Annotated in this window: 102 protein-coding genes, 2 tRNA genes and 1 pseudogene (2 of these 105 only partly in view); 69 read left to right on the forward strand and 36 right to left on the reverse strand. The window is 62.0% G+C overall.

Annotated features, from left to right (window positions below; all coding sequences use genetic code 11):
* From ACO07J_RS02795 to ACO07J_RS02830, 8 genes are all read left to right on the forward strand, one after another.
* A protein-coding gene (locus tag ACO07J_RS02795) for a hypothetical protein (protein WP_422026090.1) crosses the window boundary here: on the forward strand, nt 1–627 show its final stretch. Its footprint begins 2,139 nt before the window's first position; 627 of the gene's 2,766 nt are visible here — the last part of the coding sequence; its start codon lies beyond the left edge, outside the window; its stop codon occupies nt 625–627.
* Nucleotides 628–932: 305 nt separating this feature from the next.
* Entirely contained in the window at nt 933–2,024 is a 1,092-nt protein-coding gene (locus ACO07J_RS02800; protein ID WP_422026092.1) for a hypothetical protein, read from the forward strand.
* A gap of 243 nt (nt 2,025–2,267) precedes the next feature.
* Nucleotides 2,268–3,536: a TolC family protein gene (locus tag ACO07J_RS02805; protein WP_422026094.1), complete on the forward strand. Its 1,269-nt coding sequence runs from the start codon at nt 2,268–2,270 to the stop codon at nt 3,534–3,536.
* 80 nt (nt 3,537–3,616) lie between these two features.
* Nucleotides 3,617–5,749: a type I secretion system permease/ATPase gene (locus ACO07J_RS02810; protein WP_422026096.1), complete on the forward strand. Its 2,133-nt coding sequence runs from the start codon at nt 3,617–3,619 to the stop codon at nt 5,747–5,749.
* Nucleotides 5,746–6,921, forward strand: a complete 1,176-nt coding sequence (locus ACO07J_RS02815; RefSeq protein WP_422026098.1) for an HlyD family efflux transporter periplasmic adaptor subunit — start codon at nt 5,746–5,748, stop codon at nt 6,919–6,921. The genes ACO07J_RS02810 and ACO07J_RS02815 overlap by 4 nt, the downstream gene beginning before the upstream one ends.
* A 152-nt stretch (nt 6,922–7,073) precedes the next feature.
* Nucleotides 7,074–8,372 (forward strand): type II and III secretion system protein family protein, encoded by a 1,299-nt coding sequence (locus tag ACO07J_RS02820; protein ID WP_422026100.1) that lies wholly within the window; start codon nt 7,074–7,076, stop codon nt 8,370–8,372.
* On the forward strand, nt 8,369–8,911 hold the full coding sequence (locus ACO07J_RS02825) for a hypothetical protein (RefSeq protein ID WP_422026102.1): 543 nt from the start codon (nt 8,369–8,371) through the stop codon (nt 8,909–8,911). The genes ACO07J_RS02820 and ACO07J_RS02825 overlap by 4 nt, the downstream gene beginning before the upstream one ends.
* A 2-nt stretch (nt 8,912–8,913) precedes the next feature.
* Nucleotides 8,914–9,375, forward strand: a complete 462-nt coding sequence (locus tag ACO07J_RS02830; RefSeq protein ID WP_422026104.1) for a TadE/TadG family type IV pilus assembly protein — start codon at nt 8,914–8,916, stop codon at nt 9,373–9,375.
* A 10-nt stretch (nt 9,376–9,385) separates the two neighbouring features.
* Here ACO07J_RS02830 and ACO07J_RS02835 read toward each other — a convergent pair whose 3' ends face one another.
* The gene (locus tag ACO07J_RS02835; RefSeq protein ID WP_422026106.1) at nt 9,386–11,008 is read right to left on the reverse strand and encodes a pilus assembly protein TadG-related protein; all 1,623 of its coding nucleotides are present in this window, start codon (nt 11,006–11,008) and stop codon (nt 9,386–9,388) included.
* A 591-nt stretch (nt 11,009–11,599) separates the two neighbouring features.
* Here ACO07J_RS02835 and ACO07J_RS02840 point away from each other — a divergent pair.
* Complete coding sequence (locus ACO07J_RS02840; RefSeq protein ID WP_422026108.1) at nt 11,600–12,868, forward strand: BamA/TamA family outer membrane protein; 1,269 nt, start codon at nt 11,600–11,602, stop codon at nt 12,866–12,868.
* A 53-nt stretch (nt 12,869–12,921) separates the two neighbouring features.
* On the forward strand, nt 12,922–13,707 hold the full coding sequence (locus ACO07J_RS02845) for a tetratricopeptide repeat protein (protein ID WP_422026110.1): 786 nt from the start codon (nt 12,922–12,924) through the stop codon (nt 13,705–13,707).
* Nucleotides 13,708–13,726: 19 nt separating this feature from the next.
* On the opposite strand, the gene ACO07J_RS02850 is transcribed toward ACO07J_RS02845, so the two are convergent.
* Complete coding sequence (locus tag ACO07J_RS02850) at nt 13,727–14,221, reverse strand: hypothetical protein (RefSeq protein ID WP_422026112.1); 495 nt, start codon at nt 14,219–14,221, stop codon at nt 13,727–13,729.
* A gap of 477 nt (nt 14,222–14,698) precedes the next feature.
* On the opposite strand from ACO07J_RS02850, the gene ACO07J_RS02855 reads away from it, so the two are divergent.
* The 8 genes from ACO07J_RS02855 (at nt 14,699) to ACO07J_RS02890 (ending at nt 26,599) form a co-directional block, all read left to right on the forward strand.
* Nucleotides 14,699–17,086: a BapA prefix-like domain-containing protein gene (locus ACO07J_RS02855; protein WP_422026114.1), complete on the forward strand. Its 2,388-nt coding sequence runs from the start codon at nt 14,699–14,701 to the stop codon at nt 17,084–17,086.
* 238 nt (nt 17,087–17,324) lie between these two features.
* Nucleotides 17,325–17,930, forward strand: a complete 606-nt coding sequence (locus ACO07J_RS02860; RefSeq protein WP_422026116.1) for a hypothetical protein — start codon at nt 17,325–17,327, stop codon at nt 17,928–17,930.
* Nucleotides 17,931–18,332: 402 nt separating this feature from the next.
* Nucleotides 18,333–19,298, forward strand: a complete 966-nt coding sequence (locus tag ACO07J_RS02865) for a hypothetical protein (protein ID WP_422026118.1) — start codon at nt 18,333–18,335, stop codon at nt 19,296–19,298.
* Entirely contained in the window at nt 19,295–20,653 is a 1,359-nt protein-coding gene (locus ACO07J_RS02870; protein WP_422026120.1) for an AAA family ATPase, read from the forward strand. Before ACO07J_RS02865 ends, ACO07J_RS02870 begins: the two co-directional genes overlap by 4 nt.
* Entirely contained in the window at nt 20,646–22,073 is a 1,428-nt protein-coding gene (locus tag ACO07J_RS02875; RefSeq protein WP_422026122.1) for a CpaF family protein, read from the forward strand. Before ACO07J_RS02870 ends, ACO07J_RS02875 begins: the two co-directional genes overlap by 8 nt.
* On the forward strand, nt 22,070–23,047 hold the full coding sequence (locus ACO07J_RS02880; RefSeq protein ID WP_422026124.1) for a type II secretion system F family protein: 978 nt from the start codon (nt 22,070–22,072) through the stop codon (nt 23,045–23,047). Before ACO07J_RS02875 ends, ACO07J_RS02880 begins: the two co-directional genes overlap by 4 nt.
* A gap of 15 nt (nt 23,048–23,062) precedes the next feature.
* Nucleotides 23,063–23,971, forward strand: coding sequence for a type II secretion system F family protein (locus ACO07J_RS02885; RefSeq protein ID WP_422026126.1), 909 nt, complete (start codon nt 23,063–23,065; stop codon nt 23,969–23,971).
* 3 nt (nt 23,972–23,974) lie between these two features.
* Nucleotides 23,975–26,599 carry a hybrid sensor histidine kinase/response regulator gene (locus ACO07J_RS02890; RefSeq protein WP_422026128.1) on the forward strand — a complete coding sequence of 875 codons (2,625 nt, stop codon included), beginning with the start codon at nt 23,975–23,977 and terminating at the stop codon, nt 26,597–26,599.
* Nucleotides 26,600–26,644: 45 nt separating this feature from the next.
* Here ACO07J_RS02890 and ACO07J_RS02895 read toward each other — a convergent pair whose 3' ends face one another.
* Entirely contained in the window at nt 26,645–27,010 is a 366-nt protein-coding gene (locus ACO07J_RS02895) for a hypothetical protein (protein ID WP_422026130.1), read from the reverse strand.
* Nucleotides 27,011–27,751: 741 nt separating this feature from the next.
* On the opposite strand from ACO07J_RS02895, the gene ACO07J_RS02900 reads away from it, so the two are divergent.
* On the forward strand, nt 27,752–28,561 hold the full coding sequence (locus tag ACO07J_RS02900) for a class I SAM-dependent methyltransferase (RefSeq protein WP_422026132.1): 810 nt from the start codon (nt 27,752–27,754) through the stop codon (nt 28,559–28,561).
* A 27-nt stretch (nt 28,562–28,588) separates the two neighbouring features.
* Here the strand turns inward: ACO07J_RS02900 and nusG are convergent, their stop codons facing one another.
* Entirely contained in the window at nt 28,589–29,125 is a 537-nt protein-coding gene (gene nusG / locus ACO07J_RS02905) for a transcription termination/antitermination protein NusG (RefSeq protein WP_422026134.1), read from the reverse strand.
* A 447-nt stretch (nt 29,126–29,572) separates the two neighbouring features.
* Between nusG and ACO07J_RS02910 the strand changes: the two genes are divergently transcribed.
* The 20 genes from ACO07J_RS02910 to ACO07J_RS03005 all read left to right on the forward strand — a co-directional run bounded on the left by ACO07J_RS02910 (nt 29,573) and on the right by ACO07J_RS03005 (nt 48,476).
* Nucleotides 29,573–29,932 (forward strand): MarR family EPS-associated transcriptional regulator, encoded by a 360-nt coding sequence (locus ACO07J_RS02910; RefSeq protein ID WP_422026136.1) that lies wholly within the window; start codon nt 29,573–29,575, stop codon nt 29,930–29,932.
* A gap of 249 nt (nt 29,933–30,181) precedes the next feature.
* Nucleotides 30,182–30,589 (forward strand): sugar phosphate nucleotidyltransferase, encoded by a 408-nt coding sequence (locus ACO07J_RS02915; protein ID WP_422026138.1) that lies wholly within the window; start codon nt 30,182–30,184, stop codon nt 30,587–30,589.
* A complete protein-coding gene (locus ACO07J_RS02920) occupies nt 30,547–31,059 on the forward strand; it encodes a sugar phosphate nucleotidyltransferase (RefSeq protein WP_422026310.1) in 513 nt (170 codons plus the stop codon). Before ACO07J_RS02915 ends, ACO07J_RS02920 begins: the two co-directional genes overlap by 43 nt.
* 19 nt (nt 31,060–31,078) lie before the next feature.
* On the forward strand, nt 31,079–32,437 hold the full coding sequence (locus ACO07J_RS02925; protein WP_422026140.1) for a UDP-glucose dehydrogenase family protein: 1,359 nt from the start codon (nt 31,079–31,081) through the stop codon (nt 32,435–32,437).
* Between the two features lie 95 nt (nt 32,438–32,532).
* On the forward strand, nt 32,533–33,594 hold the full coding sequence (locus ACO07J_RS02930) for a Gfo/Idh/MocA family protein (RefSeq protein WP_422026142.1): 1,062 nt from the start codon (nt 32,533–32,535) through the stop codon (nt 33,592–33,594).
* Nucleotides 33,591–34,082, forward strand: a complete 492-nt coding sequence (locus tag ACO07J_RS02935; RefSeq protein WP_422026144.1) for an acyltransferase — start codon at nt 33,591–33,593, stop codon at nt 34,080–34,082. The genes ACO07J_RS02930 and ACO07J_RS02935 overlap by 4 nt, the downstream gene beginning before the upstream one ends.
* A gap of 13 nt (nt 34,083–34,095) precedes the next feature.
* The gene (locus ACO07J_RS02940) at nt 34,096–35,208 is read left to right on the forward strand and encodes a DegT/DnrJ/EryC1/StrS family aminotransferase (protein ID WP_422026146.1); all 1,113 of its coding nucleotides are present in this window, start codon (nt 34,096–34,098) and stop codon (nt 35,206–35,208) included.
* Between the two features lie 15 nt (nt 35,209–35,223).
* Complete coding sequence (locus ACO07J_RS02945; protein WP_422026148.1) at nt 35,224–36,210, forward strand: sulfotransferase family protein; 987 nt, start codon at nt 35,224–35,226, stop codon at nt 36,208–36,210.
* A 135-nt stretch (nt 36,211–36,345) separates the two neighbouring features.
* The gene (locus tag ACO07J_RS02950) at nt 36,346–37,518 is read left to right on the forward strand and encodes a lipopolysaccharide biosynthesis protein (protein WP_422026150.1); all 1,173 of its coding nucleotides are present in this window, start codon (nt 36,346–36,348) and stop codon (nt 37,516–37,518) included.
* Between the two features lie 76 nt (nt 37,519–37,594).
* Nucleotides 37,595–38,527: a glycosyltransferase family 2 protein gene (locus tag ACO07J_RS02955; protein WP_422026152.1), complete on the forward strand. Its 933-nt coding sequence runs from the start codon at nt 37,595–37,597 to the stop codon at nt 38,525–38,527.
* A 16-nt stretch (nt 38,528–38,543) separates the two neighbouring features.
* Nucleotides 38,544–39,797: an O-antigen polymerase gene (locus tag ACO07J_RS02960; RefSeq protein WP_422026154.1), complete on the forward strand. Its 1,254-nt coding sequence runs from the start codon at nt 38,544–38,546 to the stop codon at nt 39,795–39,797.
* A 107-nt stretch (nt 39,798–39,904) separates the two neighbouring features.
* Complete coding sequence (locus tag ACO07J_RS02965; RefSeq protein ID WP_422026156.1) at nt 39,905–40,936, forward strand: SDR family NAD(P)-dependent oxidoreductase; 1,032 nt, start codon at nt 39,905–39,907, stop codon at nt 40,934–40,936.
* A complete protein-coding gene (locus tag ACO07J_RS02970) occupies nt 40,936–42,057 on the forward strand; it encodes an NAD-dependent epimerase/dehydratase family protein (protein ID WP_422026158.1) in 1,122 nt (373 codons plus the stop codon). The genes ACO07J_RS02965 and ACO07J_RS02970 overlap by 1 nt, the downstream gene beginning before the upstream one ends.
* Entirely contained in the window at nt 42,054–43,193 is a 1,140-nt protein-coding gene (gene wecB / locus ACO07J_RS02975) for a non-hydrolyzing UDP-N-acetylglucosamine 2-epimerase (protein ID WP_422026159.1), read from the forward strand. The genes ACO07J_RS02970 and wecB overlap by 4 nt, the downstream gene beginning before the upstream one ends.
* Nucleotides 43,193–43,783, forward strand: coding sequence for a sugar transferase (locus ACO07J_RS02980; RefSeq protein WP_422026161.1), 591 nt, complete (start codon nt 43,193–43,195; stop codon nt 43,781–43,783). Before wecB ends, ACO07J_RS02980 begins: the two co-directional genes overlap by 1 nt.
* Nucleotides 43,780–44,661: a sulfotransferase family protein gene (locus ACO07J_RS02985; protein ID WP_422026163.1), complete on the forward strand. Its 882-nt coding sequence runs from the start codon at nt 43,780–43,782 to the stop codon at nt 44,659–44,661. Before ACO07J_RS02980 ends, ACO07J_RS02985 begins: the two co-directional genes overlap by 4 nt.
* Before the next feature lie 34 nt (nt 44,662–44,695).
* On the forward strand, nt 44,696–45,520 hold the full coding sequence (locus ACO07J_RS02990) for an IS5 family transposase (RefSeq protein ID WP_422026165.1): 825 nt from the start codon (nt 44,696–44,698) through the stop codon (nt 45,518–45,520).
* 94 nt (nt 45,521–45,614) lie between these two features.
* Nucleotides 45,615–46,745, forward strand: coding sequence for a DegT/DnrJ/EryC1/StrS family aminotransferase (locus ACO07J_RS02995; protein WP_422026166.1), 1,131 nt, complete (start codon nt 45,615–45,617; stop codon nt 46,743–46,745).
* A gap of 4 nt (nt 46,746–46,749) precedes the next feature.
* The gene (locus ACO07J_RS03000) at nt 46,750–47,967 is read left to right on the forward strand and encodes a glycosyltransferase family 4 protein (protein WP_422026168.1); all 1,218 of its coding nucleotides are present in this window, start codon (nt 46,750–46,752) and stop codon (nt 47,965–47,967) included.
* A 185-nt stretch (nt 47,968–48,152) separates the two neighbouring features.
* Complete coding sequence (locus tag ACO07J_RS03005) at nt 48,153–48,476, forward strand: hypothetical protein (RefSeq protein ID WP_422026170.1); 324 nt, start codon at nt 48,153–48,155, stop codon at nt 48,474–48,476.
* A 151-nt stretch (nt 48,477–48,627) separates the two neighbouring features.
* Here ACO07J_RS03005 and ACO07J_RS03010 read toward each other — a convergent pair whose 3' ends face one another.
* Entirely contained in the window at nt 48,628–48,912 is a 285-nt protein-coding gene (locus ACO07J_RS03010) for a hypothetical protein (RefSeq protein WP_422026172.1), read from the reverse strand.
* 238 nt (nt 48,913–49,150) lie between these two features.
* On the opposite strand from ACO07J_RS03010, the gene ACO07J_RS03015 reads away from it, so the two are divergent.
* Together ACO07J_RS03015 and ACO07J_RS03020 are read left to right on the forward strand one after the other, a co-directional pair.
* Complete coding sequence (locus tag ACO07J_RS03015) at nt 49,151–51,100, forward strand: polysaccharide biosynthesis protein (RefSeq protein ID WP_422026174.1); 1,950 nt, start codon at nt 49,151–49,153, stop codon at nt 51,098–51,100.
* A 41-nt stretch (nt 51,101–51,141) separates the two neighbouring features.
* Nucleotides 51,142–51,333, forward strand: a pseudogene (locus ACO07J_RS03020) (NUDIX domain-containing protein); the annotation flags it as partial.
* Nucleotides 51,334–51,373: 40 nt separating this feature from the next.
* On the opposite strand, the gene ACO07J_RS03025 reads toward ACO07J_RS03020, so the two are convergent.
* Nucleotides 51,374–52,558 (reverse strand): IS256 family transposase, encoded by a 1,185-nt coding sequence (locus tag ACO07J_RS03025; RefSeq protein WP_177208397.1) that lies wholly within the window; start codon nt 52,556–52,558, stop codon nt 51,374–51,376.
* A gap of 121 nt (nt 52,559–52,679) precedes the next feature.
* On the opposite strand from ACO07J_RS03025, the gene ACO07J_RS03030 reads away from it, so the two are divergent.
* The 5 genes from ACO07J_RS03030 to ACO07J_RS03050 all read left to right on the forward strand — a co-directional run bounded on the left by ACO07J_RS03030 (nt 52,680) and on the right by ACO07J_RS03050 (nt 57,197).
* Nucleotides 52,680–52,922: a hypothetical protein gene (locus ACO07J_RS03030; RefSeq protein ID WP_422026176.1), complete on the forward strand. Its 243-nt coding sequence runs from the start codon at nt 52,680–52,682 to the stop codon at nt 52,920–52,922.
* A 234-nt stretch (nt 52,923–53,156) separates the two neighbouring features.
* Complete coding sequence (locus ACO07J_RS03035; protein WP_422026178.1) at nt 53,157–53,567, forward strand: VanZ family protein; 411 nt, start codon at nt 53,157–53,159, stop codon at nt 53,565–53,567.
* 148 nt (nt 53,568–53,715) lie between these two features.
* Nucleotides 53,716–54,411, forward strand: coding sequence for a metallophosphoesterase (locus ACO07J_RS03040; RefSeq protein ID WP_422026180.1), 696 nt, complete (start codon nt 53,716–53,718; stop codon nt 54,409–54,411).
* A gap of 208 nt (nt 54,412–54,619) precedes the next feature.
* Nucleotides 54,620–56,779, forward strand: coding sequence for a GumC family protein (locus ACO07J_RS03045; RefSeq protein ID WP_422026182.1), 2,160 nt, complete (start codon nt 54,620–54,622; stop codon nt 56,777–56,779).
* A gap of 82 nt (nt 56,780–56,861) precedes the next feature.
* Nucleotides 56,862–57,197 (forward strand): hypothetical protein, encoded by a 336-nt coding sequence (locus tag ACO07J_RS03050; RefSeq protein ID WP_422026184.1) that lies wholly within the window; start codon nt 56,862–56,864, stop codon nt 57,195–57,197.
* A 117-nt stretch (nt 57,198–57,314) separates the two neighbouring features.
* On the opposite strand, the gene ACO07J_RS03055 is transcribed toward ACO07J_RS03050, so the two are convergent.
* The 4 genes from ACO07J_RS03055 to ACO07J_RS03070 all read right to left on the reverse strand — a co-directional run bounded on the left by ACO07J_RS03055 (nt 57,315) and on the right by ACO07J_RS03070 (nt 62,416).
* Nucleotides 57,315–58,706, reverse strand: a complete 1,392-nt coding sequence (locus ACO07J_RS03055) for a polysaccharide biosynthesis/export family protein (RefSeq protein ID WP_422026186.1) — start codon at nt 58,704–58,706, stop codon at nt 57,315–57,317.
* 31 nt (nt 58,707–58,737) lie between these two features.
* Nucleotides 58,738–59,370, reverse strand: coding sequence for a YjbF family lipoprotein (locus ACO07J_RS03060; protein WP_422026188.1), 633 nt, complete (start codon nt 59,368–59,370; stop codon nt 58,738–58,740).
* Nucleotides 59,367–61,529 carry a YjbH domain-containing protein gene (locus ACO07J_RS03065; protein ID WP_422026190.1) on the reverse strand — a complete coding sequence of 721 codons (2,163 nt, stop codon included), beginning with the start codon at nt 61,527–61,529 and terminating at the stop codon, nt 59,367–59,369. The genes ACO07J_RS03060 and ACO07J_RS03065 overlap by 4 nt, the downstream gene beginning before the upstream one ends.
* Nucleotides 61,530–61,762: 233 nt before the next feature.
* Nucleotides 61,763–62,416 carry a sugar transferase gene (locus tag ACO07J_RS03070; RefSeq protein WP_422026192.1) on the reverse strand — a complete coding sequence of 218 codons (654 nt, stop codon included), beginning with the start codon at nt 62,414–62,416 and terminating at the stop codon, nt 61,763–61,765.
* 834 nt (nt 62,417–63,250) lie between these two features.
* On the opposite strand from ACO07J_RS03070, the gene ACO07J_RS03075 reads away from it, so the two are divergent.
* The 4 genes from ACO07J_RS03075 to ACO07J_RS03090 all read left to right on the forward strand — a co-directional run bounded on the left by ACO07J_RS03075 (nt 63,251) and on the right by ACO07J_RS03090 (nt 66,952).
* The gene (locus ACO07J_RS03075) at nt 63,251–63,475 is read left to right on the forward strand and encodes a hypothetical protein (RefSeq protein ID WP_422026194.1); all 225 of its coding nucleotides are present in this window, start codon (nt 63,251–63,253) and stop codon (nt 63,473–63,475) included.
* A gap of 491 nt (nt 63,476–63,966) precedes the next feature.
* The gene (locus ACO07J_RS03080) at nt 63,967–65,436 is read left to right on the forward strand and encodes a hypothetical protein (RefSeq protein WP_422026196.1); all 1,470 of its coding nucleotides are present in this window, start codon (nt 63,967–63,969) and stop codon (nt 65,434–65,436) included.
* Between the two features lie 938 nt (nt 65,437–66,374).
* Entirely contained in the window at nt 66,375–66,563 is a 189-nt protein-coding gene (locus ACO07J_RS03085; protein ID WP_422026197.1) for a hypothetical protein, read from the forward strand.
* A 239-nt stretch (nt 66,564–66,802) separates the two neighbouring features.
* Entirely contained in the window at nt 66,803–66,952 is a 150-nt protein-coding gene (locus ACO07J_RS03090) for a hypothetical protein (RefSeq protein WP_350033487.1), read from the forward strand.
* 177 nt (nt 66,953–67,129) lie between these two features.
* Here the strand turns inward: ACO07J_RS03090 and ACO07J_RS03095 are convergent, their stop codons facing one another.
* Both ACO07J_RS03095 and ACO07J_RS03100 read right to left on the reverse strand, forming a co-directional pair.
* Nucleotides 67,130–67,618 (reverse strand): hypothetical protein, encoded by a 489-nt coding sequence (locus tag ACO07J_RS03095; RefSeq protein WP_422026199.1) that lies wholly within the window; start codon nt 67,616–67,618, stop codon nt 67,130–67,132.
* A gap of 103 nt (nt 67,619–67,721) precedes the next feature.
* Complete coding sequence (locus tag ACO07J_RS03100) at nt 67,722–68,426, reverse strand: hypothetical protein (protein WP_422026201.1); 705 nt, start codon at nt 68,424–68,426, stop codon at nt 67,722–67,724.
* 1,040 nt (nt 68,427–69,466) lie between these two features.
* Between ACO07J_RS03100 and ACO07J_RS03105 the strand changes: the two genes are divergently transcribed.
* The 4 genes from ACO07J_RS03105 to ACO07J_RS03120 all read left to right on the forward strand — a co-directional run bounded on the left by ACO07J_RS03105 (nt 69,467) and on the right by ACO07J_RS03120 (nt 74,207).
* Nucleotides 69,467–70,501, forward strand: coding sequence for a GSU2403 family nucleotidyltransferase fold protein (locus tag ACO07J_RS03105; protein ID WP_422026203.1), 1,035 nt, complete (start codon nt 69,467–69,469; stop codon nt 70,499–70,501).
* A 156-nt stretch (nt 70,502–70,657) separates the two neighbouring features.
* The gene (locus ACO07J_RS03110) at nt 70,658–71,008 is read left to right on the forward strand and encodes a hypothetical protein (RefSeq protein WP_422026205.1); all 351 of its coding nucleotides are present in this window, start codon (nt 70,658–70,660) and stop codon (nt 71,006–71,008) included.
* Nucleotides 71,009–71,831: 823 nt separating this feature from the next.
* Nucleotides 71,832–73,385, forward strand: a complete 1,554-nt coding sequence (locus ACO07J_RS03115) for a Fic family protein (RefSeq protein ID WP_422026207.1) — start codon at nt 71,832–71,834, stop codon at nt 73,383–73,385.
* A 462-nt stretch (nt 73,386–73,847) separates the two neighbouring features.
* A complete protein-coding gene (locus tag ACO07J_RS03120; protein WP_422026209.1) occupies nt 73,848–74,207 on the forward strand; it encodes a response regulator in 360 nt (119 codons plus the stop codon).
* Between the two features lie 334 nt (nt 74,208–74,541).
* On the opposite strand, the gene ACO07J_RS03125 is transcribed toward ACO07J_RS03120, so the two are convergent.
* A complete protein-coding gene (locus tag ACO07J_RS03125; RefSeq protein WP_422026211.1) occupies nt 74,542–74,916 on the reverse strand; it encodes an IS5 family transposase in 375 nt (124 codons plus the stop codon).
* A 644-nt stretch (nt 74,917–75,560) separates the two neighbouring features.
* Between ACO07J_RS03125 and ACO07J_RS03130 the strand changes: the two genes are divergently transcribed.
* Complete coding sequence (locus tag ACO07J_RS03130; protein ID WP_422026213.1) at nt 75,561–76,157, forward strand: hypothetical protein; 597 nt, start codon at nt 75,561–75,563, stop codon at nt 76,155–76,157.
* A 291-nt stretch (nt 76,158–76,448) separates the two neighbouring features.
* Complete coding sequence (locus ACO07J_RS03135; RefSeq protein WP_422026215.1) at nt 76,449–77,378, forward strand: tyrosine-type recombinase/integrase; 930 nt, start codon at nt 76,449–76,451, stop codon at nt 77,376–77,378.
* Between the two features lie 74 nt (nt 77,379–77,452).
* Here ACO07J_RS03135 and ACO07J_RS03140 read toward each other — a convergent pair.
* A tRNA-Cys gene (locus ACO07J_RS03140) sits at nt 77,453–77,526 on the reverse strand.
* Between the two features lie 147 nt (nt 77,527–77,673).
* Here ACO07J_RS03140 and ACO07J_RS03145 point away from each other — a divergent pair.
* The 3 genes from ACO07J_RS03145 (at nt 77,674) to ACO07J_RS03155 (ending at nt 80,899) form a co-directional block, all read left to right on the forward strand.
* Complete coding sequence (locus tag ACO07J_RS03145; RefSeq protein WP_422026217.1) at nt 77,674–78,327, forward strand: protein-L-isoaspartate O-methyltransferase family protein; 654 nt, start codon at nt 77,674–77,676, stop codon at nt 78,325–78,327.
* Between the two features lie 30 nt (nt 78,328–78,357).
* Nucleotides 78,358–79,767 carry a TolC family outer membrane protein gene (locus tag ACO07J_RS03150; RefSeq protein WP_422026219.1) on the forward strand — a complete coding sequence of 470 codons (1,410 nt, stop codon included), beginning with the start codon at nt 78,358–78,360 and terminating at the stop codon, nt 79,765–79,767.
* Between the two features lie 73 nt (nt 79,768–79,840).
* Entirely contained in the window at nt 79,841–80,899 is a 1,059-nt protein-coding gene (locus ACO07J_RS03155) for a hypothetical protein (RefSeq protein WP_422026221.1), read from the forward strand.
* On the opposite strand, the gene ACO07J_RS03160 is transcribed toward ACO07J_RS03155, so the two are convergent.
* Together ACO07J_RS03160 and ACO07J_RS03165 are read right to left on the reverse strand one after the other, a co-directional pair.
* The gene (locus ACO07J_RS03160) at nt 80,896–82,356 is read right to left on the reverse strand and encodes a cobyric acid synthase (RefSeq protein WP_422026223.1); all 1,461 of its coding nucleotides are present in this window, start codon (nt 82,354–82,356) and stop codon (nt 80,896–80,898) included. The genes ACO07J_RS03155 and ACO07J_RS03160 overlap by 4 nt on opposite strands.
* A 198-nt stretch (nt 82,357–82,554) precedes the next feature.
* Entirely contained in the window at nt 82,555–82,887 is a 333-nt protein-coding gene (locus tag ACO07J_RS03165; protein WP_300894422.1) for a DUF6280 family protein, read from the reverse strand.
* A 218-nt stretch (nt 82,888–83,105) separates the two neighbouring features.
* Between ACO07J_RS03165 and efp the strand changes: the two genes are divergently transcribed.
* The gene (efp, locus tag ACO07J_RS03170; RefSeq protein WP_422026227.1) at nt 83,106–83,669 is read left to right on the forward strand and encodes an elongation factor P; all 564 of its coding nucleotides are present in this window, start codon (nt 83,106–83,108) and stop codon (nt 83,667–83,669) included.
* Nucleotides 83,670–83,672: 3 nt separating this feature from the next.
* Here the strand turns inward: efp and ACO07J_RS03175 are convergent, their stop codons facing one another.
* Both ACO07J_RS03175 and ACO07J_RS03180 read right to left on the reverse strand, forming a co-directional pair.
* Complete coding sequence (locus ACO07J_RS03175; protein ID WP_422026229.1) at nt 83,673–84,473, reverse strand: fructosamine kinase family protein; 801 nt, start codon at nt 84,471–84,473, stop codon at nt 83,673–83,675.
* Nucleotides 84,470–85,201: a YgfZ/GcvT domain-containing protein gene (locus ACO07J_RS03180; RefSeq protein ID WP_422026231.1), complete on the reverse strand. Its 732-nt coding sequence runs from the start codon at nt 85,199–85,201 to the stop codon at nt 84,470–84,472. The genes ACO07J_RS03175 and ACO07J_RS03180 overlap by 4 nt, the downstream gene beginning before the upstream one ends.
* Nucleotides 85,202–85,266: 65 nt before the next feature.
* On the opposite strand from ACO07J_RS03180, the gene ACO07J_RS03185 reads away from it, so the two are divergent.
* A complete protein-coding gene (locus ACO07J_RS03185) occupies nt 85,267–85,938 on the forward strand; it encodes a TIGR04283 family arsenosugar biosynthesis glycosyltransferase (protein WP_422026233.1) in 672 nt (223 codons plus the stop codon).
* Nucleotides 85,939–85,940: 2 nt separating this feature from the next.
* Here ACO07J_RS03185 and ACO07J_RS03190 read toward each other — a convergent pair whose 3' ends face one another.
* Entirely contained in the window at nt 85,941–86,624 is a 684-nt protein-coding gene (locus tag ACO07J_RS03190) for a tyrosine-protein phosphatase (RefSeq protein WP_422026235.1), read from the reverse strand.
* 160 nt (nt 86,625–86,784) lie between these two features.
* Between ACO07J_RS03190 and ACO07J_RS03195 the strand changes: the two genes are divergently transcribed.
* A complete protein-coding gene (locus ACO07J_RS03195; protein ID WP_422026237.1) occupies nt 86,785–87,981 on the forward strand; it encodes a pyridoxal-phosphate-dependent aminotransferase family protein in 1,197 nt (398 codons plus the stop codon).
* A gap of 3 nt (nt 87,982–87,984) precedes the next feature.
* Here ACO07J_RS03195 and ACO07J_RS03200 read toward each other — a convergent pair whose 3' ends face one another.
* Nucleotides 87,985–88,161, reverse strand: coding sequence for a hypothetical protein (locus tag ACO07J_RS03200; RefSeq protein ID WP_422026239.1), 177 nt, complete (start codon nt 88,159–88,161; stop codon nt 87,985–87,987).
* A 56-nt stretch (nt 88,162–88,217) separates the two neighbouring features.
* Complete coding sequence (locus tag ACO07J_RS03205) at nt 88,218–89,324, reverse strand: pyridoxal phosphate-dependent aminotransferase (RefSeq protein ID WP_422026241.1); 1,107 nt, start codon at nt 89,322–89,324, stop codon at nt 88,218–88,220.
* A 112-nt stretch (nt 89,325–89,436) separates the two neighbouring features.
* Here ACO07J_RS03205 and ACO07J_RS03210 point away from each other — a divergent pair, with 112 nt between their 5' ends.
* Nucleotides 89,437–90,222, forward strand: coding sequence for a crotonase/enoyl-CoA hydratase family protein (locus tag ACO07J_RS03210; RefSeq protein WP_422026243.1), 786 nt, complete (start codon nt 89,437–89,439; stop codon nt 90,220–90,222).
* A gap of 57 nt (nt 90,223–90,279) precedes the next feature.
* Here ACO07J_RS03210 and ACO07J_RS03215 read toward each other — a convergent pair whose 3' ends face one another.
* From ACO07J_RS03215 to ACO07J_RS03225, 3 genes are all read right to left on the reverse strand, one after another.
* The gene (locus tag ACO07J_RS03215; RefSeq protein ID WP_422026245.1) at nt 90,280–93,363 is read right to left on the reverse strand and encodes a valine--tRNA ligase; all 3,084 of its coding nucleotides are present in this window, start codon (nt 93,361–93,363) and stop codon (nt 90,280–90,282) included.
* Nucleotides 93,364–93,445: 82 nt separating this feature from the next.
* Complete coding sequence (locus ACO07J_RS03220) at nt 93,446–94,069, reverse strand: HD domain-containing protein (RefSeq protein WP_422026312.1); 624 nt, start codon at nt 94,067–94,069, stop codon at nt 93,446–93,448.
* Entirely contained in the window at nt 94,069–94,950 is an 882-nt protein-coding gene (locus ACO07J_RS03225) for a phytanoyl-CoA dioxygenase family protein (protein ID WP_422026247.1), read from the reverse strand. Before ACO07J_RS03225 ends, ACO07J_RS03220 begins: the two co-directional genes overlap by 1 nt.
* Nucleotides 94,951–95,058: 108 nt before the next feature.
* On the opposite strand from ACO07J_RS03225, the gene ACO07J_RS03230 reads away from it, so the two are divergent.
* Together ACO07J_RS03230 and ACO07J_RS03235 are read left to right on the forward strand one after the other, a co-directional pair.
* Nucleotides 95,059–95,940 carry a LysR substrate-binding domain-containing protein gene (locus tag ACO07J_RS03230; RefSeq protein ID WP_422026249.1) on the forward strand — a complete coding sequence of 294 codons (882 nt, stop codon included), beginning with the start codon at nt 95,059–95,061 and terminating at the stop codon, nt 95,938–95,940.
* A 90-nt stretch (nt 95,941–96,030) separates the two neighbouring features.
* Complete coding sequence (locus ACO07J_RS03235; protein WP_422026251.1) at nt 96,031–96,819, forward strand: inositol monophosphatase family protein; 789 nt, start codon at nt 96,031–96,033, stop codon at nt 96,817–96,819.
* A 3-nt stretch (nt 96,820–96,822) separates the two neighbouring features.
* On the opposite strand, the gene ACO07J_RS03240 is transcribed toward ACO07J_RS03235, so the two are convergent.
* The 3 genes from ACO07J_RS03240 to putA are packed head-to-tail and all read right to left on the reverse strand — an operon-like array spanning nt 96,823 to nt 101,397.
* Nucleotides 96,823–97,185: a GFA family protein gene (locus ACO07J_RS03240; RefSeq protein WP_422026253.1), complete on the reverse strand. Its 363-nt coding sequence runs from the start codon at nt 97,183–97,185 to the stop codon at nt 96,823–96,825.
* The gene (locus ACO07J_RS03245) at nt 97,185–97,931 is read right to left on the reverse strand and encodes a rhomboid family intramembrane serine protease (RefSeq protein WP_422026255.1); all 747 of its coding nucleotides are present in this window, start codon (nt 97,929–97,931) and stop codon (nt 97,185–97,187) included. The genes ACO07J_RS03240 and ACO07J_RS03245 overlap by 1 nt, the downstream gene beginning before the upstream one ends.
* Nucleotides 97,932–97,962: 31 nt before the next feature.
* Nucleotides 97,963–101,397, reverse strand: coding sequence for a bifunctional proline dehydrogenase/L-glutamate gamma-semialdehyde dehydrogenase PutA (gene putA, locus ACO07J_RS03250; protein ID WP_422026257.1), 3,435 nt, complete (start codon nt 101,395–101,397; stop codon nt 97,963–97,965).
* Nucleotides 101,398–101,511: 114 nt separating this feature from the next.
* On the opposite strand from putA, the gene ACO07J_RS03255 reads away from it, so the two are divergent.
* The 3 genes from ACO07J_RS03255 to ACO07J_RS03265 all read left to right on the forward strand — a co-directional run bounded on the left by ACO07J_RS03255 (nt 101,512) and on the right by ACO07J_RS03265 (nt 102,714).
* Nucleotides 101,512–101,988, forward strand: a complete 477-nt coding sequence (locus ACO07J_RS03255; RefSeq protein WP_422026259.1) for an Lrp/AsnC family transcriptional regulator — start codon at nt 101,512–101,514, stop codon at nt 101,986–101,988.
* Nucleotides 101,989–102,010: 22 nt separating this feature from the next.
* Nucleotides 102,011–102,574, forward strand: a complete 564-nt coding sequence (locus tag ACO07J_RS03260) for a tetratricopeptide repeat protein (RefSeq protein ID WP_422026261.1) — start codon at nt 102,011–102,013, stop codon at nt 102,572–102,574.
* A gap of 55 nt (nt 102,575–102,629) precedes the next feature.
* Nucleotides 102,630–102,714 (forward strand) — tRNA-Leu (locus ACO07J_RS03265).
* Between the two features lie 61 nt (nt 102,715–102,775).
* Here the strand turns inward: ACO07J_RS03265 and ACO07J_RS03270 are convergent.
* The 7 genes from ACO07J_RS03270 to ACO07J_RS03300 all read right to left on the reverse strand — a co-directional run bounded on the left by ACO07J_RS03270 (nt 102,776) and on the right by ACO07J_RS03300 (nt 110,068).
* The gene (locus tag ACO07J_RS03270; protein WP_422026263.1) at nt 102,776–103,771 is read right to left on the reverse strand and encodes a DNA topoisomerase IB; all 996 of its coding nucleotides are present in this window, start codon (nt 103,769–103,771) and stop codon (nt 102,776–102,778) included.
* Between the two features lie 10 nt (nt 103,772–103,781).
* The gene (locus tag ACO07J_RS03275) at nt 103,782–103,967 is read right to left on the reverse strand and encodes a DUF3008 family protein (RefSeq protein ID WP_422026264.1); all 186 of its coding nucleotides are present in this window, start codon (nt 103,965–103,967) and stop codon (nt 103,782–103,784) included.
* A 294-nt stretch (nt 103,968–104,261) separates the two neighbouring features.
* Entirely contained in the window at nt 104,262–106,709 is a 2,448-nt protein-coding gene (ligD, locus tag ACO07J_RS03280; protein ID WP_422026266.1) for a DNA ligase D, read from the reverse strand.
* Nucleotides 106,706–107,554, reverse strand: coding sequence for a Ku protein (locus ACO07J_RS03285; RefSeq protein WP_422026268.1), 849 nt, complete (start codon nt 107,552–107,554; stop codon nt 106,706–106,708). The genes ligD and ACO07J_RS03285 overlap by 4 nt, the downstream gene beginning before the upstream one ends.
* 123 nt (nt 107,555–107,677) lie before the next feature.
* Nucleotides 107,678–108,703 (reverse strand): YihY/virulence factor BrkB family protein, encoded by a 1,026-nt coding sequence (locus tag ACO07J_RS03290; protein WP_422026270.1) that lies wholly within the window; start codon nt 108,701–108,703, stop codon nt 107,678–107,680.
* Nucleotides 108,704–109,036: 333 nt separating this feature from the next.
* Nucleotides 109,037–109,654, reverse strand: a complete 618-nt coding sequence (locus ACO07J_RS03295; RefSeq protein WP_422026272.1) for a hypothetical protein — start codon at nt 109,652–109,654, stop codon at nt 109,037–109,039.
* Between the two features lie 213 nt (nt 109,655–109,867).
* Complete coding sequence (locus tag ACO07J_RS03300) at nt 109,868–110,068, reverse strand: hypothetical protein (RefSeq protein WP_422026274.1); 201 nt, start codon at nt 110,066–110,068, stop codon at nt 109,868–109,870.
* 204 nt (nt 110,069–110,272) lie between these two features.
* Here ACO07J_RS03300 and ACO07J_RS03305 point away from each other — a divergent pair, with 204 nt between their 5' ends.
* Nucleotides 110,273–111,388, forward strand: coding sequence for a S1C family serine protease (locus ACO07J_RS03305; protein WP_422026276.1), 1,116 nt, complete (start codon nt 110,273–110,275; stop codon nt 111,386–111,388).
* A gap of 175 nt (nt 111,389–111,563) precedes the next feature.
* Here the strand turns inward: ACO07J_RS03305 and metG are convergent, their stop codons facing one another.
* The gene (gene metG, locus ACO07J_RS03310) at nt 111,564–113,282 is read right to left on the reverse strand and encodes a methionine--tRNA ligase (protein ID WP_422026278.1); all 1,719 of its coding nucleotides are present in this window, start codon (nt 113,280–113,282) and stop codon (nt 111,564–111,566) included.
* A gap of 77 nt (nt 113,283–113,359) precedes the next feature.
* Nucleotides 113,360–113,990, reverse strand: the 3' portion of a protein-coding gene (locus tag ACO07J_RS03315) for an MFS transporter (RefSeq protein ID WP_422026280.1). It continues 599 nt past the right edge of the window; only the last 631 of its 1,230 coding nucleotides appear in the window; its start codon lies beyond the right edge, outside the window — the gene reads right to left on this strand; the stop codon is at nt 113,360–113,362.

The raw sequence follows: 113,990 nt of genomic DNA on the forward strand, positions 1-113,990 counted from the left end.
ACCGGCGAGGACGGCCTGCTGGGCGGCCTCACCGGCGGTGAAGGCGGCCTGCTCGATCCGGTTCTCGGCGAGGACGGCATCATCGGCGGCCTGACCGGCGGTGAGGGCGACCTGCTCGATCCGGTCCTCGGTGAGGACGGCATCATCGGCGGCCTGACCGGCGGTGAGGGCGACCTGCTCGACCCGGTTCTCGGTGAGGATGGCATCGTCGGCGGCCTGCTGGGCGGCGATGGTGACCTGCTCGACCCGGTTCTGGGTGAGGACGGCATCATCGGCGGCCTGACCGGCGGCGAGGGCGACTTGCTCGACCCGGTCCTCGGTGAGGACGGTATCGTCGGCGGCCTGCTGGGCGGTGACGGTGACCTGCTCGATCCGGTTCTCGGTGAGGATGGCATCATCGGAGGCCTGACCGGCGGCGAGGGCGACCTGCTCGATCCGGTCCTCGGTGAGGACGGTATCGTCGGCGGCCTGCTCGGCGGTGAGGGCGACCTGCTCGACCCGGTTCTCGGTGAGGATGGCATCGTCGGCGGTCTGCTCGGCGGCGACGGCGGTCTGCTCGGCGGCCTGGCCGACGACGACGGTCTCCTGGGCGGCCTGACCGGCGGCGACGGTGGCCTGCTCGGCTGACAATAAAAATGGCCAGGCCGGGGTTACCCCCGGCCTGGCATCTTTATTGGTTAATTCCGCCCAGTTGGGCGGAATATGCATACCGAGGGCCGGCCAACCCAAACGTTTCGATGGCATTGTTACTTCGTGTTGTCAGTTGACATCGAAAGGCTGGCATAGGAATGAACTAAGACACCTATGCGGTAGTGATTCCGTTGATTGCTCCGGGTTTCTGCGCCCTCGAGCACCTGCCGAGCGTCACCTGGCAGGGAGAATTGGCAACCGGATCAAGGTGATTGGGGGCGTATACCATCGGGGGATGGAAAGTGATTGAAATATTCAAGTCTTCTCCGGGTCAAAGCGGCGCGCCTGAGCGGTTTGTCGGAACCGAACTGCCCCTCTCTCAACCGGCGGATGTGTATTTCGGCAGTGCAAGCCCCGGTATCGCGTTCTACGAGAAGATTGGTCCTGACCTGAACATCACGCTGCTCGACGGCACCGACGTGGTGATCAAGAACTTCTTCGTTATCGGCCCGGACGGCAGCTACAGCCGTCTGCTGGTCGGCGCCTCTCGTGCGGAAGAGATCACCGGTCTCGTCGCCCCGGAGCCGATCGCGTTTTCGACAGATACGCCATCCTCGTTCGAAGAGGAACAACCGCCCCAGCAGCCGACCGAAACGGTGATCGCCGAGGGCGACACCGATCTGGACGTGGCTCCCGTGGATGTCGTGGAAATCGGCTGGACCGAGGAAAACGGCTTTGAGGTTGCCGACACCGAGGGTGAAAGCGCGTCGGGCGCGTCGTCAACCGGGACGGACAACGGATTCATGGGGATCTCGACCGACCGGCTGGTGCTTGGCGCCGCCACGGTCGCAGGTGGTACGCTCGCCTTCGGCGAATGGAGCGATTCCGACGATTCCGCTGCTGCGGCCCGCGCGGCGGCGGCTGCGCGTGCGGCAGCGGCGGCAAAGAAGGCCGAGGAGGCCGAGGACGAGCCCGACACGACCGGCGAGCCCGAAGAAACGGCGGATACGGAATCCGGTGCATCGCCGTTTTCCGAGTTGCTTGGCGCCGGGGCCGGAACGGGCGAGGCCAATGAAGCGGCCAATGAAGGTGACGAAGCGCCGGTCGAAGAGCACACGGCACAGGAAACGGAAAGTGCAGCCGAGGTTTCGGGATCGTCGGATTACCTTGGCGAATTGCTGGGCGGCCTGTTTGCCGCGGATGCGGAAGAGGATGGAGAGCTCGACCTGACATTTGCCCAGGCCGAAGGACCGTCCGAGATCGGCTCCGGTTCGGAGGTGGATCTTGCCGGGCTTCTCGGTGGCAGCATGGGAACGGCGGTCTCGACGGAGATGGATGATCCGATGGCCATTCTCAGCGGATTGGACATCCTTGGTTCCTGGGGCTCGGAATGAGCCCGGGAGATGCCAGGCCCGACGACCTGACCGGATCTGGAACCCGTTGCCGGAGCTCGGCCGAAACCCTGACCGTTCTTCGCAAACCGATGCTCGGGGTGGGATGAAAGGTGTACGCGCAACAAGTCCAGTGGTGGGTGAAGGGGCCAGGTTTCGAAAGGGAACGGTCGTGGACCCGGCGCAAAGTGAGAAACAGACGCCCGCTGGTGGACAAGACGTCTCGGAATGGCAAAGCAAGTGTGAATGATACAAGGTACTGGCAACTGGTTCGATCGAACACGCATCACCGTGTGCCTGGGGACTGTGCTGTTCATCGCCTGCCTGGCAACGACGTCGGTGGCGCAAACCCTGTCGCAGGCCGTCATGATCGGTAGCAAGCGGGATCCCTCCATTGCCGCGCTTCGCCAGCAGGTCGCCCGCGAAACCTCGAATGTCGAAATCAGCAAGGATGCCCGCCGCCCGCAGCTCAGCGTGGCTGGCGATACCGGGCTTGACGGCGACAACCTCGGCGTGAACGTGACGATCAGCCAGCTTCTGGCGGACTGGGGATTGTCGAAAAGCCGGATCGCCGAGGCCGAGGCGGTACGTGTGAAGGTGGTGGCCGACCTGAAGTCGGAAGTCGAATCCTTCACGCTGAGAATGTCCGAGCTCTATTTCGAGATCGACGCGGCGCGCCGCCGGATTGCCCGCACGCGCGAGTATGTGGCGTTTGCCAAACGACTCGACGGGTATTCCCGCGCGCGGGTGCAGGCCGGGCTGGCCAATGCCTCCGAAGTCGCAAGGGCCCGGCTCGAGATCGCGCGCGCGGAAGAACAGCTGTACCAGCACGAGATCGACCGCGAGATCGCGCGGGCGGAACTGGAATTCCTGCTGGGTCAGTCGGCAGGGCAGGTCGCGCCGCCGCCGCGCTTGTCCTTCCTGTCGCAGCTGAGCTCGAGCCGGAACGTGATTGCTGCGGTCGTCGGTGCGCCCGACTATATTTCCGCCACCGCCGACGTTGCCATCGCCGAGGCCGGGGTCAAGGCCGCGAGGGCTGCGCGCAAGCCGACCATCCGGCTTCAGGCCGAGCTGCGCCAGGACCTGACAGGGGGGCGCGGTCGCTCGAGCTCCGTGGGTATCACGGCGGGGGTCGATCTGAACTCCAGCAGTTTCCGCGGACGAGAGGTGACCGCCGCCGAGCAATCCCTCCGTGCCGCCCAGCAATTGCGAACTGCGGTCGAGCGCGACTTGCAGAACGAGATGCGCAATTACCGCCAGCGCCTTCAGGCCCTGGCGCAGACGAGGCAGTCGCTCGGCGCCCAGGTCAGCGACGCGCGTGTCGTGCTGGAGGCCTACGAGGGCCAGTTCCGGGCAGGCCAGCGGGATCTGATCGACCTCCTGACCACCGGTCGGGACCTGTACGAGACGCAAATGGAACAGATCGACGTCGAAGACGAACTCAACCGCAAGGAATACGAGGCCGCCGAAGCACTTGGGCTCCTCGGCTCCCTGCTGTTCAGAAAGAGAGAGTAGGACGTATCCGGGAAGCCGGCGCGCTTCAGTCAAGATTTTTTGCAGATCAATCTGCTGCCGGGGGGCGAGGAGAGTGAACTATGGCTATCCAAGTCGAAGAAGACAGTCTTGTCACCGGCCTGATCGCGCTTTGCCGGGCATATGATGGTGACGCAACGGCATCCAAGCTGACCGATGGTATCCCGCTGGATGACGGGAAACTTCCGCTCCGCTCGGTCGCGCAGGCCTTGCGGCGGGTCAACCTGGCCGGCCGGGTCATCGAAACCGGTCTGGACGACCTGGCCGATTACGCCTTTCCCGTGCTCCTGTTGCTCGAGAAGGACAAGACCCTCGTTCTCGAAAGCGTGAGCAAGGACTACGTCACGGTCATCTTGCCGGAAACCGGCGGCGGCCGGAAAGAAGTGCAGCGGGCCGATATCGAGGCGCGCTACCTCGGTCGCGTCGTGGTGGCCAAGCCGATCGACGTGGTCAGCGCCCGAGTCGGCGACCTGCTCAAGCGGGACAGCCGGCACTGGATCCTCGGTTCGGTTCTCGACAACTGGCCGATCTACAAGGACGTGCTGCTGGCCTCCTTCACGGCCAACCTTCTGGCGGTGGTGACCGCCATCTTCGCCATGCAGGTCTATGACCGCGTGGTGCCCAACCAGGCTTTCGACACTCTCTGGATCCTTGCCAGCGGCGTCGTTCTGGCCGTCGCGCTCGAGTTCTGTCTCAGGGTGATGCGCGGGCGGCTGGTCGATATCTCCGGGCGAGACCTGGACCTGCGGCTTTCGAAGGAACTCTTCCACCGCGTGGCGAACCTGCGGCTGGAACACCAACCGCAATCCATCGGCGCGTTTGCCAGCCAGGTCCGCGAATTCTCCTCCGTGCGGGAATTCTTCACGTCGTCGACCGTCGGAATGTTGTGCGACCTGCCGTTCGCAATCGTCTTCCTCGGGGTGCTCACCTATATCGGCGGGCCGATCGGGCTGGTCGTGCTGGCCGGGGCCGTGGCGATCGTCGTGCCCGGCCTCGCCCTTCAGAAGTACCTTGCCAAGATGGCCCGGCAGAATACCCGCGAGGGCGCGGCGCTGAACGGCCTGCTGCTCGAAGCCGTCTCAAGCCTCGAAACCGTAAAGGCCGCCCGCGCCGAAACGCGCATGGAAAAGGCCCATACCCAGCTTACGGCCGCACTCGCGGCCTCGTCGGTGCGAACCCGCCAGGTGACGATGATGCTCAACCAGGGCGCCACCACGGCACAGCAACTGGCCTATATCTTCGTCATCGTGACCGGCGTCTACCTGATCAGCGCCGGCAATCTCACGGTTGGTGGCCTGATCGCCTGTTCCATTCTGACGGGCCGGACCCTTGCCCCCATCACCCAGATCAGTGGCCTTCTCGCCAAGTGGCAATACGTCCGCAGCTCCATGGAATCGCTTGACGAAATCATCAAGCTGCCGATCGAGCGCGACGAAAGCCAGACCTACGCCCGGGCCAACAACCTGAAAGGCGCGTATGTTCTGGAGGACGTGAAGTTCAGCCACGGAAGCGAGCAGGGCGACGCCCTGTCGGTGCGCTCGCTCAAGATCGAAGCGGGCGAGAAGGTCGCGCTGTTGGGCAGTAACGGCGCCGGCAAGTCGACACTTCTGCGGCTCATGGCAGGGCTCGTCGATCCCTACCTGGGATCGGTGCGGGTGGACGGGCTGTCGATGCCGCAGATCGACCCGATCGACCGGCGGCGCCAGATCGGCTACCTGCCGCAGAACGTCGCCCTGTTCCAGGGCACGCTGCGTGACAACCTCTGCCTCGACCACGGCCTGCACTCCGACGACGAAATGCTTTCCGCCCTCGATGCGGTCGGACTGGGGCCATACGTGCGCAAGCATGTCCGCGGCCTCGACCTGATGATCCTCGGCTCCGGCAACGTCTCGGGCGGCCAGAAACAGGCGATCGGGCTGGCCCGCATCATCCTGCAGGACCCCAGCGTCGTCATCCTGGACGAACCCACGTCTGCCTTCGACAGCGTCAACGAACAGCGCGTGATCCGCTTCATGTCAAAATGGCTGAAGGGGCGCACCGCGATCATCTCGACCCACAAGAGGGAGCTGCTGACCCTGACGCCACGGGCCGTCGTGCTGAACGAGGGTGAAATCCTCCACGACGACTCTCTCGACAACATCCTGATGCTGGCAAGACGCTCGGCAGAAGAGAACAAGATCAAGGCAGTCAAATGAACAGCGCCAGTGATCGTCTCCTCGCAGATCTCGACGGCAACTATCGCCGCCAGACACTGCGCACCGCCCGTTACACGGTCTGGACCATTTGCGCCGCCCTGGCCATTGCCGTCCTCTGGGCCGCCCTCGCCAAGATCAACGAGATCACGCGAGGCTCGGGCGAGGTCATTCCGATCCGCCGGATGCAGGTCATTCAAAGCCTGGAAGGCGGGATCCTTTCGGAACTCCTGGTCAACGAGGGCGACATCGTCTCCGAAGGCGATGTCCTTGCGAAGATCGACGGTACCAAGTTCCTGTCGGCCTACCGCGAAACCGAAGCCGAGATCGCGACGCTCCAGGCCGAGATCGCCCGGCTGGAAGCCGAGGTGCTCGAGAAGGACGCCATCGAGTTCGGCTCCGGGGCCGACGACGGCGCTCAGCGCGACGAAGCCCGGCTTTTCCAGGCCCGCCGCACCAAGCTCGAGGAGTCGATAGCCGCCCTGAACGAGGAGAAGTCGATCCTCGACAGCCAGATCGAAGTCACGGCCCCCCTGGTCGAATCCGGCTCGGTCAGCAAGGTCGAACTGTACAGGCTGCAACAGCAGGCCGCGGCATTGACCGGCCGCATCACCGAACTGCGGAACACGTATGTTCAGGACGCCTACGATGACCTGGTGGACAAGCGCGCGCGACTGGTCTCGTTGCAACAGGTGCTGGTGCAGCGCGAGGATCAGCTCGAGCGGACAAGCATCCGGGCACGCGTGTCGGGGCGGGTCAACGACGTCAATATCACCACGATCGGCGGGGTGGTCCAGCCGGGCGAAACCATCATGGAGGTGACGCCCATCGACGACCAGCTGCTGATCGAGACCAAGGTTCTTCCGCGCGACGTGGCCTTCGTCACGCCGGGCATGAGCGCCAGTGTCAAGATCACCGCCTACGACTTTGCCGTCTACGGCGACCTTCGCGGGATGGTCACGCAAATCAGCGAGGACACCGTCGAGGAGGATACCCCAAGCGGCAAGAAGGATTACTACCGGGTCATGGTGACGACAGAGAAAAACTATCTCGAGGCGGGCTCCGAACAATATCCGATCCGGCCGGGCATGGTCGCCGATGTCGACATCGAAACCGGACGACGGTCAGTACTGAGTTACCTGTTGCGACCACTGCTGCGGGCACAGCTGCGCTAGCAACCAAGACGTGAAATCACCGGGCATTGGAACGATGTTCGCGAACCGAAATGGATAACGAGATGAGACGACCAACCGCGACAGGGCATGTGACAGGGTCAATTGCCAAATTCGGTCTTTCGAACCCCCTGCCGGTCGCCGGTCTGTTCGTCATGCTCTGCGCGATCGTTGCCCTTTTCCCGCCGCGAAGCGCCGCGGCGCAGGAAATCCTGACGGTCGACAACAGACAGATTTCGATCAACATCAACGAGGCCAAGTTCCTGCGCTTGACGGAGCCGGCCAACGCCATCTTCCTGTCCAACCCCAGCGTTGCGGAAATCGACCTGCAATCGGCAAGCTACATATACCTCGTGGGCAAGGCGGTCGGTGAAAGCACGCTTTTCGTCCTGGGTCAGAATGACGAGCCGATCTTGCGCACGACCGTGTCGGTGGATGTCGATGCCGATCGGCTGACACGCGCGGTCACGCGGTCGGTAAGCGGGGGCAGGGTGGCCGTGTCCTCGATCGACGGCGCGATCTTCCTTCGCGGCGTGGTGCCCTCGCCCGATGATATCGCCACCGCCGAAGACGTTCTGGCAGCGCTCACTGGACCGAATGCCGTGATCGTCAACCGGCTGGAGCTCGAGCAATCGGCGCAGGTGAACCTTCAGGTGAAGATTGCCGAGGTTTCGCGGTCGGTCGGCGACAGCCTCGGGTTTGGCATCAACGCCTCCGGCCCAAGGGGCAGTTTTTCATCGCCCGTCAGCGACATCGACAACGGCTTCAGCGTGTCGGTGACTCCATCTGGAACGAACATGAACCTCATGCTGGACGCGCTGTCTCAGCGGGGGCTGGTCAGCATTCTGTCCGAGCCGAACCTGACAGCGCGTTCGGGGGAAACTGCGAACTTTCTGGCCGGCGGTCAGATTCCCTACCGTGTCGGCGACAGCGCGGAAGATACCCGGATTGAACTGCAACCCTTCGGTGTCGAACTGGATTTCACGCCGGTCGTGCGGCCCAAGGGCCGCATCGAGATCGAGCTGAACACCAGCGTCAGGGAAGTGGATACCTCGCAGGTGACGAACTCCGACATCGGCCCCGCCCTGACCGAACGAAGCGCGTCGACCACGGTCGAGATCGGCTCCGGTCAAAGCTTTGCGATTGCCGGGATGTTCCAGAGCGGCACGCGGCAGAAACTCGGCGGAATCCCCGGATTGGTCAACCTCCCGATCATCGGGGCGCTGTTCCGCTCGTCGGAATACTCTCGCGGCGAAACCGAACTCGTGATCATCGTGACGCCCTACCTGGTAGAACCCACGAGCCCGCGGGAACTCAACCTTCCGACGGACCAGGTCAATACCGTGAACGGGGTCGAGCAGTGGGGCGTGGGGCATTTCACACGGCCTCTCAAGCCCAGCCAGTCGGGCAAGTCGAGGGTCCGGACCAACAACGGGGGCTTTCGGTTGCAATGAAGACAAGCTGGATCAGACTGCTCTGCGTGCTCGCGCCCTTCGCGCTCGGAGCCTGCGAGGTACAGGAAGCGCCCACCAGCGTTGTAAGCCGTCTCAAACCGAACCTGGTCGAGGCGGTCGAGCCTTACAGGTTCAACGACTGTTCGGGAAATCTCGCGCCCGGCGAGGCAGAGCGCATCCGCCGCTTTCTGCACGACCTCTGGCTGACGCCACAGGACGTGCTTATCGTGACATTGCCCAAGGGCCGCAACACCACCCGCGATGTTCAGCGCCGCAGAACCATGACCTCACTGCTGTTCTCGGTGCCGGCGCAGAAACGCTTCATCGGGGCAAACGATTTCCGCGACAACTGCAAGTCGGATAGCGAGGGGATCATCCGCGTCGTCCGCACCGTCTCCGTCGAAGCTGATTGCGAGCGGGGCGTGGTGCCTGACGGTTGCACGAACGCAAGCAACCTTGCCGCCATGATCGCCAACCCCAGCGATACGTTCCTTCCGCCCCAGACGGCAACGGGCGGCTACACGAGGTCCTCGAATTGACGATGACGCCAGGATCAGCCCGACCGGGCCCGCTGTCCCGCCTTCTCGGCGAAGAGGACGGCGCCGTCTCGGTCGAGTTCATGATCCTGCTACCGGCCCTGTTGCTTTTCGTCGTCTTCATTTTCGTCGTCAGCCTCTACCTGGGCACCGCCAGCGACGTTCAGCAGGCGGCCCAGACACTGGCCCGCGCGACGCTTCCGCTTCTGAATTCGGGAGAGGAGAACGTCGATGTCTGTGCCAGCCTCCTCAGCTCCAACATGGTGCAGGCGGTGATCGACCAGACCGCGTTTCTCAGCATCGACAACCTGACCTTTCCGGCAAGCTGTACCGACCAGCCGGCGGCGGACGGGAGTGTCACGATCACGCTGGTCTACAACCTGGCCGGCAGCACGCTGAACAGCCTGAGCAGCCTCGTCGGCCTGGATTTCGTGCAGATCGAAAGAAGCGCCGTCGTCTACCTGTGAACCGTCGGCCTCAGTTAACCAGCGTGGACGCCGACCCGGCGCAATAATAGTCGTCCAGAATGATCTCGGCGCGGGCGGTGTCGATGCCGAGAAGGTCAAGCAGGGCCTCTGCAATACCGTCGAGCACGGGCGTGGCCAGCAGGCTGCCAACCTGCGTGATCACGCTGTTGAGCAGGCTGACGATCTGTCCCAGCAGGCTTCCCAGGATACAGCCCAGGATACCGCAGCTGTTCTGCGTCGACTGGCGCTGGCTCTCCAGGTCGGATTCGAGGTCGCTCAGCACGCTGGAAAGCGAGCTGGAGAGGCTCGCCAGCGAGATGACCCCGGGCACAGGTACCGGCTCTCCGATCTGGTCCAGGCGAATGTCGATGGTCTGGGTATGCCCGGCAATGTTGATCGGCGTCGGCGACTGGGCGGCGTCGTTGCCGTCGATCGGGGACAGCAGTGCAAGCTCGATGCCAAGCGCGGCCGGCGCCGTGACCACCGAGAACGACGCGACGATATCGCTCGGATCGGTGGCGTCGCAGTTCAGGTCCGTGAGCGTGGCCGCGGCTGTCGCCGCGCTCAGGCTCAGGGACAAATCCAGCAGCGATGCCACGTCGGCACGAAGATCGATATCCGCCTGGGATATCTCGGCGGTGAAAAGGTTGTCTTCCTCGAACTGCGTGACGAAGGTGGACGGCGCGCGGATCAGGCCGGTTTCCAGCTCGACATTCGAAAGCGGCGACAGGTCGAGCCCTGCATCGACTTCAAGCCGTTCCGTCGGGCTGAACCCGGCCAGCCCGGCCGTCACCATCAGCAGGTCCACCGCATTGACCGTGAGGTTCGGCAGGACGTTCCCGATCCGCAACTGCGTCAGATCCGGTTGAACCGAAAGGATGTCCTCCAGCGCGAGCGTCCCGCCGGCAAGGCCCGGCCCGTTCAGCACGCCGGGGTCCAGCGCCCCCTGGTCGATCAGCATCCCGACAAGATCGCCCGGCGCAAGCGTCAGATTGAGCAACTCCTCGAAGGTCACCACGTCGAGCGCGGTATCGAGCGACACGAGTTCGAGAAGATCCGCGATCGCGACATTTGTGTCCAAAAGATCCTCGTAGCTCAGAACAGACAGGTCGAGCCCCAGCGCATCCGACCCCAGAAGGGAATCCAGCAGCGGGTCGAGCAGGGCGGAGTCCCTCGTATCGAGACTGAGCAACCGGTTCCTGAGCGTGAACGTAACGATCGGCGGGCCGCCGACGGCAACGGCATTGCGCGAGACGACATAGTTTTCTTCCGAGATGATCGGGGCCCAGAGCAAGGTGCGCCACGGTGTCTTCACGGTCACTTCCACCGCGTTGACCCCGGTCGCATCGTCCTGGTCGGCGGATGCGACGAAACCGCTCTCGGCTTCGAAACGGCCGAAGACGATATCGCTGTCGGCCAGCGTGACTTCCCCGTACTGTTTGTTGCCTGCCATCACGGCGCGGGCGATACCGCGGGCCTCGTCGAGGTCGTGCAGGTGGGCGGCCGCACTTTGCGCCGCCAGATCGGCCTGGCCCTGGACATAGGATTTCTGGGCGTTCAACTGCGTCACGTCCACGGCCAATCCGCCGAGAAGGACAAAGGCCGGAAAGAGAATGAGGATCAGCACGGACATCGTGCCAGCGTCCCGTCGGGCAAAGCGGCACAGCGCCTCGAGGAGGGGGCCGGGAGGGTGGTGTCTGCCACGGCTGCGCGGGCAAGGGCGCAACGAACGGCGAAACTTACTGAAAGATGAGCGCATCGCCCGGCCCTTGATCAATTGACATGGCAACCCGGCCATTCCCGCTGGCCGGGTGCTGACATTCTATAACTTATCGAAGCAATTTGTTGGCATACTATGGGCTATTGTATGTCGGCCAGCGGGGTATGGCACAACTTTTGGTAATTTGAACTACTGCCAAAGTTTTTTCTCCGGGAATCGGTTGATCCAAAAGTGTGGTCCATGCATGAGATAGAGTGCCTTCATTCAATTGCGCTGTGGCGATTCGGAACGAAGTTGGAACGATGGGTGCCGTGTCGTGGGACCGATACGCGCAGCCGTCCATGGCGGGAATGAGCACCGGTGCTGCGCCGGGGTATGAGTGTATCGGGGTTTGCTGCCTCTGAGTGTGTGTCGAAAAGTGAAGCCGGTCTCGGCGTCCCGCTGTCGTGTCGGCGGGGCAGGCGGGGCGCGGAAGTGATGTCATCTTGGGGGGATAGGTCTGGAATGCCGCTAAAGAAGAAGTCCTGGGTTTGCGCTGGTGCGGTGGCCGCCTTCAGCATGGTGAACCCCATGGTCGGTTCGGCGCAGTATTATTCTCGTGTCGAGGTTCAGGGGAACCAGTTCCTGCGCGGCGACGACATCCTGTCCGTCTGCGGCATTACGACGGAACAGTCCTTTACCGGTCCGACAGTTGCCGCCATGCGGGATTGCCTGATGTCGACGGGACAGTTCAAGAATGTGGCCTTTACGCCCAAGGGCGACACGATGCACGTCGTGGTCGAGGAATTGAACACGCGCCCCGGGCGCGTCGAAGTCGGCTTGAAATACGACAGCGAGGCCGGGCCGATCGGTACGGTCTATTTCGAACGTTACAATCTGTTCCCCAGCACGTTCGGCGCGCTGGAACTGACATTCTCCGACGAGCATTACGGCATGGAAGCCAACCTGTACCGAAAGGACGCCTTTGCCGGAGGCTGGGACGCCGGCCTGGACCTGCATGTCAGCGAGTCGAATTTCGACGACCAGAGCTTTACGCATCGCCGGGCGACCATAGAACCCTTCATCGCGCGTCAGTTCGACGACCGAAGCCGCGTCGAGATCGGCCTCGGGTATCGCAGCGACGTCATAAGGGACGTCAGCGTTCTTTCCAGCCCCCACATCATTGCCGAGGCAGGCTCGCGGCGCGCGGCATACCTGCGCTTGAGCTATGACTACGACGCCGATGACTGGAGCTTTGCGGCAAAGCAGTACTTCTTCGGATTGGGAAGCGGCGACATCGTGAGCCAGACCCTCCTGCAGGCTGAAAAGACCTTTGCGCTTGTGCCGGACGATCTTGGCCTCACCTTCAGTGCCAAGGGCGGCCACGCGGCCTCTCTGAAGGGAGAGGCGCCGCGTATCACCGACCGGTTCCTGATCGGCGGAAGCGAATTCCGCGGTTTCGCCCCCCGTGGCGTGGGCGCGCGAAGCGGCGCCGACAACCTCGGCGGCGAATCCTTCGTGGTGCTGAGTGCCGAGCTGAAAAAGGACATCGGCGATCTGTTCGGGACCACGGCGCAGATCGGCGGCTTTGTCGATGTCGGTTCGGCGTGGGGTCTGTCAAACACGCTGGGCGGTACAATCGACGACAGTTTCAAATGGCGGTCCGCGGTTGGCCTCAGTCTCACCCTGGATATCGGCCGCGTACCGGTCTCCCTCTACATTGCCGAGCCGATTTCCAAAGAGCCGGGCGACAAGGAACAGAATTTCGGCATTTCGATTTCGACACGATTTTAGGGCACGGCATCTGGCGCATGATCGGGGACAACAAGACCATGACAAGACTGCGAATGATCGGCAAGATCACTGCGATGATCGTTCTCGCATCGGGATGCGCGGACAATCAGGGCGGGTTGAACCTTGGCGTCGGACCTTCGCAGTCCCGGATCTCCGAAACCGAAGCCGTGGCCGAAGCGGCCCTTGCCGGCGGCTCCTATGCCGAGGCCGCGCGGCTCTATGAGCGCGCCGTCGAGGAAACGCCGGGCTCCGCCTCGGCCTATCTCGGGCTGGGCCGCGCCTATATCGCGATGGGACAGTACTCGCGGGCCGATTTCGCCCTTCAACGGGCCCGGGTCCTGGATCGCCGGAACCCGGAAATCCTCAATGCACAGGCGGAACTCAAGCTCCAGAAACTTCGCCCGGCCGAGGCCATCGAGCTCTACGACCAGGCGCTCTCCCGCGACCGCAAGAACCTTTCGGCGCTGACCGGCAAGGCCGTTTCTCTGGATTTCCTCTCGCGGCACGCCGAAGCCCAGGTCGTCTATCAGCGTGCGCTGCAGCACTACCCGACGAACTTCATCCTCCTGAACAATTACGCGCTCAGCCTCGCGCTGTCGGGGCAGGTTGCCGCCGGGCTCAAGATCCTGCAGGAGCTGGTACGGGATCCGGAGAACGGCGAAGCGGCACGGGGCAACATGGCCATCGCCTATGCGCTCGACGGCCGCGAGCGAGAGGCGCGCGCGGTGCTGGAAGGGACCATGAGCAGCAGCGAGATCGAAAGCCTTCTCGCCGAGTATGCGGACATGCGGCGGCGCTTCAAAAGCGGCAAGCCGATCGGTTATCTGATCTTCAACTGACGGGGCGCCGCACCGGGCCTCAGGGGCTGAGAAGTGTCAGGCAGGTCAACCCCAGCCCGAACGTGGCCATCGCAATCCCGATCCCGGTGATGATGTCTGCCGTGACGCCGTGCTGCCACGAATCGAACCATTCTTCATGGGACCGGTACAGGATTCGCGTCCTCTTGATCGACGACTTGGCCGCCGCGGCAATCAGGAACCCCCCGACGCTGATCAACAGCAGGCACAGCGACAGGGGGCGATCCAGGAACTGGTGAATCGCAACCATCGTCACGAAGGAAACGCCGCAGGTCGCCAGCAGGTAGTCGGGCCAGGATTTCACCGAGGTCGAGGAACACTGGACGATACCGACGTAATTCGCTTCCGGCCTTTCCGCCGCGTCCTCCCCTATCGGAGCAGGCGTTTCGTACAGCTGGCGCGAAACACGCCGGAACGCGGCGTCGACGTCGGATTCGCGCACGTCACCCGATATGGGCGACCGGCGAAAATCCAGATGGCTGATATTGCGGCCCATGATGTGCTTTTCCAATAATATCTTAAGTATGTAACTTACGGTAATATGATTGTAATGAAAACACTTTAAGCGAATGATGCGCCACGTGACGGGGGCGGTGCGGCGTCGGGCTGCCGGGCATGCCGCGACTTCCCTGGGTGTGCAGGCCATTGGCGGCGATGGCCCCGGCTCCCGCGGGCGCCGCGCATTGGCCAATGATGACAGGGCCGGAAGAGAATTCGGGGCGCGGCCAACTCCAACCGGACGGCGCGGCCTGCGCTGCGCCAGGAAGGCCGCATCAATTTACCTATGCCAATGCGTTGAAAACAACACAAAAGTATATTGTGAAATACGAAAGTATGGATTAGGTTGAACCGGATAGAGCCGCCATGGGTGCCGGTCTGGCACGGTGGCGGGTGAACGCAGCGATGCACAAGGATGTGTCACCTTCGCCGTTTTGCGTGCGCGGGTGAAATTTTGGGACAGGGGGCGACTGGTATGGCGACCAAGGTGCTAACGGCAGACAAGCCGATGGATTTTCAGATCACGGCGCGTCGCGCGGACGTGGACAATTTCATCCGCCGCGGGGATGATCTCATCGTTCGCATGGTCAATGGCGACGAAGTGCTGATACGGAACTTCTTCGTGGTTGGCCCGGATGGCGCGGTCAGCAGGCTGCTGCTCGTGGACGGCCCCTACGTGCTGGGCAACACCGGCGCGGTGACCGAGTCGGCCGAGGAGGGCGATAGCGGCTCGACGGCCGGTGGGCTCCTGGGCGATAACGAGGAACTCCTGCTGGCAGGCGGCGCGGCGCTTCTCGCCGGCGGCGCGATTTGGTTGCTGGATGACGGCGGCAGTGATTCCGTCGGTGGCCCCTTGTTCCCCACCGATCCGACCGATCCCACGGACCCGACTGATCCGACTGATCCGACCGATCCCACGGACCCGACGGACCCGACCGATCCGACCGATCCTACGGACCCGACTGATCCGACCGATCCTACGGACCCGACTGATCCGACCGATCCTACGGACCCGACCGATCCCACGGACCAGACGGACCCGACCGATCCGACGGACCCGACCGATCCGACGGACCCGACCGATCCCACGGACAATGCCAGCGTGCTCGGCGAGGCCATTGACGGGCTCGGTGGCACCACCGGCACCCTGGGCGAGGGCATCGATCAGGCGATCGCCGACCTGGAAAACCAGGATGTCGCGGCGGCCATCGACACGGTCCTGACCACGGTGATCGAGGCCCTGACCGGGGACGAAAGCATCGTCACCGGCCTGGGCGAGGGCACCGAGATCCTCGTGAACAGCCTTGAAGACGGCATGCAGGGTCTGATGGACGGTCTCGAGAACGGCACCCCGCTGGCCGGGGCCGGCGACCTGCTCGGATCGCTCATCGAAGGGCTGCTCGTCGGCGACGGCGTGTCCGACGGCGGCGCCCTGGGCGAGACCGATGCCGGCACCACCCAGGCGGGGGCAGCCCTGGCCGAAGGTGTGGCGGCAAGCCTCGCGGCGCTCGACGATCTCGATGTCGAGACCGCGCTGGAGACGCTGCTTGCCTCGCTCGAGGAGGCGCTGCTGGCCGAGAACACGCTGGTCGACGGCGCGCTGGACGGGGTGATCGAGCTGCTCGACGCCGTGGCCCAGGGCCTCGACGGGGCCGTGACCGGTCTGAGTTCCGGTGACGTGCTGGGCGGCGTAAACGCGCTGGTGCAGGATGTGCTGGGCGGCCTCTATGGCGGCACCCAGGACGGCGGCGGCGGTGCCGATGGCGGTCTGCTGAGCGGCCTGCTGGACGGAATCCTGGGCGACGACGGCCTGCTGGGCGGTCTGCTGGGCGGCGAAGACGGCCTGCTCGGTGACCTGCTGGGCGAGGATGCCGGCCTGCTCGACGGGCTGCTGGGCGATGATGGCCTGCTGGCCAGCCTGCTGGGCGAGGACGGACTCCTCGGTGGCCTGCTGGGCGGCGACGGCGGCCTTCTCGACCCGCTCTTCGGCGAAGATGGCCTGCTCGGCGGTCTTCTCGGAGGCGAGGGCGGCCTGCTCGACGGCGTGACCGGCGAGGACGGCCTGCTGGGCGGCCTGACCGGCGGCGAGGGCGGCCTGCTCGATCCGGTTCTCGGTGAGGACGGTGTCGTCGGGGGTCTGCTCGGAGGTGACGGCGGCCTGCTCGACGGCGTGACCGGCGAGGACGGCCTGCTGGGCGGCCTGACCGGCGGCGAGGGCGGCCTGCTCGATCCGGTTCTCGGTGAGGACGGTGTCGTCGGGGGTCTGCTCGGAGGTGACGGCGGCCTGCTCGACGGCGTGACCGGCGAGGACGGCCTCCTTGGCGGCCTGACCGGCGGTGAAGGCGGCCTGCTCGATCCGGTGCTCGGTGAGGACGGTATCGTCGGCGGTCTTCTCGGAGGCGACGGTGGCCTGCTCGATGGCGTTACCGGCGAGGACGGCCTGCTGGGCGGTCTGACCGGCGGTGAAGGCGGTCTGCTCGATCCGGTTCTCGGTGAGGACGGCATCGTCGGGGGTCTTGTCGGAGGCGACGGTGGCCTGCTCGACGGCGTGACCGGCGAGGACGGCCTGCTGGGCGGTCTGACCGGCGGTGAAGGCGGTCTGCTCGATCCGGTTCTCGGTGAGGACGGCATCGTCGGGGGTCTTGTCGGAGGCGACGGTGGCCTGCTCGACGGCGTGACCGGCGAGGACGGCCTGCTGGGCGGTCTGACCGGCGGTGAAGGCGGCCTGCTCGATCCGGTTCTCGGTGAGGACGGCATCGTCGGCGGACTTCTCGGCGGCGACGGCGGCCTGCTCGGCGCCGTGACTGGCGAGGACGGCCTCCTGGGCGGCCTGACCGGCGGCGAGGATGGGCTGCTGGGCTGACAGGAGCTGTAACACCTGACGGGTTGCGCCGTCTGACCGACAGGTCATTGCGCTAAAGCAGCTGCCGCCTTCGGGCGGCAGTTTGCATTGAAAGCCCGGAAATGCTGGCGTTTCGACGTCCCGGAGCAACGCCACGAGCGCGTCTTGCAAGCGGCGAAACTAAAGCATTGCAAAAATAACTAAAGTATGTATCTACTGCGCGAAGGTGCGGGGGCACTTTGATGCAAGGAGTATCACGATGTCGATGCAGAAGGGCATGTTTCCCGACCAGAACCTGAAGGGCGTGGAGCCCATTTCGAATGAACAGCGTGGCAAGGGGGCCAGCGAATTGCTGGACGACCTGGGCGCGCTCAACCTCAGCACCGCGATGGAAAAGGTCGAAGGCAAGCCGGTTTGCCCCAAGGGCCTTTCGTTCTATTGCGGCTCCGTGGACAGTACGGCCGAAATCTACCGCATGTGGGTGGCGCAGTCCGGTGGCAACCTGGGGCTGCTCGAAACGCCCGAAGCCATGGTCGAGGCGCTGCTGCGTTTCCCGGGCGAGGTGGATTTCGTGATCGTCGACGTCGATTCGTTTGGTGACGTCGGCCAGGCGATCGACCTTTGCCTCTACGTGAGGAACTCCTCACCCGATGTGCCGCTGATCCTGGTCGCCAGCGAGGTGTCCGCCGACGATTTCACCGCAGAGCGGATGTCGGCCTGCGACGCCACGCTCCGGGCGCCGGTTTCGGCAGGGCGCATGCGCGATGCCATCCGGGCCGCACACCAGAACAACGCCCGCTATCAGTCGTGGCGCGAAGACCGGTGGGCGAGCGATCCCGCCGAGGACGTCGTCGCGACGGCCTGAGGCTTCGTACCCGGGGCTGCCGCTTTCCCTCCGTGGTGCCTCTCTTCCAGTCCCGGGTTCGGGGTCATGCAATTTCCGTTTTGGCGCCGGGCAATCCACGCGGGCGCGGACCACGCCATCGGGTGTGTCCGCACCGGAACGCGCGGGCCCGCGACCCCCTTGAAGCTTCGGTAAACCGGCGCCGGCAGGTGCGGCAGCATCGCGGTCATCGCGAGGGCGGATTGACATGACCGCGCCAACCGGGGCGATGCAAAATGCCCACAATTTGGCTATTAACGATAGTATTTTTGACACAATCTAAAGTTCAGATAACGAAACTGTTGACGATTCAAGGGCAAGTGCGGATGCCAGGTGCATACGCCAGCACGAGGTAAGATGATGCGGTTGCGCGGAAAAATTCCAATGTTCCTGGTCGCCGGGCTGGCGGTAACGGCCGTTGCCAGTGGTGGAACCTACTTCTACGTCAAGGCGCTGGAGCAGGATCTTCGCGATGCCAGGGCAGAGATTGCCCGGCTGTCGGAAATCGAGACGGTCTCTATTCCCGTCCTCGAACGGGACGTGCCCCAGGGCGCCGTCCTCGACGCGGACGCGTTCACCACGGTCAAGATCTCCGCGAACCACCTTCCCGATGATGTCGTCGTCGACCTCGCACAGGCAATGGACATCGCCGACGGCACACTGACGGCCGCCCAGGATCTGAAAGCCGACAGCTTCCTGCTCCTTTCTCAACTGGCCCGCCCCGAAATCATCGCTTCGGGTGGTGTCATCGTTCCGTTCGGCCAGGCCGCCATATCCGTTTCGGCCGCCAATGCCCCGGATTTCAAGAAACGCTTCGGGCCGGGTGACCGGGTGGACGTGCTCTGGCGCATGACCGACGAAAAGGCGGACGGCCAGGCCGGCACGCGCGTGATCGGCAGCAACCTGTCCGTCGCGCAGGTCTACGATCTGGATGACGGGGCGCGTAACGCATCGAGCAATGATGACGCCGTCATCGTCAACGTCGCGAACACCGTCCAGGAGCCCGCGGACGACATGATCGTGCTTGTCGGCCCGACCTCTGAAATCGCGCTGCTTGTGCAGTCGGAAGGGCGGGGCGAGCATTTCGTCGTGCCGGCGAATTCCAGTGTCGTCTCGGGCGGGCGTGACAAGGTTTACGACGACAAGACGCTGACATCGCGCACGGCCGTCGAAGACCCCGATGCCGACAAGAAGGAAACCAAGCCCGCCCGTACCTCGGACGCGCCGTCGGATTCGAAGCCGGCGCCGAGCTGGGAACGGGTCAGCCTTCCGATCGAGTTTGCGCCGAAGAAATGCCAGCTCAACGTGGTTCGCTCGGCCTCGAGATCAATCATCGAGGTGCCGTGTTGAACCGGCCGCTCCTGAACATACCTTCGGGAAGCGCCTTTGCCGACAAGTTGAAGGTGTGTACCGTCTGCGACGATGCCATCGGCGTCCTGCATGTTGCGGATGCGCTCTCCGACCTGCCGCCGCATGTGCGTACCGACCTGGGCTTCTACGAGGCGTCGGCCGTTCTGGCGGATGACCTGACAGGGCCCGGCTTCGATCTGCTGATCGTGGCCGTCGGGGCGTCGGGTGACGGTCTTCCCGTGATGGCGCAGCGCGTGATCGATTGCGCAAAGTCCTTGCTTTCGGTCATCGTCGTCATCTCGTCGGACAGCACGGCAAGCGAGCTTGACCTGCCGCCCTCCGCGATCGTGGTGGATCCTGACGCGGCCAGAGACCTGGCGAACCTGCTTCCCGACCATATCACCGGACCCCGGGGCGAGATGCAGTGGTCTCGGCACGGTGACGAGGATGCGCCCGCGGACCTGGACGGCACTCCGTCCCGGCCGGCGCCGTCGAAACGCAACTTCCTGAACAAGTTCAAGAACATGTTCCGGCACGACCGTGCGCTGCGCGAGCGGTACGTCCAGTCCAGCGTTCTCAACAAGGTATTGTTCCGGCGGTCCGGCGTCATCGTTTTCCAGGGCATGTCCGGCGGTGTCGGGACGACAACGCTTGCCGCGAACCTCGCGGTCGAGCTCGCGGCGGAAAGGAACGTGCCGGGGGTCTGCATGCTGGACCTCAACCTGCAGTTTGCCGCCCTCGCGGGGTACCTGTCGATCGAGGAAACGGATCAGATCGGCGACGCCTACCAGTCGATCGGTGCGGTGGATACGGACAGCTTCGAGGAATGCCTCAGGAACTACAGCCCCGGTCTGCGCGTCTTCGCCGGCCCGCGCGAGGTTCTGCCGGTCGATGCACTGGCCCGGGGCGAAGGCACGAGGCTTGTCTCCCTGGCAAAGCAGAGCGCGCCGCTGGTCATCATCGACATGCCCCACGTTCTCGCCGACTGGAGCGAAGAGGTCTTCAAGGCGGCCGACGCCGTCGTCTGCGTGGCGCAGCAGGACGTGCGGAGCGTTCGCAACGCCCGCAAGTTCAAGAACCAGCTTCTGGAAAGCAGCATCGACATCGGTCATTTCGTCTATGCCCTGAACCGGTGCCCGTCCAACCCCGACCAGGAATGGTGGGATAAACTGAAGCATTTCGAAGTCGGCCTCGGTCAAAGGGTCGATCACTTCTTCCCCGATGGGGGCAGCGACGTCAGTGCCGCCTGCGACATGGGCAGCCCCTTGCTGAAATTCGCCCCGCGCAACGCGCTGAGGAAGTCACTGCACGCGCATGTCGACATGACCCCTGCAAGGGAACGGGCCGATGTTTGACAAGTACCGCAGGAACCGCCTTGCCGCGACGGGGCACGATGCCTTCGACGTCGACCACGAGGAGGCACCGACACCCGCCGCCGAACAGTTCAACGAGGCGCCGGCGGATGTGGACATCGCCCCGCCCGAAGCCGAAGGGAGCCAGTCCCGCCGTCTCGTCCTTGCCAAGATCCGAAGCCTCGTGCACCGGCAGCTTCTCGAGACCCTGGACCTTTCGGCACTCGACCATGCGAGCGAAGACGATATCCGCAAGGAAATCAGCGATATGGTCAAGGAGATCGCGCCCAATCAGCCGATTGCGCTGTCTCGTACCGAACGTGATCGCATCATCGACCAGATCTACTACGAGGTGACCGGGTATGGCCCCCTCGAGGTTCTGATCAAGGATGACCGTATTTCCGACATCCTGATCAACGGGCCCGAGAAGGTGTATATCGAGAAAGACGGCATCATGCAGAAGACCGACGTGCAGTTCTCGGACGAGATGCACCTTCGTCGGATCCTGCAGAAGATCGTTTCGGCCGTGGGGCGCCGCATCGACGAGATGAACCCCTATGTCGATGCCAGGCTCCCCGACGGGTCTCGCCTGAATGCGATGATCTCGCCGATTTCGGTAGACGGGACGATGGTGTCGATCCGCAAGTTCCGCAAGGATTCCCTGAACATGGATCAACTGGTCGTGTACGGGGCGCTGTCTCCGAACATGGCGGAGTATCTGAAGGCGGCTGTGCGGTGCCGCCTCAATATCGTGATCTCGGGCGGCACCGGCGCTGGCAAGACGACGCTGCTGAACGCCCTGTCCAGCTACATCGGTTCCCGCGAACGGGTCATCACGGTCGAGGATACGGCCGAGCTGAACCTGCAACAGGATCACGTCGGCCGCATGGAAAGCAGGCCACCCAATATCGACGGCCGAGGAGAGGTCACGCAGCGGGACTGCCTGCGAAATGCCCTGCGGATGCGCCCCGACCGCATCATCGTCGGCGAGACGCGCGGCAACGAGGTCATCGACATGCTGCAGGCAATGAACACCGGCCACGACGGCTCGATGACCACGATCCACGCGAACTCTGCGCGCGATGCCACGAGCCGGCTGGAAAACATGGTGGCGCTGGCCGGTATCGAGATTCCCCTGACCGCGCTGAGACGCCAGATCGCCAGCGCCGTGAACCTCGTCATTCAGATCAGCAGGATGCAGGACGGCACGCGCCGGGTCACCTCGATCACCGAGATCACCGGCTGCGAGAACGACGTGCTGTCGATGCAGGAAATCTTCGCGTTCGAGCATACCGGCATATCCCCGGACGAGCGCGTGGAAGGGCATTTCGTCAACACCGGTGTCCGATCGCATTTCACGGACCGCTTCAAGCGCTGGGGACAGGAGTTGCCCGCGAACATCTACCAGAGCGACCTGTCATGAGCATCGCGGCAATCCTCTCGATCCTGATGTTTGCCGGAACCTTATTGTTGCTGGCGGCCTTCCTGCTCGGGGTGTGGGCGCAAGCCTCCCAGAGGCTGGAACGCCTGCGCAGCCGGTACAGCCTGACCTCCGATACCCCGCTTTCCGCCGCCGCGCCCGCTCCCGAGGGGCGCCCGCTGCGCCGCCAGGACGGGCGGATTTCCTGGGCGGCCTGGGGCAAGAACAGCACCGTCAGGGCTCATTTCCAGTTCTTCCTCAAGTGGCTGGGCTCGCTCAGCCACGTTGAGTGGCTCCTTTACGGAAGCGCTTGCGGCGTGCTGATTGCAATTCTCTACTTCGCACTCGGCATTCCCCTGATCCTTTCGGTGGCCGCAGCCCTGGCGCTTGCCATTGTTGCATGGTCCATCGTGACACGGATCCGCCGGCAGAAACGCCAGGCAGCCATCGCCGAAAAGGTGCCCGAGGCCATCGACGTGATGGTTCGCGCGCTTCGGGTGGGCTCGCCGTTTTCAAGTGCGATCACGCTGGTGGGCAAAAGCATGGAAGGGCCGATAGCCGAGGAATTCACCGCCACCATCCAGGAAGTGAACTTCGGACAGGACCTGGTCGTTGCGCTGCACGATCTCGCAGAGCGTTGCGACAACCAGGACCTGCGTTTCCTCGCCGCCGGCGCGGCCATTCAGCAAACCAGCGGCGGCAACCTCGCCGAACTGCTCGAGCGGATCTCCACGATCTGCCGCGGTCGACAGGCGCTGGCGCTGAAAGTCAAATCCCTGACCTCCGAAGCGCGGTGGTCCGGCAACGTGCTGTCGATCTTCCCGATCATCGCGGTGCTGGGCATCACGCTTCTGAGCCCGAACTATTTCGACGAAGTCTCGAAGGCCGATTTCTTTCCGGCGCTGCTGACCGTTGTTGGTGCTCTGCTGATTGCCAACGTAATTTTCATGCGCCGCATGCTTGTTCTGCGGGACTAGGGCAGGAGCTCAAACATGACCGGGCTGAATCTTTCTCTCTTCCTGGCGGTCCTTCTGGCGCTCGGAATCGGAACGATGCTCTGCGCGGTCGGCCTGATGGTCCTCCGCGGGGGCATCGGCGTGCAAGCCGATCAACCGGGCCGCTCGCTCAGCAAGGTCACGAACTCAAGCTCGCTGTTCCATTCCGGCGTGTTGCGGCTGCTGGGCGAAAGCGACGCAAAAAGACAGGAAGCGGTCCGCCGCCGCCTGTTCCAGGCCGGGTTCGACGGACCCCAGGCGCTCTACCTCTTCGCGCTCTGCAAACTCGGGATGGGCACAGCCGCCATTGTCGTGATGGGCGTGGTCATTTTGACCTTTCCCGAGTTCCGCGCAGCAGAGCGGTTCCAGTGGCTCACGTTCCTTCTGCTGGCCTTCGTGATCGGCTACTCGCTGCCGAGCGTACTGGTCTCCAGTTGGGCAAAGCGGTATGTCGACAGGATCGCCAAGGGCTTGCCGGACGCGCTTGACCTGATGCTGGTCTGTGTCGAGGCCGGCCAGTCCCTTGACCTGAGCCTTGTCCGGGTATCGCGGCTGATGCGGGAACTGCATCCTGAACTGGCCGAGCGGTTCTCGGCCACCGCCGACGCGCTGAAGGCCGGCGAAGATCGGGCAAGCGCGTTCGAAAGGCTCGCAAACGAAACCGAGAACCCCGATCTCGAGGCCTTTGCCCGCGTGATCCTTCAATCCTCCGCCATGGGTACCCCGGTTGCCGAGACGTTCCGTGTGTTCGCGGCCGAACTGAGAAACAAGCGCATGCGCCAGGTCGAGGAACAGGCGAACGTGCTGCCGACAAAGATGACGCTGGGCACGATGCTGTTCACCGTGCCGCCGTTCCTGCTTCTCATGCTCGCGCCCGCCGTCTACACGATCCTGACGAGCTTCTGAGCGATGCTGGCGAAGCTTGACACTGGCATGACGGAACGGGTTTCCACATTGGTTCGGACGGAGAACAAAGACCAAGCCGAAAGGCGGAAGAAATGGCCGCTCGGGCCGGTGTTGAGCCTGTGGATCGTCGGGCTTGCCTCCCTGTCGATGATTGACCCCGCGACCGCCGACATGCCGGCGCGGTTTTTGTTTCCGCTCGCTGCGGTCGCGGCGTCGCTGTTGCTCTTGTCCCTGGACATGAACCGCTGGCGCCCCGGCAAGTTTCGGGCCGGCGCCGGGGCGATGGCCGTGGCTGGCGCGACTGTTCCCTCGCTGATCTGGCTGCATCTGCACGGGGTCGCACCCGAGGGTGGCTTGCTGCTGCCTGCCCTGGTCATGTCGATCTGTGCGGGCCTGGGGGCGGGCGGTGTCTTCCTCGTCTCCCGGCTCGGAGGTCTGGGGCATGGCACCTGGCAGGATGGGCGTCCGACTGTCCTGAATCGGCCCGAGGGCGTCCTGACCGCCGCCGTATTGGTGGCGGCTGGCACGCTTGCCGGCGGTGCCCTCGCGGAACAGGTGGGCGCGATTGAGATCGGCACCATCGCAGAGCAAGCGGGCAGGGCGGCCATCGCGGCGGCCTTGTCTGTTCTGGTTTACCAGTTTTCCCGCCACGCCTTCGACCCTCGCGGGGCCCTTGCGCGCGCATACCTCGTGGCGGCCGCCGCGGTAGGTGTGTCCGTCATGCTCTATGGTCCTTACCTTGGTATGGCCGCCATGCCCGAGATAGCCCTTGTCGCGGTGCCCACAGTTTGCGCCCTCTATGCCCTGGTCCGAACCCCGATGGTCGCGTGGATCGGCCTGGTCACCGTCGCGCTGGCGATACCGTCCCTTGCGGCCCTGTCCGGCTTGATATCGTCCGAGGCAGCGCCCGCCCTGGCAGGGGCGGCGCCGTTTGCCGCATCCGCCTTCCTGGTCGCGATTGCCATGATGAACAGCCGCAACAGGGCGGCGGACGACCTGCTTCTGACCGACCGGGAATTCAGGAAAATGCGCGCAAGCCTGGCACGGCGCGGCGCGGGCCGGTTGCTGAAGGCAGACCTCGAGTCCAAGCTCATCCGTGTCGTAGATGCCGGGAATGACGAAAGACCGGCCCTGAACTTCGCCGAGTTCTTCTCGGGCAGCAAGTCGACGGACTTGCTCCGGCTTGTCGACGCCATGAACCGGGGGGACGGCGAGGCCTTCGACCGGCCGTTTTCCGTTGATCTGGCCCCCGACCCGTTCGGATCCCGCGGCATGGAACCGGCGCAGGCCCCGGTGCCCTGTCACGTCCATATCCTCGAGAAGAAGGGAAGCACGGTCTGGCTGGCCCTGGTGAACCTGGCATCGAGTGCCAACCTCGTCAGGCGGGCAGAAGCGGCGGAAGAAGCGCTGGCCGAGGTGCTGCTGCGGGAAGAACGCCTGCTGTCGGTGGCCGCGCATGAAATGCGGACGCCGATGTCGATCCTGTCGATGCTGTCGGAAGAGCTCGACGCCGGCACCCCGTGGTCCGAGATCGGCCCCAGTTTCCGCAAGGCGAATGGCCGGATGACCGAGATCCTGGATGACCTGCGTGTTCGACCGGACAGCGAACACGTCCAGATCGTGAAGACCAAGTTCACCCTGCGCGAACTGGCCTTCCACCTGCAGGAAACCTACACCGGGCCGGCCCAGGCGAACGGGGTCGCCCTCATACTGGCCCTGTCGCAGCAAAGCGATGCGCTCATCGAAAGCGATTACGGCCGTATATTCATCGCCCTGTCCAAGCTGGTGCACAACGCGATCGTTCATTCCAGGGGCACGGAAATCACGCTCAGCGCCTTCCTGACCCGGCAAAGCGGCGGCGGCGCCATCATTACATGGCAGGTCAGCGATGACGGCCGGGGCATCTCGCCCGAGCGCAGCAAGACGGTGTTCCGGCCATTCGATACGGATGGCAGAAGCGAGGGGGATGACAGGACGGGTCTGGGTTTGTACACAGCCCAAAGGGCCATTCGGGCCATGGGGGGGGAACTGAGCCTCAGGAAGACGAACGAGGCCGGCCTCGTGCCCCGTCGCCTGCCGCCGTTTTCGGGCTCGGACAAGGGGGAAGGCGAACAGCGGATCATTGCCGGTCCCGGCGCAACTTTCGTTCTCAAACATCCGGCCAGGCTGGCGGACCACTCGAAATACGCAAACATGGAGCATGAACCGGTGATGGAGACACAGGTTTTATATCCGGACAAGACCGCGCTTCTGCTGGAAGACAACCAGATCGTCGGCGACATCACGGTCGCGCGCATGCGCCGGCTATTCGGCAAGTCGATCTGGGTCGAGCGCTCGGACGACGCGTTGGTCGCCTTCGAACAGCATCATCCGGATCTGATCCTCGTCGACCAACTCCTGCCGGGCATGCTCGGATCAGAGTTCATCCGCCAGATCCGCATCATCGACAAGACCATCCCGATCGTCGGCATCACCGCGTCGACCATGGGAACCGAATGCACCGAGCTCGAGGCGGCAGGGGCGAACTATGCGCTCGAGAAACCGCTTTCGGTTCAGCAGCTTCAGAAGATCGCCGAGGAATTCTTCGGTCTCGTGGACGGGCAGGGCGCGAAGGCCTCCGACGCCTGATCCTCCTTTCGCCGGCCTCGCCGCCATTGCCCGGCCCGCACATGTTCACACATTCGAGGATGAGCGCCTCAACCGTCCCGCCCGGCCGCCGGGCCGGTCCCCCGCCGCGCGATCCAGCGCCGACCCGCCGGCGGTCGCCCACGTGATCGGTCCGAACTCGCGCCTGATATCCCGCTCGCGACCCGCGGAAAGGTGAGAACCCAGCCGATCCAGGATGGCGATGGTCTCTTCCAGGCAGCTCCTCTTGGTCCCCCGGTACCGTTCGATGTAAATCTGTTCGTCCGCGAGATCGTACCTCAGCCGGTTGTAGCTGGAGATGAACTTGATCGCGCATCCGCCACTGCAGATGAACTCGATCTTCGAGCGAAGGTATCTCGCCAGCTCGTCGCAGCGACGTCCGAGCGTCCTCAACCGCGTCTGTCGCCGCTTTCGGCCAAAACGAAATCGACTGATCAAGGGTTCAACCAACCTTCCCAAGGGTCATTCCAATCATCTCTGGGCGCCTTCCGGCGATGGTAGCAAATCTCCGTACACGTTTCAGCAGAAAATATCGAAAGTATGTATATCACTGAAGAAGGCGGCATGCCCGACCAAGCCTGACCGACTGGGCGCGCCCCGTCTGCGCCACGCAAATGCGAGAGGACGGCCGAAATCCCGACGCGACGACGCCCACGATACCCGAAGGACGCATTCATCGATTTACTTAAAGGGGCTGATTTTGTTTGGAGGCGAGTACCGGAATCGAACCGGTGTACACGGATTTGCAATCCGGTGACTCACGTTGAATTTCCTGGAAAAAATTGTAAACGCCCTTGATTCAGGGTGTGAAAAATCAAGGACTTAGCCGGTTGGTGTAAACCGTTTTCGGCCCTCGGAATCCCGGGAAACGTGGTGATTGGGGGCCGTCTGTATCCGAGCTCGCCTGAGCGATTGTCCTGGATCCGGGACCTGTTTCCTGTGGGCATTTGGCCGTGGTGCCTGACACACCCGCGAGAGTTCGTATTGCCCTTCAATCGCAGTCGCCGCCCGGGCGGCGACGTGTCGCTTTGTGCCCGTCCGAATACACCCCAACATCAAGCGGCGGGTTGCTTGGGATTCCCGGCGCAAGAATTTTCAGTGAGTTTGTAGCGTGTTTTGGGTACTGTGCCCAATATGGAGAACGCCGATATCGAACAGAAGGTCGCCGGCCACTACACGCAAGGCAACGTAGTCAACAGGATCGTCGAGGCGCTGGGGCTCGAACCCGATAAGCAAGGTCAGGTGAGCGTCGAGACCCTGTTCCCGGTGGATCAACTTCATCACGGCGGCGTTGCGCTGACCGAGAAGATGGCAGAGCATGCAGGTATGTGCACAGGCATGAAGGTCCTAAATGCCGGGTCAGGAATTGGGGGCGCGGCACGATTCCTGGTCGACAGGTTTGGGTGTGAGGTGGACGCCATCGACCTGAGCGAGGAATATGTCAGTTCCGCACAGGCGTTGGACAAATTTGTTGGCCTGACGGGCAGGATCATGCATCGGGTCGGGTCGGTGACAGAGTTGCCTTTTCCCGGAGAGGCATTCGATGTGGTCTGGTGCCAGAATGTAACCATGAATGTGCCAGACAAAACGGCAATGTTTGCTGAAGCCTACCGCGTTCTGAGGGAAGGAGGCGTCTATGTCCTCTCTCACTTGGGAGAGAGTAAGCGGGGAACGATGGACTATCCGCTGCCCTGGGCCATGACGGCCGAAACCAGTTTCGCAAGCCCGCCAGACACAATGTTGCAGCTTCTCGCTGACGCGGGCTTCCACAGAGTGACCAATCACGGGCCGGATGCGCCCTCACCCCCGCTACCCTCATCACCAACTGGTCGGCCTCAGGACATGTTCGCGATGGGTGACGACATGCCGCAAAGACGTGCGAATGTGGCACACGCTGTCGCGGATGGACGCCTGGTTCCCATGCTGATTACAGCGTATCGATGACTACATACAATGCTGTCAGATGTTCCTCTACCCGGTCTTTTGGACAAGGTGCTGGGGAAGGCGGACTCTGACTTCCTGGTTCATCATGCTGAGCAACACTTGGACGCGCTGGTCGTCGGTCACATGCTCGACCTTCGAGATGAAATGAGCAAACGGCCCGGCAATGACGCGGATCTGATCACCAGCTTTCACCTCATCTAGCTCTTGCAGGACGCCATCCGTGTCGCAGCGAGCTTGCAGGCCTGCGATGAATGCCGAGGGCAGGGGGCGAGGCAATTTCGGGTTGTTCAGAATCAGGCGTGAAATCCCGCGCGTCGAGTTGATCTTGCGCCAGGAGGAACTCTCTGGATCGAACTGGATGAAGAGATAGCCCGGAAACAACTGGCGCGGACCAGTGTGACTTTTCGTGCCACGGTGGCGGGTTTCGACACGACGCGGGGAGAAGACCGGAAATCCCTGCCTTGCCAGATGCGTGGTTGCAATGGACAGGGCGTTTGGTTTCACCATGGCCACGAACCAGTTGGACGCGTCAAGGTTTTGGGGCGCACCCTCGGATGGAGCCATTTTTCCCCGCGATCATAGATCAAGACCAGGCTGGTCTGCGTGTTTTCATCTGAGCTAATAATCCGGCATTCGCGCCGGTTAAACCCACAGTTTCAGCTAAATCGGCGGAAACTGGCTCTGGTCATAGCGGGTACTGCATGACCTCTTTCACTGTAGCAATCCTCGTGGTTTGGGTGGGATGGGTCGAGCTCGTGAGGAAATGACCTCCTATGACGTCGAGCCCGCGCGTTTGATGAAGACCCTCGAGAGTGTCACGAGGATTTCGTCAATAGACGATAAATGGGGTGTTGGCGATCAACACGGCGCGATTAGGGAAACTTCCTTTTCCCTAAAAGCAGAGTTTCCCCTTGAAGTTTCGCTATATTGGTGTATGCGTTCAGACATGAACGCAGCTCCTCCTTTTTGCGTTTTCGCCGGGCCGTCCAAGCGAGTCACGGTGCGGTAGCCGTGAAAGCGTCGATCGATACCGATGTCCGATTTCGGCTGCTACGGCTTCTCGAGCAGAATCCGGACCTGTCCCAACGAGACATAGCTCGCGAGCTTGGCATGAGCCTGGGAGCGACCAACTACGTGCTGCGAGCTTTGGTAAACAAAGGGCAGGTCAAGATCCGCAACTTTCGCGCGTCAAACAACAAGCTGCGTTATGCCTATATACTCACGCCGAAAGGTCTTGAGAGCAAAGCGCGGCTCACGTCCGGGTTCCTGCGTCGGAAGCGGATGGAATACGACGCGTTACGTGCCGAAATTGAAGCCCTTGAAGAAGAGCTTTCGCTCGGGGCGGATTTAGCGCCGAGAGCTGTGAAATGAGATCATGTTTGTCTGACGTATGTTTGGCAGGCCTTCAGGCTTATGTCATCGGCCTACCGCTTCGCTATGTGAGGGCTTTATGGTAGCCCTACCGCTTCGCTGCTTCAGGGCGGAAGGTTTGCGTTATCGGGGGTTCGAGTCGGGCAGGCGACCTAAATAGAGAAATCTGGTCGCAACCAGACTCAATGAAAACAATATCTTACCTCTCACGATGCCCGTTTCAGACGCGAATTTCACGGAGACGCGATTTTGAGTAATCCCGGTCCCATCCGCAAGGCCGTCTTCCCGGTTGCCGGTCTCGGCACCCGCTTCCTGCCCGCCACCAAAGCCATGCCCAAGGAGCTTCTGCCAATCATCGACAAGCCGTTGATCCAGTACGCGGTGGAGGAGGCGCTGGCGGCCGGGATCACCGATCTCATCTTCGTGACGGGCCGCACCAAGCGCGCGATCGAGGATCATTTCGATGCCAACCCCGAGCTCGAAGCTCTCCTGAAATCCAAGGAAAAGGTTGCGCTGGCGGACATGGTCCGCCGGATCGTGCCCGCGGGCGTCAACTGCATCTTCGTGCGCCAGCCCGCGGGCTCGGGCACGCGGTGCTTTGCGCCGCGCCGGTGGTGGATCACGAGCCCTTCGCCGTGCTGCTGGCCGATGACGTGATCCGCGGCGGGACCCCGACCCGGGACCTGGTCCAGGCCTATGCGCAGGCGCCCGGCTCCTATCTCAGCGTGATGGAGGTGCCGGCCGAGGCCGCGCGGAACTACGGCATCGTCGCGCCGGGGGAGACACGCGACTCCGTCGCCGGATTGGTGAAAAAACCCGCGCCAGGTACCGAGCCCTCGCGGCTGGCCTCGATCGGGCGCTACGTCTTGGAGCCGGATATCTTCGAGATCCTGCGCACCCAGGCCCCGGGCCACGGTGGCGAAATACAACTCGCGGACGCGATCAACACTCGAGCGGTGCACGGCCGGGTGGGCGCCGTCGAGATGGCCGGGCATCGCTACGATTGCGGCTCGAAACTGGGCTACCTTGAAGCCATCGTGGATTTTGCCCTGGATCACGACGAGTTCGGCGATCATTTCCGCCAGCTCATCGCGAGCCGCTACGAACAATTGCCGGCCGCGGAATGAATTTTGAACGAGAATTCCCATGAAAATTGCAATGATAGGCACCGGTTACGTCGGGCTCGTCTCCGGGGTGTGTTTTTCGGATTTCGGCCACGAGGTGGTCTGCGTTGACAAGGACCCGACCAAGATCGAGATGCTGGATAGCGGCAAGGTGCCGATCTACGAACCAGGGCTCGACCGTCTGCTGGAGAAAAACCTGGAGGCCGGGCGGCTATCCTTCACCACGGATCTGGCGCAGGCAGTCGACGGGGCCGAGGCGGTGTTCATTGCCGTGGGCACTCCGACGCGGCGCGGTGACGGGCATGCCGACCTGACCTACGTGATGGCCGCCGCCGAGGAGATCGCGCGCGCCGCCAGCGGCTATGTGGTGATCGTCACCAAGTCGACCGTGCCAGTGGGCACCAACCGGCAGGTCAAGCAGGCGGTGAAGAAGGCCAATCCCGATCTGGACTTCGACGTGGCCATCAGCCCCGAGTTCCTGCGCGAGGGTGCGGCGATCGAGGATTTCATGAAGCCCGACCGCGTTGTTGTCGGCGTCCAGGCCGAGCGCGCGGGCGAGGTGATGGCCGAGATCTACCGCCCGCTCTACCTGCGCGATTTCCCCATCATCACCACCGACCTGGAATCCGCGGAGATGATTAAGTACGCCTCCAACGCCTTTCTGGCCACCAAGATCACCTTCATCAACGAGATCGCCGCCCTGTGCGAACGCACCGGGGCGGATGTGAAATCGGTGAGCAAGGGCATGGGGATGGACGGCCGTATCGGCAACAAGTTCCTGCATGCCGGGCCGGGCTTCGGCGGGTCGTGCTTTCCCAAGGACACGCGCGCACTGGCCCGGATCGGGCAGGAACACGGGATGCCGATGCAGATCACCGAAAAGGTGATTTCCGTCAACGACGGCGTCAAGGCGCGCATGGTCGAGAAGCTGCGCGACCTCTGCGAAGGGTCGTTCAACGGCAGGACCGTGGGCGTTTTGGGGGTGACCTTCAAGCCCAACACCGACGACATGCGCGATGCACCCAGCCTCACCATCGTGCCGGCGCTGGTGGGCGGCGGGGCCAAGGTGCGCGTCTGCGACCCCCAGGGCCGGCGGGAGGGCGAGGCGCTGCTGCCCGGGGTGAGTTGGATCGAGGACCCCTACAAGTGCGCGCACAATGCCGACCTGCTGGTGATCCTGACGGAATGGAACGAGTTCCGCGCGCTGGACCTTTCGATGCTGGCCAGAAAGATGAACATCCCGCGCCTGGCGGACCTGCGCAACATCTACGGTGCTGAGGCCGCGTGGGAGGCTGGCTTTAGTTCTTATGCTGCAATTGGACAGCCGGGGTTCGCCAATGATGGCCAATCCGAAATTGACCGCATGCTGAGGTCGAGTTAGCTGGGAACTGAATCGTGTGCTGCGTCCACTTTTTTGGAAAGGCAAAATCAGGAAATTCTGAGTGATATGGCTAAACGAGGAAACGAGGTTGAGGAATGATTAATGTGGCACTAGTAGGCTGTGGCCGAATCGCGCAGCGACACGCGCAGTTGTTAGGTGATGCGCAAATAGACGGCGCAAGACTTGTGGCGGTCTGCGATACCGTGGCTGAAAGGGCCCAAGCTCTATCTCATCGCTACGACGTGCCATCCTACACTAATATGAATGAGATGTTGGACCGTCATCAGCCAGATCTGGCCGCGATCCTCACCGAGAGCGGGTATCACGCCAAGCACGCAATTTCGGCGGCCAAAGAAGGCGTGAATGTCATGGTCGAGAAGCCCATGGCGCTGACTCTTGCCGACGCCGACCAGATGATCGAGACGTGTGATCACGCTGGTGTGAAATTGTTTGTTGTCAAACAAAACCGTTTCAACCGACCTGTCGTAAAGCTGCGGCAAGCGTTGGAAGGGGGGCGATTTGGCAAACTGACAATGGGTACCGTCCGAGTGCGCTGGTGTCGTCCTCAACACTACTACGATCAGGCTCCTTGGAGGGGCACTTGGGCGCTTGACGGTGGAGTCCTGACCAATCAGGCGAGCCATCATGTTGACCTGCTGGAATGGATGATGGGCGATGTCGAGAGCGTTGTCGGAATGACACGCACGGCGCTGGCTGACATCGAAGCTGAAGATACCGCCGCCGTGTTGCTACGCTTTGCAAACGGCGCGCTCGGCATCATCGAGGCGACGACGGCGACTCGCCCCAAGGACCTTGAGGGGTCACTGTCGATTCTTGGCGAAGCCGGCTCGGTCGAGATCGGCGGATTTGCCGTGAACCAGATGAAGACCTGGCAATTCACGCATGAGGAGCCGGGCGACGACGAAGTGTTCGAGAAATACTCCGTCAACCCGCCCGATGTTTATGGCTTCGGACATCGTGCTTATTATGACCACGTCGTGACAGCACTTCGTCATGGCGGCCCGAACCTCGTTGACGGGATCGAAGGAAGGAGAAGCCTAGAACTGATAACCGCCATATACGAGGCCGTGGAAACGGGACAAGAAGTGCGGTTGCGCTTTAGGCCTCGGCAGGCGCGGTTAGGGATGCGCTCATGACAAAAGCGGCAACTGGCGCTCCGGACCGCGTTCAATATATAGGAGTGCGCGATGTTCGCTTCGGTGTTGGCGTGACGGTTATCGAGCCTGTCAATCTCTACGGTTGCGAGATCGGCGATGATGTTTTTGTCGGGCCCTTTGTTGAGATTCAAAAGAGTTCCCGTATTGGGTCTCGCACCCGTGTTCAATCTCACAGCTTCATATGCTCGCTGGTGACTGTCGGAGAAGACTGCTTCGTCGGTCACGGGGTTATGTTCATCAATGATACGTTCGAAAGCGGCGCTCCGGCGAGAGGTGATCAAAAGCTTTGGAAAGAGACGGATATCGGAAATCATGTCTCGATCGGCTCCAACGCTACGATTATGCCGGTGCGCATATGCTCTGGCGTCGTCATTGGCGCAGGAGCAGTTGTGACAAAGGACATCTCCGAACCCGGAATCTACGCGGGAAATCCGGCGCGATGGCTTCGGAGCTTGAGTTATGATTAAGGAGTTGCATTCCATGACTACGATCCCGCTCGTAGACCTGCACGCGCAGTATCTATCTATGAAGGACGAGATCGATGCCGCGATTGCGGAGGTGATCGGCGCCTCGGCCTTCATCCGCAGTCCGCATGTCGACCGGTTCGAGGCGGAGTTCGCCGCTGCGATCGGCGCGCGCCTGTGTGTCTCCTGCGCCAACGGGACGGACGCGCTTTACATCGCGATGTCCGCGCTCGGACTACGGAGTGGCGAGGAGGTGATCGTTCCCGCCATGTCGTGGATATCCACAAGCGAGACGGTCACGCAGGCCGGCGGCCGGGTGGTCTTCTGTGAAATCGACCCTGAGACGCACACGCTCGACCCTGAGAGGTTGGCCGATGTTATCACCTCACGCACCGTCGGGATCATCCCGGTGCATCTTTATGGCCATCCGGCGCGAATGGACCGTATCATGGAGATTGCATCCACGCACGGCCTGTGGGTGCTGGAAGATTGCGCCCAGGCACATCTCGCCGAGTTCCGGGGGCGCAAGGTGGGAACATTCGGCGTCGCTGGCACTTTCTCCTTCTACCCGGGCAAAAACCTCGGGGCGATGGGCGATGCCGGCGGGATCGTCACTAACGACGCGGCGCTCGCCGAGCGGATGGCGATGTTCGCGCGCCATGGCGGGCTAAAGAAGCATGATCACCAGATCGAAGGCATCAACAGCCGTCTCGACGGGCTGCAGGCCGCTATCCTGAACGTAAAACTCGCGCATCTGCCTTCTTGGACGGAGCGCAGGCACAGCCTGGCCGAGCGTTACGGCCAGTCCCTGGCTGGTTCGGCAGGGATTACCCTGCCGGTCGGGTCGGAATGGGCGAAACACGTCTGGCATGTTTACCAGATACGCGTTGCAGATCGGGACGAGCTGATGCAGCGCCTGAAAGCTCAGGGTATACAAACCGGCGTGAACTACCCTAACGCCCTGCCGTTTCTGCCCTGCTATGCCCACCACGGCCATGGTCCCGATGACTTTCCAATAGCCTATGCCCTGGGCAAACAGACGCTGTCGCTTCCGATCTATCCGGAAATGACCGAGGCGCAGCAGGCGGCCGTTGTAGAATCGCTGCGTCAATCGCTTCCGAAAGTCTGATCCCCGAGGGCTGTCATGATTCCATTGTTTATTGGAGGCACCGGACGGAGCGGCACAACCATTCTTAGGAAGGGTCTTGCCCAGCGTCCTGATTTTGTCGCCTTCAGAAGTGAACTACGAATTATTGTGGATCCGGATGGTGTGATTGATCTTGCGTCCTCACTTGATGAAAATTGGTCTCCTTACAAGGCGGACATCGCCTTGCACAGGTTTCGCACACTTCTATCTAGGGTGAAAAAGACGAACATTGCGAAGCGCGCTCTGCGGAAGACGCTCTACAAAGCGAGAATATCGCCGCCAGAATATCTAGCGCTCAGCCTAGAGGATGATCTTCAGGCAGGTACCCTAGTCGATACTTTTTCTCCAGTGTTGCAACACTTGAGCTATGGAGAGGCAAAAGGGGGCTGGATAGGAAGTCCTGCTGGCCAGATACCACCAAGGATATTCGAGAGCGTACGAGTTCCGAAAAGCGTTTCGTTGCCGTTGCTCGCGTCAGCGGTGCATTCACTATTCGAACAGCTTCCTGGCGCTGCCAAAGCTACCGCTTTTGTCGAGGACACACCTTTCAATATTCTTCACGCTCACGAACTTTTCCAGTTGTTTCCGGACATGCTCCTTGTACACGTCCATCGCGATCCGCGCGACGTTGTCGCCTCCTATCTGGGCAAGGATTGGGGTGGCAATGATGTTGAGATGACTGCGCGGCGAATACGCGCCGTGCTGGACCGGTGGGCCGAAATTCGTAGGACGCTGCCCAACGATCGCGTTATTGAGATTGCGCTTGAAGATCTTGCAGCGAAGCCGAAAGAAACGCTAAGCCCACTTATGAAAACTTTAATGCTCGATGAAATCGAAGATTTTCCGATAAGCGTTGAAGGGGCAAATATTGGGCGCTGGCGCCGGTCGATGACGAAAGGTGAGATCCGGGTCCTTGACCAGATTTTCCCGGAACATGCTGACGGAAATTCGTATGGGTCGCGTGGAAAGCTGCAGCACGGATGAGATTACTAGGTCTGAGAACTGCTACCCGACTTTTTTGATGCTAACTTTCTTTCCGCAGCCAGGTTGAAGTTGGAAAGCTCATTCGTTCGCTATGTCGGCATACTCGTGGGCGGAACTGTTCTGTCGCGGCTTATCATGGCCTTGTCGCTCCCTGTCCTTACCCGGATCTACTCGCCGGAAGATTTCGACTTTCTTGCAGTTTACATGGCAGTGTTGATGCTGCTCACGGCGATATCGAATCTTCGACTGGGCCGTACTGTTCCACTGCCGGCCAACGACGCCGAGGCGGCCAATCTGCTGACACTGGCCCTGCTTGCAGCGGTGGCTTTCGGCGTCCTGCTGGCCGTCCCGGTCATTGCCGCACCGGACACCGTAACCGGAATTCTCGGGCAAGAGCGGTTCCTGCCCTTCCTTTGGATGATCCCCGTTGGTGTCACGCTCGCTGGCGGGTATCAGGCCCTTCAATTCTGGGCGTCGCGCAAGCGTCGTTTCGGGCTGGTGGCGCGCACGCGCGTCGCGCGGGCGGTTGGCGGTGCGGGCACGCAATTGGGTCTTGGTGCGGCCGGGATCGCACCCTTCGGCCTGCTTCTGGGACATATGATCTACAGCGGTCTCGGATCGCTCAGCCTGGCGCGTGACCTGCTGCGCCAGGACCGCATCGCGCTGGCGGCGGTGTCCCCGGCAGCGATGTGGCGCGCTCTCAGCGCCTATAGACGGTTCCCGATCTGGTCCGTGCCCGAGGCGCTCGCGAATTCCGCCGGGGTTCAGGTGCCGGTGATCCTGATCGCCGCGGCGGCGGCCGGGCCCGAGGCGGGGTACCTCGCGCTGGCGATGCAGGTCATGGCGATTCCAATGGCGCTCGTCGGCCAGTCGGTCGCGCAGGTCTTCATCGCCGAAGCCCCCGAGCGGCTGCGTCAGGGCACGCTGCCGGCCTTCACCCGGCGCACCAGCCTGACGCTGTTCAAGCTGGGCGCGGCGGTGCTGATCCCGGTGGGGCTCCTGTCACCGCTGGTGTTCCCGCCGCTTTTCGGCCCGGGGTGGGGGCGCGCCGGAGAGATCGTGCTCTGGATGACGCCATGGCACATCCTGCAGTTCACGGCCTCGCCGGTCTCGTCGGTGCTGCACGTCATCGGACGGCTTCGGACGGCCCTCGTCCTGCAAGTCTTCGGGGCGCTGCTGCGGATCGGTGCGGTCGCCATCACAGCGGCGCTGGCCACGGGATGGATCAGCGAGGTCTATGCCTTGTCGGGGGCTGTGTTTTATGGTTTTTACCTCATTGTCGTCACGATGCTGGTCCGCAGAGTATAGCGATGACATCCATTTTCATGACGCCCAATGACTTAAACGCAACGGCAATCGTGAGATGTACGGATATGGAAAAGTAATGTCTCAGGACGGAATGCCAGTCATTGATCCGGCTCCGAACACCTCGCCGACTGTCAGCATACTCACGCCTGCCTTCAACGAGGCCCGGCATTTGGGCGCTTGCATGGCGTCCGTGCAGGCGCAGTCATTTCCGGATTTTGAGCACATCATCGTTGATGATAACTCCACCGACGACACGCTCATCATTGCGAAGAAAGCTTCCGATGAAAGAACACGAGTGCTGAAGAACCCCCGCAAGGGTAAGCTGTCAGCATTCAAGCATGCGTACCGGAACTCCAAAGGTCGCTTTATCGTACTCTTGGCGGGAGATGACCAGTTGCCGCCGGACTCGCTAGAAAAGCGGGTAGAGAGCATGCGTGGCATTGATCCTTTGGCTGAAGCGGCAGTGGCACGTGGCCACCTTAAATCATTCTCTGATGATCCGAAGTTCGAAGGGCTTGTCATCCCGAAACATAACAAGGGTTATTTTTCCGGCGGAACGATTATCATGTCCAGGCGTTTCGCGGATTTGGCTTTTGACCTCCCCGACGACCTACCCAACGAGGATTCGTGGATTCGATTGTGCGCCGAGCACCTTGACTGTATCGTGAGGCCTAGCCCTGGCGTTTCACTGTTGTATAGAATTCATTCAGCCAACAGCTCGGCTAGCCGCGGCGATTTCGAGACAGCCGCAACCGGTTACTCGAAGCGAGAGAAGGTTGGCCAAGCATTCTTGAAAAAGCACCACTCTGATATATCGGATTTCTCCAGATCGCGCATAAGGGCAAAGTTGAATCTTGAAGAGGTGCGCGAAAACGGCTCACTCGTTGATGTCTTGATGACAAAGAATGTTTTCTTTTCTGAGAAGCTTCGTGCTCTGATGTTTCGTTACAGAGCTCTGTATGAGATGAGAAACATGTTTTGGCGTTGGATTGTTGGTTGGCGGTCTTGACTCGAGGAGAGAGTTCTTGTTGACGTTCGTATTACTGCTTGCAATTGTGATGCTCTACGCGATGTTATTCCGTGTCGCAGGTGGGCGTTCAATTGTCTTCATTGCGGCGATTCTGCAAGCGACTTTCTACATTCCGATCCTTTTTCTGGTAGATGTGAATGACCACTTAGAACTCAAGTTCCTTCTTGTTCACCAGACTTTCTTCATCTCCTTCCTGAGCTTCGCCATTCTATTTTCCGCGAAACTCAGCGACAGCCAGTTCTCAACTCCGCAAATACTTTTAGACAAGCGGCGGTATTTTATATGGAACGCCTTCTACTTCACAGTTTCCATAATTGTATCGGGCGCGTTTTTCATGGCGACAGGTGGTTTGATTTTCTCGAGAATTGCTTTTGTAGATGATGTTGCAGGCCTGAGGCTGTCGTTTTATGCCTCGGGGGATTCTGGGGCTGGTTACGTAAATCAATTTCGAAACATTTTGCTGCCGGTCACAATCGGAGCGATTTCTTTTTTTCTGGACAGAAAGCTTAGACTGTTCTTTTTAATTTTCGCGATTCCTGCTGCCTTGGTGCTCCTAACCGGGACCGGCCAGCGCTTCCCTCTGGTCTTTGCAGCAACTTATGCTTTCGTGACATTTGTCGTCTTAAGGGGTGTCAGGCTCAATTTCCGAGTTATTTTTCTAAGTGTAATGTTTCTCTTTGTCTTCGGATACCTATCTTCCCTACTTGGACGGGCTGATGCCTCCTTTCTGTCTTCGGTTGTGCACATTATAGAAAGGGTATTTTCTGTAAATCAATCGTCGAATATTGCGACGTTTTTCTACCTGGATCAGAGAGGCATGGTTTACGGGAAGGACTGGGTTGAGGATTTGGTCGGGATCAGCCCCTTCGCGAGGCCAAGCACGATCGCTAACGAGCTTTTTTCTGTTCTTTACGGCTCTTCTCGTGGAAGTTCTCCGCCCTCTTTGGCGTCTTCGGCCTTTTACAACTTCCATGCATTCGGACTTTTTTTGATCCCAGCACTTTTAGCGTTTTCGCTCGCATGGATTGCTCGGAAGCTGCACGGTAAGGTAATACACGCCAGCAAGTTCTTGGCATTGATTTTTTTGGGATTGGTTATCGGCAGCTGGACCACGGGGGGTATAAACACGCTGTTAAATCGAGGGTTCTTAGCTATACTCCTTTACCTATTTTCTCTCCGTCTGGTGCTACATACTCGCGCCCCATCACAGAAGGGACGACAGCATCGTGAGCGGAGCGTTTCCGGGTAGAGCAAAGGTGCTCTGACCTGTAAGGACGCGCGAGGCCGTAAAGAACACTTTACACAGACCAACGTCTCTCAGGGAACTGAAAGCTGGATAAAAACGGAGTAGCGATAGTGACCATCCCCCAAACCGTTCTCATCACAGGCGGCACCGGGTCGTTCGGCAAGACCATGCTGCGCGACCTGGTCGGGCGGGGTTGCGCCGAGGTCCGCGTGCTCAGCCGTGACGAGGAGAAGCAGGACGCCCTGCGCAACGAGCTTCGCGACGACAGGGTGCGGTTCTATGTCGGCGACGTTCGCGACCGCGATGCCGTAGAGCGCGCCATGCAGGGCGTCGGGTGCGTGTTCCATGCCGCGGCGCTCAAGCAGGTGCCGTCGTGCGAGTTCTTCCCCCACGAGGCGGTGCGCACCAACATCGTCGGATCGGAAAACGTGCTGCGCGCCGCCGTGGCCGCCGGGGTGCGCGGTGTCGTCTGCCTGTCGACCGACAAGGCGGTGTTCCCGATCAACGCCATGGGCATGTCCAAGGCGCTGATGGAGAAGACGGCGCAGGCCGCCGCGCGCGATCTGGGCCCCGACGCCCGGACCACCATTTCCTGCGTGCGCTACGGCAACGTGATGTATTCGCGCGGCTCGGCGATCCCGCTTTTCGTGCGCCAGATCCGGCAGGGCAATCCGATCACGATCACCGAACCCACGATGACGCGCTTCCTGATGCCGCTTCGTGACAGTGTCGCATTGGTCAATTACGCGCTGACCAACGCCCGGCAGGGTGACCTGTTTGTCAAGAAGGCCCCTGCCAGCACGATCGCGGTGCTTGTCGAGGCGCTGAAGGACTTGTTCGATGTGCCAGATCACCCGACCGAGACCATCGGCTGGCGCCACGCCGAAAAGCTTTACGAGACGCTGGCCAGCGCCGAGGAACTGGCCCATTCCGAGGACATGGGCGACTATTACCGCATCGTGCTTGACCAAAGAAACCTGAACTACAAGGCGTATTTCAGCGAAGGGGAACAAGAGATCGTCCACCAAGAGGAATATCACTCGCACAACACCGAGCGGCTGGATGTGGCCGGGGTGAAGGAGCTGCTGCTGACCCTGCCCGAGATCCGTGCCGAGCTGGAAAGCCGGAACGGAGCGCGCTGATGCGGATCGCCATAACCGGAGCGGCCGGGCTGATCGGCTGGCATGCCCATGCCCGTCTTCATGCCGCGAACTGTGCCGCCCGTTTCAAGGGCGAGCCGGCCCCCTTCGATATCGTCGCGCTCGGGCATGCCGCGTTCGAGGACGATACGGAACTGGCCGCGGCGCTGGCGGGCGCCCGGGCCGTGCTGCACTTTGCCGGCGTCAACCGCGCGCCGGATGACGAGGTTGAAGCGGCCAACCCCGCCATTGCCACGCGATTGTCCGAAGCCTGTCGTGCCGCCGGGGAAACGCCGCACATCGTTTATGCCAACTCGACCCATGCCGCGAGCAACACGCCCTATGGCCGCTCGAAACGCCGCGCCGGTGAAATCCTGTCAAAGACGCCCGGGGGGTACACCAACCTGGTCCTGCCGCACATCTTCGGCGAAGGCGCGCGGCCCTTCTACAACAACGTCACGGCCACGCTGATCGCGAAGATCCTTGCCAATGAGACGCCCAGCATCAACCCTGACGGACGCGTGCAATTGCTGCATGCCGGGGCCGCGGCGCAGGCGGCGATCGACGCTGTCGTCTCCGGCACCACGGGGCGGCTCGAACCCGCGCCGCGGCCGATCTCCGTCCCCGATCTTTTCGAGACGCTGAAGGGCTTTCACGACAGCTATCAGCAAAACATCTACCCCGATCTTTCCGCCCCCTTCTTCAGGGATCTGTTCAACGCCTATCGGGCCGCCACCTATCCCGGCGGCTGGCCGCGCCCCCTGCGGCTGAACACCGATCCGCGCGGCGCGCTCTTCGAGGCGGTCAAGGGCGGTGGCGGCGGGCAGACATTCCTGTCGACCACGAAACCGGGCATCACCCGCGGCGACCATTTCCACCTGGACAAGGTCGAGCGGTTCCTTGTCGTGCAGGGCGAGGCGGTCATCCGCATCCGCAAGGTGCTTTCAGACGAGGCCTGGGAATACCGGGTCTCGGGCGACGCGCCGGCGCCCGTGGACATGCCAACCCTGCACACACATTCGATCGAGAATATCGGCGATGGTGATCTGCTCACCCTCTTCTGGACGCACGATCTGTTCGATCCGGCCAATCCCGACACATTTGCGGATCAGGTATTGAAATGACGAAACTCAAGGTGATGACGATCCTCGGCACCCGGCCCGAGATCATTCGGCTCAGCCGGGTCATGGCGCGGCTGGACCGCTACACCGATCATGTCATCGTGCATACCGGGCAAAACTATGATTACGAGCTGAACGAGGTGTTTTTCGAAGACCTTGGCGTGCGCAAACCCGACCATTTCCTCGGCGCGGGCGGCGGCAGCCTGGGCGAGACCCTTGGGGGGATACTCGCGCAGACCGAGAAGGTGCTGGCAGAGGTAAAACCCGAGGCCGTGGTGATCCTCGGCGATACCAACTCGGCGATTTCGGCCATCATGGCGCGACGCATGAAGATCCCGGTCTATCACATGGAGGCCGGCAATCGGTCCTTCGATCGGAACGTGCCCGAGGAAACGAACCGTCGGCTGGTTGACCACATCGCTGATTTCAACCTGGTCTACACCGAACATGCCCGCCGGCACCTGCTGTCCGAGGGGCTGGAACACCGGCGTATCAACGTCACCGGCAGCCCGATGCGCGAGGTGCTCGACCACTACCGTCCGCGGATAGAGTCCTCTGACGTTCTCGAAAGGCTCGGGCTGACGGCGCGGGAATACTTCATCGTCTCGCTGCATCGCGAGGAAAACGTTGATAGCCCGGCGCGGCTGACGATCCTGGTCGAGACACTCAACGAGATTGCCGAAACCTACGGCTATCCGGTGATCGTCTCGACCCACCCGCGGACGCGCAAGCGGCTCGAAGCGCTTGGGCTGGCGTTTCACGCCAATGTGCAGGATGCCAAGCCGTTCGGGTTTCACGATTACAATCACATGCAAATGCACGCGTTCTGCGCCATATCCGACAGCGGCACGATCGCCGAAGAGGCGTCGATCCTCGGCTTCCCGGCGATCACGCCCCGCGATGCCATCGAACGGCCCGAGGGCATCGACGTCGGCTGCCTGATCATGACCGGGCTGGATAGCGGCACGATCCTGTCGGGTATCGAGGCGATCACGCAAGGCTTCGCCGAACGCGCGGCGGCAGGCGTAGCGCAGCCAGTGCCGGCGGACTATTGCATCACCAATACCGCCGAGCGGGTGGTCAACCTGGTGCTGGGCACGGCACGGCTGTCGAACGCATGGGATGGGATCAGGGACTGATGACCCGCCTCGATTTTGCGGTCAAACGCGGCTTTGACATCACTGTCGCGGCAGCGGGGCTTGCCGTTCTCTGGCCGGTAATCGCCGTGACCTGGGTGCTGGCGGGCCTTGACACCGGTGCCAGCGGTTTCTTTCGTCAGGAACGGGTCGGTCGTGACGGAAAGATTTTCAGGGTCGTGAAGCTGCGCACGATGCGCCCTGTCGGGGGCACCTCGGTAACCATGGCGGGAGACCCGAGGATTACGCCACTGGGAGCCAAGCTTCGCCGCTACAAGCTTGATGAACTCCCCCAGCTCTGGAACGTGCTGATCGGCAACATGTCCTTTGTCGGCCCGCGACCCGACGTGCCCGGTTTCATGGACAAGCTAGAAGGTGCCGAACGCGAGCTATTGAAGCTTCGCCCCGGAATCACCGGGCCTGCGACCCTGAAATACAGAAACGAGGAAGAGATCCTCGCCAGTGTCGAAAACCCCGAACGATTTAATTCCGAGATCATCTGGCCTGACAAAGTGCATTTAAATATGGATTATATGCGCACCTGGAGTTTGAGAAACGACATTTCATTTATTTTGCGAACCATTTTCGGATGACAGACAATAACGATCATCCGCTTCCCTTCACCCCCCTGATTATCATCGGTGCCGGGCGTTCGGGTACGAATGCGCTGCGTGACGCTTTGACGCGGCTGCCCGGCTTCGCGACGTGGCCCTGCGACGAGATCAACCCGATCTGGCGACACGGCAACCTGGACTGGCCGAATGACGAGATCCCGCCCGAACGGGCAACGCCCACGGTGCGCCGGTCGATCCGAAGGGCGTTCCGGCGCATCTGGCGGCAACGGGGGCAACCGGATTTCGTCGTCGAGAAGACATGCGCCAACGCACTGCGTGTGTCCTTCGTCGATGCGGTTTTGCCCGAGGCACGGTATATCCACATCGTGCGCAACGGGTTCGATATCGTTGCTTCTGCGAGGAAACGCTGGCGTGGCGAACTGGAAGTCCCCGGCCTGCCTTATTATCTTGCCAAGGCGCGCTATGCGCCGTTATCCGACCTGCCGCGCTACGCGGTCTCTGCGCTGCGCAACAGGTTGGCAATCAAGCTGGGCCGGAAGGAGCATTTCGATTCCTGGGGGCCGCGTTTTGCCGGGCTTGAAGCCCTGTCGGACGCTCCCCTCGATGAAATCGTTGCAAGGCAATGGGCGGCCTGTGTCAATGCCAGCGACGCGGCCTTTGCGCAGACCGCCACATCGCGGGTACTAGAGCTGCGCTACGAGGATCTCACAACCGATCCGGCTGCCAACCTGGCGGGGATCACAAGTTGGCTCGACGCACCGCTTGACGAAGGTGTTGTACGCGCCGCGGCCGCACAGGTCTGGGCGACCTCGGTCGGCAAAGGACAGGTTGTCGCCCGGACGTTATCCCCTGAGTGTCTGATCGAAAATGAGTTGAGTGAATTCAGCAGGTTATGATTCTGTTCGATTGCAACATTGAACGGAGATCATGATGGCCTGGACCGAATTCACCCGCCCGCGATATGAGCGCAATACAGCGCGATATTCAAGTGATGTAACGGACGAAGAATGGGCGGTTGTGTCCCGGCTGTTGCCCGGCCCCAACCCGCTTGGTCGCCCGCGCGAGGTTGATCTTCGGGGTGTCTGGGATGCGATCCAGTACATTGCCGCGGCGGGATGCGCGTGGTCGCTTTTGCCGAAGGATTTCCCGCCCGTCTCGACGGTGCGGTACTATTTCTATCTCTGGCGCGACAGCGGTCTGCTGGCCGAGATCAACCGGTCGCTGGTTTCCCTGGCCCGCGAAAGGGACGGCCGGCAGGATATGCCCACGGCGGGGGTGATTGACAGCCAGAGTGTGAAAACCACTGAAAACACGGCTCTTTCCGGCTATGACGCGGGCAAGCGGATCAAGGGTAGAAAACGCCACATCATAACCGACACCTGTGGCAACCTGATTGCTCTGTGCGTCCACCCGGCCAACATTCAGGACCGCGACGGCGCGCCAGCGGTGTTCGCCCGGCTCCGGCGGGAGGCTCCGAAACTGCGCCATGTCTTCGCCGATGGCGGCTATGCCGGGCCGAAGCTGCGCCGGGCTCTGGCCGACATCGGGCGCTGGACAATCGAGATCGTCAAACGGTCCGATACCGCGCAAGGCTTCGAGGTTTTGCCCCGCAGATGGGTCGTCGAGCGCTCCTTCGCCTGGCTGGGAAAATGCCGCAGGCTGGCGAAGGATTGGGAAAAGACCATCGAAAGCGCCGAAGCATGGATCCTCATCTCGCATATCAGGCGAATGACCCGCCATCTCGCAAGAGCCTGAAAAACATCAGGTCATTTTGAATCGGACACTGAAATCAAAGCTGTGCTCGAAGCGCCCTTGCGGGCTCATGGGTATTCGCAAAAGGAGTAGACGCATGCGCATTTGGCTCTCACGCCCCCATATGTCCGGTTCCGAGCAGTCCTATGTCGCGCAGACCTTTGAAAACAACTTTGTCGCGCCAGTGGGGCCACAGCTCGATGCGTTCGAGACATCAGTGGCTGATTTCCTCGGCGGTGACATGCACTGCGTCGCCCTGTCGTCCGGATCGACGGCGCTGCATCTGGCGCTGCGGCTGGTTGGGGTCGAAGCAGGCGACGAAGTCTGGATATCCTCGATGACCTTTGCCGGGGGAATTTTCCCCGTGCTCTACATGGGCGCGACGCCGGTGTTTTTTGATCTTGATCCGGCAAGCTGGACTGTCGATGTGGGGCTGCTCGGCGAGGAACTGGCGAAAGCCGCGAAGGCCGGGAAACTGCCCAAGGCCATCGTACCAACTGACCTTTATGGCCAGAGCGTCGACCTCGACCCGCTTGAGGACCTTGCGCGGGACTACGGTATCAAACTCGTGGTCGATTCCGCCGAAAGCCTGGGCGCAGCCTACAAGCACGGGCGCAAATGCGGCACCGGGGGGGACGCGTCGATCCTGTCGTTCAACGGCAACAAGATCATCACCACCTCGGGCGGTGGGATGCTGGTATCCCGGTCGAAAAAGATCGCAGATGGTGCGCGATTCCTAGCGACCCAAGCGCGTGATCCAGCTCCGCATTATGAGCATTCGACTTTCGGTTACAATTACCGCCTCTCAAATGTTTGCGCCGCGATCGGCATCGGCCAGATGGAAGTGCTGGAAGACCGTGTCGCGACACGCCGCTCGATCAACCAGCGTTATCGCGCGGCGCTGGATCGGCCCGGCATCCGTTTCATGCCTGAACCTGCGGGCTATCATTCTTCGCAATGGCTGACCGTCATTTCGGTCGATCCCGACCAAACCGGCGTCTGCCGCGAAGACATCCGCTTAATGCTCATGGAGCATCAAATCGAATCCCGGCCGGTTTGGAAGCCGATGCATATGCAGCCACTTTTCAAGGGCGCGCAGTATGTTGGCTCCGGGGTCGATGAAAATTTGTTCGAAACCGGGCTTTGCCTGCCATCGGGCAGTGACATGACCGCCGGTCAACAGGATGAGGTGGTAGGTCGTTTCCGGCGTCTGTTGGAAGGCGCATAATAACATGAAGGTTTTGCTCACCCATCGTTTCTTCTGGCCAGACACTGCGCCTTACGCGGTGATGCTGCGCGCGATTGGCAATGCCCTGGCAGACGCTGGTCACAAGGTTCACGTTCTGTCCTCGATGCCGTCCTACCGGTCCGAAACGCGCCCCACGGACACCCCGCGGCGCGAGACGCTCGGCGCGCTGGAAGTGAAGCGGATCCGGGTCCTCGCAGACGAAAAGCGCAATCCGCTTCGTCGGCTCACCAATGTGTTGCTCTATTGTTGGGCGCTGTTCGTGAACGTGCTGCGTCTGCGACCCGATGTTGTCGCCGCGTCGACCTTCCCCCCGGTCGCGGCGGCTTGGTCGGCCAGCTTTGCGGCGCGGTTGGTCGGGTCGAAATTCGTCTACCACATGCAGGACATCCATCCGGAGGTTTCCATTTACTCCGGTGGACGTCTTGGGCGCGGGCTACCGATGCGTCTCATGCGCTGGCTGGACAATCAGACTCTCCGCCGATCAAGCGCAATCGTCGTTCTTTCGCAGGACATGGCCGACACTCTGGCGCAGCGGCAACTGGGGCCATTGCCAATACACGTGGTCAACAATTTCTCGCTCGACTTGTCCGGCGAAACCGAAGAGCCGCCGGAGGAACTGCGCAAAGCCCCGGGACGCCGCCGAGTGATCTTTGCCGGCAATCTCGGACGGTTTCAGAACCTGCCGCAAATGACCGAGGCCGTGTCGCGGCTGTTCGCCGATTTCCCTGATCTTGAGCTATTCTTTCTGGGTAGCGGCACCGCACTACCGGAGTTGAAACGCCGCTGGGGCGATCACCCGCAAATCGGCTTCGGGCCATTCTTGCCGTTTTCGCAGGCCAAATCGTTGATCGCGGAAGCCGATGTCGGTCTGGTGTCGTTGGAAAAGAACCTCTTTCGCGTTGCCTATCCTTCAAAGATCGCGAGCTATCTGTCATTGGGTGTGCCGGTTTTGGCCTTGGTCGAACCGCATAGTGCTATCGCGACGCAGATTGTCGACGAAAACTTGGGCGCCACCGCTCCTGCCGATGACCCTGAGGCCGTGGCGAAGGCGTTGCGGCAGCTGTTGCAGGGGGGCGCACATGCACCGCGCCCGCATTTTCTGCGTTCTTGGGTTCAGCGCGAGGCCGTTGCGGAGGAGCTCTTGCCCCACTGGATTGACTTGATTCACCGCCTAGAGCCCGCGCCCGACCCTAGCCTTTGACGAGACGTGGGAGTCGTACGGCGCACATCAGACAACACGAAACGTGACTTCGGCCATCACCGAATCGAAGTGCATAAGTGCCAAAGCCCAGAAACCCCGCCTCACGCGCCGCCGCCTCGACAGCTGCCAGGTGGTAGCGCGTGACGGTCCTGAAGTCTCGCTGTAACGGGTGCACGGGGTGCACAGTGCAAGACGGCTGCCGTCATGCCTTCTATAGGTACTACGTCGAAGGCCGGCCTGAAAACCTCACAACCGAATGGGATCGCGACCGGATCGTCGAGGAAATCAAGGCACGCGGTGTGCTCTGTTTCGAGGGAAGCTGCTCGGAGGTCTATCTCGAAAAGGCGTTCGAGGGGACCGGCTGGCAGCCCAAAGAGCGGTTGCCGGTCGCTCGTGAACTCGGTGAGACGAGTCTCATGTTTCTGGTTCATCCGACCTTGTCGAAAGAAGAGGTGGCCAAGACCAGGCAGGCCATTGGCGAGATCCTGTCGCAAGCGGGCAACGGATAGGTCACCAATACGCTACCAATAATCTCCTCATGCCTATTCATTGGGCTCGGCCGTCTTCAGGTAAAGCGACAACGATTAACCTGTTTTCAGCCGCACGCCTACCATGATCGCGACGGTATCCAAGTCCATTTGCAGCTGGTATCGTGTGTCATCAACGGTGCTCAGATACAAAGTCGAAGTAAACCGCGTCAGGGTTTTCCCTAATCAACTTCAAGAAAATCTGTTGCGCCTCATCAAAGCTGTCGAAAAATTTTTCCATCAGCGTAGCATAAACGCTTTCGTGAACGTCGCCCTGAAGAACCGAGACAACAAGCATCTTGTCCTGTGCCGCACTCTGGTAACTCGCAACGTCTGGGTTCAGGCGAGCAAGCTGCTCTGCTGATGCCAGGTCAATGCGGATGTTTTGCGTGTAATAATCTTTCAGTAGCTCGAACATTGATCGATTTCGGCAGTTCGCAGAACTCTGGTTTGGCAGGAGGATACTCAAATTGGTATGGACATACCATAGAAATGATTGTCCGCAAGCTTTGGATCAAAAGCGCCGCGCAGGCCAAGGAACCATAAAACCAATAAAGGGATTGGTTAACCTCATTCACTGCTTTACGTTGTGTGCGTTGTGGTTCTAGCCTTGGCGAACATCAAACTTGCAACTAGAGCTCTTTGGATCGTATTTCGTGCTGAACTATATCAAACTCTTTTCTTCTTTGAGCCGGCGGTCCAAGGTTCTGATCCAACTCGCAATGGACGCGGTTTTGATCGTGCTTTCATTTCTTTTGGCGATGTTGTTTCGTCTCGAGAAAGCAGCTTTCATTAACGATGCCGAGGTTTGGGTTGCGTTCATCATCTCGGTTGTTGCCGCACTCGTCGCGTTTCGCTTCTTCGGGCTTTATCGCGCGCTGGTGCGTTACATTACCGGGAAAGTTTTTTTCATCGTTGCAAAAGGGGCAATAGTTGCAGCCGTTATACTCTATCTTGCGGGCCTTGTTTTCGAGGCCAATTTGCCGCGATCTGTCCCAATCATTTTTTGCGTTTTCACGTGCCTCTCGGTCGGCGGATTACGCTTTCTTGTACGTAGTGTGTTCCGCAAACCCAGTCACCTGACCAAGAAGCCTGTTATCATTTTTGGTGCGGGAGAGGCCGGGCTTCAGCTATTGAACTCTTTGTTCCACGGTCGTGAATACGCGCCGGTGGCATTGGTAGACGATGATTCAAATCTACATCACTTGGCGGTTGGCGGTCTCAAGGTGTTGGCTCCGGATCAAATCCCACGGCTCATCAGGCAGACAGGTGCCGAGGTAGTTCTCCTTGCAGCACCCAACATGAGCCGCACACGTCGACGTGAAATCTTGACCGATTTTGAAGACCTGCAAATCGAGATCAAAACGATTCCGAGCATGTCAGAAATCATCAGCGGGAAAGCAAGTATTTCAGAACTGCGAACGGTGTCTGCAGAAGATTTGCTCGGCCGGGATCCTGTTGCCCCTGATCCGGATCTGCTTGCAAAGGACATAGCTGACCAGGTGGTTATGGTCACCGGGGCAGGTGGGTCAATCGGAAGTGAACTCTGCCGGCAAATACTGGATCAAAAACCAGCTACTCTTATCCTCTATGAAATAGCAGAGTTTTCGCTCTACTCCATTGAGGATGAGCTGTCCGCGAAGGTCAAGCGGTTGCAGTATCCGACAAGGGTCATTCCCATATTGGGGTCTGTTCAGCCTGTGCGCCGAATGGAGCAAGCAATCAAGGCGTTCAAGGTGCAAACAATCTACCATGCTGCTGCCTACAAGCATGTTCCGCTTGTAGAAGAAAACGTGGTGGAGGGCATTCGCAACAACGTGTTTGGAACGCTTTCGATCTCAACTGCCGCAAAGAAACTTGGCGTACAGAACTTCATTCTTGTTTCCACGGACAAGGCCGTACGACCAACGAATGTCATGGGGGCAACGAAGCGGATTGCGGAACTCATTTGTCAGGCCAGTGCGCAAGAAATGTCGCCCACGGTCTTTTCCATGGTTCGATTCGGTAACGTTCTGGGATCTTCAGGATCGGTTATCCCCCGGTTTCGTAGGCAAATCGAGAGCGGTGGCCCGGTTACTGTCACAGACAGGAACATAAATCGCTACTTCATGACCATCTCCGAAGCCTCTCAGTTGGTGATCCAGGCGGGTGCAATGGGCAAGGGCGGCGACGTTTTCGTGCTCGACATGGGTGCGCCCGTCAAAATCCTGGATTTGGCGATCACTATGGTTAAGCTTCACGGATTGACACCTTACATGGTGGACGATCCTGATCAGGTTTTACCTGGCGAGGGTGATATTCCTATATGCATCACCGGATTGCGGAAAGGTGAAAAGCTCTATGAAGAGCTCTTGATCGGAAACAACCCATCCCCGACGCTTCATCCGCGTATCATGACGGCTTCAGAAGTCTCCTTGCCAATGGAAGACCTCATGGCAATGCTGGACCGTTTGCTTGCTGCTTGCGAAAGCTTTGATTTGCCGGCCATCTTGGCAATTCTCCACGAATTGCCCTTGAATTATGCCCCGCTCGGTGGGGACATATCTGATTTGCTTTGGAGCGCTCAGCAGGACAGGATTGTAAGTCAAGAAAGCTTGACGGAGTAGGACGTACGCTCTTGAGGACGGCGCAAGATGAAGAACGGAGCATGGGAGGCGCGCTCTTTTCCCGCTTGCTCCACACATATTTTCTCGCGACGCGCGGTTTGACCATCGGGGTTCGGGCTATCGTTCAATCTGATGACGGTAGCTTCCTACTGGTGCGGCATACTTATACGCCAGGCTGGCACTTTCCGGGCGGCGGTGTGGAAAAGGGCGAAGCGGTCGAACGTGCTTTGCGCAATGAACTGTGGGTAGTGTCCAGAGTCTTTCGCACTTTCATCATGCGACGACGGCTCCTTGGGTTTGCTCCGCGAATAGCGGGGTCATGTTCATGTACTTCCGTGTCGACCACTGGGTTCCAGCGATGTGACGCAGACGGGCGGCGGCGAGGTTCAGGCAGGATTTACCGTCCGGGAAGGCGCCGACGACTTTCGTGCGCCGCCTGATCTCGCGCATGATCCGTTCCAGCGGGTTGTTGGTTCTTAGCTTGATCCAGTGGCTGTCTGGAAAGCCGTAATAGGTCAGCGTCTCGTGGCCGCTCTCTTCCAACAGCTCTGCCGCTTTCACCAATCTCATGGCGCGCAAATCGGCGATCACCGCCTGCATCTTCTCGGCCGCCGCCTTGCGGTCCTCCTGGGCGTGGATCGCCTTCAGCATTTTGCTGATATCCCGGACCTTGCCCGACGGCACCAGGCTGAAGACGTTGCGGTAGAAATGAACGACACAGCGCTGCCATTGGGTGTCCGGCAGGACCTCGGTGGCGCTCTCCACCAGCCCCCGGCAGGCGTCGGATACGATCAGCTGCACGCCCGAGAGCCCGCGATCCACCAGATGGCGCAGGAAGGCCGACCAGCCGGACTTGTCCTCCTTGGGGCCTTCCATGATGCCCAGGATCTCTCGGTAACCGTCGGCGGTGACGCCGATGGCCACCAGCAGCGACACGTTGCGCACCTCACCGGCCCAACTGCGCTTCATGACAATGCCATCGAGGAAGACATACGGGTGGTCGCCCTCGATTTTCCGGTGCCGCCAGTCGTCGATCTTGGCGTAGATCTTCTTGTTCAGGTTCGAGACCGTGCCGGGGCTCACCCGCGTGCCCCAGAGCGCCTCGGTGATGTCTTCCACTCGGCGCACCGAGACGCCCGCCAGATACATCTCGATCAGCGCCTCCTCGACCGAGCTTTCCCGGCGCTGGTAGCGCTCGATGATCGCCGTCTCGAAGGTCTGCCGGCGCAGCTTCGGCACCTTGAGCTTCACCGATCCGGCCTTCGTCTCCAGCGAACGCTCGTAACTGCCCGCCCGCGTGTCCTTGCGGCCTTCGCTCCGCTCATACCGGCCGGCCCCGCACAGCCGGTCCGCCTCGGCATCGAGCATCGCATTCAGCGCTTCCTCCACCGTGCCACGCACCATCTCGCCAAGGTGGTCGCGAATGCGCGCCTCGTCGATCTGTATCACTTGCCCCATCGCATTGGGCTTCTCGTTCTCGTCCATTCTCAGCTCCTCTCAGCCAGTCTGAAAGGAACCGCCATCCAAATCAAATGTGCGAAAGACTCTGTACGTTATCGAACTGTGTCAGGAAACAGGTTTGGAACTTCGTGGCAAGCCCACGCTTCTCGGCGTGTTCCACAATTGTTCAATCAGCAAACGGGATCATGTGCTTGCCTATCTTTGCGAAGTTGAAGGTGACATGCCCGACAAACCACCGAGCATGGAAATAGCGGAATTCGGTTTTTTTGACTTGAACAGCCTGCCAAAGGGGACTGACCCTGGTACCGAACGACGAATGCGAGAGATCGTCGAAGGCGTCGAGCATACTGAATGCTGGTGAGTGATTCCTGCTCCAGATGATTATCGGTCGAGAGGTCGAGCATCGTGTGCTAAGATCAGACATTGTGCTCAGCATGTTCGAGGTAGCGCGACAGGATATTCACCGTCTTCCAGCCGCCGGCCCGCATGATGGCAGCACACGCGCAACCGCGTTCCAGACCAACCGGATCATGTAAATGCAAGAAGGACAATATGGACACTGGTCGACGCCAGCACAAGCCTTTATCACCAGCCCATGGCCTTGAAACATCATGGTGTCATCCGCGTGGTGTCAAATGTCCTCACGAAGCCGGCGAACCTGAAGCTTGCGGCACTCGCCGTGACAGTAGCCATCGCGTGGTTGACGCTGTCTCCCTGGGCGTCATCCCCTCAATCTCTCCGCTTCGACCAGGCCGACAAGCTTTGGCATTTTCTAGCATTCTTCACTTGGGGGACGCTGGTCGCAGTCAGTTGGACAAGACCGTTCTGGCAATTGTTGGTCGGCGGGCTAGTTTTCGGCGGAGTGATCGAACTAATCCAGCCATTCGTGGGGCGGGACGCCGAATTGGCAGATCTCGGTGCGGATCTTCTGGGCTCCGGCGTGGGAGTCTGGGCAGGAACAAGTATACGCTCGCGCAACAAGCGCAAACACGGAACGGAGAAGTGACGGAGATGGCTCTGCACACATCGCCCGCCAGGACGCAGGATGGTTAGCTGCGGTGAAAGAACTCTGGAAGCATATTTCGGGACATAAGGGGTCTACCGGAGACACAGCCAGGTCGATTTCGCCACCGGAACCCGAGCAGGGCGTCCTTGTGATCGGTGACCTGCATGGGTCATCTGATCTTCTTTTTGAGCTAGATCGTATCATAGATGGAAGGTATCGCGGCTGGCCTGTCGTTTTTCTTGGTGATTACATCGACCGTGGAGAAAAAAGCCGCGCCGTGCTGGAGATGCTTATGCAGGCATCACCCGATGCATCTTCGTCGATCATCTGCCTCATGGGGAATCACGAGCGAATGCTTCTGGATTTCCTGGATGATCCAAAGACAGGTCCGCGCCGTTGGCTTCGGTATGGTGGGCTTCAAACACTCGCAAGTTTCGGTGTGCCATTGCCTCGCAGTAATTCTGATGACGCACGGGCATTTGAAGAGCTTCGCGATCGACTCGCTGAGGCCATGGGGCCGGAGATGATAACGTGGCTGCGACATCGACCGTTAAATTGGCGGACTGGAAATCTCTGGTTCGTTCATGCAGGCGCGGATCCTGATCTGCCGATGGAAGATCAAGATCCGGATGTGCTTCTGTGGGGGCATCGGAGATTTCGCACTCAAGTACGGAGGGATGGTCAATGGGTCGTACATGGCCACACGATCGTTGAAACACCCCATGCGAAAGATGGTCGAATCGCGCTCGACACGGGGGCTTACGCAACGGGCCGTCTGAGCGCTGCGGCTATCTCGAGGGGCGAGGTGGAGTTCTTTCAAACCGGGACAGATAAGCAATTCTAAGCTCGCGAGTCTGACCTTTTGATGTCGCGGGGGGAGGCAGGCGAGCGTCGATACAGACAGATGTTGAGCAGTGCAGCTCTGTGACGTGGGTCGGCTGGAAGTCGCTGTTCCAGTGAGCAAGACATTCAATCGCACTATCTCTCACGCAGCCGTGACTTTAAGGTTTCTTGGAGTTGTAGGTTGCGCGGGAACGGGATAATTCGCGTTCATGGCAGGAATGAGAATAAAACCAGAGCAAGTAAGAACCGACGTCGCGCACGCTTCCGAAGAAGATGAAATTGATCTTCTGGAACTGGTGCGTGCGCTTTGGCGTGGTAAGTGGACGATCGTGCTTACCACCGTTTTGGCTTTGATGATCGGTGGGTATTATGCCTTTGGGGTTGCAGAACCAGAGTACCAATCTACTGCACAGTTGACACTCGAAGCCCGGACCAACAATGTCGTGGATCTAGAAAGCGTGATTTCGGGCGTTTCGACCGAACAAGCGGCTTTGAATACCGAGCTTGAAATAATTTTGTCACGTCGCTTGCTGGGAAAGGTCGTTGATGAACTCGATCTCGTGAATGATCCCGAATTCAACTCTGCTCTGGAGCCGCCCTCGATGCTTGCAGAGGTAAAGGGCATGGTAATAGGTCAGGTTGCGACCTGGCTTGGTTCAAGCGTGAGCGAGACACCGGGAAACGCGGCTGTTGAAAAATCACCACGTGACCGAGCAATCGACAACCTGAACAAGGCGCTATCGGCATCGGTAAAGCGTGATACCTATGTCTTCTCCATCAATGCAACGACTGATGATCCTGAAAAGTCGGCGCGGATCGTCAATACGTTGGCCGACATCTACCTTGACGAACAAATCGCCGTAAAGTTCGAGGCAACTGAACAGGCTGTGACATGGCTTTCGGCACGTGTCAGCGAGTTGGAAGAAGACCTTCGTGCCAAAGAAGAAACTCTCAAGAACGCACGAGCAGAAACTGAGCTCATTAGTACGGAAGCCTTGGAGGGTCTGAACCTTCAAGCAAAGGATTTGCGTGATCGTTTGCAGGAAATGCGCGATCAGACCAACGCCGCCAAGACGAGCGAGACCCAGTTGCTCGACCTGGTAGAGACGGGCGATAGAGCGGAGGCGGTTAACGTAACGGGGGATTCCGCGCTTCAGAGACTGTTGCAATCGATCGAAGACGGGGATGCAGATGCAGCTCAACTTTTCGATCAACGTCTGGCGACGTTGCTCGAGCGTGCCCAGACGGAACGGGAACGCTTGCAAAGCCAGGCTGCTGCGCTTGCCGTATCCTATCAAAGGTTGCAGGATCGCATTGATCGTCAGTCGGAAGATCTCGTGCGCATCCAGCAGATGGAACGAGAGGTCGAAACCACCCGAACGCTCTACGAGACATTCCTCACCCGTTTGAAAGAGACAACAGTTCAACGCGGCCTCCAGCAAGCCGACAGCCGCGTTCTCTCAGATGCGATTGCCGGCGAGCAGGTCGCACCACGCACAGCGATGATCCTGGCTCTTTCAATGGTTCTCGGAGCCATGGCTGGGATAGCGCTCGTCTTGGTACGACAGTTTCTGCACAGTGACTTTCGGACTGCAGAGGATCTTGAAGCGACCACCGGACTTCCTGTAATGGGGCAAATTCCCAAAATGCCAGTCAAGCGCACCGGTCTGATTAACTATTTGAGGAACAAACCGACCTCTGCGGCGGCGGAAGCCATCCGAAACCTGCGAACGTCCATATTGTTGTCCAACATCGATGCGCCGCCCAAGGTGATCATGTCGACGTCTTCAGTGCCTGGAGAAGGGAAGACGACGCAAGCTATTGCCTTGACACAGAACCTGGCCGGGCTTGGCAAGAAAGTGCTGTTGATAGAAGGCGATATCCGGCGGCGGACGTTTTCGCAGTATTTCAAAACTCAGCCCAAGGGGGGGGTGCTGTCGGCTTTGTCAGGAGACGTTTCACTTCACGAGGCGGTTTTTCTTGACAAGGCTCTGGGGGCACACGTGTTGATGGGCGAAAAGTCGAGTGTAAATGCCGCAGATCTTTTTTCCTCCGATCGGTTCCGTAATTTCCTCGATGGTGCGCGTGAGACTTATGACTATATCATCATCGATACCCCGCCGGTCCTCGTTGTGCCCGATGCGCGCGTGATCGGTCAGTATGTGGACGCAATTGTCTTTTCTGTGGGATGGAGTAGCACGCATCGGGGACAGGTCACTGCAGCACTGCGTGAGTTTGCCTCCGTCAATCTGCAGGTAGATGCACTGGTTCTGGCACAGATCGACCCGAAGGGCATGCGACGCTACGGGTATGGTGGCAAGTACGGTGCCTATGCCAGCTATGGAAAGGGGTATTACGAAGCCGGTTGATTCATGCTTGTGCCCATAATTTCATGTTTCAATCTACACCTTTTGCGTGTACCCTCACCTCAGTTCTCGAAGGAGATGATCAATGAAAATCCTTACATCGACGTTTGCTATCGCTGCTTCTGTACTGATGGCATTGCCTGCGACTGCGCAAGTCAACACAGGCGTGCCGCCGGTTGCCGGTGAAACAGCTCTTCAATACGCTCAGCGGATCAATGCTTGTGGTGGCGCGGGCGTAGAGAGCGCAACGTTCACCCAGAACCGTACTCGCTTGAGCGTTCGGTGCCCGCAAACCACGAGTACCAGCAATAACGGCATGAGTGGTGGTCTGGGGACTGCGATTGCATTGGGCGCCGGCATGGTTCTCATCATTGCAGGTGCTGCTGGCGACAGTTCTTCGACCGTTACCACCACGAATTGACGGCCAAAGAATCTGAACGCCAAGCGCGCAGCGCGAAGCAAAATGGGCGGCTCCAAGTTTGGAGCCGCCCTTTCTTTTTTAGAGCACTTCGAATGCCTTCGATTCTGATCGTCCAGATCAATTGGTGGCTGCGCGTCCCGCAGTATTAAGAAGTGTGGGCAGAAACTGCTGCAAGGCCCGGCCCCATTTTGTGATCGGCTGCTCCTCGATGAAGATGATATCGTTCGGACGCATCTGCATTCTTGTTGCCAGCGTCATATTCACGGCGTTCTTGGCATCGAGGTGCCATGCTGTCACGGCACCAAACTCGGCTGGATCAGACGAGGGCCGAAGAACGTATATGTTTGAAGGGTTCCCGGTTTCGGTCGGAAAGCCCCCATTCCCATAGAGGACATCCGCGAGGGTTGCGTGCTGACCATAGGGCAGGGCGACCCTGTTCTGGTTCTGAACCTCACCGGAAAGGTATACGTAGTCGCGCTTTTCCGCGCCGTATTCCTGGCGTGCTTCGAAGTTTGACCGCCGTTCGTCCAGCATGCCACGACGCAAGGAGATCTCCGTCTGAAGGGCATCCAGTGTTTGCTGACGCGCTTCGCTGCGCAGGCGGATCACCTCGATTTCCGTTGTGTAGAAGCTTAAAGCTCGGTCGAGATCATAGGTGGTATCCACGAAGACCGCATCGCCATTCATGAGCTTGAGGTTTTGCAGGTCGGGTCGTTCCAGATAGATCTCGTAAGGGATTTGATAGAGCGTGCCGTCGCGATAAATTCGAATCGATGCAAACTGCTCGTCCTTGACCACGGTGCCGCCGGTCGCCGTCAGAGCCTCTGTAAGACTGGGTCTATTGAGTGTGATCGGAATGCGAACCGAGTTTTGTACTGCGCCGCCAACCGTCACCTTTTTCGAGTTGAACTCGGTGACTTCAAGAGAGAAGGCCGGATCGACCTGGTTCTCGAGAAGGAACTTGAATATCTGGTCCTGCGCTTCGGCAAGCGTCATGCCTCCGATCATCACCCGACCAATATCCGGTATCGAAATCGAGCCATCGTCGAGAACCGTGTACCCCTGTCGTCGTGTCTGCGCGGCCAGGAGTCCGCTTAACTGTTCCACGCTGCTACCGTTCGTCTTGGTCGCAAGCAGGACCACGTCGCCCACGCCGATCGTGTAGGGCCGATCCGGGGCCTCGGGAGGTACGCGAAGCTCCAGCCGTCCGGGCCTTTCATCGGGCACAGAGGGCGCACTGGGAAGGGCGCCGAGACCGGGGCCTTGGTGGCCCGTCGCGTGGCTATAGAACTCGCTGGGCAGATCTCGCGGGCTGTAGGGAGCGCGATTTGCCAGCAGCACCGTTTCCGGGGTCAGCTTGATTTCGCGGATATCGACATCTGTTCCCGCGGCACGGCTGACTTTCGGGCTGGTATACACCATGCCACATGCGGACGGGAGTGCGAGAGACGCGGCTAGGGCAAGCCCGATGGCTGTTCTGTTTATCATTTTGGACTTCCGGTTCTTCATCCCGTTGCCTCCAAGAATTCGTTTCTTATGTTCAACGCTGAACGCGTTCGGTTTCCATGTACTCGATGGCAGGGCTCACCCATTGACGTGACTTGATGACCTCGCCACTTGTGTTCAGCCAGTAGGTATTCGTGAACTCAGCTCGAGGAGAAACACACCTTTCCTCGATCTTCCGGGTTACATATATATGACCGCCAATGCTCGTTTGCTCTCGTGAGCGCGCTTGTTGCCGGCATTGAAAGCTTCGGAATTCGGTCTGGTATTCGCCGTCAAGGTAGCTTCGGACGTGTGGGTAATACATGCCATCAAGCTTTCCGTCCACCATCGCCAACGTGTTGGTAATGCCACTGGTCATTAGGTCGTCGCCCAGCCCACGTGTGCCCACCAGCAGGCCCTGACGAAATGAAAGCGTGATACCGTCGAGCGTTTGCCAGACCGTTGTGCCGCCGCTACGTGCGACCGGAGCGAGTGTGGCTTGTGCTCCTCGGGCGGGCAGCATTACATGCATTCTCTCCGGCCCAATTGGCTGGGGGGCAACAGCCGAGACCTGTCCGGTAAGGCCAAGCCTGTTGGTCAGCTTGTCGCAGCCGCTGGAAAGTGCCAGAGATGCCAGAATGACAAGCGTGGCAGAAAGCCGACGTGCTTGAGGGATTGTGACGGTCATCTCCAGAATTTCCCCCAACCGTCTTGCAGAGCCGGTTTCTGAAGAGGGCGAACCTTTTCGTAGAGTCGGCCGCCAACATCCAGCCGGGCTCCGCCGTCGCGTGTCACCGGGCGGATCGTCGTCGTGTAGTCGGATTTGTTGGGCTCGCCGGTGAGCCAGGAGATCGGCATGGTTATCCTGATCCCCTTGTCAAAGGAGCCTTCACCGAAAGTGCTGAATGGTACATCTGTCAGGGTTGCGAAGGCGCCGATCTTCCAGCCGTTCTTGAACTCTCGATCCACCGAAAGCGTCGCGCCCCAATCCCCGGCAAGATAACGCCCGGCATCGATCTGAGTGTGGAAGCCATTGCCCATGTCCCAGTAGGCGGAGACATGACCGGTTGCCACCTCGTAGCTTCTGAAATCGAACAACTGGTCATAGGCCCGTTGCTTGACGTAGTTCGCCTCGACACCGAAAGCGAAGGGGCTGTTGTTGGGCTTCCACAGCACTTCCGAGGAAATGCCGCCAAACATGGGCTCGAGGTAGCCCACCGTCACTCGGCCATAAAGGTCTTGGCCTGGTTTGAAGTAGTAGGCCGCCGTCAGGTTGGTGATCGCTGGATCGCCTTGCTGCTCATAGAGATTGAAATCGCTCCTGACCCGCGGCAGCAAGGAGTCGGATCGACGAGTGGCATCGTCCAGGTTGCCGATGACCTTCTTGCGGACACTCCCTGTGAGTTCCCAACCAGGAGCCGGTTCATAGGTCGCATCAAGCTGAACGCCAAGATCCGCGCGAATTGGGCTGTCGGGATCGAACAGGCTCGGCGTGAGATAGGGTTTCAGGTTCCAGTCAAAGCGCGGATAGCGCTCCGGAATGGGCTGAAGCTTGCCGACGGGAGATGTGATGGAGGTCCGGGCAAAGCTCTTCCAGCTGCCTTCCAGATCATCGCCCAGCGTTTCCATGTCGCTGCGCCGCACAAGAAGCTCTGATACGGGTACGCCTGACGAGACGAGAATGATCTCGAACGTGTCGACATTGGTCGGCATTCTGCGCGAAAGAACTCGCGCCGTACGCCCAACGGCCTGAGCTTCAAGTTGATAGGTCGTGTTCTCGATCTCAACGCGCGCAGCGGAGCCTTTGAAGCTCAACCCGTGCAGCCGAATACCCTGCTGCCTAAGTGCTTGAGCCAGATCCGTGCGGCGCGTCGTCTGTTGGCCCTCGCTTGTTGGCCAGTTCAACTCTTCGGCGGACAAGGCCCCGCGTGGAAGAACAGGGGGCGGGGCTGGTTCCCGACCGGAGGTACTCGCAGGATTTTTGGGGTTGAGTGCTGCCGTGAGCTGCACGCCGATCTCACTGCCATAGAGATATCGCAAGGACAGATCCATGCCCGGCCGTATCTTGTAGGAGGCCCCGAGGTTCAGCTGTGAATCCCGCTCGAAGTTGAAGGGCGATTCATCCGGGTAGGCATCCGAGGAATATTCCGCAATCAGCTTCAGCCGATCGGTGGCCTGCCATTCGACTCCACCAAATAGCGCAGCGTCCCCGCGGAAAAACTGTGCCGATTCCACAGTTCCGCCTTGGCCGGTATTCCGGACCGGTCTTGTCTCCAGCTTGTCGCTGAGGATGGACAGCGGATTCTTGAACCCACCACTGCCTGCCAGGCGTCCCCAGCCCATGCCGAGACTGAACCGCAGCCGATTGCCCACACTCTTTGTGGCGACCACATATTCGGACGCGTAGATCCCGGTTCCGAGGAAATCGTTGAAGCCAATGGCGACAGCCGGGCGAGTATATGTCTCATCAAGAAAACGATAGTGCAGAGAGAAACTGCGGTCGTAGAGCGTGTTTCCCCCTCTGTAGTTATCAATAATGGAATATCGAAAACTGCCCGACAGTCGGGGGGTGATCTGGAAGGTCAGGGTGTTCCGTGTCTGGCCTGCGAAATGGCTGGAGGAGAAGGCCAGTTCGCCGTCAGGTCGGCTTGTCGCCACTGGCATGTCTATGAGGCCAGGATAGCCGTAGCTGTTATAGCCTGTCGATATCTCAGACCCTGCCAAGGCAAACACAGGAATGACGGCGACCAATACGGCCGTCGTTAACTTTCGCGATCTGATTTGCCTGCCTGCTCTCATGTTTCCCGCATAAGTGGTTTTGTCTTTTATCAACAGCTTTTTGGGCAATTGTGGCTTTCTTGGCGCCCGATCGTTGCCTTGGGAACACGGGTTTTCACGGATTGTCGGGAACGCTTTTCAGAGTGGCCTGGCGGGAGGTTTCTTGCACACTGCCGAAGCCGAATGAGCCGCGTGAAACTATCCACGCGAACACGGCTTATCAGCACTCTCCTGTCTGGCCCACAAGCATGAATGCTTGGACGCAGCGCTCTACAAATCACCGGCCCTCCCCAAGAGCGGCGCTATGACCCGAGCCGCGCAAACACAACGTAGATCGTCCTCATGAGCACATAGCTGTCCATCGCAAAACTCGCGTTCTGGATGTAGTAAAGATCCGCGGAAACCTTCTTCTTCGTTTCGTCTATCCCGTTGACATAGCCAATTTCCGTCTGAGCCAGTCCGCTAATGCCCGGCCGCATGCAGTGCCGGTCCCGATACTCGGGGATCAGGCGAATGTAACGACGTGCATGGTGAAAGTAGTCCGGTCGCGGGCCAATCAGGCTCATGTCCCCGCGCAGAACGTTCAACACTTGGGGCAGTTCGTCGATGCGGTTCTTTCGGAGAATATTTCCGAGCTTCGTAATCCGGTTAAGTTCAACCGGGTCATCCGCACCACGGGTTATGCAACGTTCAGGTGTCATCGTCCTGAACTTGATGGCCGGAAAAGCACGACATCCCTTGCCCATGCGTGGCTGGATGAAAAGCAGGGGGCCGGCGTTGAAGAATGGGTTCAGGAGCAGAAGAACGATGGCGATAACGGCTGTTGGAAGCAACAGGATGAGGCTGAGGACAATGTCAAAAGCTCTTTTCGCGCAGCAGTAGATGAGGCCGGGGCCAGAGGTAACTTCGTCGGTCGAGACGCTATCGTATTGCTTGGCAGCAGTTGTGTCGGTCATGTTTCGCCTTCGAGTTAGGTTTGAACAACGCTGAGAACGTCCAGCTACTCACTGACCAACACGTCTTGGCTCGTCTACTCGCAGTAGTTGCGAGCAATACCAGCCCCCCATCTGCCTTGCAATCTGCAAATTCAAGACCGGCATAAGTCCGCTTCATGACAATTTTGTGGCGCTATTTGCAGATCGTATGACTTTGCCACTCGTCACAATTGTCCCGATACTTCATAGCTTTACGAGGGTCAATCCGGATCGTTCCGGCGAAAGGATAGGGCGTGCGAGGAATGCCAAAATTTTCTCCGCCTCGATGAGAAATTCAACATCCAGTGTGCCATGGGGTTGAGTGAGCGGCTCAAACATGCCGGTCAACGCCTCTTCCCTGAGTTGTTTAAATGTGCTGCGCACCGTGGCAAAAAACGCTGCCTATTCATGTGTGGTCGCTCGATTATGTTTCCGCAAACGTTCCCGGCTTCATTGCATCCGGTAAGTTCCACGACCCATGACGCAAGGAAGTGAGCTCATCCATGGCAGAGGCTCGCGGTTCATCGAGAAAGATCGCGTAGGGTAAGGTGGGCGTGACCCTAATCCGCTGCGGGATACTGGGTCTCAATATCCCACACAGTAACCTGAGCCACCATGCAGAACCGAGGCGCCGTTTGGGCATCGTCCAGTCGCTCTGGGGGCGACGGGCGTGCTGGATCTTCCGAGCCGATTGTCGGCGCAGGCATTGATCCAGGCCGCGTCCTCACTGCCGACGCTTCCGTGCGGCAAGATCCGCAAAACGGTATCTCCGCCCCACGGATAAGCGACGTAGGTCGCCTGTATCTTGGGTGAACCATGCAGGCCAAGCTCGTATTGGCAATCGATAATCGCCTGGTGCTGCTCAGTGGCGGGCAAGTAGCCCTTGCGCTTTGGAAGATCGGCGTAGGCCATTTGAGCCGTTGCGGTTGCTGCAAAACCCAGAAGGCAAAGTTTGGCAAGGTGGCGCATCTTGATTTTCACTCCTGGCGAACCGGTTTTTCACGGATAGCGGGCATCCAAAGAACGATGGACGACACTTAATGGTTGTAGTGCTATTGCTGTTTTCGACTGATTTGAAGGCGTGAAAGTGAAGAAAAATGGGCAAATCCAACTTGTTGTCGAGCCACATCACCACTGCAGTCCCGTCGCAACAACAGTGACGAATGTCTGCCCGTCTCGCTCGGGGCTGTGTTGACTGTTTTTACCTTTATCGGGGTGTGGGCGCCCCTCTTAGCCATGGGTTCGCAATCATATTAGCCAAGGGTTCGCAGTCATACACATGAGGGAGGCGCTCAATCCGTCCAGTTCCACCCGTCTGCGCAACCGCAGACGTCGCTCGGGTCAGAAAAAACTTGTCCAGCAGGCAGTCTCAGGAGAACTTGGCATTAAACGGCAGGTCACTTGGCGAATGTCGGAGGACAGTAGGGGCAAGCAAGATTTCAAAGAAAAGTGAAGACCTATCCGCTGGTGCAGCACCAAAACGCAGTCGGGCGCAGTCACTCTGCGAGGCACATGGCCTTGAGCCGCAGGACGTGCTCGCACAACAGTTCATTTTGTCGAGGGGTGCGATAGAATGCCCGCCCGGCTTCGCGCATGCCGGACTTGGTGCATGGGAACTGCTCACCGGACCGGATTTGCCTGTGGCGGTAGCGCGATATGAGGACGAATGGCTGGCGGTTCTGGGTATTGCTGTCGATCAGGACGGGAAGCTGGTCAACCAGTCTCGGCTCGACGCTCTAGCAGCCGAAAAATCCGCAAGCTTTGCCGCGTTGGCTCGCTTTCTCGCCGATAGTGCCGGGCGCTTTGCAATTGTTCTCGTAACCCCCGAGGGCGGAAAGGTATACTCCGACGCGGTCGGATCGCTTGGTGTTGTTTACGACCCGGAAACCGGTGCCGTGGGGTCCACCCTCAATGTTGTTCTCACACGGGAGCCGGAGCCAAGAAGGGACTTTCCTTTCGCAGAAGCCGCGCGACTTGGCCAAGGTCGTTTTGCGTTTGGCCACACCTCTGACAGAGCTGTGAGGCGCCTGCTGCCCAACCATACCCTCGATCTAGCACGTTTCACCATCGAACGGTTCTGGCCAACGGACGAGGACACTGCGCTGGCCGAACCCACGCCAGAAGAGGAGTTAGCGGTTATCCGCGGTATGGGGACACGGCTGGAACAGGTGATCGCGACACTCGCCAAAGACGTGAATGGCCCGACATTGCTGCCACTCACCGGCGGTGTAGACAGCCGTCTTTTGCTCGCTTTTTCCAAACCGGTTCTTGAAGATATCAGCCTCTTTTCTCATGCGGAAGACATTCTGAGCCGTAAGGATACGCGATTGGCAGGGTTTCTTGGGGAACGCGTCGGCAAATCTGTCAGAGTGATCGACCCTCTGAAAGGGACCTGTCCTCTGTTGGAAGACCCAGACGTGCTAACTCAAAAAAATTTATCCTACAAGATTGCGACCGGTCTGGAAGACACGCCCACACCGGTACGCCATACGGTGTTTCAGGAACATCCCGCGGGGGGGATCGTGCTGCGCGGCAATACAGCGGAGTTTTTGAAAGCCGTCCTGTGGGGCCGTGGCGTACACGAGAACAACAACAAGGCACATAACATACCTACCGGAGTAAAGAAGATGATGCTCGGTGAAGATGCGAATTTGCATCCGCAGATCCAGGCCGAGTACTCGGAATGGTACGCCGGGCTGCCTCACCTCGCCGCACTCCGGCCCTTTGACCTGATGTTCGCCGAACATTTCCTGCCGCGCAGACTTGGCAATCTCTTCTACGGGTTTACCAGGAACCTCTATATCTGCCCGTCCAATGACCGGCGGTTCATAGCAGCGGCCACTTCTCTGCCGCCGAACAAACGCCAGAGCATGTACTATCATGAAGTACTTCTGAACTGGCGCGCGCCGGAACTGGCCGACATCAGACACACGCGGCCCCGTCAAAACCAATTGTTCGACACGCTGCGCAACAGCGATACCGTGATCCCGGACTTAAGCTGATGTGTGAAACCGCGGCCCCTGCCGTCGTTCGCCCAGGCGAACTCCAGCAGGAGCGAGTTGAAAGGTCAAGTGTTTAGGTTTCAACTTTTTCTCAGGGCTTTGAATGCTCTGCAATTGGGCGAGAATGGCTCGAAACTGGTCCGCTTTTGCCTGAGCGGAAGTTGGATCTGCAGTTGAACCCCCTAAAGGCAAATGGCGGGCTCAGACCCCGAACACCACCTAGATGCACCCTGCACCCCAAGAGGCTGCTGAACTGGGCCCATTTTCGACCAGGCCCTGAAGGACTATGTCAGCTCGCAAATCGCCATCAACGACGATCAGGAGATCACGGTAGATCTCAAGTTCGGCCGCGGTGACAACGGCAACACTGCCACCATCGACATTCGCCCTGCCAAGGTCACCAAGACCAAGAAGCCTACAACCCGCAGTGCTCCGGCCAAGCCGACCCTGGTTGAAGAATCCAAGGACGAACCGGACGAACAGCCGGAAGAAGAAGCCCGGGATGCAGCTGAAGCCGAAGCATCTGCTGCTGACGACGCTGACGAGAAAGCATGCGATGAGCCCCAGGAAGAAGGGACACCTGCACCGTCGCGGAAGTCGATCTTCTCCACTGGTTCCTGACCGAGATCAGAGTCGGGTGGTCGGACGCAGATTGGGTAGCACCCTGATCCTTAGCTAAGGAACATACAGACCACATTCCCGACGAACCAGGCATGGAGCCTGGGCTACCTTTTTTGGGGAACCTCCTCTGAGAAGAGGATGCAGGTTCGATCCCTGCCGTCGGGCGCCAGTTCCAGCCGGGGTAATGCCGAGCGTTACACGTCGAAAAGCACCGCCAATCGTGCGGCCGGACAAGTACGCAGGCATTACCCCAAGAATCCACTCTACATCTCTGTCGACTATCTCGAAGTCCCTGAACCAGACAAGGAAACCCCATAATGCCTAAGTTCAACGTCACCATCGTCGAGACTGTTAAGTCCACTTACCGGCAGGAAATCGAGGCGGACACATCTGATGAAGCCAAGCTTCTGTTCGAGGACTGGATCGTCAACCACCCCGAGGATGTGGAACCAGTGTCCGAAGAACAAGTCTCAATCGCCCGTTCTGCCGCAAAGGTCACCACATGATTTGGTCCGGAGAATATTCCCAACAGTGGGTACGGCATTTTGCCTGGTTCCCAACTTCCGTTGAGAGAGGCACCAAGGTTGTCTGGCTCAGGTTTTACTGGAGGCGTTATGTGCCGGGTCCACAGTTCTGTGAAAAATGCCAATTCAATCATAGCGACCGTGTGCTTGGTCATTGGCAAACCACAGCCAAAAACCCATTTCCTCGCTTCACTGACGATCCCGGCCCATAAGGAAACCACATGATCCAACTCTTCACCATCATCGCCTGGTTCTGCATCCTCATCGGAATTGTCCTTGGCATCGCTCAAACTCTCATCACCCTGGCCACGTATATCCTGGGGCTCGGAATAACCTTGCTCCTCGGCGCTGTCCTGTGGTCAAGAGCTTGATTTTTCTGACCTGTGGAAAGCCGAAAGTTTGAATGGTTTTGAGGAGTTCTGAAGGCTTGTTCAGGTAGAGTTTGCGAAGTTCAACTTGAGTTCAACTCCCAGCCCATAGGCTTTCCATAGGTCGGCTGGCAGGCAGGTTTTCAGTTGCGACAGATTCCAGCGTCTAAAAACACTTGATCAGCAGCCGATCACGTTGATCTCGATGGTGTGGTCGGACGATATGATTTCGCCATTTTCAGAAACCTGTGCCGGCCCAGTGATCATCGCGCCGTCTTCGGAGAATTCAGTGGCGTCCTTGGTCGTGGCCCCCCTCACGTTCCAGGTTTCGCGGGTGTCTGCCATTGCTGCTTCGCGGGCTTTGTCTGGCGTGGCCCCTCCATGGATCACGTATTGCGTGGGCGCGAAGGACGTGGCGTACAATGTCAGGAACACAGCTTCTCCTTCGGGACCCGTACCGGGTGCCATGACGCGCAATTGCATTGCCCCGTTACGCCCCATGAGCAGGCAGGTACCCTCGAACTGATAGGTCGAACCGTCAAGGTTGGCGATTGCTTGCGCACTGGTCTCCGTCGACACGCTTGTCTGAGCCAGCGCCGGATTTGCGCCCATGTTGGCCATCACGGTGGTCGAAAGCAGGAGCAGACCTGCGGACGTCAGTTGTTTCATGTTTCACCTTTCCGGATGTTGCGCCGAGATGGCGCGTGAAGGGACGGGGTTTGATCGGGCCGAGCAAGTGAGGTGCGAGCTGAAGTGTCGCTCGATCTGCCCCTCAATCAGTCGGGCAATCCCCCCAGACACTACTGGTCTCGAGGTCGACACCGGGACGCAGGCATCGCGAGCGGCAAGATAAAGAGTCGTCCGGATGTGTCACGGTTTTCCAACCGGATACGTCCACACTCTCACGCTGTAGGATAAATTTGGAGGAGATATGGATGAGGTTTCCGTTTTGCACACCATCGTAGAAAACATGACCCAGAACGGTGGTTGCCGTCATTCCGATCAGTTCGATGTTCATCGTCGGTGACTGGGGAGGTTTATAAGTTCCTGCCCAACGCGGCCAGAACTCGAACGTACAATACTTGCCTTCTTGCCGGCGAAGGCTCCCTTTGACGTTCTTGTCGAACAGGAATTCGAACCCCTCGCGGTTCTGAAGCGCCTCGTCCCCACTATGCAGAGGGCCGAGTTTCGCCTCTCCTCTGAAAGCGCCATCACCGGCAAATCCGAGCCGACCCTCCATGTCGAACAGGGTAAGCTTGCCCTTTGTCTCAAGCGGCGGGTCAAATCGATTGCCATTGATCGTCATCTCGAAAAACAGTTGTTCGCCCGAATATTCGCCGATCCAGAAAGCTTCTTGGTGGGCGGGGTCGTCGCACATGCTCGGCGGTTTAAACTCGGTACACGCCAGCGCTGCACCTGCGAACTGTGGAGCCAGTAGAATGTGGGCCACAATGATATTCACAAGTTTCTGCAACATCATACTTCCTTTCACGCTCACCATCGGAAAGGGGTAGTTGCGTGCGTCATATTACCTCGCACGGAATGCTCCTGTTGTAAATGTTGTTGGTGCGGAGTGCCCTCGAACATCGGGATGCACTTCGTCTCTGCCATCCGAACCAGGGCGCCTCACTGCCTCTGAGAGCCACGGAGAGCGCCTCTGGAGGCGCTCTGCTCTCGTTTTTGTCCCGACATAGCTGAAAGATCCAAGGCCTCTCAACGGGACTCTCCGTGGCTCTCAGGGGTATCCCTTGATTTTACCGGGATTCTGCATGCGGTCGAGTGGGGCGCCGAGTGGAAAAGGGATCCCTGGTGCGGTGTGTTTCGGCCCGAACCGGCGATCGGCGCTGGTTGGTGCTGGATTGAGCCGGGCCCCTCGCGCGCGCCTGGTAGTTAGCCTCTACTTTCCATAGATTCTGTGTAGCTCTTCTTTCCATGTTTTTTGCTTACTCCTTCTCAAGGAACTCAAGGAGAGGCGTAGCCTCGCCGTAGAGAGTTCCTTGAGAAGGAGTAAGGTAAAGGGTAAAAAAGATTCATTCCATATTGTCAGGAAAGAAAGAACATGTTATATTCTTGTATAATAGGATATTAAGTTGTTGTATTAAATAATAAAATTATACACGCGCGTGTATCTAAAATAGGCAGGTGGCGAGCCACCTGCCTATTTTAGATATGTCTTTTTTGCTTCACGGTGAGAGCCGTCGGTCCTGCTGGTTCCTGCCTGAGCAGGTCTTGCGGGTCGCAGTCTTTCGAGGCTTCGATCTCGGTTTGTTCCCTGTTCCGCTCACTGGTTCTCGCCTTTGCTCACTGGTTCCCGGCGTGAGCGAAACGGCTGCACGGAAAACCGTTTTGTCCAGCCTGGGTCATCGGCGATCCATCCGCTTCGAAGGGGAGGGCGGTTATGGCGTTCCTGGTTCCTAAATCTGGGTTTTGCCACACACATTAAATACTGTGTGGTGTGGCTTGACTGGATCCATCTATTGTGGCATTGCCACACACGAGATATTTTGTGTGGTAAAGTTGGAAATCAAACGTCATTCGATGGCCTCGACGACTGCCTACATCGATCTGCTTGAGAAGCATGTGATGGAGGATGTTTCAGGCATCAAGGGAGCGCCCACCTTGCGCAAGAGAAGCGGGCGCCAGTACTGGTATGATCGCTACAGGGTCGGTGACTCCGTGCACGAGAGCTATCTCGGAGAAGACAGTACGCAGTTGAGGTCTTTCATCGAAGATCACAAGGCGAACCAGGAAGACGCTGCTGCTCGGAAAGAACGGATGGCCTATCTCATCAGACTGATGAATGCCGATCGGTTCCTGCGCCTCGACAGAACAACTGGTTCGTTGTTCTCCGCGCTTTCAAAAGCTGGTTTCTTTCGCCTTGGCGGTGTCGTGGTCGGGACACATGCGTTTCGAGCCTACGAAGGCGAGCTCGGAGTGAGATTGGACGTCGAGCTTGGTGCCTTTACCGATGATATCGACATCGCAGGCTTCGAGCGCCTCAGCGTCGCCATCGCCGAGACAGACTTGGCAAATCCGAGTGCAGACGAGATTTTCAGATGTCTCGAGTTCAAACCGGTGCCAAGTCTGGCAAGCGAGCACGTGTGGAAGTGGGCGCAGACAAAGGGGGATGCCGTTGTGGAGTTCCTTACCCCGTCATTCGGAAGCGAGGAGCCGACCAAGCGATTGCCGGCACTGGGAGTGTCCGCGAAATGCCTGAACCACTTGAACTATTTGATTCGCCAGCCGATCGATGCGGTATTGAACTACAGGTCTGGGGTTCTGGTGAAGATCCCCCGGCCGGAGCGGTATGCAATTCACAAGCTTATTGTGTCCGAGCGAAGAGGTCAGGGGCCAAATCCCCAAAAGGCGAGAAAGGACCGCATGCAGGCGGAATTTCTTATTCATGTTCTGGCAGATGACCGGCCAAATGAGCTTCGATGGGCCTACAGCGAAGCTTTGGACGAGGGGAGAGGCTGGAGGGATCGGATCGACAGAGCGCTTTCCAAGATGCCCGGGGCAAGGAAGGTTTTGCTGAATCTGAACCAGCCTTGAGGGAGCTGATGCCTGCCCAACCTCGAGCGGCACTTGTTGGTCTTCTACAAGTCGTTGCTCTTTTCCACCTGGTTCAGGCCTAAGACTCCAGTTGAAAACGGTGCAGATAAACCGACTTTAACGGTTTGTTAACCCGTGCCGCTGTAGAAATCGGTCATGACAGAACCAGCAGAAATAGCCACTCCCGGCCAGTTGGCCCAAGCAGAAGAAGTAATCGCGGAGTACGTGCAGAAGTATGGGTTTACCCGTTTTGCCAGTCGTTACTTCGGTCGAAAGTACAGCGGTTGGCGCGAAAGCGTAGCGCTCTTTGATTGCCCGCCCGAAGTTGATTCAGGAGACAACAGCATGGAACGGGCTGAGCGGCCGAGTGGGCAAGCGTCAGAATTCGAGATGCGGCAGGAAACTGATGAATTGCAACGGTTGCGTTGTGAGCTAAAGGAGATGCGGGAGGAGCGTGACCTGCTCGCCAAAGCTGCAGCCTGGTTCGCAAGCAACGAGGTGCGGTAGATATTGTATGGCATGCTTTTGTTTCGAGGATGCTCTATCCCCAAGGTTATGCCGAGTTACGCGGCTCCTTGTATTGGTGTGAATATTATTCATTCCAGGTTGACGGAGGCAATTGGTTGTGTATCCTTGGATGCAAGGGTTTATCCGGGACCTTTGCCTGTCTCGAAGTCGACATTCCGTCGGCGGTCAGATGACGAAAGAGGTGTCCGCCACGGCTTGTCACTTGCCGGCCATCAAAGGTGACTGTTTGCCGGGGACTTCACCCGACCCGCTCTTGATCCGGCTCCGTCTAGGCTAGAGCAGAAACGTGCCAACGAAACCCACCGGCACGATCCAGATAGATGAACGGGAAAGATCTTTCCTGCTATTTTGTATCAGACCGGGGACTTGATCCCCGACCCGCCGGTTCGCCTGGCGGCGTCGGCGGGTCGGGGGCAGATGAGAACTCTGCGGGGAAGCGGCTGGCCTCCGATATCAGGCAGCACGTGGATACGGCAAATTTAATGACGGGCCTTCTCTTGCTTGCGGGGGGAAGGAGCGGGTGTGGTCGTGTGTCCGAAGACGCCGACTTTGAACCGTTTCGATCCCTTCGTGAGCGGAGCATCGTTGCACGATCGGGTACCTGTGAAGCATGCCGTTCCTGGTTCCTGGTTCCTGGTTCCTGGTTCCTGGTTTAGTCCGAGCTGGAAGGGGTACGGCGGGATGATAGCCTGACGAGAGCACGACGCGAACACCTAACATGAGGTAGACGCAAAAACCTAATTTCTGTACAACGCAATAACCTAACAAGAGAGCGGCAAAAAGTTGAGGTAAGATCGAGCGCATGGCGACACCGCAAGAAAAACTGGCCGAAGCCCTGGAGGCGCTGAAGGCGCTACAGGACGACGGTACTGTTGCCATCCGTTCGGCTGATCTCATACGCATGCATCGAGAACGCCTCGTGAAGAACGGCTTCCTGCAAGAGGTCATGAAGGGCTGGTACATACCCGCGCGCCCTGACGAGACGGCTGGGGAAAGCACGGCGTGGTATGCTGCGTTCTGGTCATTCTGTGCGGCCTACCTTCGGACGCGCTTCGATGATGAATGGTGCCTTTCGCCCGAGCAGTCTATTGCGCTGCATGCGGGCAATCAGACCGTGCCACGCCAGCTCGGCGTTCGCGCCCCGAAGGGAGGTAATAAACCGACCGCTCTTCCGTTCGATACATCGCTCTTCGACATTCGTGCTAGCCTTCCTCCTGCGCAAGAAATCGTCGAGATGAACGGCCTGCGGCTCTTTTCCCTCCCCGCTGCGCTGACCTCTGTGTCGCCCGGGTTCTTTCAGCAACGTGCGGTGGATGCCCGCGCGGTGCTGGCCAGTATTCAAGATGCGTCGGAGGTTCTGGGTATTCTTCTGGAAGGAGGACACAGCACTGTCGCAGGACGGCTTGCGGGTGCTTTCCGTAACGTCGGAAGAGATCGTGTCGCTGATGACATCCTCAGTGCGATGCGTGCCGCTGACTATGATGTTCGGGAACAAGACCCTTTCGAAACCAAATCGCCGCTGCGTATTTTGCGCCGGGAGGTTTCGCCCTATGCGGGTCGCATTCGTCTCATGTGGAGTGAGATGCGAGAACGGATCATCGAACGTTTTCCTGAAGCTCCAGGCAAGCCGAACGACATCGATGCCTATCTGAAGCGGGTCAGCGACACCTATGTCACCGATGCCTATCATTCCCTTTCCATCGAAGGCTACCGTGTGTCGCCTGCGCTGTTCGAAAAGGTAAGGAGCGGTGATTGGAACCCCGAAGCCGATGAGCGGGATCGCGAGCATCGGGACGCTCTGGCAGCGCGGGGGTATTGGGTTGCCTATCAGGAAGTCCTGAAAAGCCTCGGTGCAGTCCTGAAGGGAAAGAACCCTGGGTCCGTGGCCGATGACGATCACGGCGCGTGGTATCGCGCTCTCTTTGCCCCAAGCGTAACGGCTGGTTTACTTCGGCCTGCGGATCTGGCGGGTTACAGGGGCGGTTCGGTGTTTATTCGGCGCTCTATGCATGTACCGCCATCGCCGGACTCAGTGCGGGATGCCATGCCGCTGTTTTTCGAGCTTCTGACGGAAGAAGCCGACCCCGCCGTTCGGGTCGTGCTCGGACATTTTGTTTTTGTTTATATCCATCCCTATACGGACGGGAACGGGCGGATGGGACGCTTTTTAATGAATCTTATGCTGGGCGCGGGCGGTTATCCCTGGACGGTCGTTCCCGTTGAAAGACGCGATGCGTATATGGCTGCGCTCGAAGAGGCGAGCGTTCACAATGATATCCGGCCGTTCGCCGGAATTCTCGGCGAGCTTGTGAAAGCGGCGATGGACGGCAATCAGCAGGCCACGCTGCCGGAATGAAGGCGTGGGTTTGAGCGGGCCCTCTTTGTAGACGTTGAAGTGCGGATTTCTGGACGTGGCCCACTTGGACGCTACCTTGCGTCGACAAGATCGCTTCGGTCATTTCCAGCGGCGCATAGGTGCCAACCTGTAGCTTTCCATCCGGTTTCCCTGCGCGCTTCGAAATATTTGTGCCACGCAGATTGATGCAGTTGACTTGGAATAGAAACTTTTTTGACCTATTGGTGTCGAATTGAAGGATACGCGCTTTGACCCCTGTGGAATTCGTGTCTGGCCTGATTTCGGTCATGGACGTGGAGCGAACCGAGCTCGCCAAGGTGGACCGGGCAAAACAGAGAACATGGTTGCATTGAGTTGAATTGTCTTCATGCTACATGCCGTTCATTGGCTTGGTGTTCTGAGGAAAGCCACAAATGCTGTAAGCTATGATTGGGTGCCCCCGTGACCTTTCGAATCCTCCATGTGGATGACGACGCAGTATTCCTCGATTTTGTTCAGACCGTGTTCGCGGACGAAGAGCAATACCAGGTTACATCTCGCAAACACGTAAGAGATGCGCTTGCCTCGATTGAAGACGTCGCGCCCGATCTTGTCATTACGGATATCATGATGCCCGATATGGGCGGCTTGGAGTTCGTCCACGAATTACGACAAATGGCGGCATTTGAGCAGATTCCCGTTTTTCTCCTCAGTGCGAGATCGCGAGATTTGGAAAAGTATGCGTCGCTTGGAGAAAATGCGGCGATCATATTGTCAAAGCCGATCGAGCCGGAGGTGTTGCGGTCGAAGGTGAAATCGCAACTTGAACAGATGCCGCAATAAGACTGCGCGTCGGCTCAAGAGCGTTTTGACTTGGGGGGGTGCTGCCCATTTTGCAATGAAGTGGCACTCTACCGAATGCCAGCGTTCAAAGACGTCCGCATCATGGTCTTGACGATGCTTTCGCTTTAACTTCGGCAGGATTGCCGCAGTCCCGCCACGCGCTTCCCGGTGCCCCAACGACCAGTTTTCGTCAAATGCCACTTTCTGCCAGTAACGCGCCGACCGGAGCATCCCTGATCAGCGGAACTGCCCCTTTCAGTCAGCGCCTGTCTTGGTAGCAACAGGAACCGCACGAGGATGCCAAGCGCCTCCACAAGCGCCAAGATCTTGGTTGTTAGCCGACCGTGCGAGCGCCTGACGGCCTGAGCCTGAGGCCTCCATTTGCGGCTGCGGACTTCTGGTCGACTTGAACGATGGTGCCGTCGATGAGCGCATACTCGAAATCCGGATCATCCCGCATTGCATCAAACAGCCCCTCAAAAACGCCCGCCTCTGCCCATCGCCGAAATCGCCGGAACTGACTGTTCCAGTTCCCGAACTCACGCGGCAGGTCGCGCCAAGGCAATCCCGTCCGCACACGCCAGAAAACCGCTTCCAGAAACAGGCGATTATCCTTTGCGGTTGCTCCGGCATCGAGGGCCTTCCCCGGCACGTGCCCTTCGAGCCGTTGCCACACCCTATCCGTCACCACCATCCGCTGGTCACTCAACTCAAACCTCCATTTTGGATGCTTGAAACAAACATCAGACCGGAAGAAAAGCTTGATTGTCCACGGATTCAGAAAATTCCACCTTGACGTGAAGTAAAAGCCTAGTATTTCTGCGGATCTTGTTTTTTGGCCGGATGGTCAAAAGATGCGTTTGCAAGGGAGGAGCGATAGTAGACCGGAGACAGCTATGAAACCTGATGCGCCTTTGACCAAGGTCATAGCTGTTCTGCTTCCAATCGCTGTCGTCTACGCTCTGATTACCCGCTCCGATGTGTGCCGGCCGTCTGACCAAATCTCGGACGAAACGCCCATGGTGGTCGCTCACCAAGCATCCATCCCTCTGGGTTGCTAAGTTCCTCCGCGTTTATTCGTCATCGGGGCGATAGCTGCCCTTCGGGCGCCGGGCGATGTCCTGGCTGACCGACAGGCCTGGCGATTGCGTTTTCGCGCACTTCCTTCTCGATCGCTCCTGCAATCTGAAAGCGAACGTATCCCAGTCCTTTCGGCCGATGGCAGGATGGAGGCGAGCGAGGCAGACTTGCTGCTTCCTCACATGGCGTAGGAAATCGGCATGTTCATTTCCCGTGGTTGACTTGGAGTGAAAAAGTTATATCCTAGTGAGGTCGAATTGAAGGATACGCGCTTTGACCCCGGTGGAATTTGTTTCTGGCCTAGCTTTGGCAATGAAAGTGGAGCGGACCGAGCTTGCCACGGTGGACCGGGCCTTGGCAAAGGGCGGGCTTCGACAGATTGCACGTGGTCGGTCGCGCCCTGATATCAACCTGATGGAGGGAATACAGATCGTCTGCGCCTGGGCTGGTGTAGAAAAGCTGACCGATGCCGCGGAAGAGGTTAAGCGCTTGGAGCATTATTGCGCGGCCGCAAATCCTGATGACGAATACGTACCTATAATGAAACGTAAGCCCTTGTTCGGAAGTGATTTTAGAGAAGAGGAGGAAGGCCTCTACGGAAGAAACTTTTTCGCGGTCCTGTGTGAAGTGGCTCGGTGGCTCGGCGAAGAAAGGCTGGAAGCTAAGCGGGTGCTGTTTTCTATCGAGAGAGGTGGGCCGCCTGAATTAAGCTATGATTGGGAACTGGAAAAAAGGAAACTCGGGTTCGCCTGGTTTGGAGAACTGAAACTGTTCCAAGAGAATAAACCCGCCCGTCCGCCGGTGGTGATTGCAGCCTCTATCCGCGGACCGGTGCTGAAATGGATCTATGATGTCACGGAGGGTGCCTGATGCCCCGCCCACATCTGCCAAAAGCTGAAGACGTTGCCGGCCTTGCGAGGCTGCTCAGAGCCGAAGGTTTCGCGTCCTTCTGCATCGAGACAACGCCGGACGGACATGTCTCCATCACCGTCGGCAAAGGCGAGGGGGGCGAGAATGTAACCCCACTTGAGAAATGGAAGGCGGCACGTGCCGCTTCCTAAGGGCGTACACCGTGTCCGGCGAAAGCTGGCAAGCGGCAGGAGCCGCTATCATTTCTATGCTTGGAGGGGCGGTCCGAGGTTCTGGGTCGACGAGATCCCCATGCCGAAAGACCCGGATTTCCATTTGGCATTCGCCGAGGCAATCAATCGGCCCAAACCCGCAACGCTGACGACGGCCAGCATGGTGGATCTGTTCTTGTCAAGTGCAGCCCGGGCAAAGTCCCCGCGGTCATTCGCCGATCAGCGCAAATGGCTTCAGCGATTTGCAACGCACTTTCATGATGCGCCGGCCATCATTTTCGAAGAGCGCGCCTCCAGAGGGGAAGTCAATGCCTGGCGTGCGCAATGGAAACATTCTCCGAAGCAGCATGACATGGCAGGAACGCACGCAGTACGTGTGCTGAACTGGGCTGTCGAAGAGGGTCACCTGTCTGAACATCATTGTCACAAGCTGCCCAGGCTCTACGATGTCGATCGCTCCGAGGTCGTTTGGACCCAGTCAGATCGGGAGGCGATCGATGCCAAGGCTCCGGAATGGGTGCGAAGGCTGTTATGTGCCGCTTGCGAAACAGGATTGCGGCCAGGGGATCTGATCAAGCTGACGCGGAACTCGGTTGAAGAGACACCGCAGGGACGACGGTTGAGGGTGCGAACCAGCAAACGCGGTCGCGTGGCTCATATTCCGATCACGCCCGCCTTGGCAAATGTGATCGACAGCACACCGTGGGACCGGATGTTGATACTTGCGAATGCGAGCGGACGGCAGTTGACCGAGCATCGCGCATCCGAAGGGTTGAGGCAGTGGCGCGACAAGGCGGGACTGAGTCGCGACTTGCGCCTGCAGGATTGCCGGGGAACAGCAGCGACAAGGCTTCTCGATGCCGGGCTCAGTCTCTCGCAGATTGCAAGTCACATGGGGTGGTCGCTTCGGCACGCGGCAAATGTGATCGAACACTACGCGCGGGTGTCTCCGGGTGAAACCGATGCTGTCCTGGTCAAATTGGCAAGCGCGAAAAAGGATAGATCATGAACAAAACTGTAAACGGTGCTGTAAACCGTCGGGGCCGCGCAGTCATCATTGGGGGCTAAGCTGTTGATTTTGTTTGGAGGCGAGTACCGGAATCGAACCGGTGTACACGGATTTGCAATCCGCTGCGTCACCACTCCGCCAACTCGCCGTCTCTCAAGTGGTTGCATCGAATTATATGATCGCTCCGCCTTCCGCAAGGCCCGACAGCGTGGCTTTCGGGGTTGATTGACATTGTCGGGCCGGGGGATATGTGTCAGAACATTCAGGACAGGACTGAACGCAAGAGTTTAGCAACATGACCGACTACGCTGCCCGCCGGACGATGATGGTCGACACCCAGGTCAGACCCTCCGACGTGACCAAGTTTCCGATCATCAACGCCATGCTGTCCGTCCCGAGAGAGGCGTTCGTGCCCGACCACCTTCGGGAAGCCGCCTACATGGGCGACAACGTCGATCTCGGCGGCAACCGGGTGGTGCTCGACCCGCGGACGCTGGCCAAGATCCTCGACTCGCTCGATATCCGGCAGGATGAGCTGGTGCTCGATATCGGCAGTGCGCTGGGCTATTCCGCTGCCGTGATCGCGCATATGGCGCAGGCCGTCGTCGCCGTCGAGGAAGATGCCGAGATGGCCGGCGAGGCGCAATCCCTGCTGCCCGAACTGGGCGCCGACAATGTCGCCGTGCACGAAGGCCCCCTGACCGAAGGCGCCGCCGAACACGGGCCGTTCGACGTGATCGTCGTCGAGGGTGCCGTCGCGCACCTGCCCGAGACCCTGACCGACCAGCTGAAGGATGGCGGCCGCATCGCCTGTCTCTTCATGGAAGGCACCCTGGGCGCGGTACGCATCGGCTACAAGATCGACGGCAGGATGACGTGGCGTTTTGCTTTCAATGCCGGCGCCCCCGTGCTGCCGGGTTTCGAGCGTCATACCGCATTCACGCTTTGACGATAATCAGGACGGCAGGAGAGCGCTGATATGAAAATCCCGTTCAGGTCGCGCGTTTTCGGTGCCGTCTCGGCCCTGATGATCGGTCTGGTGCATCCTCTTGCCGCCAGCGCTGAAACCCTGGCCGACGCGCTGGTCAGCGCCTACGAGAACAGCGGCCTTCTGGAACAGAACCGGGCGCTGCTCCGGGCCGCCGACGAAAGCGTCGCCCAGATCGTCGCGGAACTTCGCCCCATCATCAACTGGTCCGCCGACATCACCCGCACCTTCGGCACCACCCGGGCGGGCGGCATCACCGGCGGCGCCGACAGCAACGACCTGAATGTCGGCATCTCGCTCGACCTGCTGCTGTTCGATTTCGGGCGCACCAACCTGCGCCTGCAGGCCGCCAAGGAAACCGTGCTCGCCACGCGGGAATCGCTGCGCAACATCGAACAGCAGGTGCTGCTGCGGGCCGTCGCCGCCTACATGAACGTCCGCCGCACGAGCGAGCTGGTCTCGGTCCGCCAGAACAACCTGCGCCTGCTGCGGCAGGAACTGCGCGCCGCCAATGACCGGTTCGAGGTGGGCGAGGTGACCCGCACCGACGTGGCGCTGGCCGAAGCGCGGCTGGCCTCGGCCCAAAGCGGCCTCGCCTCGGCACAGGGCGACCTTACCCAGGCAGTCGAGGAATATCGCAACGCCGTGGGCCGCGCCCCGGGCCAGTTGCGCGCGCCGCAAAGCCTGCCGAACCTGTCCGGCAACATCGACGCCGCCAAGGCCATTGCCGTGCGCAATCACCCCGACATGCGCAAGGCCCAGTATGATGTGGCCGCCGCCGACCTGACCGTGGCCGCGGCGGCCGCCGCGATGAAACCCAGCGTCAATCTGACCACCCGCCTTGGCGCTGGCGAGGAGATCGACGGCACCGACTACACCCGCTCGGGCAGCATCGGCGTGACCGTCTCGGGCCCGATCTACCAGGGCGGTCTGCTCAGCTCGGCCAAGCGGCAGGCGATGGCACAGGCCGACTCGCTGCGCGGTGCCCTGCACGTGGCCCGCAAGCAGGTGATCGAGGATGTGGGCAACGCCTATGCCATCCTCCGCGCCGCCCAGGCCAGCCGTCAGGCCGGCCAGGAACAGGTCCGCGCCGCCCGCGTCGCCTTCCGCGGCGTGCGGGAGGAGGCCAAGCTCGGCGCCCGCACCACGCTCGACGTGCTCGACGCCGAGCAGGAGCTGCTCGACGCCCAGGCGGGCCTGATTTCGGCCGAAACGGATCTCTACATCGCGGCCTATACCGTGCTGGAAACCATCGGCGAGCTGACGGCGAAAGATCTGCGCCTGAACGTCCGCACCTATGACCCCGCGACCTATTACGACCTCGTGAAGGACGCCCCGGTGCCGATCAGCCCGCAGGGCCAGAAACTCGACCGTGTGTTGCGCGCGCTAGGGAAAGAATAGAATCCTCCCTAAATTGTTGTGCGAAATGGCCCCGGGCGGTAAACTGCCCGCAGGCAAGAATGGTAATTGAGCAATGTCAGACCCTGTAACGAATGTCGAAATCGAAGACGTTCTGTCCTCCATACGTCGACTCGTGTCCGCCGATGACCGCGACGCCGCGCAACAGCGCCAGGCGGCACCGGCCGCGCCGCGCCAGCAGGCGCCCCGACTGGTACTGACCCCGGCACAGCGGGTGGACGAGCCTGACGACGACAGCACCCCCGCCGACATGGACATCGAAGCGCCCGAGGCGCGCCAGTGGGACGAGGGCCGATTCGACGGGATCGAGGATGCCGAGATTGTCGAGGCCCGCGCGCAGGGCAATGATGCCGATGCCGAGATCCTGAAGGACCTGCCACAGTTTATCCGCAGCGGATTTCGCGACGACGATGACGAGGCACCGCAGGCGGGGCAGGGCGGGGACGAGCCCGCCGAAGAACAGACCGCGGAGGCCGACACCGGCGCCGCGCTGACCGATGACTGGGACGCGGCCGATGACGAGCCTGCGCTGTCCGAAAGCCTGTTGTCCGAGGACTTGGATGCGGAGCCGGAGGCACGTAGCGCCGATCCCGAGGACATGGCCGACGACGCCGCGGACGAGATCGACCTGAAGGAGCTCGAAGCCCGTATCGCCGGGTTCGAAAGCGCCGTCGCCCAACGCGACGACGAGTGGGAGCCGGATGGCGACTCGGACGACGACTACGCCGCCGCCCCGCAATCGCCCTTGCCCTGGCAGGACGTCGAGGAGGAGGACGACACCGCCGCAGACCTCTCGGCCTATGCCTTCGACCCGGAGCCCGAGCCGGAGACAGGGCCCGAGGCCCCGCTGGCCCAGGACCAATTCGAGGCATCGCCCGCCGCGATGGTCGAGCCCGACAGCCTCGAAGATGATCGCCCGACGCAAAGGACCGCAACGGAGGAGGCCTGGTATGCCGATGACGCCGTCCTCGACGAGGAGGCCCTGCGCGACATGGTGAGCGAGATTGTCCGTCAGGAGCTTCAGGGCGCGCTGGGCGAGCGGATCACCCGCAACGTCCGCAAATTGGTGCGCCGCGAGATCCACCGCGCGCTGATGAGCCAGGGGATCGACTAGGCGTCGGCCCCCACCGGCTCTGCCAGCTTCAATAGCAGATCCACGTCGAAATGCGCCTCGATATGGCGCGCGAGCGCGTCGAGCGCCTGGTCGACGCTATCGGTGAAGGACAGGTCCGACGGCGCGCCAAGTTCTTCCAGGTATCGCGCCCGGAACCCGTCCGACGCGAACAGCCCGTGCAGGTAACAGCCCCGCACGCGCCCGTCCGCACTGGCCGCCCCCTCGGGCCGCCCGCCGATATCCAGCCATGCCCGCGCGCAATCGGGCCCCGCGGTCTCGCCCAGGTGGATCTCGTAGCCCTCGACCGTGCCCCCGGTCGGGCGATAGGTGGCCTGCGTGAGCGAGAGGTGCTTCTCGGGCCGCATCACCGTCGTCACGTCGAGATGCCCCAGCCCCGCCACCTCGCCCGGCGCGCCTTCGATCCCCTCGGGATCGGCCACCGTCCGGCCCAGCATCTGGTAGCCGCCGCAGATCCCCATCACGTGCCCGCCGCGCCGGATATGGGCCGCCAGGTCGATATCCCAGCCCTGCGCGCGGAAATGGGCGAGATCGGCAATGGTCGACTTGCTGCCGGGGATCAGCACGAGGTCGGCATCGCCGGGCAGGGGGCGGCCCGGCTCAATGATCTCGACCGTGACATGCGGCTCGCCCGACAGCGGGTCGAGGTCGTCGAAATTGGCGATCCGGCCCAGCCGCGGCACGGCGACCCTGAACCGCCCGCCGGGGCGGTTCTTGAGGTCCATCACGTCCTCGGCCGGCAGGCGCCAGGCATCGCCGAACCACGGCAGCACGCCCAGCGATGGCCAGCCGGTGCGCCGCTCGATCTCCGCCAGCCCCTCGTCGAACAGGCGAACGTCGCCGCGGAACTTGTTGATGGCAAAGCCCTTTATCCGCCCGGCATCACCCGGCTCCAGCACCGCCTGGGTGCCGACGATTTGGGCGATCACGCCGCCGCGGTCGATATCGCCCACAAGGATCACCGGCACGCCCGCCGCCTCGGCGAACCCCATGTTGGCGATGTCCCCGGCCCGAAGGTTGATCTCGGCCGGGCTCCCGGCGCCCTCGACCAGAACGATATCGGCATCGCGGCCGAGCCGGCGAAAACTCTCCAGCGTGGCTTTCAGAAGGCTGGGTTTGCGTTCCGCGTAATCCCGTGCCTTCAGCGTGGCGAACCGCTTGCCCTGCACGATGACCTGCGCGCCGGTATCCGTCTCGGGCTTCAGCAGCACCGGGTTCATGTCGGTATGCGCGGGCTTGCGCGCGGCCAGCGCCTGCAACGCCTGCGCCCGCCCGATCTCGCCCTCGTCCACGGTAACGGCGGCGTTGTTCGACATGTTCTGCGGCTTGAACGGTGCCACGTCCAGCCCGCGATTGGCACAGGCCCGCGCCAGCCCGGCGACGATCATGGACTTCCCCACGTTCGACCCCGCGCCCTGTATCATGATCGCTTTCGCCATGCCGCACCCTCATCCTGCGCCGTGCCGTGATACTAGCCGGGCGGGCGCAGGGGAAGCCATGAAAGCGCCAACCGGCCCCGTCACGCCGCAGCCGTTTCCACGCGAGCTTCGGCGCCTAACCCCGCGGAATACCACCCGGAAATGAAAAAGCCCTGCCGCAGGGGCAGGGCCTTTTCGTCAAGTCAGGAAAAAGAAGTGTCAGGCAGCTTCGGCATGTGCGGCCAGGGCCGCGGCAGCATTGCGGCGCTCGCTTTCCTCGCGCGACAGCGCGACAGAGGTGCGAACACCTTTCGACACGAATTCCATCAGGCCGGTCACAACCCGCTCGTTGGGGTCGATGCCGGCACAGCTCAGCACTTCGCGCCCGTCGCGCGAGCGCGCCCACCGGGCGATCTGTTCAGGACCGTTGCCATATTTCTTGTCGTCAGAAATGGCATCGTCCAGCGCGGCCAGTACGACAGCCGCGAAAAGTTTGCGAGCACGGTTGCCCTGTTCGGCATTGAAGGCCGTGCCGTCAACGAAATCTTTCATGATTCGTCCTTGCTTTTATTGCTCTTGTCTTTTCGGCGTGGCGATGGTTATGACGAAGTTTGTTCGATTCGGATAGCCCTGTGCTGCATAGCTCGGTTGCAATTTCTGCATATCATTCTGCACCTGCAGCACGAGATTTCGTCGTCTTGCCCACCTTTGCATCCCCAGATATAGGGATGTGCCAAATATGATCAACCTTTTGACATGGGAAAGTCACGATGCCCAAGATCAACGGAAACGAAATTCGCCCCGGCAACGTGCTGGAACATAACGGCGGTCTGTGGAGCGCCGTGAAGGTCGAACACGTCAAACCGGGCAAGGGCGGCGCCTTTGCCCAGGTCGAAATGCGCAACCTGCGCAACGGCTCGAAACTGAACGAACGCTTCCGCAGCGCCGACAAGGTCGAGCGGGTGCGCCTCGAGCAGAAGGACCAGCAATTCCTCTACGAAAGCGACGGGATGCTGATCTTCATGGATGCCGAAAGCTACGAACAGATCGAACTGCCCGCCGACATCCTCGGCGAACGCCGCCCGTTCCTGCAGGACGGCATGACCATCACCGTGGAATTCTACGAAAGCGAGGCGCTGAACGCCACGCTGCCGCAGAAGGTGATCTGCAAGGTGGTCGAGACCGAACCGGTGGTCAAAGGCCAGACAGCGGCGAACAGCTTCAAGCCCGCGGTGCTCGACAATGGCGTCAAGGTCATGGTCCCGCCTTTCGTGGGCCCCGACGAGGATATCGTCGTCAACACCGAGACGATGGAATACGCCGAGCGCGCCTGACCCTCAGACGCCCGCGCGATTCAGCAAACGCGTGACCAGCCCGCGATAGCCTGCGCCGAAAAGGCGCAGGTGAACCAGCGCCGGGAAAAGCTGGTAGACCGGCCGGCGATCTTCGTGGCCGTCACGCAGGGCGCCGTAGCCCTCCAGAAACTCGGCCGGGGGCTGCCCGAACAGGTGCAGCATCGCCAGGTCGACCTCCCCGTCGCCGTGATAACAGGCCGGGTCGATGAGATAGGCCGCATCGCCCGAGAAAAGCGCGTTCCCCGTCCAGATATCGCCATGCAGCAGGGCAGGGCGGGGCCGTTCCGGCAGCAGCTCCGGCAGCCGCGCGCACAGTCCTTCCAGCCGCGCCGCCATCTCCCTCGGCACCGCGTCTAGAAACGGCCGCAGCCGGTTATCGGCCCAGAAGGCGGGCCATGTGTCCTTGAAACCGTTGCGGATCTCGACCGGTCCGAAGGCGTAATCCTCGGCCCAGCCATAGCTTTCACCGTCCGTCTGATGCAGCAAGGCCAGCGCCGCCCCCAGCGCACGCCAGCTTTCCGGGCCGGGCGGCGTTTCCTCCAGATGCTCCAGCAGGATCAGCCCCGGCCCGGCATACAGCACCCCCGGCACCGGCGTCCCGGCGGCCTGCATCGCCCGCAGCATCCGCGCTTCGCGCTCCACCATCGCCCCGGTCTTGGCCACCACCTGCCCGCCGCAATCAAGCTCCGCACGCGCCACGTCCGACAGGTCGCCGCCGTGCAGGGCCACCATCCGGGTCACTCCCCGCCCGAGCGCCGCCTCGACCTGCGCCTGAAGGCTCATTCCGCGTAGGTGACGGTCGCCTCGCCCGCTTGCATCTCACCCTTTGCCCGGTTGAACCGCAGGTAGGCGATGCCACGCCCGCCGGCCTGGGTGTAAAGCGTTCCGGCGGGCTTGCCGTCGGCGGTGATCTCGGCGCCCACCGGCGCCTCGCCCTCAACCATCACCGGTACCAGCCCCTTGTTCAGCTCGGTCTTGTGCTTCATCCGTGCGGTCACCTCCTGCCCGACGTAACAGCCCTTGCGGAAGTCCACCCCGTTCAGCCGGCCGAACCCGGCCTCGAGGATGAACGTGTCCGGCGTCAGCTCCACCCCCGTCTCGGGGATGCAATGGGCCACCCGGATGGCATCGAAATCGGTGCCGTCATCGCCCTCCTCGTCGCCGTAAATCCGCCAGCCCAGCTCCGGATGGCGCGGATCGGCCAGCGCGCCCTCGGGCGCGGGCCCGGTGCCTCGGAACACCTTCAGCGGGCTCTCCTCGATCGTCACGTCCGAGCGCAGCTTGTACATCCTCAGCCGCTTCACGAGGTCCTCGGCCAGCGAACTGTCAACATCCAGCAGGATCGCCTCGCCCCGCCGGACAAGGATGAAATCGGCGATATACTTGCCCTGCGGCGTCAGCAGCGCGGTATAGACCGGCCCCTCGCGCAGCTTCGAGACATCGTTGGTCACCAGCCCTTGCAGGAAATGCTCGGCATCGCTGCCGGTGATTTCATAGATTGCGCGTGTCATCGCGTCTCCCGTTTCTGTCCCTTCCGTAATATAGGTGCCACCGGCGGCGACAACAGGGGAGAGTCATGCGCGCGAAACTGTCGGTCGTCATCCCGACCCTGAATGCCGAAACAGCACTGGCGCGCAGCCTGCCGGCGCTGGCCGAGGGGCTGTCGGCGGGGCTGATCCGCGAACTGGTGATCTCCGACGGCGGCTCGGACGACGCGACCTTGACCATCGCCGGGGAGGCGGGGGCGGAGGTCGTCACCGGCGCACCCTCGCGCGGCGGCCAATTGCGGCGCGGGGCCGAGGCGGCGCAGGGCGACTGGCTCCTGTTCCTCCACGCCGACACCGTCCTGCCGCCCGGCTGGGCCGATATCGTCCTCGCGCACCTGCCAACCGGCAACCCTGCACATTTCCGGCTGCAATTCGACACCTCCGGCCCCGCCGCCGCCGTGGTGGCCGGCTGGGCCAACCTGCGCTCGCGCCTCTTTCACCTGCCCTATGGCGACCAGGGCCTGCTGATCTCACGCGCCGACTACGACGCCACCGGCGGCTACCCGGATCAGCCCCTGATGGAAGACGTCGCCATGGCCCGAAACCTGGGCCGCCGCCTGACAATCCTGCCCGCCACCGTCACCACCAGCGCCGACAGGTACCGCCGCGACGGCTGGCTGCGGCGCGGCGCACGCAACCTGTCCCTTCTGCTGCGCTACCTCGCGGGGGCAGACCCGGAACGCCTCGCCCGCCGCTACTGATCTCAGAAGAATGACCGCTTCGTCTCGTTGAACGTCTTCTGCACGTCCTTGAACTCGTATTCCGAGCGCACCCAGTCCTCGAAGGAAATCCCCGTCTCGGCCTGCCGCGCCTCGTAAAGATCGAGGATGTAGTCGAGCACGCCCGTCTTGGTCCAGCGAAAGTGGATATACTTCGCCGTCAACATCCGCCGCGCCTCCGACACCGGCCGCCCCTCGATCACGATCAGGTAGATGGCCGAGGCGAACCCGGCCCGGTCGGCCCCCGACTTGCAATGCATGACGAAGGGCTTCTCGATCGTCCGGAACGCGTCGATCACCTTCAGGATATCCTCCCGCGGGGCCGCGTGGCGGGCGTGAAACGTCACGTTCACCAGCTTCAGCCCCAGTTGCCGACAGCTTTCCTCCTCCACGAGGTAATGCGCCGCACCGCCCGCCCCCCGCAGGTTCAGGATCGACTTGATCCCCATCGCCTTGAGCTTGACGAACCGCTCATGCGTCGGCTGGTTCGACCGGTAGACACCGGGCGCCACGGGGAAGAAATTCGTCCACACCTTGCGCAGCACGGCATGATCGAACCACAGGTTGTAGATATTCGCCCGCCGCCGGTTCTCCGGTGTCGACAGGTCGGTATTGTAATAGGCGCGCAGACCCCGCTCCCAGTCGGCAATCCGTTTGATCAGCTTCATGAGGGTCCGTGCGCTCCGTTCACCTGTCCCGCCCGTGGGTCTCGCCCCGGGGGCCGCGTTCATCTAGGGGCAACCTGACCGCAAGGCAACCCGTGTGATCGCCGATTGACGCCCCCGGCGCGCGGCGTAAAGTCCCGCCGACCCCTTGAAGGAGAGTGACATGAGCGATGCAGGCGGCCGCCCCTACCTTGCCATTCCCGGCCCCTCGGTGATGCCCGAGGAGGTGCTGCGCGCCATGCACCGCACCGCGCCCAACATCTACGCGGGCGAGGTGGTGGATGTCACCGACAGCCTGATCCCCGACCTGCGACGTGTGGCGCGGACCGAAGGCCACGCCACCATCTACATCGCCAACGGCCACGGCGCGTGGGAGGCCTCGCTCGCCAACGTGGTGGTGCCGGGGGACCGCGTGCTGGTGCCCGCGACCGGGCGCTTCGGCCTCGGCTGGGCCGAGATCGCCGAGACGCTTGGCGTCGAGGTCGACCTGATCGATTTCGGCCGCCGGACGCCCATCGACCCCAACCGGGTCGAGGACGCCCTGCGCGCCGACACCGACCGCCGGATCAAGGCGGTGCTCGCCACCCATGTCGACACCTCCACCTCGACCCGCAACGACATCGCCGCCGTCCGGCAGGCGATCGACGCGGCGGGCCACCCGGCGCTGCTGATGGCCGACTGCATCGCCTCGATGGGCTGCGACCGGTTCGAGATGGACGCCTGGGGCGTCGATGTCGCCGTCGCCGCCAGCCAGAAGGGCTTCATGGTGCCGCCGGGGCTGGGCTTCGTCTTCTTCAACCCCCGTGCAGCCGAGGCGCGGGCGGCCCTGCCACGCGTCTCCCGCTACTGGGACTGGCGGCTTCGGGCCGAACCGGAGATGTTCTACCAGTATTTCGGCGGCACCGCCCCCACGCACCACATCTACGGCCTGCGCGCCGCGCTCGACATGATCCATGCCGAGGGGATCGAGGGGGTCTGGGCCCGGCACGAGAAGCTCGCGCGCGCCATCTGGACCGCCTGCGAGGTCTGGGGGCAGGCGGGGGCGCTCCGGCTCAACGTGGCCGACCGCGCCCATCGCAGCCATGCCGTCACCTCGCTGGCACTCGATGCGCCCGACGGCACACGCCTCCGGCAATGGCTCGAGGCGAATGCCGGCGTCACGCTGGGCATCGGCCTCGGCATGGGCACCGAGGAAGACCCGAAGGGCGACGGCTATTTCCGCATCGGCCACATGGGCCACGTCAACGCCCACATGGTCCTCGGCGTCCTCGCGACGATCGAGGCCGGGCTCACCGCCCTCGACATTCCCCACGGGTCGGGCGCGGTCGAGGCGGCGGCGGCCACGCTGGCGGCGGGGTGAGTCTCAGGCGCGGTGCCCGATCCGGGTAATCAGAAGGTTCAGCCCGTAGCTGATCGCCAGCACCACGGGCAGGCCAAAGACGGCCCACAAGACCATGAAAATCCAAAGCAAATTGACCAGTGCCATGACCAGCGCGGCATTGGTGTAATTCGGGGCTTCTGGCAGCACACCCTTTTTCATGCGCGAAGTTTACTGCGCGTTCGGGGTCCGTCAGAGTCAATAATCCGCGATGGCGGTTATCCGCCCGCCTCGACCAGGGCCTCGGGCAGCGCCTCGGCCAGCACCGCCATGTCCTCGGGCCGGCCACAGCTGATGCGGATGCACCGGTCCTGGGGGGCGATGAACGGCTTGCGCACGAAGACCCCGCGCGCCACCAGCGCCTCGAGGATCTGCGTCGCGAACGCCCCGTCCCGGCCGCAATCCACCGCCACGAAATTCGTCGCCGAAGGCAGCGCCGCCATGCCGCTTTCCGAGGCGATCCGCGCGATCTCGTGCCGCGATTCGTCCACCTTCCGGCACACGTAATCGAGCCAGCCGCGATCCTGCAGTGCCGCCAGCGCCCCGGCCTGCGCCACCCGGTTCATGCCGAAATGGTTGCGGATCTTGTCGAAGCTGCGGATCAGGTCCGGCGCGCCGATGGCATAGCCGATCCGGGCGCCCGCCATCCCGTAAGCCTTTGAAAAGGTGCGCATCCGGATCACCCGCGGGTCATCCGCCGCGATCGGCGCGGCGGTGCCTTCGGGGGCGAACTCCACATAGGCCTCGTCAAGCAGCAGCAGGCATCCCTCGGGCAATTGATCCAGCGCCGCCGCGATGTCCTCGCCACTGTGCCAGCTCCCCATCGGGTTGTCGGGATTGGCGAGGTAGACCAGCTTCGCGCCCGTCTCTTTCGCCTTTGAAAACAGGCGGTTGGGGTCTTCATGGTCATCCCTGTACCGCACCTTGTGCAGCACGCCGCCAAAGCCCGCGACATGGTAGTTGAACGTCGGATACGCCCCCTCGGAGGTCACCACCGCATCCCCGGGCGCGATCAGCAGCCGCACGAGATACCCCAGCAGCCCGTCGATCCCTTCGCCAATCAGTACGTTCTCCAGCCCGACGCCGTGATGGGCCGCCACGGCAACGCGAAGGTCATGGCTCGTCGGATCGCCGTATTTCCAGACCTGCGCCGCCTCCTCGCGCATGGCGGCGACCGCCTTGGGCGAGGGGCCGAACAGGCTCTCATTGGCGCCGAGGCGGGCGCGGAAGGGGGCGCCGCGGGCGCGTTCCTGTTCCTCTGGGCCGACGAAAGGCACGTTGGCGGGGAGGGAGGTTACGAGGTCGGTATAGCGTGGTCCTGTCATGGCGGGAGATAAGACCAGTCGTGGCGGGGTTGCAAGGGCGGGATGCCGTCACGTTTCGATGGCGGCGCGGCGGGAATCGCGGTTTGATGGGGCGGAGAGAAGGAGATGCCCCATGCCGCGCGTGACCGTCGAAACCATTGACAAGATTGCATTTGTCACCCTCAACCGCCCCGAGAAGATGAACGCCGTCGACATGGAAATGGCCGAGGGGATCGTCGAGGCGGGGGAGAGCCTGGTCGACGCGGATATCCGGGCGGTGGTGATTTCGGGGGCGGGAAAGGCGTTTTGCGCGGGGCTCGACGTGATGAGTTTCGCCAAGCTTGCGGCGGGGGATCCCGAGGCCAGAATCATGCCGCGGACGCACGGAAAAACCAATCTGTTTCAAGAGGTTGCCATGGTCTGGCGGAAGGTGCCGGTGCCGGTGATCGGGGCGGTGCGGGGGGTGGCGTTTGGGGCCGGGTTTCAACTGGCGCTGGGGGCGGACATCAGGATTGCGGCGCCGGGGACGAAACTGGCCGTGATGGAAATGAAATGGGGGCTGATTCCCGACATGGGGGGCATGGTTCTGTTGCCGAAACTGGCGCGGTCGGATGTCATTCGGAAGCTGACCTATACCGCCGAACCGATCGAGGCGGAGCAGGCGGAGCGTTGGGGGCTGGTGACGGAGATCAACGAACAACCCTTTGACAGGGCAAAGGAAATTGCGCAGCAGATCGCCAAGAAAAGCCCCTCGGCCATGCGCGCGGCGAAGCGGCTGATCGGGTTTGCCGAAAGTGGCGCGGGTGAGGACGCGGTGCTTCTGGAGGAAAGCCGGGAGCAGGCCAGTCTGATCGGCAAGGCAGACCAGATGGAGGTGATCGCGGCCAACATGGCGGGCCGCGATCCGGAGTTCAAATAGGCAAAATCCAACGTCGGTATAACGTCGGTATTTTGTCGGTATTACGTCGGTGCGACGTCAGCCAAGTTCCGCCAGCCGGGCAAGCGCGGCGCGGATCTTGGCCTCTTCCTCTTTCCGGGCGCGGAGGTTCTCGCGGGCCTCCTCGACCACGTCCTCGGGCGCGCTCTCGACGAATTTCGGATTGTTGAGCCGTCCGCGCAGGCCGCCCAGTTCCTTCTCCAACTTGCCGAGGGTCTTCTCCAACCGGGCCTTCTCTTCCTCCACGTCGATCACGTCGGCGAGGGGAAGGCCGAAGCTGGCGCCGTCGGCGGGCACGGTGATGCAGCCCTTGGGCAGGCTGTCGGCCGGCGTCAGGCTGTCGATGCGGGCAAGGCGCTTGATCATCACCTCGTTGCGGTCCCACGCAGCCTGTGCGGCGGGGTCGATCTGGGTCACCAGCATCGGGATATGCAGGCCCACGGGCACATGCACCTGCGCACGGGCCGAACGGATCGAGTCGATCAGGTCGATGACCCAGTTCATCTCGCGGTCGGCGTCGCGGTCGATCAGCTCTTCGCCGTAGGTCGGCCAATCGGCGTGAACCAGCATTTTTTCGCGTTTTCCGAGGGTTCCCCACAGTTCTTCAGTGATGAACGGCATGATCGGATGCAGGAGGACAAGACACTGGTCGATGACCCAGGCCATGGTCGCCTGCGTCTCGGCCTTGGTGGCCTCGTCCCCGTCGAGGAGGAGCGGCTTGGAGAATTCGACATACCAGTCGCAGACCTTGCCCCAGACGAAGGCGTAAAGCGCGTTGGCCGCGTCGTTGAAACGGAACTGCTCGAGCGCGGTATCGACCTCGGCCCGGACCTTGGCGGTCTCACCCACGATCCAGCGGTTCACCGTGGCGGTGGGCTGCGGGATCGCACCGTCGGACCCGGTGGCGCCGTTCATCTCGGCAAACCGCGCGGCGTTCCAGAGCTTGGTGCCGAAATTCCGATATCCTGCAATACGTTGCGTCGACAACTTCAGGTCGCGGCCCATGGCGGCCATGGCCGTCAGCGTGAAGCGGACGGCGTCGGCGCCGTATTCCTCGATCAGCTCCAGCGGGTCGAGCACGTTGCCCAAGGACTTCGACATCTTCTTGCCCTTCTCGTCGCGGACGAGGGCGTGGACATAGACGTGATCGAAGGGGCGTTCGCCCACCACGGCATATTGCATCATCATCATCCGGGCAACCCAGAAGAAGATGATGTCAAAGCCGGTCACCAACACACTGGTCGGAAAGTATTTTTGCAGCTCGGGCGTATCCTCGGGCCAGCCCAGCGTGCCGATCGGCCAGAGGCCGGAGGAGAACCACGTGTCGAGCACGTCCGGATCCTGCCAGACGGGGTAGACGAGATGCGTGGGATCCTGCGACGCGGTGTAGTCCGCCAGGCTTTCGGCAAGGCGGTGCAGCGCCTCGTCGCGCGACTTGACCTCGACCACCTGCATCGAGTGCAGCGGCACCGGAAGCGACGCGAGCTTGTCGTGGTAAGCTTTTGTGATCCCGTCGAAATCGGGCGCGCATTCCATCAGGTAGCTGCTGTGCCCTTCGTTCAGCAGGCGCAGCATCTCGACCAGGTCGAGCGTGCCGTCGCCCTCGTCATCGTGGAAGCCGGGGCTGGAGAGGTCGAACCCGTACCAGACGGGGATCTGGTGCCCCCACCAGAGCTGACGGGAAATGCACCAGGGCTCGATGTTTTCAAGCCAGTGGAAGTAAACCTTGCGGTCCTGCTCGGGCATGATGTTGACCTCGCCCTTGCGGACGGAGTCGATGGCCGGGCCGACGATCTTCTGCGTGTCGACGAACCATTGATCGGTGAGCATCGGCTCGATCACGACCTTCGAGCGATCACCAAAAGGCTGCATGATCGGCTTGTTTTCCACAAAGGGCTCGGGTTCGCCTTGATCATTTACAACTTCGACGGCCAGGCCCTCGCTGGTGATCTGTTCGACCACCTTCTTGCGGGCCTCGAACCGGTCGAGACCGCGCAGGTCGTCGGGGACGAGGTTGAGGGTGTCGACCTCCTCGATGGTGAAATCGGAGCCGTTGGCGATTTCCTGGGCGCGGGTGGCGCAGGTGGCGTAATCAGCCCCGTCCGAGCGCATCTGGGCGCTGGTGTTCATAAGGCGGTACATGGGGATGTTGCCGCGCTTGGCGACGCCGTAGTCGTTGAAGTCATGCGCGCCGGTAATCTTGACCGCGCCGGAGCCGAAATTCGGGTCGGGATAGTCGTCGGTGATGATCGGGATCATGCGCCGATGCTCTTTCGGGCCGACCGGGATTTCGCAGAGTTTTCCGACGATTGGCGCGTAACGCTCATCCGAGGGATGTACCGCGACGGCACCGTCGCCCAGCATGGTTTCCGGGCGTGTGGTGGCGATGGAGATATAGTCGCGCTCTTCCTCGAAGAGCACCTTTCCGTGCTCGTCCCGCTCGACATAGGTGTAGGTTTCGCCGCCCGCCAGCGGGTACTTGAAGTGCCACATGTGGCCATGCGTCTCGATATTCTCGACCTCGAGATCGGAGATGGCGGTCTCGAAATGCGGATCCCAGTTGACCAGCCGCTTGCCGCGGTAGATCAGCCCCTTGTCGTACATGTCGACGAAGACCTTGATCACGGCGTCGTGGAAGTTGCCATCCTCGCCCTCGGGCGCCCCCGGGGCACCGGACATGGTGAAGGCGTTGCGCGACCAGTCGCAGGAGGCGCCGAGGCGCTTGAGCTGGTTGATGATGGTGCCGCCGGACTGGGTTTTCCATTCCCAGACCTTTTCGAGGAATTTCTCGCGCCCCATCTCGCGGCGGGATTCATTGCCGTCCTCGGCAAGGCGGCGTTCGACGACCATCTGGGTGGCGATGCCGGCATGGTCCTGCCCGGGCTGCCAGAGCGTGTCGTGGCCGCGCATCCGGTGCCAGCGGGTCAGGATATCCTGCAACGTGTTGTTGAAGGCGTGCCCCATGTGGAGCGAGCCCGTCACGTTGGGCGGGGGGATCATGATCGAGAAGGTCTCGGCCCCTTCGGCGGCGTTGGCGCCGGCCTTGAAGGCGCCGGAATTCTCCCAGGCGTCGTAGATGCGGCCCTCGGCCTCTGTCGCGTCGAATGTCTTGTCCATCGCCATCTGTCGCGGTCCCCGCGCTGCTTACTTCCAGTCGGGGATCGGCATACCCAATGACAGGGCGAAGGGAAAGACGGGAATGGCGTCAGGCGGCGCGGCTTGCGGCGACCTTGGCGTCGGTCAGGGGTTCGCGGGCGCCGGGGCGGATTACGGCGGGGTCATAGGCTTGCCGGGCGAAGACCTCCTCGACCAGCGGCGCGAAGAAGTCGAGCGGCAGGGTGTCGTAATCCGGGTCGAAGCTCGCCTGGTCCCAGCGTTCGCAGAAGGTGACGTTGTCGTCGAAATACGGGTGGCCCTTGTGGCGGTCGCGCTTGTTGGGGTCGGCGCCGTCGAGGTGGTGGCCGTAATAGATCATCTGAAAGTCGCCATGGGTCTGGACGACCCAGGTGCATTGCTCGCGCAGGAAGGGCTTGAGGATGGTGGCGGCGTATTCGTCGTGATTGTAGGGGGCGTAGATGTCGCCGATGTCGTGAAGGAGGGCGGCGACGACCCAGTCGGTGTCGGCGCCGTCGCGCCAGGCGCGGGTGGCGGACTGGAGCGAGTGGCCGAGGCGGGTGATCTGGTAGCCGGAGAGGCCCTGGTCAAGCTCCACCAGCGCCTTGAGGAGGCGTTGGGCGGTGTGTTTGGTATGGTCGATCTCGTGGGCGGTGAGGAATTCGTAGTCTTCCCTCGTGCCGTCCTTCATCTGGGTGAAGCTGACCTTGTCCATCACGAATAGAATCCCTTGCTGTCGGTTCTGGCGCCTTTCATCAGGGCGCCGGCCTGTGCCTGTCTGATCTCATCGTAAAGCGCGAGGCTGGCGGGCGTAAAGGGGGCGCTGGGGGGTGCGAAGTTGATGAAGTTGCCGGGGCGGTCGGCGCCGCGGGCGAGGATGGCGTAGTCGCGCTCCGAGACCTGTTGGGCGATCTCGGGGGAGCAGTAGCGGATGGCCATGGCGATGCGGCGGTCGTCGGAGGTGTTGGGGCCGGAGCCGTGGATCATCAGCCCGTGGTGAAGCGACATCTGGCCGGGCTGGAGGATGGCGGGCACGCGGTCCTCGTCGGCGATGTCGACGCGGATCTCCTGCCCGCGGGAGAGGAGGTTGTTCTCGTCGTAGGTATCCTCGTGCGGCAGGATCGGGTTCTTGTGACTGCCGCGCACGAAATCCATGCAGCCCGATTCCGGCGTCGCGGGCGAAAGGGCGATCCACGCGGTGGTAAGATGCTCGACCGCGCCGAAGCCCCAGTAGGTGAGGTCCTGGTGCATCGAGACGATATGGGTGGTGCGCGGTTCCTTGATGAAGAACTCGGCCGACCAGATCAGGATATCCGGCCCGAGGATGCCCTCGACCACGTCGAGCACGCGCGGGTCGGCGGCGACGCGGTGGGCCATGGGCAGCACGCAATGGGCGTTGATGCGCTTGTAGGTCGAGAGCGGCCGGGGCAGGCCCGCGTCGAGCCAGTCGGTCTCGATCGTTTCCAGCTCGGCGCGGAGCGACCGGGCCTCGTCCGGCGACATGATGTCGATCGGGTGGAGGAAGCCGTCGTCGCGGTAGCGGGCGACATCCCCGGGCGAGAGGCGGCCCCGGGTGAGGGGGATGGTATCGAACATCTGGGACTCCGTGATCGGGCGTGTTTCCGGAGAGGATAAGGGAAAGCCGCCGGATCGCAGCATGTTGGTGCTGGACGCCTAGGCTAAGTTCAGCTTAGCCTGATCCCCATGAGCCTGCCCATCCCCTCCCTTAACTGGTTGCGCGTGTTCGAGGCCGCGGCGCGCTGCGAGAGCTTTGCGCGGGCGGCGACGGAGCTCAACATGTCTGCCGCCGCCGTCAGCCAGCAGGTCCGCGCGCTGGAGGACCGGGTGGGCGCGCCGCTGTTCATCCGCCACGCCCATGCGGTGACGCTGACCGATGTGGGGCGGGCCTATCTGCCGGGCGTGCAGCAGGCCCTGCTGACCCTGCGCAACGCCACGGAAGGGCTGTTCGGCAAGGCGCGGGAGCAGCAGCTTTACGTGCAGGCGGTTCTGGTCTTCGCCCACGGCATCCTGACCCGGCATTTCGCCGCATTTTCAGAGGCGCATCCGGATATCGCGCTGATGCTGACCACGTCGCAGGACGAGGTGGATTACGGGCGGGGCTATGCCGACCTGCGGGTCGTCTTCGGCAGCCCCAGCGCCCACGGGGCGGAGAGCGATTTCCTGCTGGGCGAGCGGCTGTACCCGGTGGCAAGGCCCGGCATCGCGGCGGGGATCGCAGCGCCGCGGGACCTGTTGTGCCACCGGCTGATCGAGGTGTCGACGCACCGGGCGGGCTGGGCCTATGTCTTCGAGGCGCTTGGCATCCTGCCGGCGGGGGCGCGCCATGCCTTCGCCGACAGCACGGTGGTGGCCATGGCCATGGCGGCCGAGGGCGTGGGCGTTGCGCTGGCCCGGGCGCCGGCAAGCGACAAGGCGATGGCGGAGGCGGGGCTGGTGCCGTGCCTGCCCGGGGTCGAGGTGGCGGGGCAGGGCGGCTATCACCTCGTCTATCCCGATCGCGGCGCGCTGCGCCCGCCGGCGCGGGCCTTCCGTTCCTGGCTGATCGAGCTGTGCCGGGGGCTGTGACCGCCACGCGGCACCCCCCGCAGGGGCGCCCCTTGCCACCCAGCACCGTGCGGCGTATACGCCCGGCCTGATACAAGGAGATCGTCGCCCATGCATGGCAGCGCAAACGTCAACATCATGATCAAGGCCGCGCGCAAGGCGGGGCGGTCGCTGGTCAAGGATTTCCGCGAGGTGGAGAACCTCCAGACCTCGATGAAGAGCGCGGGCGATTTCGTGAGCCGGGCCGATATCGCGGCCGAGAAGATCCTCAAGGAAGAGCTGATGGGCGCGCGGCCGACCTATGGCTGGCTGGCCGAGGAAGGCGGCGAGGAGGAGGGCAAGGACCCCACCCGCCGCTGGATCGTCGACCCGCTGGACGGGACGACGAACTTCCTGCACGGGCTGCCGCACTGGGCGATCTCGATCGGGCTGGAGCACAAGGGGCAGGTCGTCGCGGGCGTCATCTTCGACGCCGCCAAGGACGAGCTGTACTGGGCCGAGAAGGGCGAGGGCGCCTGGCTGAACGAAAGCCGGCTGCGGGTGTCGAACCGGGGCAAGATGATCGAATCGATCTTCGCCACCGGCGTGCCCTTCGGCGGGCGCGGCGACCTGCCGCAGACCCTGCAGGACCTGGCGCGGCTGATGCCGGCCTGTGCGGGCGTGCGGCGCTGGGGCTCGGCGGCGCTCGACATGGCCTACGTGGCAGCCGGGCGCTATGAGGGGTTCTGGGAGCGTCGGCTGAACGCGTGGGACCTGGCCGCCGGCGTGATCATCGTGCGCGAGGCCGGCGGGCTGATCGAACCGCTGCGCGAGGGGCGCGACATCCTCGGGCATGGCGAGGTGGTCTGTGCCAACGAGGCGATCTTCGACAAGTTCGCAGGCATCATCCGCGACGCCTGATCCTCAGGCATCCGAGGGGTGGTTCACCCCGTCATTCCACGGGATCGGCTCGAAGTCGGCGGGGTTCACCCCGTCGAGGCAGCCCAGGTTGACGCCGTATTCGGTGGGGTCCGAGCGCCGCCGGTGATGCGTGTAGATCCCGCAGACCGAGCAGAACCAGTGCTGCGCCGTGCCGGTGTTCCACTGGTAGAGCGTCAGCGCCTCGGCGCCTTTCACGATCTCCAGATTGGCCACAGGCACGCTGATATTGGGCGCCGCCCGGCGGCGGCAGAAGCTGCAATCGCAGCGCATCGGTTTGTCGAGCGCGCCCTCGGGCAGGTCGACGCACAGCTCGACCGCGCCGCAATGGCAGGTGGCTTTAGTCATCATCGCCGCCGCCCGACCTTGGGGACATTGCTTCGGACATATTTGTATTCCGCGTCCGGATGCGGCGGGTGGCCGTGCGTCCGCTGCCAGAAGGCCGGGCCGCCGCGGGCGAGGAAGACCGGCAGGGTCAGCACCGCGCCCACGACGAAGCCGCCGGCATGGGCCCAGTAGGCCACGCCCCCCTGCAGCGGATCGGCGCCGAAGCCCGCGAAAAGCTGGATGCCGAACCACAGCGCCAGCATGATCCAGGCCGGAATGGTGAAGATGCGGAAGAAGACGATGAAGATGACGAGGATGTCGACCTTGGCCTTCGGAAAGAGCAGCAGGTAGCCACCCATGACGCCTGCGATGGCCCCCGACGCCCCGACGGTGGGCACCGGCGAATAGGGCGCGGCGAGGACATGCGCGAGCCCCGCGCCGATGCCCGAGGCGAGGTAGAAGGCGAGGTAGCCCAGATGCCCCATCTCGTCTTCCATGTTGTCGCCGAAGATCCACAGGAACAGCATGTTGCCAAGAAGGTGCATCACCCCGCCATGCAGGAACATCGAGGTGACCACCGTGTGATAGGTGCCGTCCTGCGTGACCATGACCGGCACCATCGCCCATTCGTAGAAGAAGGCGTTGAGTTGGCGCGGATCGGTGAAATACGGCCAATACCCTATGAAAATCAGGATATTGGCCGCCATCAGGGCGTAGGTCACATAGGGCGTGCGCCCCGACGGGTTATGGTCGCGGATGGGGAACATGGGCTTACGCTGCGGCGAAAGCCGGGCGGCGTCAAGCGGCTCCGCCCAGCAGGGCGGCGTTTCCTCCGGCGGCCGTGGTGTCGACGCAGACATGGCGCTCGTGGCAGACATGGCCGTGGTCGGGTTGTCCGGTGATCAGCGGCATGATCGGGCCGGTGCGGGCGGCGAGGGCCTGCGCGTAGGCGCGGCCCTTTTCGGCGTCGCCCCACCAGAGCGCGCCGGCGTGGCCGTCGAGCGTGGTCAGCAAGTCGGGGGGGATGTCGCCGGTGGCCTCCACCGCCGCGCCGCCGAGGGCGCGGACGGCCTCGGCCTGCGCCTTCGCGGCGTCGGCGCCGGGCCCGAGGCAGAGGATGGCGTTGCGGCGGTAGCTGCCGAGGCGGTTCGACTCGCCGGTGGGGCCGGGAAGGACGAGGTCGTTCAGGCGCTTGTCCCGGCCGGTGTTGGCCTCTTTCAGGGCCTTTTCGATGTCGGCCTGTTTCATCGCGCCGGACCAGTCGGTGCCCTGTTGCGGAGCCGGGGCGAGGGTGTAGCGGGGCAGGTAGTGCGGCCCGCCGGCCTTTGGCCCGGTGCCGGAAAGCCCTTCGCCGCCAAAGGGTTGCGAGCCGACGATGGCGCCGATCTGGTTGCGGTTCACGTACATGTTGCCGGCCTCGATCCGGTCGGTGACGTGCTGCACGCGGTCGTCGATCCGGGTCTGCAGGCCGAAGGTCAGGCCGTAGCCGGTGGCGTTGATGGCGTCGATCACGGCGTCGAGCTCGTCCGACTTGAACGTGGCGAGGTGCAGCACGGGGCCGAAGATTTCGCGTTCGAGGTCGGCGATGCCGGTCACCCGGATGAGGGTGGGGGCGATGAAACTGCCGGAGTTCGGGGTTTTGAGCTCGTGCATCAGGCGGCCCTCGGCGCGGGCCTGCTGAATGTGTTCGGCGATGGTGGAGCGGGCGTCTTCGTCGATCACGGGGCCGACGTCGGTGGAGAGGTGCCAGGGCGCGCCCATGACCAGCGCGTCCATCGCGCCGGTGAGCATCTCGGTGAAACCCTCGACGATATCCTCCTGCACGTAGAGGCAGCGGAGCGCCGAGCAGCGCTGGCCGGCCGACTGGAAGGCGGATTCGACGATGGCCTGCACGGCCTGTTCGGGGAGCGCGGTGGAATCGACGATCATGGCGTTGAGCCCGCCGGTTTCGGCGATGAGCGGGGCGCCGGGTGCGAGGTTGTCGGCCATCGCCTGGCGGATCTTCATCGCCGTCGCGGTGGAGCCGGTGAAGGCCACGCCGTCGACGCGGGGATCGGAGGTGAGCGCCGCGCCGACCTCGCCCGCGCCGGGGAGGAGTTGCAGGGCGGATTGCGGCACGCCCGCCTCGTGCAGGAGCCGGATGGCGAGGTGAGAGATGAGCGGGGTCTGCTCGGCCGGTTTCGAGAGGACCGCGTTGCCGGCGGCCAGCGCCGCGCTGATCTGGCCGGTGAAGATGGCGAGCGGGAAGTTCCAGGGGCTGATGCAGGTGAAGGTGCCGACGGGCCGCGCCTCGGGCGCGTTGGCGGCGTAGTAGCGGAGGAAATCTACCGCCTCGCGCAGTTCGGCCACGGCGTCAGGCAGGGATTTCCCGGCCTCGCGGGCGACGATGGCGAATATCTCGCCGAAGTTCTTTTCATAGAGATCGGCGGCGCGGTTGAGGATGCGGGCGCGCTCCTCGGCCGGGGCATCCCAGGGTTTGGCGTTGGCGAGGGCGGTTTCGATATCGGCCTCGCTGGCGGTGGCGACGGTGCCGGGGCTGTCGGCCGGGTCGGCGGGGTTGGTGACCGGTTGCGGCGCGTTCGGGGCGGCTTTGGCGGCGAGGATCGGCGCGGCCTCCCAGGTGGCGGTGGCGAAGGGGCCACGCTCTGCGGCGATCAGGTCCAGCGTCGGCTGGTGGGTGAGGTCGAAGCCGCGGGAGTTGGGGCGTTCCGGCAGGAACAGCTCCGGCCCGCGGGGGAGGCGGGGGGCAGGCTGCTGCACCGCTTCGAACGGATCGCGGGCGACCTCCTCCGGCGGCACGTCCTCGTCGACGATCTGGTTCACGAAGGAGGAGTTGGCGCCGTTCTCCAGCAGGCGGCGGACGAGATAGGCCAAGAGGTCGCGATGCGCGCCCACGGGGGCGTAGATGCGGCAGCGGGTCTGCTCGGCCTTCATGATGAGGCCGTGCAGCGCCTCGCCCATGCCATGCAGGCGCTGGAACTCGAACGCGTCCCTCTGGTCCTTGCCCATGTCGAGGATGGCGGCCGCGGTATGGGCGTTATGGGTGGCGAACTGGGGATAGATCCGGTCGGTCATAGACAGGAGCTTGCGGGCATTGGCGATGTAGGAAATGTCGGTCGCCGCCTTCGAGGTGAAGACGGGGAATCCGTCGACCCCCTCGACCTGCGCGCGCTTGATCTCGGTGTCCCAGTAGGCGCCCTTGACGAGGCGCACCATGATCCGGCGGTCGAGGCGCTGGGCCATGTCGTAGAGGTGGTCGAGCACGGGGGCGGCGCGCTGGCCATAGGCCTGCACCACCACGCCGAACCCGTCCCAGCCGGCGAGGGCGGGCTCCGAGAGGGTGGCCTCGATCACCTCCAGCGACAGCGACAGGCGGTCGGCCTCCTCTGCGTCGATATTTAGGCCCATCCGGGCGGATTTCGCCAGCAGCGCAAGCGAGCGCAGGCGCGGCATCAGCACGTTCATCACCAGGTCTTCCTGCGCCACCTCGTAACGGGGGTGCAGCGCCGACAGCTTGACCGAGATGCCGGGATTGTCGCGGATATCGCGGTTGGTGCAGGCGGCGGAGATGGCGGTGATCGCGCGGGAATAGGCCAGGTGATAGCGGATCGCGTCGTCATCGGTACGCGCGGCCTCGCCCAGCATGTCGTAGGAGTAAGTATAGCCCTTCTTCTCCATGTTCGCGGCGCGGTGCATGGCGCTGTCGATGGTCTCGCCCAGCACGAACTGGCGCCCCATCTCCTTCATCGCGCGGCCCACGGCGGTACGGATCACCGGCTCGCCCAGCCGCCGGATGGCGCCGCGCAGCGCCTTGACCGGGCCCGGATCCTCGTCCTTCAGCACCTTGCCGGTGAGCATCAGCGCCCAGGTCGAGGCGTTGACCAGCGGCGAGGTGGAATGGCCCATGTGCCGGCCCCAGTCGGAGGGGGCGATCTTGTCCTCGATCAGCGCGTCGATGGTTTCGGCATCGGGCACGCGCAGCAGCGCCTCGGCCAGGCACATCAGCGCGATGCCCTCCTCCGTCGACAGGCCGTACTCGGCAAGGAACACTTCCATCAGCCCCGGGTTCGACTGGCTGCGGATGTCGCGCACCAGCGCCGCGCCCCGGTCACAGATGCGCGCGCGGTCCGCCTCGGACAGCGCGGCAAGCGCCGTCAGCCGGTCGAGCGTCTCGCCCTCGTCGGCATAGGTGGCAAGGTCGATGGCGCGGCGGGTGTCACTGTCATAGGGCAAGGCGGTCTCCTGATCGCAGAAGTGGTTTTTCCCATTTTACCATTGCCTGATTTAAACTTTTTCCCGAAAATCTCAAAATCACAGCCGATCCGGTCAGAAAATCACGAGAAAACCATGCAGGATGAACATGCACAGCTTGACCGGTTCGACCGGGCGATTCTCCGGGTGCTGGCCGGCGACGGGCGGATCTCGATCACCGACCTCGCGCGGGAGATCGGGCTGTCGAAATCGCCCACCCAGGCGCGGCTCCGGCGGCTCGAGGCGGCGGGGGTGATCACCGGCTACCGCGCGCTGGTCGATCCGATCCGGCTGGGCCATGATCACGTCAGTTTCGTCGAGGTGCGGCTGCACGATACCCGCGAAAAGGCGCTGGCGGAGTTCAACGCCGCGGTGCTCAAGGTGCCCGAGATCGAACAGGCGCACATGATCGCGGGGAATTTCGACTACCTTTTGAAGATCCGCACCCAGAGCATGGCCGATTACCGCCGCATCCTGGCCGAGCATGTCTCGACCCTGCCGCACGTGGCCAATACCTCGACCTACGTGGCGATGGAGGCGGTGAAGGAAAGCACCCTGCCAACCGTGATTTGATTTGCGCGGGCGGCGGGTCATAATGAAAGTCATGAAACAGCTTGCCGCCGCCGCAGTGACAGGGCTTCTGATCGCGGGGCCGGGTTGGGCCGAGTGCCCGCCGGCGCCCGACCATGCCGATGCCCTGACCGGGTTGATCGAACGGGTGCAGGCGGCCCCCGACGAGCGGTCGGCGAAGCTCATCTCGAACCAGATGTGGGAATTGTGGGCCGACGCGCCCGATGCCCGCGCGCAGGAACTGCTCGACGAGGGGATGAGCCGGCGGGAGGCCTATGATTTCAAGGGCGCGGTCGTGGCCTTCGACGCGCTGATCGCCTATTGCCCGGATTATGCCGAGGGCTACAACCAGCGCGCCTTCGTCAATTTCATCCGGCAGGATTACGAGGGGGCGCTGCCCGACCTGGAACGCGCGCTGGCGCTGTCGCCGCGCCATATCGCGGCGATGACCGGCCAGGCGCTGACGCTGGCGGCGCTCGATCGCAAGGCCGAGGCGGCGCTGGTCCTGCGCGAGGCGCTGGAGATGAACCCCTGGCTGGGCGAGCGGTCGCTGCTGCCGGTGCTGGAGGCGGACGAGCAGGAGCTCTGACGCCCGAAAACCCCCGTTTACACCACGGCCTGAGCCGATATTGTCCCGCCACCTGGCCCGCGTGGTGGAATGGTAGACACAGGGGACTTAAAATCCCCAGGCTTTATGCCGTGCCGGTTCGAGTCCGGCCGCGGGTACCAGTCAGGGCAACGGAAGGCGTCGCGCAAGCCTTTACCGCCGAACGAACCAGCGATCCGTCCCTCAACCGCCTTCCAGGAACGCGATCAGCAGGCCCTCCTGTGCCCGCAGCCCGCTCAGCTCCACCTCGTCCAGCGCCGCCAGCCGCGCCTCGCGCGCCTCTGGCTCCAGCTCGGCCAGCGCGATAACCTCGGGATGGATGTAACTGCCGCGGGCGATGGTGGGCGTGTTGCCCAGCCGTTCCGCCGCCGCCTCGGCCATCATCGCGATGGTCAGCTGGCCGGGCACGACCGCCACGCGGAAGGCTGCGACCGTGCCGTTCCATGTCCGGAAACTCTTCGCCGTCGTCCCCTCGCCGCAGACTTCCTCCAAGAGCGCGTTCACCTGCGCCGGGCCGATGGCGTGATATTCCCCGTCCGGTCCGCGCCACGAGATCAGCTCGGCGCCGGGCAGGTCGCGCACCTTGTGCAGCGCCCGCATCAGCCGCGCCCCGTGCAGGTGGCAGGTCACCGGAAGCTGGCCCTTGCCCGGAAAGCTCAGCGTCACGCCGGTGTCGTCGAACCGCGCGTGCCGGTTCTTCAACGTGGTCGCGCCATAGCTGTCGTTTTCCCTGGCATAGCCGGCCGAGCCCACCCGGATCGATGCCCGGTCGAGCAGCGCCAGCACCGAGGCCAGCGCCAGCTCGCGCGATCCGGCGGGGGTGCGCAGCCCGGCAGCGATCCGGGCGCGCAGCGCGGGCAGGGTACGGCCGAAAGCGGCCAGCCCGTCATACTTGCGCCGCGCCCGCATCGCCTGCCAGTCGGCGTGATACTTGTACTGCTTGCGGCCCTTGGCATCGCGCCCGGTGGCCTGCAGGTGGCCCAGCGGTTCAGGCGTGATCCAGACCGAGCTGTAGGCGGGTGGCACGGCGATGGCGGCGATCCGGTCACGCTCGGCACTGTCGCGGATCAGGCTGCCGTCGGGGGCGTGATAGCTGAACCCGCGCCCCCGCCGCCGCCGCGTGATGCCGGGCCGGTCGTCGGGATAATAGACCAGCCCGTTTCTTCCCCTGGCGGTCATCGCGCCGGGGTCATTCGCTGTCGATCTCGACCCCGCCGGGGTAATGCCGGCCGGCCATCTTCTCCAGCTCCTGCGCGGTCATCGACACGTAAAGACGCCGCGCCGCATCCTCCAGTTCGTTGATCTTGGTATAGCCGCGCTTGGCCAACAGGGCCGCGTCCGCGGCCTGCTTCTCTTCGTGCGATACGAGTGACATGGCCTGTCCTTTCCTTGTGGAATGCCGCCCGTTCGCCGGGGTCGGCATGTCGGGAAACCCGCAACATGGCCCCGAGGTTCCCGCGATCCGGCGCGCCTGCGCGATAGCGTACGGCATCGTTCCGCCAGTGCCGGGGTGTTGCGCGGGCACCCACATCTGGTGGTCGCGGGGCGGGGCGCCACATTAACCTGTCGCCCTGCCGACCCCTGCACCGACGCGATACCGACGAAATACCGACGTGATACCGACATCGGTTTCCCAGCAAAACAAGGCCGTTAACCATCGAATCGCCGCTCAGCCTGTCGACCACGCCTCCAGCGCCTCGACCACCTTGGCCGTGATGCCCGCCGGTTTCGCCGCCTCAAGGGGACAGGGCCGGGCCAGCCGCCCCTCCATGTCGTCCACGTGAAACCCGTCCGGCGCCTTCAGCCGGTCCAGCTCCTCCCACGTCACCGGCACCGCCACCGCCGCCCCTTCCCGCGCCCGCAGGGAATAGGGCGCAATCGCCGTCGCCCCGCGCTCGTTGCGCAGCCAGTCGACGAAGATCCGCCCCTTGCGCTTGGCCTTCGACATGGTCGCGGTGTAGCGCTTCGGCGCCCGCTCGGCCAGGATGCGCGCGAAGGCCTGCGAGAACACCTTCACCGTCTCCCACCCCGCCACCCGCCGCAGCGGCACGATCACGTGTACCCCCTTGCCGCCGGTCACCATCGGCGCGCTGTCGAGCCCGCAGGCCGCAAGCCCCTCGCGCACCTCCCGCGCCGCCTTCACCACCTCGGCAAAGCCCAGCCCCTCGTCCGGGTCGAGGTCGAAGACCATCCGGTCGGGCCGCTCGATCCGGTCCCGCGCGGCGCCCCAGACGTGAAACTCCAGCGTTCCCATCTGCGCCGCGCCCAGCAGCCCTTCGGCGCTGGTGACATACATGTAATCCTCTGTCCCGCCGTCCTTTTCCTCGATCGGCAGGCTCTTGACGCCCGCCGGAAACCCCTTCCCGGCATGTTTCTGGAAGAAGCACTCGCCCCCCAGCCCGCCGGGACAGCGCAACAGCGACAGCGGCCGGTCGCCGGCATGGGCCAGCATCCGCCCGGCCACCCGCTCGTAATGCCGCGCCACCTCGCCCTTGGTCAGTCCGGCCCCGGGATAGACCACGCGCCCTGGGCTGGAAATCCGCACGCCCGCCACGCGGATGTCGTCCCCCGTGTCGGCATCGACCTCCACCTCCGCCGCGGCGCTCACCTCGCTTGCCGCCTTGTCCTCGCGCAGGCCCTTGAACACCCCGTGCCGGATGCGCCCCTCGCCGGTGAACCCGGCATATTCCACCTCGGCCACCAGCTCCGGCCGGCACCAGTGCGCCCCCTTCGTCTCGGCGGGCAGATCATCGTCGAACGGCGCCGTCTTGCGCTTCATCGCCTTCAGACGCTTGCCGACCTCTTCCAAAGCCTGCTCGTCGAACCCGGTTCCCACCCGGCCGCGATAAACCAGCCGGCCCCCCTCGTAACTGCCCAGCAGCAACGAGGAAAACGCCCGCCCGCGCTTGTCCGAAGGCGACCAGCCGCCGATCACGAACTCGGCCCGCCGCAGGCATTTCGACTTGATCCACGCCCGCCCGCGCCCGGCGCGATAGGGCGCATCCAGCCGCTTCGAGATGATCCCTTCGCCGCCCGCCTCGCACATCGCCGCCAGCGCGGCATGGCCCTCGCCCTCGATCACCGGGCTCAGCCGCAGCACACCCCTTGGCGGCTGCCCCTTGAACAGCCGCTCCAGCGCCTTGCGCCGCTCGCGTAGGGGTTTGCCGGTCAGGCTCTCGCCATCCAGCGCAAGGCAGTCGAACACGTAGCAGGTCAGCGCCCCGCCTTCCGTCAACGCCCGCTGCAGCGCCGAGAAATCGCCGCCGCCACCCCCGGCGATCACCTCCCCGTCGATCAGCGCCGACTGGCATTTCAACCCCGCCGCCGGGTCGCACAGCGCGCCGAACCGGTCCGACCAGTCCTTGCCGTTGCGGGTGAACAGCCGCACGCCCCCCTTGCCCACGGCGATCAGGCAGCGATAGCCGTCGAACTTCGCCTCGTGCTGCCAGTCCTCGCACTCGGGCGGGGCATCGCGCAACGTGGCGAGCTGGACTTTCTGAAAGCGGGGCAGGGGCTTGCTATGCCTGGCCGGCGTCACCCCCACGCGCCCCCGGGCGATATCGCGCATCGCCCGGCCGGTGGTGACGCTGGTCTTGTACCTGTTCACCAGCGCATCGGCGCTCCGCTCGGCGAAATCGTCCCGCTCCTTGATCAGCAGCCAGTTCTCGCGTGTCTCACCCTTCTTCCCCCGCATCCGCACCAGCGCCCAGCCGCCCTTCATCCGGCTGCCATGCACGCGGAAATGCAGCTTGCCCTTTTCCAGCCCTTCCGCGGGATCGTGCAGCGGCTCCCACCAGCCGGCATCCCACAGCATCACGGTGCCGCCGCCATATTCCTTTTCCGGGATCGTCCCCTCGAAGGCGCCATAGGACACCGGGTGATCCTCGGTCCTGACCGCCAGCCGCTTCTCGCCCGGGTCGCTCGACGGGCCCCGCGTCACTGCCCATGACAGCAGCACGCCCTCCCATTCCAGCCGGAAATCGAAATGCAGCCGCCGCGCGTCGTGCTTCTGCACCACGAAGGACAGCCGGTCGCCGCCCGCCTCGACCAGCTCGGCGCGCGGCTCCGGCGTGACCTCGAAATCGCGCTTGCCGGAATAGGCCTCGAGGCTTCTCATGAGGCCTTCTTCTTGCCCTTGCTGCCGCTGCTCTTGCTGCCGGATTTACGGCTGTTGCTCTGCTTGAGGCTCTTCTTCAGCGCATCCATCAGGTCGACCACGTTCTCGCCCTCGGGCCGCTCGTCATCCTGCGAGGTCTTGGCGCGCGGGGTCTTCTTCGACTTCATCTTGCGGTCGATCAGGTCGCGCAGCGCGGCGGCATAGTGATCCTCGAAGGCGGCGGCGTCGAACGGCGCGGTCTTCTTGTCGATCAGCTGCGTCGCCACCTCCAGCAGCTCCTTGTCCGGCGCCTCGTCCTCGATGCCGGAAAACATCGGCTCGGCCTCGCGGATCTCGTTCTGGTAATGCAGCGTCTCCATCAACAGCCCGTCGCCACAGGGCCGGATGGCGCAGAGGTATTCCTTCCCCCGCATCGTCAACTGCCCCAGCCCGGCCTTCTTCGTCTGGCGCAGCGCGTCGCGCACCACGCGATAGGCATCCTCGGCCAACTCGTCCGACGGCACCACGTAATAGGGCCGGTCGAACCAGATCGGCGCGATCTCCGTCACCTCGACGAACTGGCTCAGCTCCAGCGTCTTCTTGGTTTCCAGCTTGATGGCGTCGATCTCGTCGGGCTCCAGCAGGATATATTCGCCGTCATCCGTCTCGTAGCCCTTCATGATATCGTCCGATTCCACCGGCCCGACCCCCTGCACCACCTTCTGATAGCGCACCGGTTTGCCGCTGGGCTTGTGGATCTGGCGGAACGACACCTGGCTGCCGGAATTGCGGGCCGAATGGATTTCCACGGGGATCGAGACCAGCGACAGCCTCAACTGACCTTTCCAGATTGCACGCGACGCCATCATCTTTTCCTTTCGCACAGGGCAGGGCGGGCCGGGTCGGGGCGACCGGGCCCGTACCCTCTCTCAACCCGATCTGCGTCGAAAAGTTTCCGCCGCGGCCGCCATCGGGGCGGGCGCAAGGGCTCAGGGCACGTTCCGGTCGGGGTCGTCCACCTCGGGCTCGATCGTGGCCTCGTGCCAGTCCCCGGCCAGCGCGATGCGCCCTTCCGGATCGACCACGTGATCGGCGACATAGGCGTTTCTCTGCCCCGCCCGCCGCGCGGCGCCCACGGTGGTGTCATGCCGTGTCTGCAGTTCCAGCTCGGCATTCAGCAGCGCGCCGAACAGCACCAGGTAGGCGCTCAGGTAATACCACAGCTGCAGCGCGATGGCCGCGCCGATCGAGCCGTAGACCTCGTTGAGTGAGCCGAAATTGCGGATATAGAGCGAGAAGGCGATCGAGCCCGCGGCCCATGTCAGCACGGCGAACACGGCCCCCGGCGACAGCCACGGCACCTGCGCCGGCCGCCGGTTCGGGCCCCAGCGGTACAGCAGGCCGATCGAGAAGAACACCACGCCGATCACGATCAGCCACTTGATGGCGCTGACCAGCAGTTCGACCCCGAAGGGCAGAGCCGTGAAGGCCAGCACGATCGGCACCATGACCACCGCGGCAAAGGCGAAGAGGGCCACGAAGATCAGCAGCAGCGTCAGGCCGATGGCCACGGCATAGCGCTTGACCACGTTGGGGCGGTGCGCCTCGCGATAGGCCGCGTTCAGCCCGCGCACCAGCGAGGCGACCCCGTTCCGCGCCGTCCACAGCGCCAGCACCAACGACAGCAGCCCGGTCAGCTGCAGGGTCGAGGCGGTCTGGGCGATCACCGTGGCGACCTGGTCCTCGAGGATGCGGAAGGCCTCCTCCGGCAACAGCTGGCGGGCCAGCCCGATCTGCTCGCCGATGGTCTGCGGGTCGGCCACCAGCCCCCAGATGGCGATCACGGCGGTCAGCGCGGGAAAGATCGACAGCATGGCATAGAACGCCACCCCGGCCGAGATCAGCCCGATATTGAGCTTGTCGGCCTCGTCCAGCAGGCGCCAGAAGACGCGCAGCCAGACGCGCCCCCGGAATTCCGAGGGGCGCGTCGCCGTCGCCTCGTCACGCGGCGCCATGGCAGGCCCGTGGGCGCGACGGGTTAAGGTTCGGGTCACGTTTTAAGGGATACAGGCTGGGTCTGGCCGTATGGCCCATGGTGTCCGGTCTCCTCACGACGCCGCCGGGCGCGCCGACTGGCCCGCCGGTGGCGTTTGTGAGTGAACGTGCCGCCACCGCCTCGGGTTCCGGAACCGGGCAGGGGATGCGGGCGCAATCGGCCCGGGCATTAACCTTCTGGTAACGTTTCGCGGCGCCACCGGCGCCTGCATCCACCGGCCCTGCCCGCGCGGAGGGGCAGGGCCGGCGGAACCGGACCGCGGAGGGACGAGCGGCCCGGGGGGAAGGCCGGCTTAGTTCGACATGCCGGTGCGGGCGGTGCCCGCCGCGGCGATGTGGCTCTGCAGCTCGGCTTTGGTCATGCCATAGCTGACCTGGCCGTCGGCCTGGGCCGACAGGTTCGCCGCCTCGACGGCAACCTTGCTGAGCGGACCCTGCAGGTCGGCGGCGAGGTCGATGACGGCCTGGGTGCTGCCGTCCTTCTCGTCGGTGCGCAGGCCGCTGAGCTGGCCGATCACTTCGCCGTCCGCGGACAGCACGCTGGCGCCCGACGAGACGGCGGCGTTCAGCTCGCCCGACGCATCCGCCGCGGTAGACAGCGCGGCCGTTGCGGCGGCGGTGGTGGAGCTGTCCTCTTCGCCGGTGCTGTCGCTCTCGGCGGTGTCGCTCTCCTCGCCGGTGGAGCTGCCGACACTGGCATCTGCACTGGCGCTGGCATCGGCGCTGGCACCGTCCGTGCCCACGCTGGCCCCGGCATCCGCGCCGACGCCGGCATCTGCGCCGACCCCGCCGACGCCTGCATCCGCGCCAACGCCTGCATCGGCGCCAACGCCACCGACGCCCTGTGCGTAAACGGGAAGGGCCAGCGTGCTGGCCAGGGCGGTCGTGAGTGCGAGTGATCTGAGTTTCATTGAGCTCACCTTTGTTCCATTTCTCCTGCCGGGGCGAGATCCGCCCGGGCTGGAGACAGAAATGTGGCCTGAGCCGTGTTTGCAAGCCTGCCCCGGGCCGCCGGTGACGCGACGGCATTTTCTTGCCATATTTGCCCCGCGCCATGGCGGAAGGTCGCCCAGCGTGCAATTCGTTTGAACCGGAACGGCCCGTCCGGCGTTTCCCGCAGTTGCTCAGTTCATGCCGCGCGCAACCAGAAGGGCGATCAGCAGCATGGCGAGGATACACAGCTTCCCGGCGGCTTCGCGAAGGACGCGGCGCAAGTAGCCATGTCGTGTCCAGGGATGCTGCACCGGGCGCGGCCGGGCGGCACGCGGATTGTCATAGACGATGTCGAGCCTGCGACGCTCTCTGTTCTGGCGCCAGCGAAACATGGAACCAGCCCTCCGACGATGTTCCCCCGCAGCCAAGCCTTGCCCCCGATTGAGGTCGGTCGATGGCGAAACAGGGCCCATACGGTGGAGTCGGGGCACCCCCGTGGACCTGTATTGCCGCGCGCGCGGCCATCGCGGCGCCTTGAAACCGGGCCGCCATCGCGCCACCTTTTCCGCATGTGATTGCAAGGGGCGGGCATTTCCATGACCTACCGATTTACCGTCAGGCTGCTGCTGATCACGCTGGCCGCGATGCTGGTGGTGGCGACCTACCAGCTGATGCCGGCGCTGCGCATGGCCTATCTCGAGCCGGAGGCGGAGCCGCGCGTGGTGACCGCCCGCGGCGACCTGGCGGCCGAGGAAACCGCCACGATCGAGCTGTTCCAGTCGGCCCGCGACAGCGTGGTCTTCATCTCAACCGCCGAGCGGGTCCGCGATCCGTGGTCGCGCAACGTCTACGAACAGCCGCGCGGCACCGGGTCGGGCTTCCTGTGGGACAATCGCGGCCATATCGTGACCAACACCCACGTGATCGAGGGCGCCTCGACCGCGACGGTGCGGCTGGCCGACGGGCGCAGCTTCCCGGCGGAACTGGTCGGCCGCGATCCCTCGCATGACCTCGCCGTGCTGCGGATCGAGGCGCGGGATTTGCCCGCGCCGGTGGCGGTGGGCAAGAGCGACGACCTGCAGGTCGGCCAGACGGTGCTGGCCATCGGCAACCCCTTCGGGCTCGACTGGACGCTGACGCGCGGCATCGTCTCGGCGCTCGACCGGGAACTGCCCTCGCCCTCCGGCCGCCCGATCACCGGCCTGATCCAGAGCGACGCGGCGATCAACCCCGGCAATTCCGGCGGGCCGCTGCTCGACAGCGCCGGGCGGCTGATCGGCGTGAACACGGCGATCTACAGCCCCTCGGGCGCCAGCGCCGGGATCGGGTTCTCGGTGCCTGTGGACACGGTCAACCGGGTGGTGCCGGAGCTGATCGAAACCGGCCGCTACGCCCCGCCGGCGCTGGGCATCCGCTACGATCCGCGGGTCAACGACCTTGCCCGGCGCGAGGGGCTGGAGGGGGTGCTGATCCTCGGCGTCGAGCCGGGCTCTCCGGCGGCGCGCGCGGGGCTGGAACCGGCGCGGCTGTCGGGCGACGGGCGGCTGCTGCCGGGCGATATCGTCACCGGGCTGGGCGGCGAGCCGGTGCGCGGGGTCGACGACCTGCTCGCCGCGCTCGAGGCGCACCGGCCGGGCGATACGGTCAGCCTGAGCCTCAGCCGCGAGGGCGAGGTGCGGGAGATCGAGATCGAGCTGGGCGAGGGCGGCTGACCCCCGCAGGAGCGCCCTGCGGCGCATCCGGTGGGTCCGCGTTCGGGCCACGCGGGCCTTGGGGGCGCTGCCCCCAAGGCCCCGGGATACTTCCGGCCAGAAGAAGCAGAGGCGTGGGTCCTGCTTCTTCTTGGGTCAAATACTCATTTCCGACAGTGTCGCTCGCGCCAGGGTATCAGTTGCGTGTGCCGGCGAAGCGGGTGGACCAATCCTCGCGCTGGTCCTCGGTGATCTTGGCAAAGAGCACGTCAGGCACGGTGAAGCCATGGCCCTCGGGCAGGGTGGCGAGAGCCGATTGCAGGTCGGAGGGCCAACCTGCGTCCATCGTGTTCATCGAGGCCAGCATCCGGGCCGAGGCGTCGGGGATGAAGGGGGCCGAGAGCACCGCGTAGACGCGGATCAGGTTGAGCGCGAGGCGGATCTGCATCGCTGCCGTCTCGGGGTCTTCCTTGAAGGTGGCCCAGGGGGCCGCTTCCTGCAGGTATTCGTTGCCCGCGACCCAGATGAAGCGGAGCGCGGCCGCGGCCTTGCGCACCTCGATGGCGTCCATGTGGCCCTCGTAGGCGCGGAGCTTGGTGGTCAGCTCCTCGATGAGGGCGGTTTCCCGGTCGCCCATGGTGCCGCCGGCGGGCACCTCTTCGCCGAACTTGGAGCGGCAGAACTTGGTCACGCGGGAGACGAAATTGCCCAGCACGTCGGCGAGATCCTTGTTCACCGAGGCCTGGAAATTCTCCCACGTGAACTCTGCGTCGGAGGTTTCGGGGGCGTGCGACAGCAGCCACCAGCGCCAGTAATCCGCCGGCAGGATCTCGAGCGCCTGGTCCATGAAGATGCCACGGCCCTGCGAAGTGGAGAACTGGCCGCCATCGTAGTTGAGGTAGTTGAACGACTTGATGTAGTCGACGAGCTTCCATGGCTCGCCCGAGCCGAGGATGGTGGCCGGGAAGGAGAGCGTGTGGAAGGGCACGTTGTCCTTGCCCATGAACTGGGTGTAGCGGACATCTTCCGCCCCCTTGTCGGTGCGCCACCAGCGTTGCCAGTCGGCTTCGCCCCGACCCGTCGCCTCGGCCCATTCACCGGCGCAGGCGATGTATTCGATGGGGGCGTCGAACCAGACGTAGAAGACCTTGCCTTCCATGCCGGGCCAGTCCTCGGTGCCGCGCTTGACGGGGATGCCCCAGTCGAGGTCGCGGGTTATGCCGCGGTCGCGCAGGCCGTCGCCGTCGTTGAGCCATTTCTTCGCGATCGACGTGGTCAGGATCGGCCAGTCGGTCTTGCCGTCGATCCAGTCATTTAGCCGGTCGCGCATCTGGCTCTGGCGCAGGTAGAGGTGCTTGGTTTCGCGCACCTCGAGATCGGTCGAGCCGGAGATGGCCGAGCGCGGGTCGATCAGGTCGGTCGGGTCGAGCTGCTTGGTGCAGTTCTCGCACTGGTCGCCGCGGGCCTTGTCGTAGCCGCAATTGGGGCAGGTGCCCTCGATGTAGCGGTCGGGCAGGAAGCGGCCGTCGGCGTTGGAATAGACCTGTTTCTCGGTCACTTCCTCGATCAGCCCGGCCTCGTGCAGCTTGCCCGCGAAATGCTGGGTCAGCGCGGTGTTCTGGGGCGAGGAGGAGCGGCCGAAATGGTCGAAGCTGAGGCCGAACCCGTCGGAGAGGTCCTTTTGCACCTGCCACATCTCGGCGCAGTACTCCGCCACCGGCTTGCCGGCCTTGGCGGCGGCGAGTTCCGCGGGCGTGCCGTGCTCGTCGGTGGCGCAGAGGAACATCACCTCGTGGCCGCGCCCGCGCAGGTAGCGGGCGTAGAGGTCGGCGGGCAGCTGGCTGCCCACGAGATTGCCCAGGTGCTTGATCCCGTTGATGTAGGGGATGGCGGATGTGATCAGGTGACGTGCCATGGCGTGTTGTCCTGCCCCTCGGTTGGCTGCGCGCCTCCTTTAGCGCAGCTTGGCAGGCAGGGCCAGAGGGGGTTGCATCAGTCGCCGTTGCGGTCGCGGTCGGAGCCCGTGAGCCGGCCGATGATGAAGCTGGTGCGGGGCGACCAGACGTAACGGGTGCGGCGGTCGGGCGCTTTGCGGCGGCGCATCCGGAGGAAGCCGTAGACGATGAGGTAGACGTGGGCGACCGCGATCATCGTGAACATCGCCGCCGGCCCGAACCCCGCGATCAGGGTCGAGGCGAGGAGCGGCGCCGCGATGGCGCCGGTGGCGAAAAAGAACATCAGCGCCGCCGACAGCTCGACCCGCTGGGAGCTTTCGACGAAGTCGTTGGCATGGGCCGCCGAGACCGAGTAGATCGGGATCGAGGTGAGCCCGAAGAAGAAGGCCATGAGCATGACGCCGGTGGGGCTGAGCTCCTGCACCGAGGCAGTGACGATGCAGCTCAGGATGGCCGCGACCGACAGGCCGATGAGGACGTGGCGGCGGTCGTACTTGTCGGCGAGCCAGCCCACCGGGTATTGCGCGATCGCCCCGCCGAGGACGAAGGAGGCGAGGAACCAGGCGATCTGGTCGGTGGCGAGGCCGACCTCCTCGCCGTAGAGGGGGCCGACCATGCGGAAGGAGGCGCTGGAGACCGCCGCCACCAGCACGCCGGCGGCCGCGAGG

This window comes from Roseovarius sp., assembly GCF_965228755.1.
In the GTDB taxonomy this organism is placed as follows: Bacteria; Pseudomonadota; Alphaproteobacteria; order Rhodobacterales; family Rhodobacteraceae; genus Roseovarius.

Coding starts and splice junctions, on each gene's coding strand:
- ACO07J_RS02805 (WP_422026094.1), top strand. CDS start 2,268: ATGATACAAGGTACTGGCAACTGGTTCGATCGAACACGCATCACCGTG.
- ACO07J_RS02810 (WP_422026096.1), top strand. CDS start 3,617: ATGGCTATCCAAGTCGAAGAAGACAGTCTTGTCACCGGCCTGATCGCG.
- ACO07J_RS02815 (WP_422026098.1), top strand. CDS start 5,746: ATGAACAGCGCCAGTGATCGTCTCCTCGCAGATCTCGACGGCAACTAT.
- ACO07J_RS02820 (WP_422026100.1), top strand. CDS start 7,074: ATGCTCTGCGCGATCGTTGCCCTTTTCCCGCCGCGAAGCGCCGCGGCG.
- ACO07J_RS02825 (WP_422026102.1), top strand. CDS start 8,369: ATGAAGACAAGCTGGATCAGACTGCTCTGCGTGCTCGCGCCCTTCGCG.
- ACO07J_RS02830 (WP_422026104.1), top strand. CDS start 8,914: ATGACGCCAGGATCAGCCCGACCGGGCCCGCTGTCCCGCCTTCTCGGC.
- ACO07J_RS02835 (WP_422026106.1), bottom strand. CDS start 11,008: ATGTCCGTGCTGATCCTCATTCTCTTTCCGGCCTTTGTCCTTCTCGGC.
- ACO07J_RS02840 (WP_422026108.1), top strand. CDS start 11,600: ATGCCGCTAAAGAAGAAGTCCTGGGTTTGCGCTGGTGCGGTGGCCGCC.
- ACO07J_RS02845 (WP_422026110.1), top strand. CDS start 12,922: ATGATCGGCAAGATCACTGCGATGATCGTTCTCGCATCGGGATGCGCG.
- ACO07J_RS02850 (WP_422026112.1), bottom strand. CDS start 14,221: ATGGGCCGCAATATCAGCCATCTGGATTTTCGCCGGTCGCCCATATCG.
- ACO07J_RS02855 (WP_422026114.1), top strand. CDS start 14,699: ATGGCGACCAAGGTGCTAACGGCAGACAAGCCGATGGATTTTCAGATC.
- ACO07J_RS02860 (WP_422026116.1), top strand. CDS start 17,325: ATGTCGATGCAGAAGGGCATGTTTCCCGACCAGAACCTGAAGGGCGTG.
- ACO07J_RS02865 (WP_422026118.1), top strand. CDS start 18,333: ATGTTCCTGGTCGCCGGGCTGGCGGTAACGGCCGTTGCCAGTGGTGGA.
- ACO07J_RS02875 (WP_422026122.1), top strand. CDS start 20,646: ATGTTTGACAAGTACCGCAGGAACCGCCTTGCCGCGACGGGGCACGAT.
- ACO07J_RS02880 (WP_422026124.1), top strand. CDS start 22,070: ATGAGCATCGCGGCAATCCTCTCGATCCTGATGTTTGCCGGAACCTTA.
- ACO07J_RS02885 (WP_422026126.1), top strand. CDS start 23,063: ATGACCGGGCTGAATCTTTCTCTCTTCCTGGCGGTCCTTCTGGCGCTC.
- ACO07J_RS02890 (WP_422026128.1), top strand. CDS start 23,975: ATGCTGGCGAAGCTTGACACTGGCATGACGGAACGGGTTTCCACATTG.
- ACO07J_RS02900 (WP_422026132.1), top strand. CDS start 27,752: ATGGAGAACGCCGATATCGAACAGAAGGTCGCCGGCCACTACACGCAA.
- nusG (WP_422026134.1), bottom strand. CDS start 29,125: ATGGCTCCATCCGAGGGTGCGCCCCAAAACCTTGACGCGTCCAACTGG.
- ACO07J_RS02925 (WP_422026140.1), top strand. CDS start 31,079: ATGAAAATTGCAATGATAGGCACCGGTTACGTCGGGCTCGTCTCCGGG.
- ACO07J_RS02930 (WP_422026142.1), top strand. CDS start 32,533: ATGATTAATGTGGCACTAGTAGGCTGTGGCCGAATCGCGCAGCGACAC.
- ACO07J_RS02935 (WP_422026144.1), top strand. CDS start 33,591: ATGACAAAAGCGGCAACTGGCGCTCCGGACCGCGTTCAATATATAGGA.
- ACO07J_RS02940 (WP_422026146.1), top strand. CDS start 34,096: ATGACTACGATCCCGCTCGTAGACCTGCACGCGCAGTATCTATCTATG.
- ACO07J_RS02945 (WP_422026148.1), top strand. CDS start 35,224: ATGATTCCATTGTTTATTGGAGGCACCGGACGGAGCGGCACAACCATT.
- ACO07J_RS02950 (WP_422026150.1), top strand. CDS start 36,346: ATGGCCTTGTCGCTCCCTGTCCTTACCCGGATCTACTCGCCGGAAGAT.
- ACO07J_RS02955 (WP_422026152.1), top strand. CDS start 37,595: ATGTCTCAGGACGGAATGCCAGTCATTGATCCGGCTCCGAACACCTCG.
- ACO07J_RS02970 (WP_422026158.1), top strand. CDS start 40,936: ATGCGGATCGCCATAACCGGAGCGGCCGGGCTGATCGGCTGGCATGCC.
- wecB (WP_422026159.1), top strand. CDS start 42,054: ATGACGAAACTCAAGGTGATGACGATCCTCGGCACCCGGCCCGAGATC.
- ACO07J_RS02980 (WP_422026161.1), top strand. CDS start 43,193: ATGACCCGCCTCGATTTTGCGGTCAAACGCGGCTTTGACATCACTGTC.
- ACO07J_RS02985 (WP_422026163.1), top strand. CDS start 43,780: ATGACAGACAATAACGATCATCCGCTTCCCTTCACCCCCCTGATTATC.
- ACO07J_RS02990 (WP_422026165.1), top strand. CDS start 44,696: ATGGCCTGGACCGAATTCACCCGCCCGCGATATGAGCGCAATACAGCG.
- ACO07J_RS02995 (WP_422026166.1), top strand. CDS start 45,615: ATGCGCATTTGGCTCTCACGCCCCCATATGTCCGGTTCCGAGCAGTCC.
- ACO07J_RS03000 (WP_422026168.1), top strand. CDS start 46,750: ATGAAGGTTTTGCTCACCCATCGTTTCTTCTGGCCAGACACTGCGCCT.
- ACO07J_RS03010 (WP_422026172.1), bottom strand. CDS start 48,912: ATGTTCGAGCTACTGAAAGATTATTACACGCAAAACATCCGCATTGAC.
- ACO07J_RS03025 (WP_177208397.1), bottom strand. CDS start 52,558: ATGGGGCAAGTGATACAGATCGACGAGGCGCGCATTCGCGACCACCTT.
- ACO07J_RS03035 (WP_422026178.1), top strand. CDS start 53,157: ATGGCCTTGAAACATCATGGTGTCATCCGCGTGGTGTCAAATGTCCTC.
- ACO07J_RS03045 (WP_422026182.1), top strand. CDS start 54,620: ATGGCAGGAATGAGAATAAAACCAGAGCAAGTAAGAACCGACGTCGCG.
- ACO07J_RS03050 (WP_422026184.1), top strand. CDS start 56,862: ATGAAAATCCTTACATCGACGTTTGCTATCGCTGCTTCTGTACTGATG.
- ACO07J_RS03055 (WP_422026186.1), bottom strand. CDS start 58,706: ATGAAGAACCGGAAGTCCAAAATGATAAACAGAACAGCCATCGGGCTT.
- ACO07J_RS03060 (WP_422026188.1), bottom strand. CDS start 59,370: ATGACCGTCACAATCCCTCAAGCACGTCGGCTTTCTGCCACGCTTGTC.
- ACO07J_RS03070 (WP_422026192.1), bottom strand. CDS start 62,416: ATGACCGACACAACTGCTGCCAAGCAATACGATAGCGTCTCGACCGAC.
- ACO07J_RS03075 (WP_422026194.1), top strand. CDS start 63,251: ATGCAGGCCAAGCTCGTATTGGCAATCGATAATCGCCTGGTGCTGCTC.
- ACO07J_RS03085 (WP_422026197.1), top strand. CDS start 66,375: ATGCCTAAGTTCAACGTCACCATCGTCGAGACTGTTAAGTCCACTTAC.
- ACO07J_RS03090 (WP_350033487.1), top strand. CDS start 66,803: ATGATCCAACTCTTCACCATCATCGCCTGGTTCTGCATCCTCATCGGA.
- ACO07J_RS03095 (WP_422026199.1), bottom strand. CDS start 67,618: ATGAAACAACTGACGTCCGCAGGTCTGCTCCTGCTTTCGACCACCGTG.
- ACO07J_RS03100 (WP_422026201.1), bottom strand. CDS start 68,426: ATGTTGCAGAAACTTGTGAATATCATTGTGGCCCACATTCTACTGGCT.
- ACO07J_RS03110 (WP_422026205.1), top strand. CDS start 70,658: ATGACAGAACCAGCAGAAATAGCCACTCCCGGCCAGTTGGCCCAAGCA.
- ACO07J_RS03115 (WP_422026207.1), top strand. CDS start 71,832: ATGGCGACACCGCAAGAAAAACTGGCCGAAGCCCTGGAGGCGCTGAAG.
- ACO07J_RS03135 (WP_422026215.1), top strand. CDS start 76,449: ATGCCGAAAGACCCGGATTTCCATTTGGCATTCGCCGAGGCAATCAAT.
- ACO07J_RS03145 (WP_422026217.1), top strand. CDS start 77,674: ATGACCGACTACGCTGCCCGCCGGACGATGATGGTCGACACCCAGGTC.
- ACO07J_RS03150 (WP_422026219.1), top strand. CDS start 78,358: ATGAAAATCCCGTTCAGGTCGCGCGTTTTCGGTGCCGTCTCGGCCCTG.
- ACO07J_RS03155 (WP_422026221.1), top strand. CDS start 79,841: ATGTCAGACCCTGTAACGAATGTCGAAATCGAAGACGTTCTGTCCTCC.
- ACO07J_RS03160 (WP_422026223.1), bottom strand. CDS start 82,356: ATGGCGAAAGCGATCATGATACAGGGCGCGGGGTCGAACGTGGGGAAG.
- ACO07J_RS03165 (WP_300894422.1), bottom strand. CDS start 82,887: ATGAAAGATTTCGTTGACGGCACGGCCTTCAATGCCGAACAGGGCAAC.
- efp (WP_422026227.1), top strand. CDS start 83,106: ATGCCCAAGATCAACGGAAACGAAATTCGCCCCGGCAACGTGCTGGAA.
- ACO07J_RS03175 (WP_422026229.1), bottom strand. CDS start 84,473: ATGAGCCTTCAGGCGCAGGTCGAGGCGGCGCTCGGGCGGGGAGTGACC.
- ACO07J_RS03180 (WP_422026231.1), bottom strand. CDS start 85,201: ATGACACGCGCAATCTATGAAATCACCGGCAGCGATGCCGAGCATTTC.
- ACO07J_RS03185 (WP_422026233.1), top strand. CDS start 85,267: ATGCGCGCGAAACTGTCGGTCGTCATCCCGACCCTGAATGCCGAAACA.
- ACO07J_RS03190 (WP_422026235.1), bottom strand. CDS start 86,624: ATGAAGCTGATCAAACGGATTGCCGACTGGGAGCGGGGTCTGCGCGCC.
- ACO07J_RS03195 (WP_422026237.1), top strand. CDS start 86,785: ATGAGCGATGCAGGCGGCCGCCCCTACCTTGCCATTCCCGGCCCCTCG.
- ACO07J_RS03200 (WP_422026239.1), bottom strand. CDS start 88,161: ATGAAAAAGGGTGTGCTGCCAGAAGCCCCGAATTACACCAATGCCGCG.
- ACO07J_RS03205 (WP_422026241.1), bottom strand. CDS start 89,324: ATGACAGGACCACGCTATACCGACCTCGTAACCTCCCTCCCCGCCAAC.
- ACO07J_RS03210 (WP_422026243.1), top strand. CDS start 89,437: ATGCCGCGCGTGACCGTCGAAACCATTGACAAGATTGCATTTGTCACC.
- ACO07J_RS03215 (WP_422026245.1), bottom strand. CDS start 93,363: ATGGCGATGGACAAGACATTCGACGCGACAGAGGCCGAGGGCCGCATC.
- ACO07J_RS03220 (WP_422026312.1), bottom strand. CDS start 94,069: ATGGACAAGGTCAGCTTCACCCAGATGAAGGACGGCACGAGGGAAGAC.
- ACO07J_RS03225 (WP_422026247.1), bottom strand. CDS start 94,950: ATGTTCGATACCATCCCCCTCACCCGGGGCCGCCTCTCGCCCGGGGAT.
- ACO07J_RS03230 (WP_422026249.1), top strand. CDS start 95,059: ATGAGCCTGCCCATCCCCTCCCTTAACTGGTTGCGCGTGTTCGAGGCC.
- ACO07J_RS03235 (WP_422026251.1), top strand. CDS start 96,031: ATGCATGGCAGCGCAAACGTCAACATCATGATCAAGGCCGCGCGCAAG.
- ACO07J_RS03240 (WP_422026253.1), bottom strand. CDS start 97,185: ATGACTAAAGCCACCTGCCATTGCGGCGCGGTCGAGCTGTGCGTCGAC.
- ACO07J_RS03245 (WP_422026255.1), bottom strand. CDS start 97,931: ATGTTCCCCATCCGCGACCATAACCCGTCGGGGCGCACGCCCTATGTG.
- ACO07J_RS03255 (WP_422026259.1), top strand. CDS start 101,512: ATGCAGGATGAACATGCACAGCTTGACCGGTTCGACCGGGCGATTCTC.
- ACO07J_RS03260 (WP_422026261.1), top strand. CDS start 102,011: ATGAAAGTCATGAAACAGCTTGCCGCCGCCGCAGTGACAGGGCTTCTG.
- ACO07J_RS03270 (WP_422026263.1), bottom strand. CDS start 103,771: ATGACCGCCAGGGGAAGAAACGGGCTGGTCTATTATCCCGACGACCGG.
- ACO07J_RS03275 (WP_422026264.1), bottom strand. CDS start 103,967: ATGTCACTCGTATCGCACGAAGAGAAGCAGGCCGCGGACGCGGCCCTG.
- ligD (WP_422026266.1), bottom strand. CDS start 106,709: ATGAGAAGCCTCGAGGCCTATTCCGGCAAGCGCGATTTCGAGGTCACG.
- ACO07J_RS03285 (WP_422026268.1), bottom strand. CDS start 107,554: ATGGCGTCGCGTGCAATCTGGAAAGGTCAGTTGAGGCTGTCGCTGGTC.
- ACO07J_RS03290 (WP_422026270.1), bottom strand. CDS start 108,703: ATGGCGCCGCGTGACGAGGCGACGGCGACGCGCCCCTCGGAATTCCGG.
- ACO07J_RS03295 (WP_422026272.1), bottom strand. CDS start 109,654: ATGAAACTCAGATCACTCGCACTCACGACCGCCCTGGCCAGCACGCTG.
- ACO07J_RS03300 (WP_422026274.1), bottom strand. CDS start 110,068: ATGTTTCGCTGGCGCCAGAACAGAGAGCGTCGCAGGCTCGACATCGTC.
- ACO07J_RS03305 (WP_422026276.1), top strand. CDS start 110,273: ATGACCTACCGATTTACCGTCAGGCTGCTGCTGATCACGCTGGCCGCG.
- metG (WP_422026278.1), bottom strand. CDS start 113,282: ATGGCACGTCACCTGATCACATCCGCCATCCCCTACATCAACGGGATC.